The organism is Chryseobacterium sp. 22458 (assembly GCF_052044975.1).
Lineage (GTDB): Bacteria > Bacteroidota > Bacteroidia > Flavobacteriales > Weeksellaceae > Chryseobacterium.
Window position 1 is genome coordinate 173014 of the sequence record NZ_JBQEOA010000005.1, and the last position, 89158, is coordinate 262171.

Consider the following 89158-nt stretch of genomic DNA (forward strand, 5'->3'; position numbering starts at 1 on the left):
GACGGATATTATGAGCTGAACTATCTTTCTCCGGGGAAATATAAAATTATCGCCTTCGATGATGAGAATGGAAACTCTATTTATGATCCCGGAAAAGAAAAAATAGGATTCCAAAAAGAGGCTGTTGACATTGAAAAATCAATATCCGGACTGAATTTAAAAGTATATCCTTCCAAAAAAGCACTCAAGTATTCTGAAATGAAAGAAGTTCCGGGCGGTGTGCTGATGCTTTTTGAAGGTCATCCGGATGAAGTGAAAGTTGAGTCTCTGAATGACAAACTGAAAGATATAAGGGTGACTCATAATCCTAAATCTGACTCGGTAAGAATCTGGTTTGATGCAGTGAAAAATGATGTTGGACAGACCGCCAATGAAAAGTTGGTATTCAGTCACAACAAAGGAGCTAAAAAAGACAGTGCTTACAGTGTTTCTTTATTTTACAGATACAACAAGAAAAATGTAATGGATATTGAAGGGGATAATGATGGGGCTGCGTTACCTCCGAAAGCAGAATTTAAAATAGCTTCAGGATATTATATTGATAAAATTGATCCTTCAAAATGGACATTGAACGTTAAAGGGGACAGCTTAAATACAATACCTTTTAAAGCCAGAATTTCAGAGACCAATCCTTATAAAATCCTTGTGCAGTCTGATTTTATAAGTGGTAAATCTTATCAGCTTACCATACCTAAAGAAACTGTATCTTCATTCTATACCAAAAATGTACAATCCAAACGTTTTGACTTTGATATTGCCAAGGTAGATGAGTTTGGAAGTCTTGAGTTTACGCTGAGCAATGCACCTGCCACTCATTATTGGATTCAGCTGTTGGATGATTCTGAAAAAGTAGCTTATCAGAAATATACAACAGGGAATCAGGTGAAGTTTGACATCGTGAAACCGAGTGAATATATTGTTAGGATACTCGTAGACAACAACGAAAACAAATATTGGGACGAAGCAGATCTTGCCACTGAAACTTTTGCTGAAGAGGCTTTCGTTTTCTATAAAAAAGTAATAGCAAGAGGCCTATGGGAAACCCGTGAAGAATGGGATCTGAAGGATACAAGAACGCTCGATAACCCTAAAGGAACAAGTCCTGCTCCGGTTCCGGCTGCTGTGGTTCCTGAGGAAACAGAAACCGTGAAACAGGAAGCTAAAAAAGAAATAAAAACCAATACAGCAGTTTTAACTCCTGTGAAATAGGTATTGAAGATGGTAAAAAAAGTTTTATTCTGGGCACTGGTGGCGTTTGCCCTGATTCAGTTTATTCCTATAGACCGAGTGAACAAGCCTGTTGATTCTGCTGTGAATTTTGTTGATTCCGGAAAAGCTCCGGAAAAGGTTAAAACGCTGCTTAAAAATGCATGTTACGACTGTCATTCCAATGAAACCGTTTACCCAAAATATGCTTTTATAGCCCCGATTTCATGGTCTGTAAAAAGCCACGTAAATGAAGGAAGAGAGCATATGAATTTTTCTGTCTGGGGAACGTATAATAAAGAATTAAAAGAAAGTATGCTTAATAAGTCTGTTCAGACCCTTCAGAATAGAACAATGCCTATGCTCGGATATATTGTTTATCACAAAGAAGCCAATCTATCTGAAGCAGAAAGATCTTTACTGATCCAGTATTTCGACGGAATGCTGAAATCTAAAACGTATTAGATATAAAAAAATCCCGCAAACCTTCAGGTTTGCGGGAGAATATTGTATAGAAATTATTTCTTTATATACCCTTCAAAAAATCTTCTCTGAGAATCAAAAGCTATATCTTCAAGATTAAGATCCTGCAATGGGATCCATACTGCTTCTGAGATCTCTGAAAGTTCAAGATTAACTTCGAACTTTTCCATAACATTGTACTCATAAAAGAGATCAATCGTATTATAATCAATTTCCTTATACTGATAGATGTTTGGAAGACTGGTAAGGTACTTCAGATTCGAAATATCGATATCCAGCTGCAGCTCTTCAAAAAGCTCCCTTTTACAGGTTTCTTCAGCACTTTCCTTAGGATCAACAAATCCTCCGGCCAGATCGAGTTTCCCTTTTTTAGGGTCTCTGTTTCTGCGTGTAAGATAGATTTCGTCACCACATCTGATGACAACTGCTACAGCGCCTGCCACATTGTTGTACAGGGTAAAACCGCACTCAGGACAGCTCCATTTTTTTTCACCGTCCCAGTGTAAAGATTCTTTGCCACAGCTTGGGCAATATTTCAATAATTTCATTTTTTATAATTATTTCCCAAAGATAAGATGAAACTTCATCCTATTGGGCAATATTGATATTTCTCGGGTGATAATTTAAAATTACATCCCGTAGCTCTTCTGTTTTAAGGTGTGTATAGATCTCCGTAGTTGTAATACTGGAGTGTCCCAGCATTTCCTGGATATAACGCAGATCAGCACCATTCTGCAGCAAATGTGTAGCAAAAGAATGTCTGAAAGTATGCGGAGATATCTTTTTGTTGACACCTGCTTTGTCTGTAAGCTCTTTGATTATAAGAAATACGATCACTCTGGACATGGAAGTCCCACGGCTGTTCAGAAACAGGGTGTCTTCATATTTCTTGTTGATTTTACCTTTGGAGCGTACCTCTTTGATATAGCTGTCCAGAAGTTCAGCTGTATAGTCTGCTAAAGGAACAAAGCGGGTTTTGTTTCCTTTCCCGTGTACCTTTATGTATTGCTCCTTGAAATTGATATTGGATATCTTCAGATCGATAAGTTCAGACACACGAAGTCCGCAACCATACAGTACCTCAATAATGCATTGGTTTCTTTTTCCGAGATCCGTATTAACCTCAATGGCCGCAATAATTTTGTTGATATCAGGAAGGCTTAAGGTATCAGGTAAGTAGAGTCCTAATTTGGGGCCTTCAAGTAGCGCTGCAGGGTTGTCTTCACGGTATTCATCCTCCAGCAGAAATTTGAAGAAGGCCTTGATGGAAGATATCCACCTTGCCTGTGATCGCTCACTGAATTTCTGTTTGGAAAGATTGAAGATATACTCCTGCAGGTTTTCATAACCTATAGAATCCGGACCGACGTTTTCCAGATCCTCTTCTGCGTAATCTTTTAATTTTCTAATATCCCGAACGTAAGCGTCGAGAGTGTTTTCTGAAAAATTTCTTTCGAAACGAAGAAATATTTCAAAATCTTTGATCTTTTCATCCCAAGTCATTTGTGCTTATTTTTTTAGTTCACAGTCCGATATTTGTTCTATTTCAATATTATGGTTTCTCAGGAACGATATCCCATCGTCATCCGAATACTCATTGATATACACCAGCCTTGTAATACCTGCCTGTAAGATCAGCTTGCTGCATTCCTTACATGGTGATAACGTCAGATATAACGTTGCCCCTTTTGCAGATTGTGTGGAAGCTGCCAGCTTCAATATAGCGTTGGCTTCCGCATGTAATACATACCAGTGTGTTTTTCCCTCTCCATCTTCACAGCAGTTTTCGAATCCCATAGGAGTTCCGTTGTAACCATCTGAAATAATCATCCTATCTTTTACGATAAGAGCTCCTACCTGTTTTCTCTTACAGTAGGATAGTTTTGCCCATTCCTGGGCCATTTTTAGATAAGCTTTATCAAACTTATTCATACCGCAGCATCAGTTTTTTTTCGAAATAATTTGGATTAAAAGTTTTGAAAGATCAGAAGTTCGGCTTTCGTTTCTCAAGGAAAGCAGTTACTCCTTCTTTCTTATCGTCCATTTCAAAAAGCTCCCCGAAATACTTGATTTCAGTTTCGAAACCTTTATCCGTGTCAGATAAATTTACGGCATTAATTGCCTTGGATATTGCCATTGGTGAATTGTAGGCAATAGTACTCGCTAATTCTTTCGTTTTGGTTAATAATTCTTCAATAGGGTATACTTCATTCACCAGGCCGATTTCTTTTGCTTTTTGAGCAGGAATCATTTTGGCAGAGAAGATCATTTCGTTGGCAATACCTTTTCCTACAAGCTTCGGAAGCCTTTGAGTTCCTCCGTATCCCGGGATCAGTCCCAGTGTTACTTCAGGAAGTCCTAATCTGGCGTTTTCCGATGCATATCTGATGTGGCATGCCATGGCAAGCTCTAAACCTCCGCCCAATGCAAAACCGTTTACGGCTGCAATGACAGGTTTAGACATATTTTCAATTTTGTTGAACAAAGTGTTCTGTCCGTTTCTTGCAAGTTCTTCAGCTTTTTCCTGTCCGAAATCACTGAATTCTTTAATGTCAGCACCTGCTACAAAGGATTTTTCTCCACTCCCTGTAAGGATAATAACTCTACAGGAGCTGTCGGAATCAAGCTCATCCAGAGCGGCACTGATATCCTGAATTGTTTTGGCGTTTAGGGCGTTTAAACTTTCAGGTCTGTTTATTGTAATGATAGATAATTTATCTTCTTTTTTTAATAATATATTTTCGTAACTCATTTTTCCACTTTAAAATATCATCCTTTGCAAATTATGAATTTTTTACAAAAAAAAGGAAAAAATATTATTTTTTTTTCCTTTTTTTTAATTTATTGTTCAATATGATTATTTGGAATGATTCATCATATTTGCATCAATATTGATGTTTAGTTGTGAAGCTACTTTCATGCCAAGCTCAATGTTAGCCCGGAAAAAGTGGCATAACTGCCGGTTGATTATTTCATCTTTTTTCGGTCCGGTAATGCCTTTCATACTTCCTACAATATTTTGGATCAGATGATCTCTGTCTTCAGCATTCATGGCTTTTGAATAAAGAAGTCCCGGTTGGGTATAATGATCACTGTCATTTTCATTCCTGTTGTAATTGGCTACATGAGCACTGTCTAGCTCATATTCATAGTTTTTATAGGCAGAATCCGGTGTGATCTCATCAAAGCTGTTGGGATAGTAATTCGGTTTGTCCTGATAATGGCTTGAATCTGCCATATATCCGTCTCTCTGATAATTATTGACTGCAAAAGGACATCTGTTCACTTCAAGTTGGTGAGAATTGACACCTACTCTGTATCGGTGTGCGTCAGGATAAGAGAACAATCTTCCCTGAAGCATTTTATCCGGTGAAAAGCTGATTCCGTTGATCAGGCTGCTTGGTGAGAAAGTTGATTGCTCAACATGTGCAAAATAATTGACAGGAACTTCATTCAGTTCCATTTCTCCCACTTCAATTAACGGGAAATCATCATGGAACCATACTTTGGTTACATCAAACGGATTCCATCTGAAGTCTTTCGCCTGCTCTTCCGTCATCACCTGGATGTACATTGTCCATTTCGGAAAATCTCCATTTTCAATAGCATTGCAAAGGTCTTCCTGTGCAAAATCAGGATTTTCTCCTGCCATTTTTACAGCCTCTTCATCTGTGAAGTTTTTCACTCCCTGTTTGGTTTTGAAATGGAACTTCACCCATACTCTTTCATTACTATCATTGATCATAGAGAAAGTATGAGATCCGAAGCCATGCATATGTCTGTAGCCATAGGGAGTTCCTCTGTCTGACATTAATATGAGAACCTGGTGGAGAGACTCTGGATTTAGGCTCCAGAAATCCCACATCATGGTAGCATTTTTCAGATTGGTCTTCGGTACTCTTTTCTGGGTGTGAATAAAATCCGGGAATTTTTTGGCATCCTTAATGAAGAATACCGGAGTATTGTTTCCTACAAGATCCCAGTTACCGTCTTCAGTATAAAACTTCAGGGCAAAACCTCTTGGGTCTCTTGCGGTATCTGCGCTCCCTTTTTCGCCTCCCACCGTAGAGAATCTTGCAAACATTCTGCAGGAGTTTCCCACTTTTGAAAACAGTTTTGCTTTCGTATACCGGCTGATATCATGGGTTACGGTAAAGGTTCCGTAGGCTCCGCTTCCTTTGGCATGTACAATTCTTTCAGGAATTCTTTCCCTAACGAAATGTGCAAGATTTTCCTGTAGAACAAAGTCCTGCAGCAATACCGGGCCTCTTGGTCCTACCGTCTGGGAATCCTGATGCTCAAAATAAGGTGCGCCGTTACTTAACGTTAATTTTTTAGAATCCATATAATTGATGATTTGAATAATTGATTTCTTTTTTTAATCCAAGTGTAAAGGTAGTGAATATCAAATTTACTTGAATTTTTAATTGCTAATAGCAAAAACGTTATATCTTTGTAATAGATAATATTAATCAAATGAACATTCAGCAACTGGAGTATCTTATCGCTGTAGATAAGTATAAACATTTTGGAAAAGCAGCTCAGGCCTGCTTCATTACCCAACCTACGTTAAGTGCCATGATACAGAAATTTGAGGATGAACTGGATGTGAAAGTTTTTGACAGAACCACTCACCCGATCCGTACCACAGATGTTGGTCTTCAGATTATTGATCAGGCTAAGGTGATCATAGAATCTGTCAATGAGCTGAAAAACAAAGCCAACCTTTTGAATAATATTTTAGGAGGAACCATCAATCTGGGAATCATTCCTACTGTTTCTTCTTTCATTCTGCCAACGGAAATTTTCAAATTCCTTGAAGAAAATCCGAAGATTCAGATGAATGTGAAAGAAATGACCACTGATAACATTATTAAAGCTTTGAAAGCCGGAGAATTGGATGCGGGAATTATCTCTACTCCTTATGATACCGCTGACGAGTTTTACCAGGATTTCCTTTTCAATGAAGAGCTGATGATCTATAGTTCCAATACGGAAGCGAACAAAAAGAATTCTTACATTATTCCGGAAGAACTGAATGTAGAAAAGGTATGGTTGCTGGAAGAAGGAAACTGCCTTAGAAACCAATTTGAGAATATCTGTCATCTGAAAGAAAACACCCTGAAGCCTAAGAATCTGGATTTTCTGGCATCTAATATTCAGACTTTGGTACATATGGTAGATAAAGTAGGCGGAATCAGTATTCTTCCTGAATTGGCATTAAGCCAGCTGTCTGAAGAGCAGAAGAAAAATGTTTTCAGATTCAAAAAACCTTTCCCTTACAGAGAGATCAGTATCATTTATTATAAGCCCACTTTCAAGCAGAAGATCATTGATGAGCTGTCACATTCCATCAAAAATTCTCTGGAACTTAAACTGAATTACCACGAAAGTCCGAAAGAATTTGTGAGCATAAAGCCACAGTAGCGGACTGCCTTTAAAGTGATATAAATCATTAATTTAAAGAAAATTATAATTAATAAACAAAATTTTTGAGTATTACGAAAATAGTGCTTAAATTTGCTGACGTTTATTACGAGGAAAAATTTGACCTGATTGCAACCTCTATAAAAAAATGCTAAAACAGTATTCTTTTTTCTGGGCAATTTTATTCTTATTTTTTCTTCATCACTATTTTTTAATTTAACAAACAAAGAATAATATGTCTTATTTATTTACATCTGAATCAGTTTCAGAAGGACATCCGGATAAAATCGCCGATCAAATCTCAGATGCGTTAATTGACCATTTTTTAGCATATGATAAAGATTCAAAAGTAGCATGTGAAACTCTTGTAACTACAGGACAGGTAGTATTGGCAGGAGAAGTAAAATCTGATGCTTACCTTGATGTACAGACCATTGCCAGAGAAGTAATCAACGGAATAGGATATACAAAAGGAGAATATATGTTCAATGGAGATTCATGTGGAGTGATCTCTGCAATCCATGAGCAGTCTCCAGATATCAACCAGGGTGTTGACAGAGCTGTAAATGACGGGTCTTTTGAAGCGAAAGCTAATGCACAGGGAGCAGGAGACCAGGGGATGATGTTTGGATATGCAACCAATGAAACGGCCAACTATATGCCTCTTGCATTGGATCTTGCCCACACTATTCTGAAAGAGCTTTCTGCGATCAGAAGAGAAAATAAAGAGATTACTTACCTTCGTCCTGATGCAAAAAGCCAGGTAACGATTGAATATTCTGATGACCACAAACCTATCAGAATTGATTCTATTGTAGTATCTACCCAGCACGATGACTTCGGATCAGAAGAAGAAATGCTGAACAAGATCCGTGAGGATATTAAAAATATCCTGGTTCCAAGAGTAGTTTCGCAGCAGACTGAAGAGATCAAAGCCTTATTCAATGATCAGATCAAATACCATATCAATCCGACAGGTAAATTTGTAATCGGAGGTCCTCACGGGGATACCGGTCTTACAGGAAGAAAGATCATCGTTGATACTTACGGTGGTAAAGGAGCTCACGGTGGTGGTGCATTTTCCGGAAAAGATCCGTCTAAAGTAGACAGAAGTGCCGCATACGCAACAAGACACATTGCTAAAAACCTTGTAGCAGCTGGGGTTGCTGATGAAGTTTTGGTACAGGTTTCTTATGCCATCGGGGTTGCAGAACCTTGTGGTTTATATATCAATACGTATGGAACGGCTAAAGTAGATCTTCACGATGGAGACATTGCTAAAAAAGTTTCTGCAATCTTTGATCTTAGACCTTATGCTATTGAGCAAAACCTGAAATTGAGAAACCCTATCTATCAGGAAACAGCATCTTACGGGCATATGGGTAAAGAGCATTATGTTGCTGATAAAACATTCAACAAAGGTCAGAAGAACGAGATTACATTAGAAGGTCTTGAATTCTTTACCTGGGAAAAACTAGACAAAGTAGAAGAGATTAAAGCCGCTTTTGGAATTTAATTTCTCTTTAAACAATAATAATGAACTGCTTTATCTTTGGATAAGGCAGTTTTTTTTAATTTTACACCTAAATAATATAGAAGATGATGAATTTTCGAACTGTAGTTGCTGTCCTGTCTTTATTTTTACTGAGCACATTGGTGAAAGCTCAATACACAATGCACAAAATGATCAGTGTGGGGTATACCTATCAGAATCAGAGTTTTGGTGAAGTAGGAGGTAAATTGCTTTTTCTTAAAAATGATGATGTGATTTACAGATTGGGAGGATCTGCCATGATGGGGTCTGTGGATTCCAAATTTGCTATTATGCCGAAACTTCAGGCAGATGTATTGCTGAATTTTGAAAAAAATGTAGATTTTTACCACTCTTATTATTTTTTAGCAGGGGTAGAAGGGACTAATAAATACATTGCTCCCAAGATAGGAGTCACACTTTTCGGAATGCTTGATCTTACGGGAGGATATGCTTTTCCTATCGGAAACACCCGTCTGAACGGAAAAGAAATGAAAGGTCTGAATATTAATTTTACATTAAATATCCCTACAGTGTTCATTCATGATATGTTTAAGTGATTTTTTTTAAATTTTTCTTGTGAAAATTTAATAATAGGTTAACAGTTATTAAAAAATTATTATATTTACACCATAATATAAGTGTACCGCCTATTGATGAGACTCTACTCTGAAGAACTGTTTTGTATATACAGCAAAAGCCAGATGAAATATCTGGAGGAATACCTGTCTGCAAATATTTATATTGAGAAGAGTTATGAAATCAAAATCGGATAGTTTACTAATTTCGCTTTACCAGAAAGGTGACGAGGGAGCGTTATCAACCCTTATTCACCGCCATCAGAGAGAACTGTTTACATTCATTTTTTACAAAATTAATGATGAAGATTTAGCCAACGATATTTTTCAGGATACATTCATGAAAATCATTGTAATGCTGAAAGAAGGGCGCTATAACGAAGAAGGGAAATTTATTCTTTGGGCAAAAAGAATCTCCCACAATTTAATCATTGACCATTTCAGATCCAAAGCTAAAAACATCAAAGTTTCAGAAACAACGTTTGAAACCGATGAATATTCTATTTTTGATCTGATCAGAGAGCCTTCCGAAAATATTGAAGATCAGCTGGTGACCAATCAGATTCAGGAAGATCTGCTTAAAATGCTTCAGTTTCTCCCACTCAATCAGCAAGAGGTGATCAAACTGCGTTTTTTTGACGGGTTAAGCTTCAAGGAAATTGCAGATCATACGGATATGAGTATCAACACCACTTTAGGAAGGGTAAGATATGCACTCATCAACCTGAGAAAAATCATGGATGAAAACAACATAATATTAACCAGATAAATAATATTTAGTGAAATTTCACGTTTTAAGGAAAACATACTTCGCTTATGAAAAAAAATGACTCCTTAAAAGTGAAAACTTTGAAACCTAAGAAACAAACAATTGATTTTTTGCTGAATTTTTCCAAAAGCCTTGAAATTGTGAAAAGCAAGAGCAAGAATTACCCTATTTCAAAAAATTAAAATGACTAACTTTGTGCTGTATGAAAATGCAGCACGTTTTTTTTGATCTCGATAATACATTATGGGATCATCGCAGGAATGCCTATCTTACCATCAAAGACCTTTTTGAAAAACAGGAAATCAATTCAAAGTACAATATAGACTTTGAAGAGTTTCACGCTGTTTACCATGATATCAATGAAGAGTTATGGGAAAAGATCAGAGATGGAATTATAGGCAAAGAGTATTTGAGAGAACACCGTTTTTATGATTCATTCATGCATTTCGGTGTAGATAATAAAGAGCTGTCTCTTTATTTTGAAGAGAATTTTCTGGATAATATTGTAAGTTATAATGAATTGGTAGAAGGAGCTGAAGACGTTCTGGAGTATTTAAAAGCCAAAAACTATACACTTCATATTATTTCTAACGGATTCCAGGAGGTAACGGAAAGAAAATGTACTTTGTCCGGCATTGCTCCTTATTTTAAAACCATTACCAGTGCAGATGCGGTAGGGGTAAGAAAGCCTGATCCTAAGATTTTTGAATATTCACTTGGGCTATCAGAAGCCAAGAAAGAAGAAAGTATCATGATTGGTGATGACTGGATTGCTGATGCTCTGGGAGGAAGGGATTTCGGAATGGATACCATCTTTTTTGATGTTTATAAAGAAGATAAAAAAGAAGCAGGATTAAAGGCCATTACTCATCTTCAGCAGATTAAGGAATATTTATAAAATATAAGACCAAGTCTGACAGAAAGCCATTAAGTTTATCTTGATGGCTTTTTGCTTTTAAAAATCGGATGTAAAAATGTACCTGTGAATCTATGGTTATTCTCGGTTCTATAAATTAAGCTTTCCCAATTCTTTCCCAAATTGATCCTGAACTTTGCTCCATAATCATAACAGAAAAATTTAATATTATGAAAAATGTAAAGAAAATCACAGGAGTATTTATTTTAATTTTCTTATTAGCAGGAGGTTTGGTCTTTGCACAAGACAGGGCAATACATCCGAATCAACTGCCCAAAACAGCTAAAAATTTCCTTGCAGCCCATTTTAAAGGAATTCCTGTAAGTTCTGCGATAGAAGACAGAGAGATCTACGGAATAGATGAATATAAAGTCTATCTGAATAACGGGATGAAAATGGAGTTTGACAGTAACGGAAGCTGGAAAGAAGTGGATGGAAAACATCAGAAAGTACCTTACGGCTTTATTCCCGCATCTATCAGAAATTATACAGCCAGAAATTTCCCGAATACATATATCACCAAGATCGAAAAAAAGAGATGGTCTTATAAAGCTGAGCTTTCCAACGGGTTGGAACTTGAGTTTGACAGAAACGGAAATTTTAAAAAAATTGATGATTAATCCATCATTATTATTTAACAAAAAAATCAGTATTATGGTTAACAGGAATTTAATAAGAAGCAACGAAGGAAATATTTTTTCCCGGGAGATCAGAAAAAGTATTGTGTCTTTTATGACAATGCATCATCCATGCAGTGTAGTCAATTCTGTTGAAAAGAAATATAACGCTTACAAAATACATCTGATGGATGGCTTATGCCTTATTTTCGATACTGAGGGGCGGTATGTGAGAACAAATTAATTAATATGAAAGAAAGTTGGAGAAGTGAAGCTGAAGGCTATCTGTGCATTGTAGATATTCTTTGTGTATTGTACCATATTGTCTTATTATTACTCATTTTTTCTTAAGTGTTTGGCTTAGCTTCCTTTCTGAATTCCTCCGTAATTTTATATATTTGATATACGTTATTTCACTTGGCAGACCTATAAACAGCAGATATGAAGATTTTAATAGTAGAAGATGAGCCGGAATTAAAGGATACGGTACAGAAGTTTCTGGAAGGGGAGCATTTTATTGTAGAGTATGCCCCTGATTACCGTTCCGGGCTGGACAAGATTATTTCTTATGAATATGACTGCATTCTTCTGGATATTATGCTGCCTGACGGAAACGGAATCGATCTTCTGAAAGAGATCAAAAAAATGCATAAAAAAGATCCTGTGATCATACTTTCTGCCAAAGATTCGGTGGATGATAAAGTAGAGGGACTGGAAATAGGAGCAGATGATTATCTGGCAAAACCTTTTCACCTTGCAGAGCTTATGGCCAGAATTAAATCTGTGATCAGAAGAAATCAACAGGACGGTGAAAATATTCTTGTCTATAAAAACATAAGCATTGATCCGGATAACAGAACCGTGAAGGTAGGAAAGGAGGAGCTGATCCTGAACCGGAAAGAATATGATCTTCTGTATTACTTCGTGATTCATCCGGAAAAAACACTGCAGAAAACAACCCTGGCCGAGGCAATCTGGGGTGACTATATTGATCAGTCTGACAGTCTGGATTTTATTTACTCACAGATCAAAAATCTTCGTAAAAAGTTAAAAGCACTGAATTCTGAAGCCGACTTCCAGGCAGTATACGGAATAGGATATAAATTTGTCTGATGAAAGTTTCGTTAAAATATTACACCATCAAATACCTGATCATGATCCTGCTGCTGATTATTGCAGTATGGGCTGGTCTCTTTTATGCCTATATCCTGGATGAAGTGCATGATAATGTGGATGACGGCTTACGGGATCGGAAAATACAGATCATTAAAGCGGTTTACCTCAATCCTCAGCTGCTGAAGAATAATGAGTTCGGATTTAATGAATTTAAGATTATTCCTATAACGCCTGAAAAATATCAGAACAAAAGCAGACTCTATAATAAGATGTATTATATGGAGTATGATGATAAGGACCAGCCTTACAGAGTGCTTGAAGCCGATTTTATCGATCAGTATAAAAACCATCAACGTCTTGTCATCAGAACTTCCACAGTAGAAGAAGATGAGCTGATCTATGATCTTACCACAGCATTGATTGTTCTTTATCTGCTTCTGGTGATCAGTATTGTGGTGGTGAACGGATACCTCCTCAATAAGGCGATGCGTCCGTTTTATAAGATTCTTGATAAGCTTAAAAAATATCAGTTCGGGATATCTGCCAGTGAGCAGGAACAGAATTATCTGATTAAAGAATTTGATGAACTGAATGTGGAGATTAATGAAATGATTGAGCGTAATGAGCTTGTATTCTACCAGCAGAAACAGTTTATTGAAAACGCATCCCACGAACTTCAGACTCCTCTGGCAATCGTCATCAATAAGATAGACCTGCAAATTCAAAACGAAGAACTTGATGAAAAGAACATGAACTTACTTTCTGAAATCAAAAATGACCTACGAAGGATGGTAGGGCTGAACAAATCTTTATTAATGCTTTCCAAAATAGAAAACAGCCAGTTTAATAAAACTTCCGGGGTAGATTTCAATGCGATGATTACTAAGCTGGTTCAGAACTATGAAGACTTTATTGAGTTTAAAAAAGTACAGGTCAACATTATAGAAAAAGGATATTTTATAGCAGATTTTAATCAGGATCTTGCAGATATTATGCTTTCTAACCTTCTGAAAAATGCAGTGAAATATAACAATGAGGAAGGAACTTTAAATATCATGATTGAAAATGACAGACTTATATTCCAAAACAGCGGGGTACCTGTAGCTTTAGATAAATCCCGGATTTTTAACCGTTTCTACAAGCAGGGGTCGGATCATACCTCTACCGGCCTGGGACTTTCTATCATCAAAACCATCATCAAGCAGTATCCCGGCTGGGAGACCAGCTATGAATTTGAAAATCAGATGCATTATTTCATTCTTACGAAGAATACACCTCAATAAGAACTCGTGCATCAGTGGCAAAAATTCTTTACTAGTCTAAGTTTGTAACCAAAAAATAACGGCTACCTCAAATGAGATAGCCGTTTTCTTGTATATAAAACTCAGTATTAAAATCCTAAGCTTGTTCTTACTCTTTTTAGAGTTTCCAGAGCAATTGGCCTTGTTTTTTCAGCTCCCTGCTGTAGTTTCGCCTCCAGCTCTTCAAGATTATTCATATAGTAATTGAAAATCTCTCTTTCTTTTTCAAAACGAGTCAGAATCAGATCCAGAAGCTCCTTTTTAGCGTGTCCGTATCCGAAATTTCCGGCAAGGTACTTTGCTCTTAATTCCTCAGTTTGTTCAGGAGTAGCAATCAGCTGATAAATCGCAAAAACTTTATCCGTTTCAGGATCCTTAGGATCTTCTAAAGCTTTGGAATCCGTTTCGATGCTCATGACCTGTTTTTTCAGTTCCTTTTCAGGTAAGAAAATATTAATGATATTTCCTCTTGATTTTGACATCTTCTGACCGTCTGTTCCGGGAACATATTTTGTGTCTTCCTGAAGTTCAGATTGTGGCAATACTAGAATTTCACCCATCTGGTTGTTGAACCTTGAAGCTACATCTCTGGCAAATTCCAGATGCTGAAGCTGATCTTTTCCTACAGGAACAATCTCAGCATCATATAATAAAATATCTGCTGCCATTAGAATAGGATAGGTAAACAAACCTGCATTCACATCCTGAAGACGGTCTGCTTTATCCTTAAATGAGTGCGCTAACGTTAATCTTTGATAAGGAAAAAAACAAGATAAATGCCAAGATAGTTCACAGGTTTCAGCGATATCACTTTGTCTGTAGAAGAATGTTTTTTCAGTATCTAATCCACAAGCAAGCCAAGCCGCAGCAATCTCGTAGGTATTTTGTCTTAAAGTCTGCGCATCTTTAATCTGGGTAAGTGTGTGAAGATTCGCAATAAATAAAAATGATTCATTTCCTTCCTGCTTGGATAGTTCGATAGCAGGAATAATGGCCCCAAGAAGATTTCCAAGATGGGGTGTTCCGGTGGCTTGAATGCCGGTAAGAATTCTTGACATTTGTTTAAAATTTATATTTAAAAATTAATGAATTGCAAATTTACAAGGTTTAACGGGAATAATGAATGAAAAAGATCAAAAGATTGTTCTCAAGCCTTCAATATATGCCTGGCTGTATCAATAGAGGTGGGCTTTAGCCCACCATGCAATAAGAAACAATCTATTGGCTTTAGCCTAAACCTAGTTATAATCTCTCTTAGATTCAAAAGATTTCGCAGATTTTTATCTGTGTTTAAAAATATTAAGGAATAACAATCTTTTCTCCTCCAAATTTTGGTTCTACCCCAAACACTAAATCCCAATAGGCTTTAGCTTTAGCAAGATATTCACGTAAATTAGTCTTTAAACCCGCATATTTATTCACATCTTCCGCATTATATCCAAAGGCTTCCATACCGTTTTTTTTGGCCAAAAATACGGCTCTTTCATTATGAAACTTCTGGGATATAATTACCAGTCGGGTTTGTCCAAAGATCTCTTTTGCCCGTATCACAGAATCCAATGTACGGAAACCGGCATGATCCAGTATGATCTTATTCTGCGGAACTCCCTGCTGCACTAATGCTGTCTGCATGTCTTCAGGTTCATTATAGTTTTTGGTACTGTTGTCACCACTTACGATAATGTACTGTACCTTTCCGCTCTTGTATAAATCTGCAGCAGCCTTGATCCTGTTATCGAAATAAGCATTGGGCATACCGTTGCTCAGTACTTTACCTGTTCCAAGCAATAATGCTGTCTTGGCCTCCGGTACATCAGTTATACTGTAAGATACAAATGGAGCACTTTCTTTTTTAATGCTGTAGTTGGCCCACGCAATAAAAATAATTCCTGCAACCAGAAGAAGCAGGAAAAATTTAAAAATATTTTTAATTGTTTTTTTCATCTGAAAATAGATCTTTTAAAATTCAAGTCCATTTGGAAAAGCCTTTTTTCTGAAGATTAACAGGAAAGCAGCGCCTACGGTAATGGCAGAATCAGCAACATTGAAGATATATTTAAAGAATTCAAGATGCTTTCCTCCTATTAAAGGCCAGCTGTCCGGAACGTACCAGTCTACCAGTGGGAAGTGAAGCATATCTACTACGCAGCCCTTCATGAAGGTAGAGTAGCCTTGCCCGAAAGGCACAAGCTTTGAAGTTCCGCCGTAACCGAGCCATCTGTCAATACTCGGGTCATAAATTGTTCCGCTGTCAAAGATCATCCCATAGAACATTCCGTCTATAAGGTTTCCGATTGCCCCGGCAAAAATAACTGCCATCGGAATCAGAAGATAGTTGGATGCCCCTTCTTTTAACCATTTTCTAAACATATAAACCATTCCTCCGATCAGGAAAATTCTTAGAATGACAAGAAAATATTTTCCAATGATTCCTCCAAAGTGGAACCCGTAAGCCATTCCCGGATTTTCTACAAAAGTCAGTTTGAAACCGGGGAAAACAGAAACACTGTCGTCCAGGTTAAAATGGGTTTTAATATAAATTTTTGAAGCCTGGTCTATCAACAATACCAAAAAGGTTATAGCTAAGATCTTTTTCATTACTGCCCTTTAGGTTTTGACGGTTTTGAAGCCAGCTTTACATTTTTGGTATCGCTGGCTTTTTTGACTACTTTCTGTCCGTTATACGAGCTTTTAACATGAGCTTTTTCAAATTTAATGCCCATTTCTTTCAGTACGCTTTTCAGAGCACTAAGTTCCATAGAATTTTTAGGATGTACTATGATAGATTCCATTTCTTATATTTAATAATTACATTTTGGACAATTCGTCAAGTCGCTTTCTGTCTTTTGCTGATAAATCACTGACTCCGTTTTTGCCCATCTTACTCAAAAGTCTGTCTATTTCTTTCTCCCGTTCACGTTTATCAGAATTAAACTGATCATCGATGGTATAGTTGGTATGTTTCTTTGGGAAGAACCTGTTTCTGATCCATTCCCTGTTGAAGAATGCCAAAACTATTGCAACAATGATGATTAAAATGAATACTTCGCTCATGGGTATACATTAAAAATTAGGTTTATAAAGTATCCGTAAATACGATATAAACCCAATATTATTTGAACAAACCTTACGGCTATTTCTGCATATTTTTCGCTTCGATGCTCAGCGTAGCGTGAGGAACGGCTAAAAGTCTTTCCTTAGGAATCAGCTTCCCTGTTACTCTGCAAACACCGTACGTTTTGTTTTCGATTCTGATTAAGGCATTCTTAAGATCACGCACGAATTTTTCCTGTCTTCCGGCCAAAATAGAGTTCTGCTCTTTACTCAGCGTTTCTGCTCCTTCTTCAAATGCTTTGAAGGTAGGTGAAGTATCATCCGTCCCGTTATTCTGGTCATTGATGAAACTTTCTCTGATCAGCTGAAGATCTTTTTCCGCTTTTTCTATTTTTTCTTTAATGATCGCTCTAAATTCCTGTAAATCAGCATCGCTGTATCTAACTCTTTCGTCTGACATATTCTTTCTCTTTTTTAATAAAATTATGAAATGGAATTTGAAATACAATAACTACATGTTAATTTTTTTCAATATTTATCTTAAAATTAACCTCATCAATTTCGATTTCGTTAAAATTTGAAAGTGAAGATACAATTTCTATTTTATTTGACAAGACTTCAGAAGAAATATATTCCTCATTTTTCTTAATCTCATTTAAGAAAGGTGAGCTTTCTTCCAATGTGATTGAAATTCTGTCAGTCAATTCAAAATCTTTATCTTTTCGCAGGTTTTGAATCCTGTTGATGAACTCTCTTGCGATACCTTCAGACTTTAACTCATCGGTTAACGTCAAATCTAATGCCACAGTTGTTTTTCCATCAGAAGTTACCGTCCATCCAGGGATATCTTTTGTAGAAATTTCTACATCATCAACGGTAATTTCATAGCCCTGAACGTCAAGTTTTCCTTCTTTTTCAAGAGCGGCAATCTGTTCTGTGGTAAGATTGCTGATCTCAGCACCCACTACTTTCATATCTTTTCCTAGTTTAGGACCAAGAGCTTTGAAGTTAGGCTTTATCTGTTTTACAATTAAATGAGAGGCTTCTTCAGCATTAATTAATTGTAATTCTTTCACGTTCACTTCCTGTTTGATCAGATCTGCAACGGCAAGAATCTGCTCTTCTGTCTTAGCATCCAGTACAGGAATCAATACTTTTTGTAACGGCTGACGAACTTTTACATTTTCCTTCTTTCTCAAAGAGAAAACCATACTTGTAATGTTCTGGGCCAAATGCGTTTTCTCAACCAGATCCTGATCAATTAAGCTTTCATCAGCTACCGGGAAGTCTGTAAGGTGTACAGATTCACAGTTTTCTTTACCTGTTACTTTATTCAGATCCTGATACAACTGATCCATAAAGAACGGAGCAATAGGAGCAGATAATTTAGCCACTACTTCAAGACAGGTATATAAAGTCTGGTAAGCAGAGATTTTATCATCAGAATAATCTCCTTTCCAGAAACGTCTTCTGCATAGTCTTACATACCAGTTACTTAAGTTGTCATTCACGAAAGTACTGATCGCTCTTGCAACTCTTGTCGGCTCATAATCTTCATAGAATGCTTTCACTTCTTTGATCAGAAGATTAAGCTCAGAAAGAATCCATCTGTCAATTTCAGGACGGTTTTCCACTTCTTTTTCCGAATAGTTGAAGCCATCCACATTTGCATATAAAGCAAAGAATGAATAGGTATTGTAAAGTGTTCCGAAGAACTTTCTTCTTACTTCGTCAATTCCTTCAATGTCAAACTTCAGGTTTTCCCATGGGTTTGCATTAGAAATCATATACCAACGGGTAGCATCCGGGCCGTATACAGAAAGTGTTTCGAACGGATCTACAGCATTTCCTAAACGTTTTGACATTTTCTGTCCGTTCTTATCAAGAACAAGACCGTTACTCATTACATTTTTATAAGCAACAGAGTCAAATACCGCAGTTCCGATAGCGTGAAGCGTATAGAACCATCCACGGGTCTGGTCAACACCTTCTGCGATGAAATCAGCAGGGAATGCTTTATTGTTGTCGATTAATTCTTTGTTTTCAAAAGGATAATGCAATTGTGCATACGGCATAGACCCTGAATCGAACCAAACGTCGATCAAGTCACTCTCACGCTTCATTGCTTTTCCTGAATCAGAAACCAATATCACTTTGTCTACTACATTTTTGTGAAGATCCACAAGTTCATAGTTAGACTCAGCCATATTTCCGATGACGAAACCTTTGAATGGATTTTCAGTCATCAGTCCAGCTGCAATTGATTTTTCGATCTCGTTGTATAATTCTTCTACAGAACCGATGATTTTTTCTTCCTTCATATCATCTGTTCTCCAGATTGGCAACGGAATACCCCAATATCTTGAACGGGAAAGGTTCCAGTCGTTTACATTTTCCAGCCAGTTGGCAAAACGTCCTTCTCCGGTAGCTTTTGGCTTCCAGTTGATTTCTTTGTTCAGATTAACCAGTCTGTCTTTTACAGCAGTCATTTTCACAAACCATGAATCAAGCGGATAGTACAATACCGGCTTATCTGTTCTCCAGCAGTGTGGATATGAGTGGACATATTTCTCTACTTTGAAAGCTTTGTTTTCCGTTTTCAACAGGATGGCAAGCTCTACATCCCATGATTTCTCAGGAGCTGTTCCTTCATCGTAATATTCGTTTTTGATATAAGTTCCGGAGAATACCTCAGGCACATTGTCTCCTTTGATGAATTTCCCTTGTAAATCTACCAATGGTACAAGATTGTCATTTTCATCTTTTACCAACATTGGCGGGATCTCAGGTTGAGCCATTTTAGCGACTCTCGCATCATCAGCACCAAAAGTAGGAGCTGTGTGAACGATACCTGTACCATCCTCAGTCGTTACAAAATCTCCTAAGATTACTCTGAATGCATTCTCAGGGTTATCATTTGGTGTAAACCAAGGAACTAATTGCTCATATCTTGTATCAACAAGTTTCTCTCCAGTAAATTCTTTTAGTATTCTGAAAGGAATTACTTTCGTTTCCGGAGTATAGTTGGCAAAATCTTCATCTGTACCTTCTGCATATTTTTTACCGAAAACCTTAGGTAAAAGAACACTTGATAAAACTACTGTTACAGGTTCAAAGGTATATTGATTGAAGGTTTTCACGACAACATATTCAATATCCCTACCTACAGTAAGAGCCGTATTGGATGGAAGCGTCCATGGAGTGGTCGTCCATGCAAGGATATGTACATCTCCGTCAACATCATTGAATAATGCTGAAGAGTCTTTTTTTACTCTAAACTGAGCAACTACTGTAGTATCTGAAACATCACGATACGTTCCAGGCTGGTTCAGCTCGTGAGAAGAAAGTCCTGTTCCTGCTTTCGGTGAGTAAGGCTGGATCGTGTAGCCTTTATACAACAAGCTTTTGTCATATAACTGCTTCAACAACCACCAAACCGTTTCCATGTATTTTGACTTGTACGTAATATACGGATCATCAAGGTCTACCCAATATCCGATTTTCTCTGTAAGGTTATTCCATACATCGGTATAACGCATTACCGCTTCACGACAAGCTTTGTTGTAGTCTTCAATAGAGATCTTTTTGCCAATATCTTCTTTGGTAATTCCTAATTCTTTTTCTACACCCAGTTCCACAGGAAGACCATGCGTATCCCAGCCTGCTTTACGGAAAACCTGTTTCCCGTTCTGAGTCTGGTAACGGCAGAAAATATCCTTCAATGCTCTTGCCATTACGTGGTGAATTCCAGGCATACCGTTTGCTGAAGGCGGACCTTCATAAAAAACAAACTCAGGATTTCCCTGACGAATCTCAACACTCTTATTGAAAGTTTTATTTTGTTTCCAAAATTCCGCTACATTCTCTGCTACGTCAATAAGGTTGAGGTTTTTGTATTCTTTAAATTGGCTCATTGTAAATATCTCAATATTCGTTGATTAATTAAGTCTGCAAATTTAGTGAATTTTGTCGGTTTATAAGATATGTTTTATTTAGGTAATTTCTATTAAAAAGTTCAATTTCAGAAATATAAATGGAGAAAGTGAGAAAAAGTGAATGGTGATTGGTAAATAAGTGAATTTTTCTGGGTGTATTTCATATAAAATTTAATGTGATTTATTCAATAGGAGCGAGCTTTAGCCCGCTTAAATAATAAAAAAATATCCAATGGCTTTAGCTAAAACCTAATGATCACGCAAAGTTCACAAAGATCTTATGAGTGGCTTAAAGTTGTTTGCAAAGGCGTTTCACTCAGCAGAGGGAATTTGTGATTAAGAAAACAAAGGTGATTGTAAAAGTGAATAATATCCCGCCAACCGCTTATTGGCCGGAATTTTGTACATTTAAGTAGACCTATAAACCGAATGCTGTATGAAAATCTTTTATCATCTGATGCTTTTTGTTTGTTTTATCAACACAGGCATTTTACAGGCTCAAAATAATTATCCACAAAACTATTTCCGCAATCCGTTGAATATCCCCATGCAGCTGGCAGCCAATTTTGGAGCGGTAAGAACCAATCATTTTCATATGGGGCTCGATCTGAGAACCAACAGTCAGGAAAATTTATCCGTGGTTGCAGCAGCAGATGGCTATGTGAGCCGGATTAAAGTGGAACGATACGGTTTCGGAAACGCAGTTTATATTACCCACCCCAATGGATATACCACCGTTTATGCCCACCTGAACAAATATTTTGATAAGCTTGATGAATACGTAAAAGAAAAGCAATATAAAGATGAAAAATGGGAACAGGACATCACCTTTCAGCCGGGGCAATTTCCTGTAACAAAAGGCCAGCTTATTGCTTTGAGCGGAAATACAGGAGGGTCAGCAGGGCCACATCTGCATTTCGAAATAAGAGATACCAAAACGGAAGAATGTATTAACCCTTTATTCTTTGGGTTCAATATTCCGGATAATGTTTCACCGATTATCAGCGGACTGTATTGGTATGACCGGAGATTCAGTACATATGAGCCCGGAGCAAACGCAATTACAGTTAAAAAAGCTGGAAGTACCTACACCGCAGATGTTGTCAGAGTAAATTCTCCCATGATAAGTTTCGGAATTAAGACGGTGGATAAAGCCAACCAGGGTTTCAATCTCGGGATTTATAAGGCAGAATTGCTGATGGATGGCAAACTAATCTATGGCTTTTCAATAGATAAAATAAGTTATGATGACACCCGTTATGAGAATGGCTGTATTGATTATACCAAATTCGGCAGAGATAAAATGAGTATTCAGCATTTATCTGTTTTGCCGGGGATGAAACTCCGGAATTACAGTGTACCGGATCTTACGGGAATTATCAATCTTCAGGATGAGGAAGTGCACAATATTGAAATTATTTTAAAAGATGTAAAAGGAAATACCAGCAGGCTGATTACCAAAGTCCAGCTGAGTAATTCAGGAAGTGGTATAACATCTTCAGGAAAGACCGTTTTACCTGGTGAAGGAAAAATACTTACTACTGAAAATGCAGAAATCAGCTTCAGTAAAAATGCAGTGTATGACGCTATGAATTTTAATATGTATGAAAAAAACAGTCAGGACGGAAATGCAGTTTCCAATACCATTGTTCTGCAGAATCCATACCTTCCCGTTCATGATTATTATACGTTGAAAATAAAACCGGACAGGAAGCTTACCAAAGAAGAAAAAGACAGGGCAGTAGTTGTATTTAATTATGGAAGTGATAAAGATGCCATAAAAGCAAAATGGAACGGTGATCAGGCAGAAGCACAATTCAACAGGTTAGGAACTGCAGAGTTGGTCCTGGACCGCAATTTGCCATCCGTCTCTTCAGGGTGGAAAGAAGGAACAGTTGTAAACGGAAATTCTTTACGATTAAAAGGAAGTACAAAAGTGGGGGATATTGTTTCATTCCGGGCGGAACTTGATGGGAAATGGCTGCGATTTGCCCGTATAAAAAATGATTTTGTTTATAGTTTTGATGAAAAATGCCCGAAAGGTTCAGGTTCCCATACATTAAAAGTCACCACAGTCAATACAGCAGGAAATGAGAATACTCAAACTTTTACATTCAATAGATAAATAATCTTTTAATACTTGAACCATCTTTAAACCTTTTAATTTTAATTAAATAAATTTGCCTTTTAAAAATTAAAATCATTGGAATTTCATCCGTCAATAGAGAAAGCAGATATTCAGGAAATAAAAAGATTTCAGGAAGAAAGACTTCGTGGGCTTTTGATCTATCTTGAAACCCATTCCCCTTTTTATCAGAAGCTGTTCAAAGAAAATAATATCAATATTGCTGACATTCGTATGTTGGAAGATCTTCATAAGATCCCAACCACCACAAAGAATGATCTTCAGCAGAATAATCATGATTTTTTCTGCATCACACCGGATAAAATCGTAGACTACAGTACTACTTCCGGGACCTTAGGGGATCCTGTCACTTTTGGTTTGTCAGACAGTGATCTTGAAAGGCTGGCTTACAATGAAGCTATATCTTTTGCCTGTGCAGGAATTCAGAAAGGAGATGTTGTTCAGATGATTACAACCATAGACAAACGTTTTATGGCAGGGCTTGCTTACTTTTTAGGATTAAGAAAAATGGGGGCGAGTGTTGTCAGAATGGGGCCGGGAATTCCTGAATTGCAGTGGGATTCAATCTTCAGATACAAACCTAAATATCTGATTACCGTTCCGTCATTTTTACTGAAAATGATTGATTATGCCGAAAAACACGGGTTGGATTATAAAAACTCTAGTGTTTATGGAGCTGTATGTATCGGAGAAAGTATCAAAAACCAGGATTTTACAGATAATATCCTTTCGCAGAAGATCAAAGAGAAATGGGATATAAAACTCTTTTCTACCTATGCTTCTACAGAAATGAGCACAGCCTTTACAGAATGTGAATTTCAGATAGGAGGGCACCATCATCCCGAGCTGATCATTACAGAGATTTTAGATGATGACGGAAACCCTGTGAAGGAGGGAGAAAATGGAGAGCTGACGATTACAACCCTTGGAGTGGAAACAATTCCTTTACTGAGGTTTAAAACCGGGGATCTTGTAAAAGCCCATTATGAGCCATGCCAATGCGGAAGAAATACGATGAGGCTGGGGCCGGTAGTCGGAAGAAAGCAACAAATGATTAAATACAAAGGAACAACGTTGTATCCTCCGGCTATGAACGATATTCTGAATGATTTCAACAATATTTTATGCTATCAGATCGTTATCCAGGCGAATGAAATAGGTCTTGATGAGATCATCATCAAATTGAGTACAGAATCAGAACAGGAAAGTTTTGTCAATGAGGTAAGAGATCACTTCCGTGCCAAATTGAGGGTAAGCCCTAAAATTGAAATTATAGACTTTGATATTCTGTCTAAAACCGTTTTCAATCCCAACAGCAGAAAGCCTATTACTTTTATTGATTTAAGATAATTAAATCTGAAGCAAGAAGGATAGCTGCCTTTTTTATATATCTTTGGTGGCTTAAATATTATATATACACGATGAAAAAATTATTATTGTTGCTTTATGTATCAATTGCAACTACAGCTTTTGCCCAAAATAAAATTAATTTTGAGCAGGGAAATTTTGACTTTTTAAAAGATCAAACTGAAGTAAATGTTCAATTGATATTTGATAATGCAACTTATCAGGAAAGAAACTTTACAGAAGCCCAATATCTCGAAAACAGGAAGGCAGACATTACAGCCAAAAAAAAACGAAGCTGTTTGGAAGAACTGGATTTATCAATGGGGGCAGTTTAAAAAGTCTGAATATTTGAACTATTTTCTTAAAGGAATTAATGGAAAATCAAAAAAAGTAATTTTCAAAAAGGATGTACAGACAAAATATACTTTAATTGTAGATGCAAAATGGATTTATGCTGGCTGGTATGGCGGAATGATAGGATCTCAGGAGGCGAAATTAACAGCAGATATGAAATTTGTGGAAACTGATAATCCTTCAAAAGAGGTTATGAAATTAAAGGCAGATAAAATAGGAGGTAAGCAAATGAATCAACAATTTGCGTGGGAGTACGGAAGAATAGCTGCAGCTTATGAAGTTACTGGTAAAAATTAGGAAAAGAAATTAAACAAGCTACAAAATAATTAAAATGGTCTGATAAAATTCAGACCATTTTTTATGGTCATTTATCAATAAAAGTAAATATCTTTGGGCCCTTAAATAGTAAAACTATTACACTATGAAAAAATTATTTCTGCTGCTTTTTGCAGCCATTACCACGGCAACTTTTGCCCAGAATAAAATTAATATTGAATCTGGAAATTTTGATTTTCTGAAAGATCAGACTGAAGTGGATGTTCAGTTCATATTTGAGAATGCCACTTTTCACGAAAAGAACCTTACAGAAGCTCAGTATCTGGAAAACAGAAAAACTGACATTACCAATAAAAAAGGAGCATCTACCTGGGCAGAATGGAGTTCTCAGTGGGGAATATTCAAATCTTCAAGATATGCAGATTTTTTTCTTAAAGGACTGAATGAAAAGTCAAAAAAAGTGGCTTTCAAAACAAATGTTCAGACAAAATATACCCTGATTGTTGATGCAAAATGGATCTATGCAGGATGGTATGGCGGAATGATAGGATCACAGCCAGGAAAATTAACGGCAGATCTTACATTTGTAGAAACAGATAATCCTTCAAAAGTAGTGATGAAACTGCGTGCAGATAAAGTAGAAGGAAACAAAGGAAACAAGGAATTCGGCTGGGAGTATGGCAGAATTGCTGCAGCCTATGAAGTAACAGGAAAAAAGCTGGGGAAAGAAATCAAAGATGCTTTGAAAAAATAAAACAAAAACGGTCTGAATTTTCAGACCGTTTTTTTATTGTTGATTTTGCTGTTCCTGCTTTTCCAGTTTGATGAGGTTCGCAAGATTCTTTATTACCGTATCGTGTTTCTTCACAAAAGGATTGTCTTTGTTCCAGACGTAGCCTGCGAGTACTGCACAGATCTTTTTCTTTACGTCCGGATTTTCCGGCTGGTGGAAAAATAGTTCCTGAAGATTTCCGGTATACCATTCTTTTACATATGTGGTGAAAACATCCACGCCGTATAAAATATAATCAGTGTATTCTGTCTGCCAGTTGATTTTCTCCCCGTTTAACTGTCTTAAAGCCAGTTTGGCAGCAAGCATTCCGGACTCAGTGGCAAAAGCCATTCCTGATGAGAAAACAGGGTCCAGGAACTCAGACGCATTTCCCGTTAAAGCAAATCCATCCCCGAACAGACTTTTTACAGAACAGGAATAATCTTTCAGATGTCTTGGTTCAAAAAGGAATTCAATATCTCCAAAACGTTTTACATAATAATCTGAAAGAGAAATGGCTTTTCTCAAAGCTTCAGTTGTATCTCCGTTTTCAGACAGTTTATCAATATATTCGGTAGGGCCTACAATTCCTAAACTTGTATTTCCGTTGGAAAAAGGAATTACCCAAAGCCATACTTCCGTTTCAATAATATCAAAAGAAATTAAAGTTCCCTCCTCTCCCGGTTCTCTGTTGATATCATGGACGTGGGAGAAAATAGCAGAGTGAGGAGACAGTTTTGATGGTTTTTCTAAATCAAGCAGACGAGGCAGTACTCTTCCGTAACCGCTGGAATCAATCACAAACTTAGCATGGATCTCCTTCGTTTCTCCATCTTTAGTTCTTACTGTAGTTACAGAATCTGTTCCTTCAAATTTAATGTCAATAACTTCAGTCTCAAATTCAAGATCAATTCCTTTATTAATCACCTCCTGAGCAAGAGTATTATCAAAATCAGCTCTCGGAACCTGCCAGGTCCAGTCCCAGCCTTCCCCGAATTTATTGCTGAAATCAAAAATGCAGACCTCGTCTCCACGAAGGAAACGGGCTCCCAGCTTTTTTTCAAAGCCCATTTTGTCTAATGCAGGAAAAAGACCGGCCTCGTCAAAGTGGTCCATTACCCTTGGAATTAAGCTTTCACCCACCACCAATCTGGGGAATTTTGTCTTTTCGACAACTTTTACGTTGACGTTGTTCTTCTTTAAGTATGAAGAAGACACGCATCCGGAAGGTCCAGCCCCGATTACAAGAACGTCAACAAATTCTTTGCTCATCTTTGATTTTTTATTTTAATAATAACTTTTATCTTTGCCGCAAAATTAGTGACAAATAATTAATATTTTACAAAATTATCAACTATTACTTTTAATTGATGAAAATAAATAACTTTTTAGAACTGAAAGACTTTCAAAAAATTATCATTGGGAATGAAAAAATAGAACTGGATGAATCACTTTTATCAAGAGTGGATAAAAGTTTTCAGTTTTTAAAGGAATTTTCAAAAAATAAAGTAATATACGGTGTAAATACCGGTTTCGGCCCGATGGCCCAGTTCAAAATCAGTGATGAAGACACTCATCAGCTTCAGTATAACCTGATCAGAAGCCATTCTTCGGGAATCGGAAACCCTTTGCCTGCAGAAGAAGTAAAAGCATGTATGCTGGCAAGACTGAATACCTTATCATTAGGGAATTCAGGAGTGCACCAGTCTGTTATTTATCTTCTTAAGGAGCTGATCAACAGAGATATTACTCCACTGATCTTTGAACACGGAGGAGTAGGTGCAAGCGGTGACCTTGTGCAGCTGGCTCACCTGGCTTTGGTATTAATTGGAGAAGGAGAAGTCTTTTATAAAGGAGAAAGAAGATCTACCAAAGAAGTTTTTGAAACTGAAGGTTTAGAACCGATACAAGTAGAGATCCGTGAAGGTCTTGCCTTGATGAACGGAACTTCCGTAATGTCAGGGATTGGTATTGTAAATGCTTATAAAGCCAATCAGCTTACTGATATTTCCATCAGGCTTTCCTGTGCTATCAACGAGATTGTTCAGGCCTATGATGATCATTTGTCAGAAGCTTTAAACGGAACCAAAAAACATTACGGTCAGCAGGAAGTAGCGAAAAGAATGCGTGTACACCTGGCAGACAGTAAACTGATCAGAAAAAGAGAAGACCACCTTTATACCCATTTTGAAGAACAGGAAAAAGTATTCAAGGAGAAAGTACAGGAATATTATTCTTTAAGATGTGTTCCTCAGATTCTAGGCCCTGTTTTAGATACTCTGGAATACACGGAAAAAGTTCTTGAGAATGAGATCAACTCTGCGAATGATAACCCGATCATCAACGTTGAAGACCAGCATGTGTATCACGGAGGAAATTTCCATGGGGATTATATCTCTCTTGAAATGGACAAGCTTAAAATTGTGGTTACTAAACTTACCATGCTTGCAGAAAGACAGTTAAACTATCTTTTGAATGCTAAAATCAACGAAATTTTGCCTCCTTTTGTCAATTTAGGTAAATTAGGTTTCAATTTCGGGATGCAGGGAGTACAATTTACGGCAACTTCTACTACAGCAGAAAGCCAGATGTTGTCAAACTCTATGTATGTTCACAGCATTCCAAACAATAATGATAATCAGGATATCGTAAGCATGGGAACCAATGCAGCGGTAATCTGCAGAAAAGTAATTGAAAATGCCTTTGAAGTACTGGCAATCGAAGCCATCACTATTATTCAGGCTATTGAATATCTTGGTTTCCAGGATAAAATTTCATCATCTACAAAAGAGTTGTATGATGAAATCAGAAAAATTATTCCTGCATTCTCAGACGATATGGTGATGTATCCGTATCTGGAGGAAGTAAAGAAATATTTAAAAGACATGTAATTATTAGCTGTAATGAATTGTCTGTAATATATGCAGGGATAAAAGCTAACAAAAAAACTAAAAACGATATAAACACTAACGCATGAAATGTGCAATTGTAACAGGAGGCTCCAGAGGAATCGGGAGAGCAATCTGTATAAAACTGGCTGAAGAGAAAAACTATCACATCCTTATCAACTACGCTTCAAACGAAACCGCAGCCAACGAAACATTGGCTAAAGTGAAAGAATTGGGCGCTACCGGAGAAATTCTTAAATTTGATGTAGGAAATACCGAAGAAACACAAACTGTTTTAACGGAATGGCAGGAGAAAAATCCTGATGCCGTGGTAGAAGTGATTGTCAATAATGCCGGAATCACAAGAGACGGTCTTTTTATGTGGATGCAGAAAGAAGACTGGAACAGCGTGATTAATACAAGTCTGGACGGATTCTTCAATGTGACCAATTTCTTTATCCAGAAACTGCTTCGTAACAAATACGGAAGAATCATCAATATGGTTTCCGTTTCAGGAGTAAAAGGAACTGCAGGCCAGACGAATTATTCTGCTGCGAAAGGTGCATTGGTAGGCGCTACAAAGGCTCTTGCCCAGGAAGTTGCCAAAAGAAACATTACAGTAAATGCAGTCGCTCCGGGCTTTATCAGAACAGATATGACCCAGGAATTTAATGAAGATGAGCTGAAGGCGATGATTCCTGCCAACAGATTTGGTGAAGCTGAGGAAGTAGCTGATCTTGTTGCATTTTTAGCATCCAGAAAAGCTTCATACATCACAGGAGAAGTGATTAATATTAACGGAGGAATTTATTCATAAAATGGAAAATAGGGTTGTGATTACCGGAATGGGAATTTATTCCTGCATCGGGACGTCTTTAGAAGAGGTCAGGGAATCCCTATATCAAGGAAAATCCGGTATTGTTTTAGATCCGGATAGAAAAGAATTCGGTTTCAGGTCTGGTCTTACAGGAGTGGTTCCAAAACCTGATCTGAAAAACCTTTTGAACAGACGCCAGCGTATCAGTATGGGCGAAGAAAGCGAATATGCTTATCTTGCTACTATTGATGCATTGAAGCAGGCCAATCTGGATGAAACGTTTATGGACTCCCATGAAGTCGGGATTTTATACGGAAATGACAGTGTTTCCCAGGCGGTAGTAGAATCTATAGACATCGCAAGGGAAAAGAAAGATACTACATTGATGGGATCGGGTGCGATCTTCAAATCAATGAATTCAACAGTAACGATGAACCTTTCTACAATTTTCAAGCTGAAAGGAATCAATCTTACTATCAGTGCGGCATGTGCCAGCGGATCTCATTCTCTGGGGCTTGCTTACATGATGATCAAGAATGGTTTTCAGGATATGATTATCTGCGGCGGAGCTCAGGAAACCAACAAATATTCGATGGCCAGCTTTGATGGTTTAGGTGTTTTCTCAGCAAGAGAAGAAGAACCAGCGAAGGCCTCAAGACCTTTTGACGCCGGGAGAGACGGTTTGATCCCAAGCGGAGGTGCTGCCACATTGATCGTTGAAAGCTTAGAATCTGCCCAAAGAAGAGGAGTGCCCATCATCGCAGAAATTATAGGCTATGGTTTTTCTTCCAATGGAGGACATATTTCCACCCCTAATGTAGACGGACCGGCTTTAGCGATGGACAGAGCCTTGAAACAATCAGGCTTACAAGCTTCAGATATCGATTATATCAATGCTCATGCAACTTCTACTCCAATAGGAGATGCTAATGAAGCCAAAGCTATTTATGAGATCTTCGGAAGCGAAGTTCCGGTAAGTTCTACCAAATCAATGACCGGACATGAGTGCTGGATGGCAGGTGCAAGTGAAGTTATTTACTCTATTCTGATGATGCAGAATGATTTCGTAGCCCCTAATATCAATCTGGAAAATCCTGATAATGAGGCTCAAAAGATAAATTTAGTCGCAAAAACAAAAAATCAAAAAATTGATGTATTTTTGTCGAATTCTTTTGGGTTTGGGGGAACCAATTCTGCACTAATAGTTAAAAAATTTGATTAAAAACATGGAAAGGGAAAAGATTGTTGCCATCGTTAATGATTTTCTGGTAAATGAATTCGAGGTAGACGGAGATGAAATCAGTAACGATGCCAACCTTAAAAATACACTGGGCTTAGACAGTCTGGATTATATTGACATGGTAGTGGTGATCGAATCTAATTTCGGAGTGAAATTAGGCGAAGCCGACTTCAAGAAAATGGTGACATTTGATGATTTCTACACAACAATTGAAAATAAGATAGCTGAGAAAAACGCTTAGTTACTGAGTTAATCTTTATTCTATAAAAAAGTACCAATGTAATAATGTAACGGTGCCCTGGCTGCACTAAAGATATTGTTACATTGGTATACTCTTATTATATTGGTAAATTATAGCTATGAACAAATGGAAAGGTAAATCTAAAGGGACGGTACTGGGATACAGAATATTCGTCTGGTGTATTAGAAATATCGGAATCAGAAGTTCATATGGTGTGCTTTACTTTGTAGCCGCTTATTACACTCTGTTCCAGAAGAAGAGCAACCAATATATTCTCTATTATTTCCGGGAAAGATTAGGCTACGGATACCGGCAGGCCAAAGCTTCCATATTTAAAAGCTATTTCACCTTCGGAAAGGTCCTTATCGACAAAACCGCTATTTCCGCAGGACTCAGAGAAAAATATACCTACGAATTTGATGGTATTGAAAATCTCAGAAACCTTCTGGCTGCAAAAAAAGGAGGCGTGCTGATCAGTGCTCATATCGGGAATTTTGAAATTGCAGAACATTTCTTTGCAGATATTGATTTCGACTGTCAGATCAATCTGGTGACTACAGACCAGGAAGTAACCGTAATCAAGGAGTATCTGGAAACAGTTGCGGTGAAAAAGAGCAACATCAAATTTATTTACGTAAAAGACGACATGTCTCATATCTTTGAGATCAATCAGGCACTATCCAATAATGAGCTGATCTGCTTTACCGGAGACCGTTATTTTGAAGGATCCAAATACCTTGAGGCTGATCTGTTGGGTAAAAGTGCAAAATTTCCTGCCGGTCCGTTTCTTATTGCTTCAAGATTGGGGGTTCCGGTAGTGTATGTGTACGTAATGAAAGAAAACAACCTTCATTACCATCTATACGCAAGAGTAGCACAGAATATCAAAAATCGGGATTCACAGGGGCTTTTACAGTCTTACGTTCACAATCTTGAAACCATGGTGAAAAAATATCCGCTTCAATGGTTTAATTATTTTGATTTTTGGGATGATGTTGATTAATTTTTCTATTTTTACCTCCTAAAAACTAATAAAAAACTCAAAACCATTAAGATTTGCAGAGAATTTAAGATCACTCAATAGTATTACCCAAATAGTATTTCTTTGCATACCAGACCAAAGTAATAACTGAATTTCTTAATTTCTCAGGCTCTTAATTTAAAAGCACATTCACTTTTGAAAAAAGAATATGACATACTTGTAATCGGCAGCGGATTGGGAGGTCTTGTTTCGGCTCTTGTTTTGGCGAAAGAAGGCCTGAAGGTTTGTGTGCTGGAGAAAAACAACCAGTATGGGGGTAATCTGCAGACTTTTTCAAGAGATAAGCTTATTTTTGATACTGGGGTTCATTATCTCGGCGGCTTGTCGGAAGGGCAGAATTTAAACCGTTTTTTTTCCTATCTGGAAATTATGGATGGGCTTGAGCTTCAGAAAATGGATGAAGATGGCTATGACAGAATCAGTTTTGGAGATGAATCAGTTCAGTATCCTCATGCCCAGGGTTATCAGAATTTCGTTGAACAGCTTTCCAGATATTTTCCGGAAGAAAAAGAAAATCTTGAAAATTACTGTGAAGAGATTCAATATGTATGCAGTCAGTTTCCAAGATATCATGTGATTGGGAAAGATAATTACAATGAGGAAATCCTGCACCTTAATACCAAAAGATTTATAGAATCCGTTACCCAGAACAAAAAATTGCAGTCGGTTTTGCTGGGCTCCAACTTTTTATATGCCGGAGATTCCGAAAATGTCCCTTTCTATGTACATGCTCTTACGGTAAACTCCTATATTCAGAGTGCTTATAAATGTATAAAAGGAGGCAGCCAGATCTCTAAACTGCTGATCAGAAAGCTGAGAGAATACGGCGCTGAAGTTCATAAACATTCCGAAGTTTCCGGATTTGTTTTTGATGAAAATAATGTTTTAAAATCGGTACAGACAAAAGCGGGAAAGGAATATAGTGCCAGGCAGTTTATTTCAAATATTGAGATTCGGGCAACCATTAAGCTGATTGGAGAAGAAAGACTAAAGAAATCTTTTATGAACAGGGTTTTAAGCTGGCAGCCGGTTTCATCATGCTTTAGCGTGTATATTGTTCTAAAATCCCAAAGTCTTCCCAATTTCAATTATAATATCTATCATTACTCATCAGAAGAGCAGGTCTGGAATGCATTCCGCTACAGAAAAGAAACATGGCCGGAAACCTATATGCTTTCATCCACGGCTTCAAAGCATCATCCGGAATTCGCAGAAAGTCTTACCGCAATTTCCTATATGGATTTTGAGGAAGTGAAAGAATGGGAAAATACATTCAATACCGTGGCTGATGAACATGAAAGAGGTGAAGCCTATGAAAAATTTAAATTAGAAAAGACGGAGAAAATGATTGAAGCCCTGGAAAAGAAAATTCCGGGATTGAGACATGCAATTAAAAGAATATACACATCCTCTCCATTGTCTTATAGAGACTATATCGGAAACTTTGAAGGAAATATGTACGGCTATATGAAAAGCTCGGAAAACCCTCTTAAAACAATGGTTTCTCCCCGTACCAAAATCGATAATCTGTTTCTGACAGGCCAGTCTGTGAATATGCACGGAATTTTGGGCGTAACCATCGGTGCTTTTAACACTTGTGCTGAAATATTGGGAAAAGATGTTATTGATGGAAGACTAATACAAATGATTAATAATGAGAAGAAATAACGGGAAGTTGCCCATTTTGAATGAAGCAAGCCATATAAGCAATGATTCTTTCTGTGGCCGGAATAAGATCAAAGCACTGTTCTGTTTATTACTTATCATTAATCTGGTTTCGTGCGGAATTTCAAAATCTGTTCATCATATTCCTGAAGTTGGCCAATATCCATTGGAAATTCCAAAGATTACCCATATCAACGATTCAACGTTCAGCTATAACAAAAACTATCTTACAAAAAATAAACAACAGCTCTGGGAACTTTATATTAAAGGAAACCCTTTGCAGCTTGGGTATAACAACGGAGCATTGACACAGAACCTCATGCAGAAGCAGGAAGGAATTTTCTTCTCAAAGGTAGAAGGATTTGTGCCGTCGAAATTCAGGCAGAAGCTTTTGAGAGGCTTTCTGAAATGGTACAACAGAAAAATGTATCTGAACGTAAGAGAAGATTATCAGGCAGAGCTGTACGGACTCTCACAGTACTCGTCTGACCGTTACGATTTTATAGCTCCAAAATATCTGAGAAACCTTTACCTCCACGGAGCCCACGATATTGGCCATGCCATGCAGGACCTGGCCATGGTAGGATGCAGCTCTCTTGCCGTATGGAATGAGAATACGGAAGACGGAGACCTTCTCATAGGAAGAAACTTCGATTTTTATGTTGGTGATGATTTTGCTCAGAATAAACTGATAGAATTTGTAGATCCCGAAGAAGGTATCCCTTACATGTCAGTGAGCTGGCCTGGAATGATAGGAGTAGTTTCCGGAATGAATAAAGAAGGAATTACAGTGACAATCAATGCCGGAAAATCAAAAATCCCTCTCACTGCAAAGACACCAATCTCACTTGTTACAAGAGAAATTCTGCAATATGCCCGAAATATTGACGAAGCAATTGCTATTGCCAGGAAGAGAAAAGTTTTCGTGTCAGAATCTATTCTGGTAGGCAGTGCTTCAGATAAAAATGCTGTGATCATCGAGGTTTCACCTAAAAACTTCGGAGTCTACAGAGTTCAGAACAGCAGCAGGGTACTTTGTACCAACCATTTCCAGTCTGATGCCTATAAAGATGATAAAAGAAATCTGAAACATATTGAAGAAAGCCATTCGGAATACCGTTATGAGAAACTTCAGGAGCTTTTGCAGGAAGAAAAAAAGCTGAATCCTGAAAAAATGGCAGCTATTTTGAGGAACAGATCCGGATTGAAAGATGAAAAAATAGGATATGGAAATGAAAAAGCGCTTAATCAGCTGCTGGCACATCATGCCGTTATATTTTCACCACAGAAAAAATTAGTTTGGGTTTCTTCCAGTCCTTACCAGCTGGGAGAATTTGTTTGTTATGATTTGAACGAAATTTTTTCCGGTAAAAACGTGGGACATAGTCTTCAGGCAAAAACAGAATTTAATATTGCAAGAGATCCATTTGCGGATTCTAAAGATTTCCAAAATTATGAAATGTCTAAAATGCTGGGCAAAGAAATCAATGACGCTGCTGAAAATAAAAATATATTGTTGACAGATGATCTCATTCCCTATTATCAGTCTCTGAACCCCGATTTTTGGCTGGTCTATTATCAGTCTGGGAATTATTATTTTAACAAAAAAGAATACCTGAAAGCAAAAGCTGAATTTGAAAAAGCCCTGACGAAAGAAATTACCACAGTTCCGGATAAAAAGAAGACAGAAAAATACCTGAAGAAAACCTTAAACAAACTGAAATGATTCCAAAATCTGTTAAACTGCTGTTCATCATTCCTTTTATAGTTATTATAGGATATTCTGTGTATCTGTGTGCGGTATACAGCTCGATTCCTGATACCATCCCCATTCGCAGTTTCGGAAATAGTAAAGAAAGCTATGGGAGTAAAATATTCCTATTTTTACCCATACTGCTCAATCTGATTATTCTTGTTTTTATCTGGCGCATCATCAGCAGACCGGATAAAATCAATTTTACTTTTGAGATCAGTGAAGAAGACAAAGGGAGAACCTATTATACAACACAGTTGGTGATGGTGATTCTTGCTATATTTGTTACGATCCTTATGGGACCATTATCTTTTGCAGATGTTGTTTATAAATAACTTACCGTGAAAAACCTATAATCATTTTTTTATTATCTGCTCATTATTGTCATTTTCTCAGGACAAAAGGAAACAGATAATATGTTGTTATTTTTAAAATCCATGGTATAATTTATTGTAGAATAGGAATTTGTGGGAAGATAAAATTTTTCGATAATTTGCTTTAAACTGAAGTGTTTTTTGCTTTATTTATTTTTTTTTAGATTTTTTTTATGAAAAAATGTAACAATATTAACTGTTTCTCTACTAACTGACAGTTATTAAATTTTGTTAAAAAGTAAATTCATGAAAAAAATTCAACTCAGTGTTAAGCTGTTGATGTTTTGTTCACTTTTCAGCGTTGGAGTAATCTCTGCGCAGAAGTATGAACAAACAATCAAAGACTATGTAAATTCCAGCCAGGGATTTCAAAGAGTAAATCCGGAATTGAAGTCATTTAAAATCATTAATGTAGATGCTTCAAAAAGTTTGAAAGGAGATGTTGTAGGAATACAGCAAACCATTAACGGGATTCCTGTTTTTGGTAGTTCTGCCAACGTTCTGATCAGGGAGGGTAAAGTATTAAGCTTTGCAGATACTTTTATTAAAGCTTATCCTACAACAGTAAAAGGAAAAGAAAATGCCAGAAAAGATGCGTTTGTTGCAGAGGCTGTTCAGAAATTTAACGGATCTCTTACCGTAAAAAATACTGAAGGAAAAGAAGAACCCATAACCATAAGCCCTGTTTATTTTGCAAAAGGAGGAGAGCTGATACTGGGATATCAGTTTAACACAAAAGAAAAAGAAACAAGCAATGTATGGAGTATCATTGTAAGTGCGGAAAATGGTTCTATCCTGTATCAGGAAAATACAACACTATCCTGCAATTTCCATTCTGATGCATATGATCACCACCATTCTTTGGGCGAATCTTTATCAGAAACAACTGCGCTGCCATCTGCATTACCAACTAATATTGGCGCTTCAGAACTACAAAAGAATACAAATTTTCTTTTAGCTCCGGACAACGCTTCTTATAATGTCTTTGCATTTCCTGTAGAGGCTCCCACTTTTGGAAGCAGAACACTCCTTACCAATCCATGGGATTTAACAGCTTCTCCTGAAGGCTGGCATTCTGACGGAACCAATCATTATACGATAACACGAGGTAATAATGCTTTTGCCTACACTGATGAGAATAAGACGGATTTGCCTCAGTTTTCTCCTGATGGTGGGGCCAGCAGAACATTTGATTTTCCTTTAGACGTAACAGCACAGCATACCACTTATACTTCTGCTGCAGTAACCAATTTATTCTATACAACGAATAAAATGCATGATGTATTCTATAAATTCGGATTTACAGAGTCTGCAAGGAACTATCAGACCAATAATTTTGGAAATGGAGGAGTAGGTAACGATCCCGTTCTTGCAGAAGCCAGAGACGGAAGCGGGCTTAGTAATGCTAATTTCAACCCGGGGGCCGATGGAGCCAGCGGAAGAATGCAGATGTTCCTTTTTTCACCTACCGGTAATGTACGATATTTATACTATAATGCGCCATCCAGTTACGCTGCGAGAACACCCGTAGCGACTACTGCCAGTTTCGGACCCCAGCTTATAGGCGGGCCTGCCGTTACAGGTGATCTGGCTCTTTCAACACCTGCGAATGCCTGTACAACGGTTACAGCAGGAAGTCTTACTGGAAAAATTGCCGTAGTAAGTGCTGCAGGATGTGATTTCACTGTCAAAACAAAAAATCTGCAGAATGCCGGAGCCATAGGAGTTATACAATATCACCCAAATCAGAATACCCCTGTCGGGATGGGAGGTACAGACAATACGATTACCATTCCTACAATTATGGTAGGCCTATCAGAAGGTCAGTTTTTAGTAAATGATCTGAATAACGGTATTGTTGGAAATGCTACACTAAGAACTGATGCTGTTTTTAAAGACGCCAGTTTAGATAACGGAATCATAAGCCATGAATATGGGCATGGAATTTCCAACCGCCTTACCGGAACAGGAAGTAACTGTCTGTCTTTCATTTCATCCAATGAACAAATGGGTGAAGGATGGTCTGATTTCTTTGCATTGATGATCACCACCAAACCTGGAGACAATGCTTCTGTTGCCAGAGGAATAGGTACTTTTGCGTCAGGGCAGCCAACGACAGGAGGAGGAATCAGACCGGCACAATACTCCCCGGATTTTTCGATCAATAACTATACTTATGGAAGAACCAATGGAATGAAGGTAAGTACCAATTCTGTACTGGGTCCTATTACCGTGCCGGATTCTCACAGTATAGGCTTTATCTGGGCTTCAATGCTTTGGGATCTTAACTGGAAATATGTAGAAAAATACGGTTACAACAGTAATGTGTTAGCAGATCCTAACAGTGGTAGTGCAAGAGTATTACAATTGGTAATGGATGCGCTTAAATTACAGCCATGTAACCCAAGCTTCATAGACGGAAGAAATGCGATCCTTGCTGCTGAGCTGGCCTCTACGAATGGAGAAAATAAATGTATGATCTGGAAAACCTTTGCGAAAAGAGGTCTAGGGGTGAATGCTTCAGCAGGACAGCTTAATGGTTTGGCATTCGGGGCCAACCAGCCGTTCCCGGAAATGAATGACCAGGTTGAAGACTTTACTGTTCCTGAAGAATGTGCGACTTTAGGCGTAAATGAAGTTAAAAATTCTAAAGGAATCGCCATCTATCCGAATCCTGTAAGAAATGAGTTTACCATACAGACTCCTTCAGATGTAAACCTTTCCGGAATTACAACCGTTTCTATCTATGACTTTACAGGGAAGCTTATCTCTAAAGAAAGCATCAACCTTAATAAGCAGAATAGGATCAGTGCTGAAAAGCTGATCAATGGAGCTTATGTTGTAAAAGTTAGCAATAATTCGATCGATTATACACAGAAAATTATTGTTTCTAAATAAAAAGTAAAGATCATCATTATAAAAATCCCGGGAAGTGTATTATTTCCCGGGATTTTCTTTATTTAAATCTTTGATTTAGTCGTTTTCCGGATTTAGCTTATTGAGAAATAAAAATGTAATCACTCCTGAAACAGCAGATAATGTAGTGCTTAAAATAAAGCTTCCGATGATATATTGAAGGAGGTTGTTCTTGATCAGTTCAAAGTTGAGATCCTGGCTCAGAATATTGCTGTCACCCTGTACGAATGGAGCCCCCAAAAATAAAGAGGCGGCAATGATAAAAGGGATGAAAGGGGGTAAGCTTACGTTCGATGCAACGAAAGACAGAACTTTATTCAGTTTGAAAAGGACAGACAGGCTGATGACAAGCAGGGTTTGAAATCCCCAGAAAGGTGACAGCCCGATGAAGACGCCCAGTGCTATGGAAAATGCTTTTGTACGGTTGCTCCCGTCACTTTCCAGTACATCCTCTTTTATGAATCTTTTAAAGCTTTTTTTTTTGAAATTATTCACAAAATTTCTGGGAATAATATACAATAAGGTGATCGTTACCAGGATCGTGTTCAGAATACTGATCCTCGTGAAATCTTTGAAAGGTCTGAAATGTGAAACCCGTTCTGCCGGATCATAAAGTACCTTTACCGGGACGTTCTTTACCGGAACATGTCTCCAGGCGGTTCTTACAATGATCTCAATCTCAAACTCAAATTTGGGAGTAAAGTATTTCTTGGGAATTTTATGAAGGGGATAAAGCCTGTAGCCGGATTGAGTATCTTCCAGTTTGATCCCGGTTTCGAACCAGAACCAGAAATTGGAAAACCTGTTCCCGAAACTGCTCTTCTTGGGAATACCATCCTGAGACATATTTCTGTTTCCGATCAGAAGTACATCCTCTTTTTCCTGGAGAAGTGCCTCTACAAACACCGGAATATCGTCCGGATAATGCTGCCCGTCGGAATCAATGGTGATGGCATAGTCATACCCCATTTCCTTTGCCTTTCTGAAGCCCGTTTTCAGCCCGTTTCCTTTTCCGTGGTTCTCAGCCAGTGTAATTACCGTAATCAGTGGATATTGGGCAAGAATTTGTGGTGTGGAATCGGTGGAACCGTCGTTGACCACAATAATACTTCCGGTATAGTCTAGAACACCGTCAATAACCCTCTTCAGGGTTTTCTCATTATTGTAGGTAGGTATGAGAATGCAGACCTTCTTTTCAGAAATTGCATCCTGTACTTCAGGAAGGGACATGGTTTTATTTTAAAGTAGCTCTTTCAGCTTCTGTAATGGTTTTGGATTGCATAGCAAACCTTTTGATATAGTTTTTTAACGCTGTATTCTGCTTGCTGTAATTATTCAGCAAAAATACTTTATCATCTTTCAGACTGCCACGGTAGCCTACGATTTTCGGAATGTTTTCCTGAACGCTTAATCTGATCAGGCGAAGTTCCGCATTATTCGGATTGCTTTTGATGATGCTTTCCAGAGTTGTAGCTCCTGATTTTACCAATGCTTTCCTGTTGTTCTTAGAAACTTTGGCTTCCATAATCTTTGCTGCTGCTTTGTAACCTGAGGTAACTGCATCAGATCCGGATTGCTTTTCTGCTGTTTCAATGAAGCTTTGTGTGCTGGCATTAGAGTCATTAGCTTTGGCATAGCTGTTTCTCAGTGTTTCTAGATCAGACTGAAAGAAAAAAATAAAAGCCGCTACGAAGGATAAAATAAGTTTCATGATGATATTTTTTTATAGCTTACTGACAATTTCAATGCAATAGTCTCGCCAAAAGAAGTGGTATTTTTTACTTTAACATCTTCTCCGTCTTCATTAATATCAAGCTGAAGTACCAGATCAGGTGTCTCGAAAGGATTGATGATCGCCATGAACTTTACATTGGAGGCTGTTTTTAAAAATAATTTTGAGCCTGTAAACTCTTCAGTAAGTTCTTTGATGATCTGCATCATACAAACCCCTGGTGTTACCGGATTTCCGGGAAAGTGACCTTTGAAGATATCATGGTCTTTGTTGAGATGGATATGAGCAGTAAACTTTCCGGCTTCTGCCTTTTCATATGTTGTAAGTGTATAAAAATCTGTAAGAATAGTCTGCATGATCTTATTTTTTAAGATTGAAAGTCAATAGAGAAGATGGCAAAAGGTAAGAAATATATTTTTTCATGTGGAAAATTATTCCGTTTCGGTTATTTGAAATAGTTTTATATTGATCTTAAAGTCCTTGTGCTGCAGGTTTAAGCTGTCTGCGAAGATAGGCTTTTTTGCATCAAAAGTAAAATCGATCTTCTCTTTGCTGTTTTTTGTGTAAATAATCTGTTTCAGCAGGTTGCTGTCTTTGTTGAAGAACAAATAATACCCCTTGTTGTCAATTTTGGAAAGATATATTTTTGAATTTTCATTCTCAAAACTTTCAGTGACCGGATACTGCCTCTTTAAAAGTTGCTGAAAATCATTTTTCAGAAAATTGATGACAATTTTTTTGTCCAGATCAGGAAGAACATAGTTGAGCTTAAAATCATTCTCTGAAATTTCAAAATCAATCAGCTTATTTCCGAAATCGGAGGTTAAAGCAACACGGTGAGTGGTTTCACTGATTTTTTTGATGATCAGAATTCCGCTTACATGATTTTTATAAATATCCATCTGGCATTTATAGACATAGTCTTCAGAAGAAGAAAAATAGAGGTTTTCAACTGCTTTTTCCGTTGTTGAAACAGCTTTTGCCCCCGTAAGCTGATAACTTTTGCATGAAATAGCCAGGACCAGGATCAGGCTACAAAGTAAATTCTGACGCAGGAATTGACGCATTGATTTTAGTGTTTTTGAAAACAATATTAGTAGTGTCTCCTGAAGCTTCAGTCATATTTACCTGAGAAACCGTTGATTGGTTTTTCGGGAAATACAGCTCAATCTGTTTGATATATTTCAACAGCTGCGAAGTCTTCGGGATGAACCTAGCTATGTTATAATTTCCGTTTTTGAAATAGGTTACAGTAAATTCAGAGTCATTGAACATTGTTCCGTTTGAACTTCCTACAATGAGTTTATTGATCTTTTCAAAAGTCTTGCTTTTGGCATCTACAGAAGATTTTTTCCCCTGATCATTGATGTAGATTTTGTTGCTTTTGAAGACAATGCTGTACTGATAAGGTTTGGTGTATTTCCAGCTCAGAAGATTGGGAGTCTGTAATGACATTTTTCCGTAGGTAACAATGCTTTTGTCCAGAAAGTCCATTTTTTTGGTCTGGGTAAAATCACTCTGTAATGTTTTGATCCCTTTGGTATCTGATGAAACCTTAGTGACGAATGTTTTAGCTTCTGCTCCTGACATTGCAGTCTGGGCAAAAAAGAACCCGGAAACCAGTAAAAATGCTCCGAAAGCAATATTTTTAATCATTTTTTCTTTGAATTTGTAATTGAATCAACCGTAAAAGTCGAATACTTTTTATCCTCCAAAAATACTAATAAATCTACCAGCACACGATATGTTTTTTCGGAGGTGTCGTGAAGAAGAATAATGCTTCCTTTTTTCAGTGTTCTGGTAATTCTTTTGTAGATTTTATTTTCATCATCAGTGATGGTATCCAAAGAGCGGACGTTCCATCCGATGCTTATCTTGTCTGTTCTCTTAATCGCTTTTGCAATATTCGGATTGGTCACCCCGAAAGGAGGTCTGTATAGATCTGTTTTGATATTTCCAACGTTTTTCATGATCTTATCACAGCTTTCAATCTCTTTTATCATTTTAGAGGTGGATAAAAAACCTGTTGAATTGGAATGGGATAACGTATGATTTCCAATGGTATGGCCTTCTGCAATAATTCTTTGAAATGTCTCAGGATATTTTTCAATCTGTTTCCCGATACAGAAAAAGGTTGCTTTTATCCGATGTTCTTTAAGCAGGTCTAAAAACTTTGGAGTAAATTCTGTGGGACCATCATCAAACGTTAAGGCCACTTCTTTGATTCCGGTTCGTTTATGGGTAATGCTGTTAACAAAATATCCCAGTTCAATAGCAAATGATCCCCAGACAACTACTGCAGAAAAAGCAAAAAAACAAAACAGATATACCCAAATACTTCCATGAAACGAATAGATAAATACGTTACAGAAAAGATAGAACAGGATGAAGGGATAATGTTTCATTGCTGATTACTTTTTTATTTTGAGGCGGTCAGTATGAGTTTCATGGTCGTAATATGTATTGTATACCATTGCCGCTCGCAGGAGTCTAGATCAATACAATTAATTTAACTTATTTTGTTTCGATTCCTCGTTTCACTTCAGAACTTTGTTCGCATCCCTTTTGTCTGGGCTCTGAATGACAAAAAGACCGTATAGTTAAGCTTTTTCCAATACTACCAAACTGTGATCATCACCTCCCAGATGATTGTAAAGAAGGATATTCTTCACGTTTTCTTTTTTCACGGAATTGATCATCATCACTTCAGGAACCTGCTGTTCTTTAAGGATATTACAGGCGATAAACGTTGAAAAACCACTGGCTGTATTAAATTCTCCACTCAGATGCTTATAGTACAATAAAGATGAATGTGAAAACAGATCCATTGCTTTCTTATAATATACATCGGAATCTCCATCTCCGCTGAAGCCAAGAATTACAGCATCAATATCCTGTGCAGACAGGTTATTTTGCTTTAAAAAATCCTGAATAAAATCCTGGGTATCATTCAGATTCAACTGATTCGTGATCCTAATGTCTGTAAGCTTTGCGTAAGAATTTTCTGTTTTCTCTTTTCCAACAACAAAGAAACTTGCTCCTTCACCCCAAATAACTCCTTTTGTATCAGAATTCAGGTAATTTACAGGAAGATTTTCTTCCTTTTTGATGGTGTTGTTGAGTTGATAAAGCTCCATGGTTCTGTCTGTCTGCTCATCGGTAGACCCTACAAGGATATTTTCAGCTTCCCCGTCATAGATCTGAAGTTTGGCATCCAGAAATGAAAACTCAAGCGATGAAGAGGTATTCACATAGGTGAAATTATAAGCATGACATTGCAGTCCCAGCGCAATCTGCCCTGCCACAGTATTGTGGGTAGACTGAATAAAGAATGTAGGCGTCAGAAATTCCTCATGATTATCGATCACATTTTTCAGAAACTTTTCAGAATCCTGAGAGCAGCCCATTCCTGTTCCTACAATGATAGCGTCCGGTTTTTCAATTCCGGCGTCCTTCAATGCATAGTGGGATGCTACGGAGCTCATCTTTACAGTTTTAGACATCCTTCGGATCATTGCCGGCGGAATGAATTCTTTATAATTAGGCTCAATGGCTTTAATGATCTGCACCGAATTCTCAGGACTGAGATTCTGAAGGATATTTTCGTTTAAAGTGTCCTGTACAGAAATACAGGATGCACTGTTGATGTATACTGCACTCATGATTTTGAGAAAATTAAGGTTGAACAGTTTCCTCCGAATCCAAATGAATTGGAAAGAACATGATTGATATCCTTTTTCTTCAATTCAGTAACAGGGGTGAGATCAAACTCTGCCATTTTCGTTTTGAAATTCAGATTCGGGAAGATCAATCCATGCTGCATGGCTAAAATTGAAAATACAGCTTCAATTCCGGCCGCTGCTGCTAATGTGTGCCCTGTAAATGCTTTTGTAGAGCTGAATTCAGGAACATTGTTTTCTCCGAAAATCCTGATCATGGCAATTCCTTCCGATAAATCATTATTAGGAGTAGCCGTACCATGAACGTTGATATAGTCTATATCTTCTTTTGCCAGCCCGGAGATCTTCAAAGCTTGCTGCATGGCTAGAAAAGCGCCTTGTCCGTTTTCTGAGGATGCTGTCTGATGATGGGCGTCATTGGCATTTCCATAGCCTGCAAGATAAGCCAGAACAGGTTTGTTTTCCTTCTTTACCACTTCTTCAGACTCAAGAACTAGAAAAGCAGCAGCTTCTCCCAGGTTCAATCCTTTTCTGTCGTTATCAAAAGGGGTATTATAAGAGTCTGTAAGGATCATCAGGGTATTGAATCCGTTCAGGGTAAACTTTGAAAGAGAATCTGTTCCCCCAACGATCACACGGTCAAGAACCCCGTTTTTGATGAGTTTGGCTCCCATCATAATTGCATTGGCCGCAGATGAGCAGGCAGTGCTGATGGTAGAAACCATTCCTATCAATCCCAGGTGGGCGGCAATTTCCAAAGAGGAATTACCGGCATCGTGAGCGTCAATATATTTTTGCTTTTCAGGAAAGTTTTCGTAGGAATAGAAATATTTTTCAGTAATATCCATTCCTCCCACGCTGGTAGAAGAGATGAGACCGGTTCTGTATCCGTTGATATCTGAAATTCCGGCACTTTCTACAGCTTCTTTTGCGGCAACCATTCCCAATAAAGAAGTTCTTGTCACATTATTGTCTTCATCAAGCTGAAGTTTTTGTACAAGCTCTTCATTGGTTAATTTTATTTCACCCGTTTTAATGGCTCCTGCATGGCGGGTTTCAAACATCTGAATATCTGAAATTCCGTGCCTTCCGGATTGTAATGAAATAAAATTTTCCTCCACATTGTTTCCGATGGAGGAAATGATGCCCATTCCTGTTATGGCAATTTTTTGACTCATTAATTAGTTTTTCTTGACTTATTTAAACGCAAGATCCGTAAACCTTGCGCTTAAATAATAATTATTTTGTTCTGTTGTCTTCGATGAATTTAGCCATAGTGTCGATAGACTGGAAAATTTCCTTTCCTTTTTTAGGATCGGCTAATTTTATTCCGTAGTCTTTGTCAAGAAGAACGATAAGCTCCAATGCATCGATAGAATCCAGTCCTAATCCGCCACCAAATAACGGATCAGTATCTTTGATCTCTTCTACAGAAACGTCTTCAAGATTAAGTACTTCAATAATTTTGTGTTTCAATTCTGTTTTTAAGTTTTCCATAAAAAGTTTTAATTTAACAATGTATCAATCTGACAGTTTACCAATGCATTAATGACTTCTCACCGTTACATTTTCAGATTATCAGATTGTTATATTTTTATAAGGTTAGCAAATATACAAAAGCTTTATAATTTTCCTGATATAATTCAACCCAGCCGCACAATACTTTATCTGCTTTTCCGGATTGAAGAAGCTGTTCTGAATAATCGTTTAAAAATTTTTCATCAAATTCGTCCAGAACGAAAAAAGCATTTTCTGTCTGCATTTTGTGTCTGATGCTGATTTCACCTACACAGATATTGGGTAAGGTATAGACAAAGACGGCCGGACTCGGAAAATAGTTTTTCTGATCATTGATGCTTTCCTGGTATTTGAAATCAGTATCCAGGCTTGATGATCTGTTGGCAAAAACCAGTGCTGTTCTGCTGTGGTCTTCATCCTTCAAAAGAGTGTCTGCAGCAAGAAAGGCCAGTTTACTCAAAGCATCCATCTTGTGGAATTTTGGGTAGCTGATCTCTAAACTTTTATAGGCTTCTTTCGCAAACTCCTGAAAGGTTTCACTTTGACTTTCAAAAACAAGATCACCGTTGACGGTTATTTTTGAATGTTCTATGGTGCAGCTGTTTGTTTTCTTCATTAATGGTACTTCCATTATTTCTTCAACAGGTTTTCTATTAACTTATTCTGAGCTTCAATAAGTTTTGACATCTGCTCCTGGTTTTTCAGGATACTTTCAATAATTTCAGGAGATTGCATATTGATTGTGGAGTCCTTAGGATATACAATATTTGATGTCTCAAATGTGTTATTAGAAATTATTACAGTTGAATCATTATTAAATAAATCCTGTATTTCAATTTCAAAAACTTCGGCAATTTTTCCCAGTTTATCTATATTGGGTCTAGTCTGATCTGTTTCCCATTTGTTATATGCGGGTTGTGAAATATCTAATCGGTAAGCAGCATCGGCTTGCGACCAGTTTTTATTTTGTCTTAGCTGCTTCAGTTTGGTTCCTAAGCTCATGGAGGTATTTTTTACAAATATAAAATAATTTGAAATGATAACTATTGGTTATTGAGTTTATAACTTTTAGTTGTTGTACGGAACTAAAATTTTGAATATTATTGCATTAGTTATCACGAAATAGTGATAATATTGTATTCACAACCAAAAAACAAAAAACCAATGAGAAAAAAAATGATTCTCAGACTGTCCGTTCTGGCAGTCTTTCTCACTCTGTTGTGGTCATGCCGGAGTGAAGATTTTACAAAAACCGAGACGAATCCTCAGAGAAACAATTCTGATTTCTTTAAACATCAATCTTCTTTGTATGCTAAAAATGGTACTGATTATATTTGGATTCTTGAAGAATATAACAAAGAAACAGATTTTCTTTCTCAAATGCCGGATCAGAAAGGAATGCCTGTTTGGGATAAGATGTATGCTGTAGAAACTGAAAATGCAACGGGTCTTATGATCCCGCTTTCGTATGATAATGAAACCATGAGTTCTGTGCTTTTTGCTACTTTAGACGGAAAAAATACAGTGACGGGAGTAAGAAATTATGATAATACTATTCTTCAGGATATTGTCTATGATCAAAAGATCAGTGTGGAAAACCGTGAAAAACTTTTCTTTACTTTTATGTTTATGGATAATCGTACTTTTGGAAACGAAGAGTTTATAGGTGTACCCAAAGATCTGTTTACGGAAGAAAAGTATGATGATCAGTACGGTAGGATAAAAGTCAGTGATTTTACACCTATATCAGAAGTGACTGTTCACCAGGAAGGAAAACTGTTTATAGGACTGACTTGTTTTACCACCTATCATTGTACCCATCATGGAGGCGGAGCGTGTGATGGATGTTCTGAATGCCAGACAACAACATGTACTCCCGTTATTCTTGGTACGGCAGATGATCCTTTTCCACCAAACGGTGGTGGCGGAGGCGGATCCGGTGGTGGAGGTACTCCACCTATTGGTCCCAATGTTCCTGATAATCCCTGCGGTGGTACTATGAGCGCTGCTTTCTATAGACCAGGTCCAGGTTGTGGAGGAGGCGTAATTCCAAGCAATAATGATCCTTGTCAGAAAACAAAAAAACTGATAAATAATGCTAAAACCAAGCCTATAATAGATGCATTAAAAGCAAAATCTGCTCTAGGTGGTGAGGACGGTTACAAAATCAAAGCAGACGGAACTCCTACAGGTGCGATACATGGGGCATCACATAGTGTAGATTTTGGGGATAAGACTGGGTATGCCGGAGGGTATCATAATCACACCCCAACAGGAATACCTGTTTTTTCACCGAATGATATGGATCAGCTTTTACAATTTGCGTTAGCACAGGGAAATTATGGAAACCCCAAAAATGCTTTTATTGGAATGGTAGCTCCTAATGGTATGCATTATATTATTTGGTTTAATGGAAATTATAATGATGCATTAGTAACTTTTTCACAGGATCAGCTTGATGATTACACTGATAGATACCAGACCAGATATGGAATGTACAAACCCTCTTCTGGAGATATGGACAATGAAGCGATCGAAAAATTTTTTTTCAAAGCCCTTAAAGATATGGGATTAGATAAAAAAGTCAATTTACAAAGAATAGAAAATGATGGAATTGTAAAAACAATAATTAAAAATACTGATGGAAGTATAACTGCTTCACCTTGTCCCTAATTTTTTAAAATAAAAAAATATGAGAAATATAACATGCTTAATTCTATTAATTATCACAATTTCGTGTAAAGCACAACAAATTTATCCACTTAACACTGATTTTGAAGAAATACCACAAGGCTCTTATATTAAAGATTTAAATAATGAATTAAACCCTTATGTAGGAGTATATAAAGCTGATTTTCAAGGAAATGAAATTCAATTGTTTATAATTAAAGAAACAATGAAATATATTAAATCATTGAATGTTTATCAAGATGTGTTATCCGTAAGATATATTGTTAAAAATTCTTTAGGTAACATTCTTCAGGATACGCAAAGTATGACTTTTCAGCCTAATCAGCTTCTACATTCAATTTATAGTCGCGGCACTTATCCAAGTAAAAACGTTGTATGGTTTAATTATGGCGGAACAAACTGTAAAGTAGGCTGGGGAAGTATTGAATTAAAAAAAATTAGTCCTACGCAAATCTCATGGGAATATCGTCCCAATGATATAATTCTTGACAGTAGTAAATGTCCTCAAGGAACGGACATAAAAATTTATTTACCAGAAACAAAGGATCTAATATTTACAAAACAATAGTGAAATATAAGGATAAGAGACTGTCTTCTAAAGGCAGTCTCTATTGTTATATAATATTTATTTTTTCCAATACAATTGCCGCATTACATCCCCCAAAACCTGAAGCCGTTTTCAATATATATCTGATTGTGGCAGGTTGATTTTCTTTAATGATATTCAAAGGTTGTGATACTCCGGTTTCCTCAAAGTTCTTTGAGGGAATTAAGGTTCCATGAAGAGCACTTTCCATGGAGATAATGCTTTCCAGAAGGCCGGAAGCGCCAAGGCAATGTCCGTAATAACCTTTCATACTGTTCAGGGGAGCATGCTGCAGTTCCATTCTGTTGAAAGCAATGGCTTCCATTTCGTCATTATATAGAGTGGCCGTTCCGTGGGCTGAGATAAAATCAATCTGTTCCGGAGAAACCTGAGCCTCGGTCATAGCATTTCTGATACTTCCGTACAAGCCGTCTCCCGTTCTTGAAGGACCCGAGATATGATTAGCATCATTGATTGCAGAATCTCCCAGTACCTTGAACCTGAATTTTTCGTTTTGTGAGATTGCTTCGTCACTTTGTTCCTCGCAATGACATGAGGTGATATAAACAGCTGCGGCAGCTTCCCCGATATTAATTCCATCTCTGTTTTTATCGTAAGGTTTACAAGGCCCTGAGCCTATAGCCTGGAATGAATTGAATCCTGAAATGACAAATTCAGAAAGCTCATCGCAAGCAATCACAAAAGCGTCTTTATATTTTCCTGCCTGGATCATATTCTTGGCAACAGCAATTGCCATTACCCCTGAAACACAGGCGTTGGAAACCACAATAGGTTTTGTTTTAAATCCGAAAAAATCAGCTGTTTTCTGTGCTAAGGCTGAAAGATAAACCCCTTGAGGTAATTCAGTCTGGTTTTTTAACAAGCTGATGTTTCCTTTGGTTGTAGAAAGGATTAAAGCCGTGTCTTCGCCTATAGTATGTTTTTCAATCATAGGTTTTAAGCTTAAAAAAAGCATCTTTTCAAGCCTTGTAATGTTTGAAAAAGTGTGAGACCCAAACACGATGTTGAATTCCTGATCAAGTTTTTCAGTGCTGATCACAGAGGCATAAAAAGGATCCTGATTATCTATGATCTGATGTAAAGCAACTCCTGAATTTCCTGCCAAAAGGGCCTTCCAGTTAGTTTCTACATTGAATCCCAGGGGGGTTACACAATTGTAGTCTGTGATATAGATTTCCTTTTTCATGATAATCCCATTTTATCTTTCCAGGTTTGAAAAAATTCCGGATTGTACAGGCATAAACTTCCGTTGCTGTCCAGGAATACCTGAATGGTTTTCCCGCTGCATACCAATTGATCTTCTTGGTTGAAAAGCTCATATTTATAGATAAGCTTAGCTGAAACGGAATTCACGAAAGTGGTAACGATCCTGAAGGTTTCACCGTACTTTAAAGGAAGAAAATGCTCACAGGTACTCTTTACAATGGGTGTTACGTATCCTGCATTCTGAATATCAAGATAAGTAAGGCCATGCTGACGCCCGAAAGCTTCTCTGCCGTCTTCAAAATAAACGATATAATGACCATGCCATACAATTCCCAAGGGATCTGTTTCGTTGAAACGTACTCTTACTTCCTCGGTACAGGTTAATAATATATTTTCGTTAGACTGCATTTTGTTTCTTTTCGTAAAAAATAGAAATGGTTACGGTAGCTATATAAAACAAAAACAGGAAAACCAGTTCCTTAGCAATACCTCCAATTCCGCTGTTTCTTAAAATAATATCGTAATAGGCATTCAGTCCCCAATTCATGGGAGAGAACTTCGCAACGGTCTGCATGAATTCAGGCATAAGGAATACCGGAACCCAAATTCCCCCGATAGCAGCTAAAACCACTACTGATGTAGCTCCGAATGGTGCCGACTGTTCCTGTGTATCTGCAATAGTCCCCAGCAATACCCCAAATCCGATGGCTGCAAGGCCGGCAAACAAAGTTACCGTAATAAGCTGAACCATTTTACCGGATACATCAAATGCCGGAAGATCCATATAAGGGAAAAGATAAACCCCTACGGCTACCATCAGTAAAAACTGAATGATACAGATGATAAGATAGGTAAACGTTTTTCCTAGAATGTGTACAAAATAAGGGGTAGGGCTGATTCTTGCCCTTACACTGGTACCCTGACTTTTTTCTTTAACAAGATTAATGGATAATGGCACCACGATGAAGAAAATGGCAAAAAGCGTCCATGCCGGGACGTTATGCTGAACAGAATTCGGCATAACATCCATTTCTCCTTTCTTTGGAGTGATCTCTTTAAAGCTGATCAGGTTTTTATTCTCATCAAGATTTTCTGTTGTTCCCAGCTGATCCTGAAATGCCTTATAAATCTTTTTATTTTCGATCTCAAAAACCATTTTGTTTACCGAGTTCATCACCGAATTTTTGAATCCTGCATTGGTAGCCGGATCAAAGTATAAATGAATTTCCCTGGCTTTTGGCGGTTGTACTTTTGTTTTGGCAGAATCTCCTTCCAATCCGAATGAACTGACAATCGTCTGAACTTTGGAATCGATATTGGAATTTAAATCCCTGGTTAAATTTTCAGGGATGACAATGGCCATCTGATAATCTCCGGAGAATACGGCCTCCTGTGCTGATTTCTCATTGTAATTGGTCAACAGCTGGAAGGTCTTACTATTTTCCAGTTCTCCTTTTATATTTTTTGAAACCTCAGATTTATCATTATCAATAAAAATGATCGGGATTTTTGAGCCTTCAAGATTTTTAAAGGTAGAATCCTGAATCAGGGTAATGGTAACGATCAGGAGCAGCGGCATGACGAAGATGATCACAATTCCGCCGATATCTCTCTTCAGAAGAAGAATTTCTTTAATAAAACTTCTCCACAGTTTATACAACAACATCTCTTAATTCTTTTCCGGTTAATGAAATGAAAACATCTTCAAGGTTTTCTGCATTGGCAATCTGTGAAACAAGCTCTTCGGGAGTTCCTACAGCATGAATTTTTCCATGATCAATAATGGCAATTTTTGTACAGAACTCTTCTGCTTCCGAAAGGTGATGGGACGTGTAAATGATGCAGGTCCCTTTTTTATTTAGATCCAACAGATAGTCAATAATTGCTTTTTTAGACTGTACGTCAACTCCAACGGTTGGCTCATCCAGAAACAGTACCTTAGGATTGTGAAGGGTTCCGGCAATAAGGTTGCAACGGCGCTTCATTCCCCCTGAAAACTGGCCTACCTGCTTGTCGGCAAATTTTGACAGTCCCATAATCTCCAGAGATTCATCAATCGCTTTTTTAAGCCGGTTATGTTTCAAACCATACAGACTTCCGAAAAACATTAGGTTCTCCTTTGCAGTAAGCGTAGGATAAAGAGCGTATTCCTGTGGAACGATACCGATGATCTGTCTTATTTTAAAACCATTCTTCTGCGGAGATAAACCATTGATGGTAAATTGCCCTGAAGTTGGCTTTATTAGTCCCGAAAGCATAGAGATCAAAGTAGTTTTCCCGGCTCCGTTAGGACCAAGAATCCCATAGATCTCATTTTTTTCGATATTCAAAGAGATATCGTTTACTGAAAAGTCTTCAGCATTTTTGTATTTTTTATATAGATTTTTGATCTCAATCATATTCTCCGCCATATCAGATCGCTTTTCTCAGTTTTTTATAGAAAGCTTCTTCCAGATCTGCAATGTGCAGCATCGTTTTTGAAAGTTCGTTATAGATATTGCTTTTTGAGTTCCTGTTTTTATACACTCTGGCAATATCTACAGCAAAATCTCTCCAAAGATCACCAATAGAGGTAATTTCTTTTGACAATTCTTTTAATTCATCATTTTTAAGAATCACAGATGCTTCCTGAAGAAAGGCACCATAAATAAATCTGAAACCGCCACCGCCTGTGCCGATTTCCTCCTGCATTCTGATCAGCTGTCCCAGATAGTGATTGGTTACTTTTGTTCCTTTTTTTTCAGCCCATTTCGGAATGCTCTTCGCTACCCATCTCATTGCTTTCACACCGATAAGCGGTACCGGAGCCAGCATATTTTTGCAGGTATCTTTAATTCCTTTTTTAATGGCTTCTTCCAGGTGAATATTTTCAGGGATATAGACAGGATAGTACATATGTCCTTTTGGAGGAAGGGCACCTTTGGCATATCTCACTTTTTCCAGTTCAGCCTCAGTAAGGGAAGTGGTATAATCCATTACCGGATCACTGATCAGGAATTTTCCGTCTTCTTTTCCGTATACTACAAGGTTGTGGGCGTTGAAGTGGAATTTATATTCTTCCGGAAAGTAGGTAAGGTTGAAAACCCCTACCTGAAGACCTGTAGGGATATTTTGTTCTAAATTTCTTTCAAGCGCTTTCTGAGCATCCTGAGGATTGGAGAATTTTTCTCTTTTAATTTTAATTCCTAATCTTTTGGCTGCCTTACTGAAGATAGCCCCCGGCATAGGTCTATAGCTAAAGCCCGGAGCGAAATTCACCTTCAAAAAAGGCAGGTAGACGAAAAACAGTCCGGAACCGATCCCAAAGATCATAGGTTCACTTAGTTTCAGTCCTTTATTAAGCAGTAGATTGGAAGCAACACCGTTTTCGCAATGCGCAGTCTGATGGTGTTCAAAGTTTAATTTCATTTGCAGCTTTATCTTTTTCACTGGTCAAATGAGTTCAGCATAGCAGATATGCCTTCTTCATTTATTTTCCGTCGAAGTTTTTCAATTCATCCACTGAAATACCGAATGCATCGGCATATTTTTTCAGTGCAGTTTCGCTTAGTGTTTTAAATACTTTGGGCTTAAAGTGTCTCTTTACCCTCCATTGCCACATTCCTACATAAGAGGCCAGAACTCCCAGGTCCATTTTATTCAGTTCCATAAAATAAACGATAGGGCTTACCTTGTGTTGGGCAACGTTTTGTTTCGCTTCCTCAATTCTTTCATGAATGAGCTCCATAGATTCATCCAAGGCTGCTTTCTTAGCATCCCAGCCTGTACTGTTAGCTGTTGTATAATTGTCGTTCTCATCCGTTACATACAAAACTTCAGTCATGTTGGCGGATTTCAGATTGCTTTCGTCCTGAGGAAGGTCTTGTTTTTTCATCTAAATAATGTTTAATTTTTTTAGATTCCAGATGAAAAATAGTTCACCTGTTTTGATTCTTTTAATCAGGTGGCTAAAATAGTGAAAATACATTATATGTAAATCATAGGGTATATGAAGTATCTATTGTCGTGAGAAAGAGGCTGTATCAAAGATGTATTCAGAATTTTCGGTTCAGATAAAGTATCTTTTTTTATCATTTTGAAAGGCCGGAAAAGTGATTGTAGGAAGAAAGTCTGTTTCAATATATTCTTTTAAGGTGAATATTATTTATTGAATTTCATTTTTCCTGTTTAACTAATTTGAATGGGAAACATCATAAGGAATGCTTTCTAAGTTTACTGTTGATACTTGTTATATGGTATGCTGTAACAAGTGTAGGGTATAATAAGACTAATGGTGCAGGAAATTTGATACAATAACTAACAAATAACAACTATGAAGAAGTTTTTTATTTCTGTTTCGCTTTTCTGTATGCTAAGCGCAATGGCACAGAAATTCGAGACCCAAAAGCTGACCGATGCTCAGGGCTATACTTATGAAACGGTAAAGAATGATCAGGCCGGTGTAAGAGTGTACACGCTGAAGAACGGACTGAAGGTTTATCTTGCAAAGAATGAAGATGCCCCGAGAATTCAGACCTATATTCCTGTAAGAACAGGATCAAATAATGACCCAAGTGACAATACGGGGTTAGCTCACTACCTGGAACATATGGTATTCAAAGGAACTTCTCATCTGGGAACTCAGGATTGGGCAAAAGAAAAAGCTCTGTTGCAGCAGATATCTGATCTTTACGAGCAGCATAAAGCAGAAAAAGATCCAGGAAAAAAGAAAGAACTTTACAAAAAGATCGATGAGGTTTCTCAGGAAGCTTCCAAATATGCAATTGCAAATGAATATGATAAAGCGATTTCTTCATTGGGAGCTACCGGAACAAATGCCCACACATGGCTGGATGAAACGGTATATAAAAATAATATTCCTTCCAATGAGCTTGAAAAATGGCTTAGAGTAGAAAAAGAACGTTTTTCAGAATTGGTACTGCGTCTTTTCCATACGGAACTGGAAGCGGTGTATGAAGAATACAACAGAGCTCAGGATAATGACGGACGTCTTGTCAACTATGCTTTGATGGAAGCCCTTTTCCCAAAACATCCTAATGGACAGCAAACCACAATCGGTACTTCCGAACACCTGAAGAGCCCTTCAATGGTAGCGATCCACAAATATTTTGATACTTATTATGTGCCTAATAACATGGCAGTAGTATTGGTGGGTGATCTGGATTATGATAAAACTATAAAATTAGTTGACCAGTATTTCGGAGGGTTTAAATATAAAGAACTTCCAATGAAAAAAATGGTTACGGAAGATCCGATGACAGGCATTGTTTCCAGAACGGTAAAGAGCCCGTCTACTCCGAGAATGACCATTGCGTGGAGAACGGATTCTTATGGAACTCAGGAAGCAAGACTGGCAGATGTAGTGGCTGAAATTCTTAGTAACAGAGGTGATGCGGGATTAATTGACCTTAATATTAATCAGAAGCAAAAAACTCTGGGTGCAGGAGCTTATGAGTCGCCATTCAAAATGTATGGTTCGTTTTCTTTGGTAGTAACTCCTAAAGAAGGGCAGAGCTTTGATGAGGCAAAAAAGTTACTGATGGATCAGATAGATCTTGTGAAAAAAGGACAATTCCCGGATTGGATGCTGAAAGCGATCGTTAATGATAAAAAGGTTCAGCGCATGAAAGGATATGAAACTGCTGACGGGTTGGCCACTGAGCTTTATGATTCTTATATCAAGGGAAGAACATGGGAACAGGAACTTGATGAGATCAACCAGTACGAAAAAATCACGAAAGCTGATGTTGTAAAGTTTGCCAATAACTTCTTTAAAGATAATTATGTAGTTGTTTATAAAGAAAAAGGAGTGAATGACAAGCTGGTGCGTGTGGAAAACCCGGGAATCACTCCGATCAAACTGAACAGAGAAGCTCAGTCTCCTTTCCTTAAAGATATTTTAAATACCAAGGTAGCAGAAAGTAAACCTGAGTTTATTGATTATAAAAAGGCTATTCAGACTTCCCAGATCAAAGACAAGACCGTAAGTTTTGTGAAAAATAAATACAACGAAATTGCTCAGGTAAGTTATATTTTCCCTTTCGGAACGGATAACGATAAAGAACTTTCTATTGCAGGAACTGTTTTTGAATATCTTGGAACAGATAAGTATACTCCGGAGCAATTGAAAGAAGAGTTTTATAAGTTGGGAATTACGTATAATGTAAGAACTTCCAATGATCAGATGGTAATCACATTAATCGGCCTTGAAAGCAATATGAAGAAAGGTGTAGAGCTTATGAACCACTGGATGACCAATGTAAAAGCTGATAAAGCAATTTACGCACAGACCGTGAAGACCATCCTGGAGTCAAGAGCTGCAATGAAGAAAGATAAAGTGAGAATCATGGCTGCACTTTCGAATTATGCCAAATACGGTAAAGATTCCAGAATGACGGATATTGTTTCCAAAGAACGTCTTGAAAGCATCGATGTGAACGACCTGATTAAAAAGATGAAAACCCTGAACCAGTACCCTTATCAGGTATTCCTTTACGGACAGGATCAGTCAGGATTGGAGAAAGCAGTAAAACCTTATATTGCCAATACAAGCCTTCAGCCTGCAAAAGCTAAGGAATATGCAGAACCGGCTACAACAGGTAAGGTATATTTTACCAACTATGATATGGTACAGACAGAAATGGCTAAAGTAGCCAAAGGAAGTACTGTAAATCTTGGTAATTTTGGAAAAGCCAATGTATTCAACGAGTACTTCGGAAGAGGATTATCTTCCATTGTTTTCCAGGAGATCAGAGAAAGTAAATCATTAGCTTATACGGCCTATGTTTCTTATGCCAATGCTTCAGAAAAAGGACATGCGAATTATATCACCAACTACATCGGAACGCAGGCAAACAAACTTCCTTTGGCAGTTAATGCAATGAATGAGCTTATGGTATCATTACCCCAGATCCCTGCACAGTTTGAAAATGCAAAAGGGTCCGCATTGAAGCAGATCGCTTCCAACAGAATCAACAGAACGAATATTTTCTTCAGTCAGTTGGGATTGAAAAAGCTTGGAGTAGATTATGATATCAGAAAAGATATCTATGCTGAAATCCAGGGGCTGACATTACCACAGCTAATAGGATTCTACAATACAAAAGTGAAACCTGTACAATACAATACGGCAATCATCGGTAAGAAAGAAAACCTGAAAATGGAATCCATCAATAAAATGGGAGAATTCCAGGAAGTATCTCTTGAAGAGATTTTCGGATACTAATTTTTTAGGTCATAAATTGATAAAAGTGGAGCTGCAATGTTCCACTTTTTTTGTTTAAACCCATTTTTCTTTAGAGACAGTTGTTCCACGGAATCGGGAAATGTTTCACGTGAAATAAATCATTCATTAATGAACTTGGTGTGTTTTTATAGTGTTGGTTTTCAGTTGTTTGTGAAGTTTTAATTATGAGAGATAATGGAGGATATCCGGTTTTATAAAAGAAGTTTAATAGTTTATTCAGTAGGAGCAGACTTTAGCATAACAAACCTGTAAAATCACTATTTCGGGTAATTTTCCTGTATGAGTTGACAGTGTAAATTTGTAAATAAACTAAAACGCTATGAAATCTACAGCGTTTAAAAATATCAACTGAAAAAATAATCATTAAAAACTAAAACCATGTATTACAAAGTAAAAAAGGGCGATACGCTCGGAAAAATTGCCAAGGCACATAAAGTACCTGTAGAGTTGATTTTGGCATATAACCACACCATCATTAATCCCAATATGATTTTTGAAGGCCAGTTAATTAATATTCCGAATATTGAGGATATTCCGGTGAAGAAATTTCAGTTTTCAAATCAGCTGACCTCTCAGGATATTGTAAATAAAGCAAGGTCTGTAATAGGGAAAAGAATTATCTATAAACTGGGAGCAGGAGGAATGGATGAAAAATACGCCCTTCCTACAAGAGACGGAGAGTGTGACTGCAGCGGCTTTGTTTGTTGGGTCCTTGGATTATCCAGAAAAACGAAAATTCCTTTTTATCAGCCGGGCGGGTGGATCTATACAGATTCTATGGTGGAAGATATCAATCGCAATGCCGGAATTTTTGACAGACTTATAATTCCCGAAGTGGGATGTATTGTGGTGTATGGTGCCGGCAAAAAAATCGGGCATGTAGGAATTGTTTCAGAAGTTGAAAATGGAAAAATGAAAAAGGTGATTCACTGCAGCTCCGGGAACTATGCTTCATTCAGAGATGCCATTCAGGAAACATCACCGAAAGTTTTCGAACGGGCAGATGCACTGTGGGGCAGATTTGTAGGATAGGAAATGAGGATACCTGTAAAAATAAAAGGCTGTCTCCTGCATTTGATATTTTCAAATATAAGAGACAGTCTTCTGTTATTTTGTGTACGTTTTATTTATGATTGTACTTCCTGAATAAACAGGTTGATTTCTGCTCTGATTAATAATTCATCATTATTGAAGGTTTCACAGAATATATGACAGATGTTTTCAAACTGGGAAATCAGTGATGCCTTTGATATGATCCTGTCATTCACCTGAGGAAGGGCGAAAACTTCAATTTTCTTGATGTTGGTAATAAAACCGATCACTTTAGTATCAGCTTCAGGGTTTTCAAAGAAACTTTGCCCAAGTATGGATGAGCAGGTTTGAGCCACGTTTTCAATTAGGCCGGCTTCAACAAATTCATTGTTATGAACAAAGATATTATCTTCTTTTATTTCAAAGGAAGTTACCACTTTTTCCTTGGTCAGCTCTAGGATGTAGTCTGCCATGAGCATCGGTTCACGATGAGGTAAAAAGTTATGTATATTGATCATGTTTTCTTCCCTGATTTCCATTTCCAGTTATTTTACGGCAGTTTTCATTTGTGATTTTGCAATCACTTTATCATTCAGTCTGGTAACAATGTCTACCAGCGTCACACCCATTACTTCATTAAGGATTGTGACCTCGGATTTCAGCTGATCACCTGTTTCCGGCAATATTTCAGCTTCAAAAGATTTGATGGCCCCGATGTATCCTGTAGGAGCATCTTTTCCCAGCAGATAGTATTTATATCCGGTATGAAGTGCCACACTCTGTGCCTGATGTTCAATTAATCCTGAAGCCTGAAAAACTCCATCCTGAACAAAAAGGTTATCTTCTTTAATTTCAAATCCTGAAATAAGATGATTTTCTGAATATTCAGACAGTTCATGTACCATTACAAAAGGTGCCCTTTGCGGAATAAGGCTTTGTACAAAATCCTGATCGGATGTTGGCAGTCTGTTTTCCATTAGCACACTGTTAATAAAGCACAAGAATAAGCGAATCTTCCACTTTCAGGTACACAAAGAAGTACTTTTTCTCCTTTTTTCAGAGTTCCTGAGTTCATTAATTCTTCCAAAGCTATAAAGATGGAGCCAGCCCCGATATTTCCAACGTCAGAAAGGTTGTAGAACCATTTTTCTGCAGGGAAGTCCATTCCTTTTTTAGCAAATTCGTCTTTCAGGCCGTCCTTAAAATAGCCTGAAGAGATATGCGCCAATACGTGGTCAATTTTTTCAGGATCCAAATTATGTTTGTCAAAAGAAGCTCTTAAACTCTCCGCTCCTTTTACTAAGATATATTTGTCCAGGATTTTGGTATCCTGTTTAATTGCGAAGATAGATTGTTTCAGCCACTCGTCTGAAGGGTAATCTGCCCATGATTTAAGGCTTCCGTCTTCCTGCTTGTCGCATCCTGCATACATACATGCCTCAATTTCGTGAGCATAGGAATAGAAATCAATAAATTCTATTTTCAGAGAGGTACTGTTTTCTCTTGGCTTGTTTTCCAATAAAAAAGAGCCAGCTCCATCAGAAAGCATCCATCTCAGGAATTCTCTTTTGAATGCAATGATGGGCCTTTCTTCCAATAGTATTAAATTTTCAGCTTCATGGTTGAATTTATCTGCGGTCATCCATGCAGACATCCTTTCAGAACCTGCACATACTGCATTTTCCTGTACTCCTGCTTTCACAGAAAGAAAACCGTAGTTCAGTGCATTCATTCCGGAGTTGCAGAGACCTGTAGCAGTATTGATTTCAATAGATTTTCCTATATTCAGTTCTCCGTGCACCATGGAAGCGTGTGATGGCTGTATCTGGTCCGGAGAAGTAGTTCCTACGGATAATAATTTCATATCTTCCTTTTTGAAATTTTCATCAAAAAGTCCTTCAATCGCTTTTGCTGTAAGCTGTGCATTGGTATGCGTAGGGTTTCCTTCTTTATCTAAAGCGTAATATCTTGTAGTAATTTTATTGTTTCTTAAAATAAGCGATTTTGCTTTAGAAGGTGCGTCATTGATAAGCCCAAGATAAGTCTCCATTTCATCATTAGATACCGGCTCATTGGGTAAATATTTTGAAGCCTTTGTTATAAATACGTCGTACATTCTATTTTAAATTAATTCCTTGTAAATATCTTTTTTGTTTTTGTCTTTTAAACCAAAATATAGGGGTTGTGAGAAGGTGTAATACTAACACGACAGGTGAGATGATCCATATCGCAGCCATCAAATATACCTTAAAGAATTTTATCAGCAATGGACGTTTCTCTTTTTTCTTGATAATCAGATTAGACCATACTGTAAAAATCTTGTTTCCTACCTTTTCTACACGTACTAAAAACGGCCGGATCTCAATGGCTCCGTTTTTTACAAGATCAGGTTGTAAACTTTCCAGACTGTTATTTTTAAAATGATTCTCAATAATCTTGCCGTACTTTACCGAACCTGCAATTTCTTCATCCGAAACTCCTGCAGCAGGAAGTAAGCCGGATTTCTCTTTCTGCCCTGTGGTCAGCCAGCGTAGAATGGTCAGTACACTGGTGTAATTGTCATGTCTGTCTACCAGTGCAATATTTCCAACAAGTTGAGCTTTTAAATCTCTTAGGTATATTTTCAATTTCTCCTGGGAAAGCATCCACATATTTCGGGTTCCGGAAATAGTAACTACAGGGGTGTCTTTAAGAATGCTTTCTGCATAGCCACTCTTAAGGAATGAAATGATCGGGATAGATGGGGTAAGGTACCACACCTGATATCCGAACAGGATGAGATCATATTTTTTATTCAGTATTTCATCTGAAGGAGGGAAAATCTCTTTCGGAATCTGAAGATAAGACTCCGGGAAGGTATTGAAAAAAACATCCCCCGGCCATGGATAAGGAAAATCTTCTTTCAGCTTAATATTATAATAGGTAACGTCATATTCCTCCTTTTGAGTTTCAAAAGGCCTGGCAATATTTCTCACGATATCTTCAAGTTGCCCGGTTTGTGAATAATATATGACAAGTATATTTTTCTTCATTAGTTTTCTTTAGCGTTTACAAAAATATGTTTTTCATATTTATTATTTAGTTTTAAATACTTTTATGGATTCAGAACTAAATTCTAATGTGTAATTTTCATTTTCAGATAAGGTGTTTTCTGTATTTACAAAAATAATGGTGTCCGGAAGTTCCTGAATTGTATTACCTGTAAAACTGTCATCCGAAACCAGAAGTACATCAATCTTCTTATTTACTTCAGACAGCTCTTTGATATACTGTATCTTTCTTCTTTTAACAAGATAATTGTGTGCAGCTATTGTCTGTTTCTCATTATTTTTAATCAGAGAAAAAATTCTCCTGCCTGCCTGATATAAAGTCAGTAAAACATCTTTCTGGCCATAATCATCTGCAATATGAAGAATATTGGCATCATTGGGAATGTGTTTGCTCAGTTCAAAATAGACTGATTTATTGGAGTAGAAGTCTTTTTTTACTTCTTTCACCACATCTGTGTCTTTATACAAAAAGCTCAGGAATAAAATTTTCTTAAAATAATTCTCATCCTCAATTTCTTCTCTCAATTTAGCAAATTCTTCTCTGAAATAAGCATTGATCCTCTTCGTTCTTTCAGAATAGTTTTTACCGAAGCTCATATCATCCTTACTGATCCTGGTCCCTACTTTTACGGTAATGCTTCCGTCATAGATAATGAAATCACCCTTCGGCAATACTTCAGAATTTCCGTGAATATAAAGTGGGAGAATGTCCAGATTAAATTGCTCGGCAAGATAAAATGCTCCTTTATGGAATCTCTTGACATCATTGGTATAAGAACGCTCTGCTTCAGGGAATACAACAAGAGAATAGCCCTGGTCAATTTTTTCTTTTAATTTCTCCATCCCGTTTTCAATTCCCTGAGAAACAGGATAAAAGCCAAGTGCCTTTACCAGTTTTCCGAAGACTGGTGATTGGTATACCCAGTCATTAACGAGATAAATGATTTTATGGGTAGCCATTGCAATGGCAAGTGTATCCAGAAAAGAAGTATGATTGGCAATAATAACAGCGGGCTTGCTGAAATCTTCAGCCGTATTTCTGATCACTCTTTTTCTGACAAAAGGATTGGAATACAATACGGATGTTAAAAACCTGGCAAGAATTAATTTTATAATATCTAAGGTTCTTCCTTTGGTGTTTTTAATAAATATGCTCCCGATGGCGGAAAATATCATCCCACCCAGTCCGTAATACAGGAATGAGAATACAGAGCTTAACAAAAGTCTCAATGTAATCGGGGAAAGTCCTTTCTTTGCCCGGTTGGTAATGAAAAATCTGAACCAGAACGGGTAGAGGGTAGAAGTAATGACGATTACGGAGAACATCCCGATCAATGCTACCAAAGCCAGGGAGTGTAAAGCGGGATGCTTGGCAAAAATCAGTGATCCGATGGAAAGGATGGTGGTAAAAACGGCAAGAATGATTGAAATTCTGTAAGTTGGCAGCTCATTCTTTCCCGTTGTATGCTCTTTCTGCATTGCCTGAGTCAGGAAAATACTGAAATCATCTCCCACACCAAAAACCAAGGTACATACTACCGTACTGAAGATATTGAGCTCCAGCCCCAGGAAATAAAGAATTCCCGCAGTCACCACGCCCGTCAGAACAATAGGGAACATGGTCAGTATTGTCAGTTCAAAATTTCTGAAGAAGACAATAATCGTTAAAATGATGGCTAAAAGAGAATAATTGATCAGTGTATTGAAATCTCTTTTCAGCAGGCCAAGAAAGTTCTCGTTCATCTGCTGGCGGTCAATAGCCAGAGCATCATGTTTCTTCTCAATATCTTTGATGAAGGCATCTCTTTTGGTTTCATCTACCTTTACCACATTAGAAACGGTATAGAATCCATTTTCGTTGCTCATAAACTCAGAGATCTGAAGGGCTTTTACCTTTTCATAATCTTTCAGACTTAAAGGAGTGTAATTTTTATTTAAAACTTCGCTGAAATTATCAAAAGCTGAACTGTTGAAACCCAATTTATTTCCATTGCCAACCAGCTCGGAAATGGTCTCATTCTTTTTACTGTCGTTCCAGAAGTCTTTCCATGCCTCAATTTTCTTTTGCTGATCCTTTTCAGAAAGTACAACGCTTCCGATGGAATTATAACTTAAGATTTTACCTTCCTTTTTCTCCTTTTCAAGAAAGTTGCTCAGCTCAGAATTACGGGCTAATGCTTCTTCTTCCGAATTTCCGTAAGAAATCGTATAAATAGACTTTGAGGTGATGTCCGAAAGCTTCTGAAGTTTCGCTTCACTGATCTTTAATTCTTTCGGAATATAGTTCAGATCACCAATGTCTTCATTGAATCCCACATGTCTGAAGCCAAAAAGACAAGCAAGAATAATAACAGAGCAGCCGATAATCAGCGGTTTGTTTTTTTCATACGGATATGATCCGATTTTATCGATAAAGTTGGTATTGAGATTTTCTCCTTTTTCTTTAGGTTTATACAATTGAGGAACAATAATCAGGGCAGTAAAGGAAGATAGAATTACTGTGATGGCTGCAAAAAGTCCCAGATCTTTCAACGCTTCAGAGCGTACAAATACAAGGCAAAGAAAAGAAACTGCAGTGGTTGCACTACTCAGGATAATAGGCTGGGTAATTTCTTTGTAAAGCTCTTCAATATTGTTATTGTGCTTATAGTGCGTCAGGATATGCAGGGCGTAATCTATCGTAATCCCGATCAGAATAGCGCCCACACTTAATGAGATGGCCGAAATTTTATCCTTAATGAAATATAATACCAGCAAGGCAAGCAATACGGAAAATACCGTCGGTAAGAAAACAATGATCGGGGTAAAAAAGTTCCTGAAATAATAGATCAGAAGTACCAGAAGCACTGTCATGGAGATGACAACCGTATTCTGGATATCTTTTTTGATTTGCTGGGCATTGGCTACTGCAATCACCGGAGAACCAAAATAGCTGATTTCCGTTTTTCCTTTAAACTGTTTATTGAGGCTGTCTTTTATGATGTTGAGCTGATCTACAAAAAATTCATTAGCCTTTGTGTCATTGCTTTTGTTTTTCGGATCAATGAAAAGCAGAAGATTTTTTCCGTCTTTGGTTACAATATAGCTGTCTTCCAGTTTAAAATCCTTACTGATATTTAATGCGTTTAACTTCTTGATGCCCAGGAAAGTAAGTCCCAAAGGATCCTTTTTGATGAATTCCTTGGTAACAAGGCTTGTAGGAGATGCCAGTGAGATGTAGTTGTTTTCCACCTGCCGGGCAATGCTGTCTTTACTGATTTTCCGGTCTATCTCTTTGTAATCTTCGGCATTCAGAAAAAGAGGTAAATTCTGATTGACAAAATCAAATGTTTCTGAGATTTCATTATCATTTACCTTTCCCTGAACGGAGCTTATATATTTTTGTAAAGGTTCTGTTTTCTGTAAAAAAGTATCTGCTGTTTCAGAGAGCTGGAAGCTGTCTTCATTAGATTTATTTTCTATAATGACAATGATCTTATCTGAAAAATTGAGCTGCTTAAGAACCTTCGCTGTAAGATCTGATTTTTCATTTTTAGGGATGATCTGATTGATATCTTCCTCAAAATTGATTTTTGAAGCAAAGAATAAACATAATGTGGCAATTCCCAGTGCTGTAAATACAGAGAGAACTTTATTTTTGGAAATCAGATAATATAAAAATATAAAAAAGCGATGCATTGCATTTGGATCAAGTCTGCAAATTTAAATTTTTAAGAATTAGTGCAAAATACTTAGACCATAAGTTTTGGCTGAAAATCAATAAAATATTCTAGGAAGAATGAAAAAAAATTCTACTTTTGCAAAAGTTCCCCTTTAGTATAATGTATTTTAAATCACAATTATTATTAAGAAAATAAGAATCTGTTTTAGATATGTTGAAAAGAAATGATGAAAAAATAAACGGATTTCTATTTGTAATAGTGCTTCCGTTTCTCCTGTTTGCCATGTCCTATTACGGGTTCGAATCCTCCTATACAAGATTAAAAACCTCAGAGAGAACACCGGACTTCTTATTTTCATCCGTATATGCTTACAGGGTGATTCCCAATTATCTCAGTGTGCAGATGACGGATCTGATGTATTATCTGATCAATGGTCCATTGGCCTTTTTTAAAGATTTTTTATCCAAGAACGGAACTCCCTTTTATCATGGGCTATTTCTGATGAATAGTGTGTTCTTTATTTTATGTTCATGGGTTTTAAACTCTATATTCAAGCTTAAAGCAGCAGGGTTTCTTTTGAACCTGAATGCAAGAAGAATCATCCATCTTTTGTCGGTATTCTTTATTGTTATTACGCAGTATGCTCCTACCAACTGTGATACTATTGCTCTTTTCTGCTATCTGACAGGAGTGCTGTTCACACTGAAGTACCTGCATACTCACAAGAATATTTTCTTTTATCTTCTGATTGTGCTCATAGGGATTTCTACATTCGTAAGGGAAACGGCATGTATTAATATTGCTTTTTTCGCAGCGGTATTCTTCAGCATTGATGACCTGAAAAAGGGAAACTATCAAATCATCTGGAAAATCACTCCTCTTGTTATTGCCTTTCTTGTTCCGTATCTGGGACTGAGGGCGATGTTGGTGCAGGAAGAAACTACTTTTGTAGAAGGTTTTTATATCAACAGAAACTTTTCAAGCCCTTTTAATCTTGCAGGGTTGCTTTTTGCAGCAGTTGTTTTATATTTTATATACAGGCTCTGTACAGATGAAGAAAACAGAATCGTTTTCAGAAAATATCTTTTTTTTTCCGTTCCGTATCTTCTTATGATTACCTTAGTGGGGCTTTTTTGGGAAGTAAGGCTTTTTTTGCCTTTGATTCTGACCGGAATCATAACAGCGTGTCATCAGTTTAAAAAAACATCAGAGATTAAATCATGAGTTTATTACACCCATATTATCTAGTTGCGATTGTCTATATGCTGTTCTTCAGTATTCAGGAAGTTTTTGGCAAAAAAGTAGATAAAAAATGGTTCTGGTTCCTGGCAGTTTATTTTATTATTATTGTCGGGCTCCGGGATGATGTTGGTCCGGATTATGGAAGTTATAAGGGAATTTACATCTATTCCGATACCAAAAGCTATTACAGTATTTTCATGAAGATGCTCCATATGGATGGTTCGGAGACGCTGGATGTGGAATGGCTTTATACGCTGATCAATAAGGTTCTGCTGAATATTTTTGATGCGCCGTTCTATATGCTGACCTTCGTTATTGCTATTTTTGCCATGATATTCAAGGTTGAATATACGGAAGATAATACTTTTTATCCCTTTACCTTTACCCTGTTTATGTTTATTCCCAATTTCTTTATCGGGGAAAGTGGTCAGATCAGGCAAAACCTTGGAACGTTCATTGTTTATTTTGCCATACGGTATATCAAGGAAAGAAAGCTCTGGCATTATTTATTCTTTATATTTATAGGTTCCGGTATCCATAGTGTTTGTTATCTGTTCCTGCCTATGTACTGGCTGGCCCGTGTTCCGTTGAATAAGACGATCATGCTTATTATGATCATTGGCTCAGTTTTCTTGTCTCCGTTTGAGGTCTATAAATCTTTTGGAGGATTTTTAGATGGTATGGCATCGGATATTGAGCTGATTGAAGGGTTTAACGGATATATGAATGAAAGTATACAGCGTTTGAATGGTGGCATCGGAATTCCTGAGGTAATGATGGCTATCCTTACCTTTTTTCTCTTTGCCTTTGACAATAAAATGATAGAGAAATATCCCTATTACGAGTACCATAGAAACTATGCCGTGATTGGGATTTGCTTATATTTTATCTTTAGAAATAACCCTATCTTTTCATCACGACTTGCCGGTGCATTCATCGGATTCTCGTATATCATCATACCGAATGCCATGTATGTTGTTTCAGCAAAAACGAAAAGTCTGATCTATACATTTATCATTTCACTGGTCGTCTTCAATTTTGTTGTCTTCTCGATCTTCAATAATATTAAAGCTGGACGATTCTCTATAGAAGGATACAAGAATCATATACTTCCATAATATTTTTTCAAAAGATTTTATACATAATAAGGCAGCTGATAAGCTGTCTTTTTTCTTTTGTACAGGTGTTTTTGCATTGTGAAGATTATTGGTTTTTATTTTTAGTTATTATTATCATAATTCAAATATGTTATTTTTATTTAAAAATAAATCTATTTTTATTGATGTAGGCTTAAAAATTGTATTTTGCTAAAGACACACAAATCCATAAATATGAAAAGGTTAGCTGAAAAATTAGCGGCATTCATTTGCCTGATCGTAATGGCAGTTGGTTTTAAAGGAAATATAGTTTCAAAACGGAATTTTCTTTCGGACAAGACTTTCGATGGTGTATCAACCATAAAAAAAGCAGATTCACTTGTAGTACCGGGAAATAAGTATAGAACTGGATTACTGGTTCCGGATTGGAAAAAGGCTCCCAACAGTTATATTTTCGATATTGCGCAGAACAGTGAAGGACTGTTGATTCCTGTAAGAAAAGCATATGCAATGTGGGAAGGAGGAGGCTACATTAATGGTAATGGGATTCCTGCGGGGCCTGTGACGGCAGATGTATTATGGGAAGATGCTCATGGGCTGATAAAGTCGGGAACAAACTATGCTTTAGAGATTGTAGATTCCGGACAGAGTGCAAAAATAAAAGTGCCCATCAATAAAGCAAAAAAAGGAAATGCTGTAATAGCCCTAAAAGTAAACGGTGAGATTTACTGGAGTTGGCATATCTGGGTGACAGACGACCCTACGAATGGCTCCACTTACAAAAGCTTTAACAATATTAAAAGAATGAAAGCTGATGGAACGGTTGAGCCCATCCCGGATTCTGACTGGAAATGGATGGACAGGAATTTGGGGGCATTGACGAGTTCTATGACTTCATCAGACTGGAACAGAAATATCGGACTTCTTTATCAGTGGGGAAGAAAAGATCCTATTCCGCCATTAGTGACAAGAGGAAATGACTTCTATGAGGTTTCCGGATCTGTGGGGCGTATCAGGCATCGTGGAGCAAAGAATATGACCGGTGCAATAAGTATTGATGATCTCAGGAAGTTTGTTTTACTTTCCAGTGCTGAGGTCAGCAGCAATATAAGACTTGCAGTGAAAAAACCTTTGAGCCTTATTTATGTGAATAAAGATGATAATACGGGTCAGGCCTATTACAATAACAACGTTAATCTCCCTGTCAATTGGTTTGGCAGATCCACAAGTCTGCCGAATAACAGGCTTCCTGAACTTAATCTCTGGTCTGATAATGCACAGGGCAAAATTGAAACTGTTTATAATACGGACGACAAGGCCAAACCTTACCGGGATAAATCTCCTTATGACCCCTGTCCGAACGGCTGGCGCATCCCTTCTGTATTGGTAGCTAATCTGGCATCTCCTTCCTATATTGACGATATCCGGATAGATTTTTCACCTTTCGGGGTTAAAACAAATACGGCTAAAAATATTTTTGAAACCAATAAATATCATATTGTAAAACCTACTGATGCCGGAGTTCCCGGCTTTATGACAGGGTTTAAAGTGTATCCCAATATTGGATTCGATCTGTCTGCTGCCGGTGGGAATAATATGGGGATTTTTCCGGGAACAGGACAGCTGATCAGAGGAGCACACTTAGGGCAGTATAGTGATCAGCATCATATTGCATTGTGGACAGCAACAATGACCCGGCATTTTGATGCCTCACCGGCAGTAAGCGTGAGAGGGCTGTCAATGATCCCTGATAAAACACAGCCTGATGTTCCGGATTCCAATTATCCTGATATCAAAGGAAGATATTACTATTTTCCTCTTTCCGGAATGTATACTTCAGATGCCAACGGATGCAGATGTATCAAAGATCCGTTGTATGTTGTGAATGATTATGATTTCCCTACAGAATATTTACCTCCGGCGGCGGAATACAGAGAAGGTCTGAATAACCCCAATACTTATCAGATCGTAAAAAGCGGATCATCTTCCGTTATAGAAATACCTGTGAGTAAAGCATTTTCGGCTCAAAGCCAGTTGCTTGATAATACGGATGTTTTAAACCCTTCAAATTTTAATAATTTAAAAGCAAATATACTATGGACTACGAATACAGGCCTTATCAGTAAGGTTTCAATGGTCAATGCGTCCCCATCTTCACTCCAGGATTTGACAAATTCCAGAATCTCCGTGGAAATAGCTCCCAACCAAAGTGGAAATGCCGTCGTGACTCTACATAACGGCAGTATCTCTGCTCCTGTATACTGGAGCTGGCATATCTGGGTGACGGATACTCCTATAACCGGCTATACTTATACAACAGAGGCTCCGGTAGCCACAGCAGTGAACTATATAAACTATGTAAACAAAGCAGATGTTGTATTGCAGACCACGTTTATGGATCGTGATATGGGCGCTGTAAATGTTTTTCCCAATGTGGTAAATCCTCTTTCTCCTACATCGGAAGAATTGACAAGGATACGGGCTTCTGCAGGAATGCATTACCAATGGGGCAGGAAAGATCCGCTTCCTGTATTTCAGAATATTGATAATAAAAGTTTCTTTAATTTGTTTTTAGGGACAGTAGTGGCTAACGGAGCGGTTTCTTATACCACACTTACTCCTGATGCTTACAATAATTTGTCAGGAACTTATATCGTTCCTTATAATACTTATGCTACATCATCCGGAGTACAGACTGCAGATAAACCGGCAGACAAAATTTCTAAAATATTGTCTTATTCCGCTAAAAATCCTTTAGTCTATATGATCCCGAGTACTTTTGCTCCTTTTAACAGTGCGGTGCCTAATTATACAAACGGGACAGACTGGCTAGGGACAGAGCCCAACCTTGAATTAGACAGATGGGGAAGAGGAGGTGAGAAATCTCCGTTTGATCCTTGTCCGGAAGGGTGGAGAATTCCGGATGTGATGGATGTGGCATTGGTTTCAGGTTCAGATTTCGGTCAGACCCCTTGGTATAAAAAAGATAAAAATATAGCAACCTCTTACAGCATAACAGCAGATTATTCAGGAACCAGAGTCAGGCATCCGTCCAATACATCTACTATGGGATATATATTTAACAGCCCGGTGTATCCTGTAGGCAATTATCCGGATTCCGGCTCAAGGGGATTTAGAAGCGTAATTGCTAATCAGTCTCCACAAGGAAACTTTAATAGTATTAATTTTCAATATTTCGGGGTTTGGACCGGAGCTTTGACTTCAAATTATCTGGGAAGACCTGTAAATATACTTTTCGATGCAGCCTCCGCAACAAACAGGTTTATGGCCTATCATGATAATAATGATCCGTACTTCGGAATGGGATGCCGGTGCGTGAAAATAAAGTATGATGCCAATGGAAACGAAGAAGGACCTGTCTCAAGAAATGGTATTGTGCCTGTCAATCAGACATTAGATACGGCAAGTGCCGAAGCAAAAACTGCACAGGATGAAATTTCTTTTTATCCTAACCCGGTATTGGGTATTCTTCACATAAAAGCTTCGCAGAACAAAGATTATTATTATCAGATCTATAATGCATTAGGCCAGCTTGTGAAATCAGGAAAGTTTGTTAATAATCAGACAGATGTATCATCATTAAGTGAAGGTGTTTATTTGATCAGGATAAATAATTCTGAAGCAGTTGAGAAAATTATAAAACGCTAGAGTATTAAAAGTAATAAAAACAGTGAATTAGTATGTCTGTTCCATTGTTTTGTAATGAAGCATATTTTTGCATCTATGACGACTGATGAAAAATTCTATATCATTAATATCTGTACGTTAATAACCGGCTAAACCATACAGTACAAAGGACTTGATTCCTTTATACAGGGTTGCGGGAACGGTTGGCGAACAGCTTTAATTGTTAAATTAAAACCTTTTTACAAAAAGTATATAATAAAAAAGCTTTACTTTTGCAAAAATTTTTAGTTAGAATGTCGAAAAATTTAGTAATCGTAGAGTCCCCGGCAAAAGCAAAAACTATTCAGAAATATTTAGGAAAGGATTTTGAAGTGAAATCCAGTTTCGGGCATATCCGGGACCTTCCTAAAAAAGGAATGGGTATAGACCTTGCCACATTCAGTCCTGATTACGAAGTTTCAGCAGACAAAAAGAAACTGGTAACCGAATTAAAGGCTGCCGTAAAGAAAGCAGATATGGTATGGCTCGCATCCGATGAGGACCGTGAGGGAGAAGCTATTGCATGGCACCTGGCAGATGAATTGAAACTGAAGCCGGAAAACAGAAAAAGAATTGTTTTTCATGAGATTACCAAAAACGCCATTCTAAAAGCCATTGAAAATCCAAGAGATATTGATCAGAACTTAGTGAATGCCCAGCAGGCAAGAAGAGTGCTGGACAGAATCGTGGGTTTTGAAATGTCTCCCGTTTTATGGAAAAAAGTAAAACCGGGACTTTCTGCAGGAAGAGTGCAGTCTGTAGCTGTAAGATTAATTGTTGAAAGAGAAAAAGAAATCCGTGAGTTTACTCCTAAAGCGAGCTTTAAACTTGACGGGATCTTCTTAAATAATACAGAGCAGGAAATTGCTGCCAAACTAAAAAGAGATTTCGAAAAAGAAGAGCAGGCTGAAAAATTTCTTGAGCAGGCCAAAACTACGGAATTCAAAGTTCTGAATGTTGAAACAAAGCCTGGTACACGTTCGGCATCAGCCCCTTTTACCACTTCTACATTACAGCAGGAAGCTTCTTCAAGATTAGGGTATAATGTGACCAGTACCATGCGTCTGGCACAGAGACTTTATGAAGAAGGGTTTATTACTTATATGAGAACAGACTCGGTAAACCTTTCCCAGGAAGCCATTGAAGGAGCTAAAAAACAAATTATTTCAGAATACGGAGCCGAATATTCTTCTCCAAGAAATTATACCACAAAATCTGCATCTGCACAGGAAGCCCACGAAGCCATCCGTCCTACGGATTTTGCTGTGAAAAGTATAGGCGATGCACAGTTGAATAAGCTGTATCAGCTGATCTACAGAAGAACCCTTGCTTCCCAGATGGCGAATGCCAAAATTGAGAAAACAGTCATTGAGATTGGAAATGTATCACTGCCTCATCATTTTGAAGCCCAGGGTGAAGTCATCATTTTTGATGGTTTCCTGAAAGCTTACGGTATCGTAAAAACAGAAGATGATGATGAAGAAAACAACGAAAAATTATTGCCAAAAGTAAAAGTTGGTGAGATTTTAAATTATAAAACCATTACTGCTACTGAGAAATTCACAAGACCAAGTGCAAGATATACAGAAGCGGGACTGGTAAGAAAACTTGAAGAATTAGGGATTGGTAGACCATCTACTTATGCTCCTACCATTCAGACCATTCAGAACAGGGAATATGTGGACAAACGTGAAATTGAACCGCAGACCCGTGAGGTGATCAAAATGTCTTTGGCAAAAGATAAGATCAAAAAAGTGGTGCTTGACGAGAAATTCGGAGGTGATAAAAATAAATTCGTTCCTACAGACATTGGTGAAGTAGTTAATGATTTCTTAACCGATAACTTCAGAGAAATTCTGGATTATGGCTTCACAGCAAGAGTTGAAGAAGGGTTTGACGAAATTGCCAACGGTGACCAGAAATGGAAAGAAATGATGACGGATTTCTACTCGAAATTCCACCCGAGAATTGAAGATGTAGAAGAAAACGCAGACCGTGCGACAGGGGACAGACTGTTGGGAGTTGACCCGAAGACCGGAAAAAATGTTCATGCAAGAATCGGAAGATTCGGTGCAATGATTCAGATTGGGGAAACTGATGATGAAGAAAAACCGCTTTTTGCTTCTTTAATGGCCGGTCAGAATATTGCCACCATCACTTTTGAAGAAGCCCTGGAACTTTTCAAATTACCTTTTGAGCTAAGTGAAGTGGATGGGCAGCCGGTGTCTGTTGGTGTCGGTAGATTCGGACCTTATGTGAAATGGGGAGATACTTATATCAGCATTCCGAAAGGGGAAGATCCGCTTTCCGTAGATCAGAAACGTGCAGAGGAAATCATCAGTGAAAAGAAAATAGCAGATGCACCTATCGCAACGTATAAAGGAGAGCCGGTAACAAAAGGAACAGGAAGATTCGGACCGTTTATCAAATACAGGGATATTTTTGTGAATGTTCCGAAAAAATACAACTTTGACAATCTTTCTCAAAGCGATATCAACGAGCTGATTGATGCTAAACTGGAAAAAGAAGCCAACCGATACATCCAGCAGTGGGAAAAAGAAAAGATTTCCATTGAAAACGGCAGATGGGGGCCTTTCATCAAGTTCGGAAAAGCAATGTTCAAAATTCCGAAGAAAAAAGATGAAACGAAATATGATGCAGAAGAGCTGAAAGAAGTTTCTCTGGATGAGGTGAAAAAATGGATCACCGATCAGGATAAAAATGCTTTTGCAGAAAAGAAAAAGCCTGCCGCCAAAAAGACAGCCACTGCAAAGAAAACCACTACAGCAAAGAAACCAGCTGCAAAAAAGAAGTAATCTTAAAACAATAATACAAAGCCGTTAACAGATAGTTGTTAACGGCTTTTTTATGAATAAAACCAGTGATAGACTCTTCAGTTGTGGTGTTTTTTTGTATGTTTGTTACATCAAGCAATTATCAATTATTACATTTCAAATTAAAATATGGATTTCGAAGACTTTATCATTTCACCAAGAAATTTCAAAACAGAAAGCTGGCAGATAGGAAGTCGGATTACAAAAGATATCAGGGAAGACAGTATTGTGCTGTTATTTGTTTCGGATTACAGAGGAGCGGGCGGAGATGCTGAGGTACAGGATTTCACGGCAGTAAGAAAGGAATTTTATAAACTTTCGCAGATGGATTTTGAAATTCCTGTTGTAGATCTTGGGGATCTGGTGTCGGGAAAATCTGTTCAGGATACCCATTATATCTTACAGGAAGTACTTTCGGCATGCCACTATAAAAGAGCAATTCCTGTGATTATCGGGGGTTCCAATGATTTTGCTTTTTCATTATTTTCTGCGCTGAATTTTCATAAGAAAAGTATCAATTATACCCAGATCAGCAATATTATTTCTCTTCAACAGGGAGAGACGATCAATGAATATACCTTTTTAAGCAAAATTTTCGGGGCCAAGAACTTTTCCATTAAAAATTATCATCATCTGGGCTACCAGAAACATTTGAATGAGATGGATTCCGTAAGACTCATCAAAGAAGTAGAGTTTGATATTATCCGCCTTGCCGAAATGATGAATTCCACAGAAAAAACAGAGCCTTTCTTCAGAAAAGCAGATATGGTAACGTTAAATTGTGATGCTGTTGAGAGCTTCAGCGAACCTTTTTCCATGAATCCGCAGGTCAATGGTTTGAACAGAAGAGAAATCTGTGCTTATATGAAAGAGATCGGACTCAGCGAAAACCTGAAATCCGTAGGTATCTTTAATTATAATATCTATTCGGAAAATCAGCTGAATCATCAGCTTTTAGCACAGATGCTCTGGTATCTTATCGAAGGAATCAATATCCAGCATACTCATCCGAAAGAAAGACATTACGAATTGTTTTATGTCCTGATTGATGACAGGCAATATGCATTCAAGCGTGATACTTTCAGTAATTTATGGTATTTTGGTGATGACGAAAATATAGAGAACTGTATTCCCTGTTCCAGAAAAGATTTTGATGAAGCTAAAAAAGGCTGGCTGAATGCACGATTGACGAAAATTTAATGTATGACACAAATTCCCTCAAAAGTTTCTATCATTGTTCCCGTTTATAATGTCGAAAATTATCTGACAAAATGCCTTGGCTCTCTCGTTGGCCAGAGTCTGCAGAATATTGAAATCATTGTGGTGAATGATGGGAGTAAAGATAGATCTGAAGAAATTATTCAACAATACGCTCGGGATTATCCGGAGAAAATAAAAGCCTTCAATAAAGAGAACGGAGGTTTAAGTGATGCCCGCAATTTTGGAATTGATAAAGCAACAGGAGATTATATAGGTTTTGTGGATAGTGACGACTATGTGACGGAAATGATGTTTGAAGAAATGCTTCTTCTGGCCGAAAAACATCAGGCTAAAATGGTCATCTGCAACATCCGGAAAGTGGATGAAAACGGAAAGATTACCCAAAAACTTACCCAGCTTCCCAACATGCCGGAGAAAATTATCCTCGAAAATAATTTTTCTGTTTTTGCCGATATCAGTTATTTTGCCTGTAATAAACTTTTTAAAAAAGAACTTTTTGCTCAGAGAAGATTTAAGAAAGGCGTTCATTTTGAAGATATACAGCTCATTCCTCAGCTTTTGCTTGAGTGTGATGCGATTGCGCAGACCCAGAACTATCATTATCAGTATCTCGAGCGGTCAGATTCCATTACCAGAACTCATACAGAGAAAGGGCTTGATATGCTTAAGGCGGTTATGGATGTAGAGCAGGCATTTGACGGATCGAAATATTCTCACAAAAAAGAAGAACTGAAAAATTTTCAGATATTTGAAGGAGTCTATTCTTTCCTGGCGTATCTGGCCTTTGTGAAAAAAGAAGAAGTATTTTACAAAATGTCAGATCAGCTGTCTGCTTTTATGAGAGAAAGACAAATAAAAATTCAAGATATATTGAACTATAGTCGTTTTGGTAAAAATTATCTTTTATCTTTGCCATTGAAAAAAAAGATTTTTTATCTGTTATTTTTTGCCGGACAGAAAAAACTGATAAGAAAGTTAATATAAACACAAATGTAAGTACTATTGTTTCGATCAATAGAAAATGATGCAGAGCTGATTTATAAGACTGTATGTAATTTTCATAGGAGATACAAGTGCTGGATAAGAAAAGAATGAAAAATTTTGAATTGTTCTTAAGCGGGTCGGGAATACCTATTTTCTATGTGAAGGTAGGATTAAGTTTCGTATTCTCCTTTTTAATTACTTTTTTCTCTATTCCTACTATCGTAAAGATTTCCAGAAGAAAAAATCTTATGGATGAGCCAGGAATAAGAAGTTCTCACCTTAGGAAAATTCCCAATCTGGGAGGTATTGCCATCTTTTATTCCATCGGGATCTGTGCATCTATCTTTGCTTACGAATTGTTTGATCTCTACAAATTCCTGTTTGCTTCGTTTATTATTCTGCTGTATATAGGAGTAATGGACGATATTGTTGTAATGAGGGCTTATAAGAAGCTGGTTGCACAAATTGTGGTCTCTTCACTGGTGGTGATTGGTTCAGATATCAGGATCAGAAGCTTATTCGGAATCTTCGGAGTGTATGAGCTGGGGTATTTTGTAAGTGTTCTTTTCAGTATTATTACCTTTATTATCCTGATCAATGCTTTCAATCTTATTGACGGTATAGATGGTCTGGCCGGAGGATATTCTGTGATCTGCAGTGCCTTGTTCGGAATAAGTTATTATAGATTGGGTGAGTATAATTATCCTTTGGTAGTTCTGTCTGTGATCATCATAGGAACTGTACTGGCATTTTTATATTATAATCTTTCAAACTACAGAACCAATAAAATATTTATGGGAGATACAGGCTCTATGCTTTTGGGGTTCTTACTGGCCTTTACTTCTATTTGTTTTATTGATATTTTTATTGATAAAAAACTGGCTGATGTGCCGAGATATCATCTGCAGTCTGCACCTGTAGTAGCCGTTGCCATTCTTATTCTTCCGATTGTAGATACCCTGAACGTGATTATGGTGAGACTTTATAATAAAAAATCACCATTTGATGCTGATAAAAACCATATTCACCATAAACTTCTGAAATTAGACCTTACCCACAGGCGATCTACATTTTACATCATCCTCTATTATCTGATGATTGTAGCTGTTGCTTATTATTTCAGGCACATTAATGTAAACCTGCTTCTTTTAATCGTTCTGGCACTGGGTTTTTTCGGGGCCTACCTTCCGGATTTGCTATATCGGTTAAGAAATAACAAAAATTAACAATTAAATATTACTTTTGTAAACAATATTCAAATATGATGAAGAACTTTAAGTATTTATTTTTAATATTACCTTTTTTAGTGACCTCATGTATCACAACAAAAGATGTGAGGTATCTGCAGCCAAGCGAAAGTCTTGTCATCAACGAAGAAGGTCTTGTTCCCTACAATATTCCTGTGTACAGGATTACAAAAAATGATATTCTCAACCTGAATATTGTGACAACTCCAAAAGGAGATGCTGCACAGTTCTACTCTGCTTACAACACATCCGGAGGAGTAAATGCAGGAGCTGGAACCAGTACTGCTTTATCAGGAGGAGGAACCGGAGGAGGTGGTGGAATCCGGGGTGGAAATATGAACTTCTACTTTAACGGCCTAAAAGTTGACTCCAACGGTGATATCAATGTTTTTGGAATAGGATATGTAAAAGCAGAAGGAAGAACACTTGATGATATTACAAAAGAAATTCAGCAAAAAGTAAACGAAAACTTCCAGGAAGGGAAATCCGAAGTTAGGCTGAATACAGACGGAATTACATATTATATTCTCGGAGATGTTGAAACAACAGGACTTTCCGGAGAAAAAGTAGCCCATAAAAATACCCTTACCATTACTGAAGCTTTAGCAATCAATGGGGGGCTGAACAGGACAATTGATAAAAAAGAAGTGGTGATCCACAGAAAACTTCCGGAAGGAATTAAAATTGCCAAAATAGATCTTACCCGTGAGGATATTATGAATTCGCCTTATTATTATGTACAGAATGGAGATGAAATCTATCTGAATACAAGAGCAAAAAGCTTGAACGGATTTGGAAAAGACCCAATTCAGACTTTAACTACAGGTGTTTCGGTAATTACTACTGCGTTGTCGATTTATTTACTTCTAAAAAATCTTTAATCCTATGATTCCAGGAAAAGATACACAAGTAGGAAAAAACGAAGCCCTGAAAGAAAAGTATGGGTCGTTTGCATTGTTTGATATAGAACACTTTTTAAGAAGAATCCTTAAAAACTGGTATTGGTTTGCTTTCATGCTGCTTATTGGGTACGCCATTTCTTGGGTGTACAGTAAATATTATGCACAGAATGTATATGCTTCCAACCTTTCTTTAAGTATTTCCAATAATACTTCAAGTTATTTTACCCCGAACCAGTCTATTAACTTTATCTGGGGTCAGGGAGGGAACCAGGATGGAGTTTATCTGAAGAAAATGCTTCTTTCAAGATCACATAATGAATTTTTGGTAAAAGAATTAGGGCTGTTTGTCAACTATTCTACTAAAGGCGTGATCAAATCTACCTATCTGGATAAGAATGATTCCCCTATTTTTCTTGAAATTGACAAAAAGCATCTTCAGCAGATCAATTACCCTATCACACTGATGCCAAAAGGTAATGGAGCCTTTGAAGTGGTTTTGCCGGAAGAAGGCCAGTCTACCAACCTATACAGCTATGAGAGCGAAGGTTTTCAGAATATTAATGCTTATGCAAGACCTGCCAATAAGATTATTAAAATAAATGAATGGTATACCTCTCCCAATCTGAGATTTAAGTTAGTTCAGAACCCTGTACTTCCAAATATTAAACTTGATAATATTATTGTAAGTTTGAGTTCAGTTAATCAGGGAGTTAATGATATTGTGTCTACTGTAAGTGTGGATTTTGATAAAGAAATTTCTACGATCATGATTATTACTAAAAAAGGATACAATCTGAACAGCACTGTAAACTTTTTGAATAAATCGGTCAATGAATTACAGAAAAAAAGACTTGAAGATAAAAACATCGTCAATAAAAATACAGAAACCTATCTTCAGGGTAACCTTGATAACATTCGCAAGAAATTAGACTCAAGTGCTTCGGTTCTGAATTATCTGAAAACATCGGAAAAACTTTATAACATTAAAGACAGAGACGAAAAATCTCTGGAAAAAATAAAAGAGCTTGAAGGCAAAAAAGCAGATATCCTAAGTAAAATCAATTCCCTGGATAACATCAGAAATACCCTTCAGTCTCAGAATTTTGAGAAAATGATTGCCACCAATGCCGCCGGGTTTGAAGATGGAATGTTTACAGCAACTATTGCAGAGCTTAAAGCCCTGTATGCAAAGAGACAGGAAATGGCTACAATCTATAAGCCGTCGTCAGAACCTATGAAAGAGATCAACAGGCTTATCAACGAGGCAAGAATGGGATCATCAGGTAGCCTGAGAAATTATTATACAAAATATTATGATGAAATCAGCAAAATTGATCGTGCAGTAGCTGATGCCAATTTAGACTTGGCCTCTTATCCTGAGAAAGAAAGAAAATACCTGGATGCTGAAAGAGGATATAATATCATTGAGGCTACTTATAACAGCTTATTGGGAAGACAGAATGAAACCCAGCTGAATGTAGCAACCAATAAATCGGATATTACGGTAATAGACCCGGCCAAAAATTTGGGACAGGGGCCAATTGCTCCTAATATCAAAATGGCTAAAACGGCTATTATCTCTGGAATGTTGCTGCTTCCTTTGCTGTTTATTCTGATTGGCGAGGTATTGGATAATAAGATAAGAAATATTAAAGAGCTGCTCGGAGCCACAAAAATTCCACTTCTTGGAGTAATTGGCAACAACAGTAACGAAAGTATGCTTACTGTTCTGGAGCAACCAAAATCATCCGTGTCTGAAGCCTTCAGAGGAATCAGAGCCAATATAAGATTTTTGATGAATAACGAAGATGAGAAAGGAAAAGTAATCCTGATAACATCATCTATCGGAGGAGAAGGAAAAACTTATATTTCGATTAACCTTGCTTCTGTAATAGGATTGAGTGATAAAAAAACGATCCTTTTGGGAATGGACCTTAGAAAACCGAAAATTTTCGGAGACTTCAAAATTGATAATAAATATGGTATATCCAATTATCTGACAGGGGAGGTAAGCATTGATCAGATCGTCAATAAAACAAAAATTCCTAATCTGGACGTTGCTACTTCAGGGCCAATTCCGCCAAACCCTTCAGAATTATTGATGAGCCAGAGAAATATTAAGTTTATTGAGGAATTGAAAGAAATCTATGATTTTATTATTATAGATTCCCCACCGGTAGGTCTGGTAGCCGATTCCTATGAACTGATGAAACATTCTGATGCCAATATCTATGTTGTACGTCATGAATATACGGAAAAATATATGCTGAAGCTTATTACAGAAAAGTATCATAATGATGAAATCAGTAATCTGGGTCTTGTTTATAATGATTACAATACAAAACAGGGATATGGTTACGGCTACGGTTATGGCTACGGCTATGGTTACGGCTACGGATATTTCGATGAAGATAAGAATTATAAAGAGCCGTTACTGATCAGAATCAGGAATAGGGTACAGAGATTCTTTAACAAAAAATAAAGCATTAAACCTCCATTTAATGGGGGTTTTTTCATACTCTGTCTATTTTCATAGTATGAAAAAAAGAATATTTTTGACACTTTGCCGTTTACTTTATAACAAATTATGTTTTTTTGTTTATTTTTAACTAAACATTAAGATTATCATTAATATAAAAATGTTTTATATTTGCAAAAATTAAATTTTAAAATAACCATAAATCCATATTCTTTTATGAATAAAAAATTATTGTTTAGCTTCCTTGCCTTCCTTGGAGTGGTAAGTGTAAAAGCACAAAGAAACGAATTGGGAGTTCGTCTAGGGATGAGTAACCTAGTGGGAGATGTAGGAAGGACAAATTATATTTTACAAAAGCCGTTGGATTTAAACAGAGTATCAGATTGGGGATTCCCGTTTTATGGAGGAGTGTTATACAGATTTAATTTTAACCCGCATCAGACTGTTAGATTGGATTTAGGATATAACCAGATTCAGTTTAGCGATAAAGCGGCAAAAGAAGACTATAGAAGAATGAGAAACTCATTTGGGAAAAACAACGTGTATGAGGCAAGCTTAATGTTTGAATACAATTTTTTCCCGGTAAATAATGAGCAGGTGAGTATGGTGAGCCCTTATATCTTTGGAGGTATCGGTGCTTTAATGTTTGATGCCCCTAAAGCAACTCTTGTTCATGATTTCAGAAGAGATGCTGATGGAGTAGCGCTGGCTCCGATAAATGAGTTGGACTACAAAACAACTGCAGATTATTCCCTAGGGAAAAAAGTAACCATGCATCTTCCTTTTGGGGTAGGTTTGAAATATAAATTCAACCATACCTGGGCTATATTTGCAGAAGCTACCTTCAGGTATACCCTGACGGATCAGCTGGATCACAGTAAGATACTGGAAAAAGATGTGAAAACTTCTTATAATGCAGATATCTTAGACCCTGCTACCGGAGCTTCATTATTGCAGTCCGGAAGTTATTATGCCGTTTCTAAAGAAAGAGAACAGGAGTTTATTAATAAGAGAAATATTGGAGATGGAAAGTCCAAAGACTGGATGAATACATTCAGTTTAGGACTGACGTATTCGTTTGGAAGACCTCCATGTTATTGTGAATAATATGTCGTTGATTAAAGATAAAATAAATTCTGAGAATTTACCAAAACACGTAGCCATCATCATGGATGGTAATGGAAGATGGGCAAAATCTCGTGGCGAAGAAAGAACCTTCGGTCACAAAAATGCCATTAATGCTGTAAGAAATGCCATTAATGCATGTAATGAGATCAATATCCCCTATTTAACACTATATACATTTTCTTCAGAAAACTGGAGCCGTCCTACTGAAGAAGTAAATACACTCATGAATCTGCTTGTAGAAACCCTGCTGCTTGAGGCAGAAGAAATCTTCAGCAAAGGATTGAGAATGCATGTAATAGGAAACCTTGAAAAATTGCCTGTTCTTGTCAGAGAACAATTGCAACGTGTGGTAGACCTTACAAAAGAAAACACAAAAGGAAACCTTGTATTAGCGATTAGCTATGGCTCACAAAATGAAATTCTGAATGCCGTAAAGAATATAAGTGCTGATGTAAAAGAAGGAAAAGTAGAAGTAGAGAATATTGACGAAAAATTATTCGAAAATTACCTTTATACCAAAGATTTTCCTCCTGTAGATCTGCTGATCAGAACCAGCGGGGAAATTAGAATCAGCAATTTCCTGCTTTGGCAGATCGCTTATGCGGAATTACAGTTTTTAAACGTTCTATGGCCGGATTTCACCAAAGATATCTTCTTCCAGTGTATTGTTGATTATCAAAACAAGGAAAGAAGATACGGAATGACCGGAGAGCAGATACAAGGCCAATAAATTTAAAGAAAAGAAAGACTCGATAAAATGAAGTTTAGACTATTACCCATCATTATGTTTGCTGCTTCTGCACATTTTTATGGACAAGTAACTCCACAAGACAGCACTAAAGTAAATAATGCTGTACATGCAGAAAATGAGGCAGGAACCTATACGCTTAAAGACATCGTTGTAGATGGGGTAAAAAAATACACACCAGCTCAGATTCTGAGATTTACAGGATTAACCAAAGGTGAAAGTGTAGACATTCCGGGACAGAAAATCAGTAATGCTGTTAAAAAGCTTTGGGATACCCAATCCTTTTCTGAAGTGGAAGTTTATGTTCAAAGCATTGAAGGCCAGACTGTAGTTTTAAGATTCTACCTGGAAGACCTGAAAGAACTTGGTGAAGTGAAATTTACAGGAAAAGGGATTGGTAAATCTAAAAATGAAAAAATGGCTAAGGATAATAACCTTAAGCCGGGAACAAAGATCACCCAAAACCTGGTATCAAGTCTGAAGACCAATATCCCGAAAGACTATATCAAAAAAGGTTTTGCAGATGCCAAAATCACCATTCAGGATAAAGTAAATGCAGGAGATCCGGCATTAGTAGACTGGACTATCAATGTAGAAAAAGGAAAAAGAATTAAAATCGATCATATTGAGTTCGAAGGAAATGAAAATGTGACCGATGCAAAGCTTAGAAACAAAGCCTTTAAAGAAACCAAACAAAAACGTTTCGGGATCGGTGGTATTCTTAAATCTTCAAAATTCATCGAAGACAAATATCAGGAAGATAAACAGAGTCTTATCAGTTATTACAACTCCCTGGGATATAGAGACGCTAAGATCGTTTCAGATTCTGTATGGAGGAATAAAAGAAACAACTACGAGATCAATGTAAAATTGAACGAAGGTAAAAAGTATTATATCGGTGATATTACATTCACCGGGAATACAGTTTATGCTACAGAATATTTGCAGAGATTATTAGGATATAAAAAAGGAGATATTTACGATGCGGTAGGATTCAACAAGAAAGTTGGTGAAGACGGCGGTAAAGAAGATGATTCCGATATCAAATCCGTTTACATGAATAACGGTTATCTTTTCTCGAACGTAACACCTGTTGAAAAATCAGTAAATGGTGATGCGGTAAACCTGGAGATCAGAATTAATGAAGGAGAACAGGCCAGCTGGAATAAAGTGACATGGCAGGGAAATACAACTACCCATGACCACGTAATTCTTAGAGCGCTGAGAACAAAACCGGGTGAATTATTCAAGAAAACCGAAATCAAGAGAACTTATTTCGATCTTGCGGGAATGTCATTCTTCGATCCTCAGCAGATCGGACAGGATATTCAGCCAAATCAGGCAGATAATACTGTAGATATCAACTGGAAGTTAGTAGAAAAAGGATCTTCACAGGTGCAGCTACAGGCCGGATACGGAGGGAACAGCTTTATTGGAACTTTGGGACTTACGTTCAATAACTTCTCATTAAAGAATTTCCTGAAGTTTAAAGACTTTAAACCGGTTCCTCAGGGAGATGGGCAGACTTTCTCCATTCAGGTTCAGGCCGGACAGTATTTCCAGAATTATGGAATTTCATTCACAGAGCCTTGGTTATTTGGTGTAAGACAGACATCCCTTTCTGTGAGTTTGAATAATTCAAGAGTAAGATATTCAGACCAATACGGATATGCACAGAAATTAAATATTTTCTCTGCATCAGCAGGTCTGAACAGATTGTTGAACTGGCCTGATGATTATTTCTCATTATATACCGGTCTTCAGTTCCAGAAATACGACTTTAACAACTATCCGTTCCAGTTTGGGGATACTACAGAAAACAACGGTTCTGCCAATAACTTTAGTATCAACTTAGGTCTGAGCAGAAACTCAGCCGGGATTGACCCTATTTTCCCAACTATGGGATCCAATGTAGAGCTTTCCGCAAAACTGACTCCGCCATATTCATTGTTCAGTAACAAAGATTACGATGCGATGAAACCTGTTGATAAATATAAGTGGATGGAGTTCTATAAGATCAAATTCAAAGCAGATGTATATAACGAAATCATCGGTAAACTTGTATTGAGATCTTCTGCAGAAATGGGATTCATGGATGGATACAACAAGAAACTGGGAGCTCCGCCATTTGAAAGATTCTATATGGGAGGTACAGGACTTTTCGGAGGTAGATATGACGGTAGAGAATTGATTCCTTTAAGAGGATATGAAAACGCTTCAACAGAAGGAGGTCTTGCAGAAGACATTACTCAAAGAGGTGGGGGAACAATCTATAACAGATTTACTTTAGAATTAAGATATCCGATTTCAATGAACCAGACAGCAAAAATTTATGCATTGACATTTGCTGAAGGAGGTAACGTATGGAATTCATGGAGTTCTTACAGCCCGTTCCAGCTGAAAAGATCAGTAGGGATAGGGGTAAGAGTATATATGGGAGCATTTGGATTAATCGGATTCGACTTTGCACTTGGATTAGACAAAACGATATCAGGAGAAAAATCAGGATGGCGTAACCACTTCCTGATGAACCAAACTTTATAATGATACAATATGAAGCACTTTAAAATAACTTTCGCATTCGTATTACTTTTATTCTTCGGATTGAGCAATGCTCAGAAAATAGGAGTAGTGGATACCAATGAGATTTTGAATAAATTACCTCAGTATAAAGAAGCTGAAGCAAGGCTTAATGCACAGATTGATACCTGGCAGTCCGAACTTCAGAATCTGCAGACAGAATACGAACGTAAAAAGGCAGCATTTGAAAGTGAAAAAGTATTGTTGATTGGAGATCAGCTAAAACTGAGAGAAAAAGAAGTTGTAGATCTTGATAAAAATATTAAAACAACAACCAGTTTACGTTTCGGAGCCAATGGTGAAATCACAAAGCTCAGAACGAATCTTGTTCAGCCGTTCCAGGATCAGATCTGGGGAGCTATCAAAACAATGTCTGAAAAAAATGGATTGGGCATAGTTCTTGATAAAAGCAATAACATTAGTGTTATTTTTCTTCAGGGAAAATACGATTACACAGAAAAAGTGTTGACTATTTTATTGAAAGGAACGGATAAGAAGGAGAAAACTAGTAATAAAAGTAAAAAGTAATTTTTAAAATTAACTTTTACTTCAATTTAAAATCTAAAAACAAATTAAATTATTTATTTACCAATTATGAAAAAATTAAGTGTATTATTTGCAGCAGTGATGATGGTTGTATCGGTAGGTATGGCAAAGGCTCAAAAAATTGCTACTTTAGATGTATTGGGAGTTCTTAATGCGATGCCTGAAAAGAAAAAAGCAGATGCTGACCTTAAGACATTCTTAGATACAAAACAAGCTGAGATTAAGAAAAAAGCAGATGCAGCTCAAACTAAGTACCAGCAATACCAGACAGAGGCTCCTAAGAAAACCGCTGACGAAAACAAAGCTAGAGAAGAGGAAATGAAAAAATTAGCTGACGAAATTCAGCAAATGCAAGACAAAGCTCAAAAAGATCTTCAGGCTAAGCAAGAAGTAGTGTTCGGTCCTATTGAGAAAAAATTAAATGATGCTGTAGAAAAAGTATCTAAAGCAAACGGATACGAGTACGTTATGGATGCAAACTCTCCTGCATTCCTTTATAAAGCCGGAACAGATGCAACAGCAGCTGTAAAGAAAGAGCTGGGAATTCAATAATTTCTGCAAATTAACAAAGATTTATAAAACCAACCGTCTCTATTAGAGGCGGTTTTTTTATTTTTGCGGAATGGAAAAAGAAGTATCAACGACGGTAAAAGTCAGATTTAGTGACTGTGATCCGATCGGACATTTGAATAACGTAAAATATCTGGATTATATGTTTAATGCCAGAGAAGATCATGTAGAAACTTTTTATGGATTTACCTACGAGGAATACACCAAAAAAACCGGTTGTACTTGGATCGCTATTCAAAATGAAATTGCCTATTTGAAAGAAGTAAGATACAATACACAGGTAGTGATCAGCAGTAAAACCATCGATATACAGGACAGAACTGCCAAAGTGGAAATCTTAATGAAAAGTCTGGATGAAAAAACAATTCATGCCGTACTTTGGGTAACCGTTATTTATTTTAATGTAAAAACAAGAAGATCCGAAGTACATCCTGAAGAAATAAAAGAAATATTCGATAAATTTTATGTGGATTTAGTACAGAAAGATTTCCAGTCAAGAGTTAAGTTTTTAAGATCTCAAAATGCAAAGAACTCTTAGTGATGTTCCCTAAAGAATCTTTGGCAATTAAAAATTAATAATAGTATAAATGAAAAAAATAGCAGTAATAGGAAGTAACGGACAGTTGGGAAACTGTATTCGAAAGATAGCACCCGATTTTGAACTTGATTATGAGTTCATATTCACAGATTCGTCTATATTAGATGTTACAGACGAAGGTCAGGTCAATGATTTCTTTTACAATAATAAACCTGATTACTGTATCAATGCTTCAGCATATACGGCAGTTGATCTTGCCGAAACTGAAAAAGATAAAGCCTTTGCCGTGAATGCGGATGGAGTTGCTTTCCTTGCTCAGGCATGCGCGGATTTTAAGACTGTTTTGATCCATGTCTCTACAGATTATGTGTTTGACGGAGATACCAATCTTCCTTATTCAGAGGATGATTTTACCAACCCTATCGGAGTATATGGTGCTTCGAAGAGAAAAGGGGAGGAGCTTGCTTTGGAAATAAACCCTCACACCATTATCCTGAGAACTTCATGGCTATACTCTGAGTTTAATAAGAATTTTGTGAAAACAATGTTGAATCTTTTCACTCAGAAAAAAGAATTGGGAATTGTTGCTGATCAGTACGGGCAGCCTACAAATGCAAATGACCTGGCAGAAGCCATCATGGAGATCATTCAGACTCCGGAAAAGACCTATGGAATATTTCATTTTTCAAACTATCCGGAAACAACCTGGTTCGAATTTGCCCAAAAAATCGCAGAATTTTCAAAATCTTCTATTAAGCTGAACCCTTTAACTACGGAACAGTACCCAACTCCTGCGAAACGACCTGTAAGAAGTACCATGTCTCTGGATAAAATTGAAGAGACTTACAAAATAGAACCTAAACATTGGGAAAACAGCCTTGAAGAATGTGTTGAAATACTTGCACAATCATAAACTAATATGAAAAATATAGCCTTTATCCTTTCCGTATTGTGTGTACAGCTTTGGAATGCTCAGAATGTGTATCTGTCCAAGGTTGAAAAAACAAATGATAATAAAGATAAGTTCCTTTATAAAAAGGAAGACGCTGCTACGGATGCTGTTTTTTTAGGAGAAGTGGAAGTTCAGGGGTTTTCAAAAGATGATGCAGCCGTATTTTCCATGATCTATAAAAAAGCAAAAGAAATCGGAGCCAATACATTTACCCTGAAACCTTTTGAAAATGTTGACGGAACTCCACTGCCATTCAATGCGGCCAACTATAAGATTGCATTATATTATACGCCTAAAGAAAAGCTGGCTGTTCAGCATGGTGAGATGTTTATATTCGCATCTTCAGAAAAAGACCAGAAAATAAGCATCAATAAACAGAACTATACACTTTCTCCAAGATCATTTTTAAAATTGAAGACTGTTCCGGGAGAAGTTTATACTATTTCAACCAGAAAACTTTTAGGATCTACCATCAAAATTCAGCCAAAAGCAGGTGACGAAACAGTGTATTTTCAGATTTCATCCCTAAAAGTGAAATCAGACACATCCGGTGTAGGAGGTTTAAATCTAAAATCAGGAGACATTATAGGACTTGAAAAGTCTTACGCAGAATTTTTAAGCTTGATTTATAAAGAAGAGCAATAAAAGTACATTATATAAATAGCTAATGCCTGGTATAATTATACCGGGTATTTTTATTTTGATTAAAAATTTGCTTTTAGCCTTTTTATAGTGTTATTTATCAGCACTCAGGCTATTGTAAGAAATAGTAAGATATGATAGAACCTCCCGGGAAAAGATCAATACTCGGGCTTGTTGTATTCAATAGGAACGGGCTTTAACCCGTTCTCCTCAAAAAGAATAAATTCCACAGGCTTTAGCCAAAACCTGAAAACACAAACTGCCCACGTGAGGCATATGCGACCACTTTGTCATGCCTTAAGCATCCCAACACTCATTTCATACACGCTTCTTTATATTGAATAGCACAGTATAATATTAAAGCATCTATAATATAAGTATGCCCATCACTTATACCCTCATTAAACATTACTCATTACTTATTCTCATTATATATACTCCAAAAAAAACTTCACCTTCTTATTTTCTCACCCTCCATCCCCATCCTCAAACAATTGTTTAAAATTTTTCTCTCTACGGATCAGTTCATTATGATAAAATACGTTCCGAATATGAAATTTATGTTAAATAAAC

At 37.3% G+C, this 89158-nt stretch carries 81 protein-coding genes (1 of these 81 cut by a window edge); 46 read left to right on the forward strand and 35 right to left on the reverse strand.

Annotation, left to right across the window (positions count from 1 at the left end; translation table 11 throughout):
- On the forward strand, positions 1 to 1209 hold the 3' portion of the coding sequence (locus tag ACTJJF_RS18210; RefSeq protein ID WP_440700570.1) for an Ig-like domain-containing protein. The gene continues 564 nt to the left of window position 1, outside the view; the window shows 1209 of its 1773 coding nt (coding positions 565–1773); the start codon falls outside the window, past its left edge; the stop codon is at positions 1207 to 1209.
- Between the two features lie 3 nt (positions 1210 to 1212).
- A complete protein-coding gene (locus tag ACTJJF_RS18215; protein ID WP_440700571.1) occupies positions 1213 to 1671 on the forward strand; it encodes a heme-binding domain-containing protein in 459 nt (152 codons plus the stop codon).
- A gap of 53 nt (positions 1672 to 1724) precedes the next feature.
- On the opposite strand, the gene ACTJJF_RS18220 is transcribed toward ACTJJF_RS18215, so the two are convergent.
- The 5 genes from ACTJJF_RS18220 to ACTJJF_RS18240 form a co-directional block, all read right to left on the reverse strand.
- On the reverse strand, positions 1725 to 2237 hold the full coding sequence (locus ACTJJF_RS18220; RefSeq protein ID WP_312298822.1) for an NUDIX hydrolase: 513 nt from the start codon (positions 2235 to 2237) through the stop codon (positions 1725 to 1727).
- A 40-nt stretch (positions 2238 to 2277) separates the two neighbouring features.
- Positions 2278 to 3192: a site-specific tyrosine recombinase XerD gene (gene xerD, locus ACTJJF_RS18225; protein WP_312298819.1), complete on the reverse strand. Its 915-nt coding sequence runs from the start codon at positions 3190 to 3192 to the stop codon at positions 2278 to 2280.
- Between the two features lie 6 nt (positions 3193 to 3198).
- Complete coding sequence (locus ACTJJF_RS18230) at positions 3199 to 3621, reverse strand: deoxycytidylate deaminase (RefSeq protein WP_065396442.1); 423 nt, start codon at positions 3619 to 3621, stop codon at positions 3199 to 3201.
- A gap of 52 nt (positions 3622 to 3673) precedes the next feature.
- Positions 3674 to 4441 (reverse strand): enoyl-CoA hydratase/isomerase family protein, encoded by a 768-nt coding sequence (locus ACTJJF_RS18235; RefSeq protein WP_440700572.1) that lies wholly within the window; start codon positions 4439 to 4441, stop codon positions 3674 to 3676.
- Between the two features lie 105 nt (positions 4442 to 4546).
- Positions 4547 to 6034: a catalase gene (locus ACTJJF_RS18240; RefSeq protein ID WP_440700573.1), complete on the reverse strand. Its 1488-nt coding sequence runs from the start codon at positions 6032 to 6034 to the stop codon at positions 4547 to 4549.
- A 131-nt stretch (positions 6035 to 6165) separates the two neighbouring features.
- On the opposite strand from ACTJJF_RS18240, the gene ACTJJF_RS18245 reads away from it, so the two are divergent.
- The 9 genes from ACTJJF_RS18245 (at position 6166) to ACTJJF_RS18285 (ending at position 13926) form a co-directional block, all read left to right on the forward strand.
- Positions 6166 to 7116: a LysR substrate-binding domain-containing protein gene (locus tag ACTJJF_RS18245; protein WP_065396444.1), complete on the forward strand. Its 951-nt coding sequence runs from the start codon at positions 6166 to 6168 to the stop codon at positions 7114 to 7116.
- 235 nt (positions 7117 to 7351) lie between these two features.
- Complete coding sequence (gene metK / locus ACTJJF_RS18250; RefSeq protein ID WP_440700574.1) at positions 7352 to 8632, forward strand: methionine adenosyltransferase; 1281 nt, start codon at positions 7352 to 7354, stop codon at positions 8630 to 8632.
- Between the two features lie 83 nt (positions 8633 to 8715).
- Positions 8716 to 9207 carry a hypothetical protein gene (locus ACTJJF_RS18255; protein WP_440700575.1) on the forward strand — a complete coding sequence of 164 codons (492 nt, stop codon included), beginning with the start codon at positions 8716 to 8718 and terminating at the stop codon, positions 9205 to 9207.
- A gap of 196 nt (positions 9208 to 9403) precedes the next feature.
- A complete protein-coding gene (locus tag ACTJJF_RS18260; RefSeq protein WP_065400949.1) occupies positions 9404 to 9994 on the forward strand; it encodes an RNA polymerase sigma factor in 591 nt (196 codons plus the stop codon).
- 202 nt (positions 9995 to 10196) lie between these two features.
- Entirely contained in the window at positions 10197 to 10892 is a 696-nt protein-coding gene (locus tag ACTJJF_RS18265; protein ID WP_312298798.1) for a YjjG family noncanonical pyrimidine nucleotidase, read from the forward strand.
- A 188-nt stretch (positions 10893 to 11080) separates the two neighbouring features.
- Complete coding sequence (locus ACTJJF_RS18270; RefSeq protein ID WP_312298795.1) at positions 11081 to 11530, forward strand: PepSY-like domain-containing protein; 450 nt, start codon at positions 11081 to 11083, stop codon at positions 11528 to 11530.
- Between the two features lie 34 nt (positions 11531 to 11564).
- Positions 11565 to 11771, forward strand: coding sequence for a hypothetical protein (locus tag ACTJJF_RS18275; RefSeq protein ID WP_440700576.1), 207 nt, complete (start codon positions 11565 to 11567; stop codon positions 11769 to 11771).
- A gap of 197 nt (positions 11772 to 11968) precedes the next feature.
- On the forward strand, positions 11969 to 12640 hold the full coding sequence (locus ACTJJF_RS18280; RefSeq protein WP_312298791.1) for a response regulator transcription factor: 672 nt from the start codon (positions 11969 to 11971) through the stop codon (positions 12638 to 12640).
- Complete coding sequence (locus tag ACTJJF_RS18285) at positions 12640 to 13926, forward strand: sensor histidine kinase (protein ID WP_440700577.1); 1287 nt, start codon at positions 12640 to 12642, stop codon at positions 13924 to 13926. The genes ACTJJF_RS18280 and ACTJJF_RS18285 overlap by 1 nt, the downstream gene beginning before the upstream one ends.
- 107 nt (positions 13927 to 14033) lie before the next feature.
- Here ACTJJF_RS18285 and trpS read toward each other — a convergent pair whose 3' ends face one another.
- From trpS to ileS, 7 genes are all read right to left on the reverse strand, one after another.
- Complete coding sequence (gene trpS / locus ACTJJF_RS18290; RefSeq protein ID WP_440700578.1) at positions 14034 to 15002, reverse strand: tryptophan--tRNA ligase; 969 nt, start codon at positions 15000 to 15002, stop codon at positions 14034 to 14036.
- Between the two features lie 241 nt (positions 15003 to 15243).
- The gene (locus ACTJJF_RS18295; RefSeq protein WP_440700579.1) at positions 15244 to 15888 is read right to left on the reverse strand and encodes a SanA/YdcF family protein; all 645 of its coding nucleotides are present in this window, start codon (positions 15886 to 15888) and stop codon (positions 15244 to 15246) included.
- A 15-nt stretch (positions 15889 to 15903) separates the two neighbouring features.
- Complete coding sequence (locus ACTJJF_RS18300) at positions 15904 to 16542, reverse strand: lipoprotein signal peptidase (RefSeq protein ID WP_312298781.1); 639 nt, start codon at positions 16540 to 16542, stop codon at positions 15904 to 15906.
- Positions 16542 to 16736 carry a DUF2683 family protein gene (locus ACTJJF_RS18305; RefSeq protein WP_440700580.1) on the reverse strand — a complete coding sequence of 65 codons (195 nt, stop codon included), beginning with the start codon at positions 16734 to 16736 and terminating at the stop codon, positions 16542 to 16544. The genes ACTJJF_RS18300 and ACTJJF_RS18305 overlap by 1 nt, the downstream gene beginning before the upstream one ends.
- A gap of 16 nt (positions 16737 to 16752) precedes the next feature.
- Positions 16753 to 16998, reverse strand: coding sequence for a DUF6576 domain-containing protein (locus ACTJJF_RS18310; RefSeq protein ID WP_312298777.1), 246 nt, complete (start codon positions 16996 to 16998; stop codon positions 16753 to 16755).
- 79 nt (positions 16999 to 17077) lie between these two features.
- Positions 17078 to 17458, reverse strand: a complete 381-nt coding sequence (locus ACTJJF_RS18315; RefSeq protein WP_045501318.1) for a TraR/DksA family transcriptional regulator — start codon at positions 17456 to 17458, stop codon at positions 17078 to 17080.
- Positions 17459 to 17516: 58 nt separating this feature from the next.
- Complete coding sequence (gene ileS, locus ACTJJF_RS18320) at positions 17517 to 20912, reverse strand: isoleucine--tRNA ligase (RefSeq protein ID WP_440700581.1); 3396 nt, start codon at positions 20910 to 20912, stop codon at positions 17517 to 17519.
- A gap of 457 nt (positions 20913 to 21369) precedes the next feature.
- Between ileS and ACTJJF_RS18325 the strand changes: the two genes are divergently transcribed.
- The 5 genes from ACTJJF_RS18325 (at position 21370) to ACTJJF_RS18345 (ending at position 25810) form a co-directional block, all read left to right on the forward strand.
- Positions 21370 to 23058, forward strand: a complete 1689-nt coding sequence (locus tag ACTJJF_RS18325; protein WP_440700582.1) for a M23 family metallopeptidase — start codon at positions 21370 to 21372, stop codon at positions 23056 to 23058.
- A 78-nt stretch (positions 23059 to 23136) separates the two neighbouring features.
- A complete protein-coding gene (locus ACTJJF_RS18330; RefSeq protein ID WP_440700583.1) occupies positions 23137 to 24429 on the forward strand; it encodes a phenylacetate--CoA ligase family protein in 1293 nt (430 codons plus the stop codon).
- A 71-nt stretch (positions 24430 to 24500) separates the two neighbouring features.
- Positions 24501 to 24761 (forward strand): hypothetical protein, encoded by a 261-nt coding sequence (locus ACTJJF_RS18335; protein WP_440700584.1) that lies wholly within the window; start codon positions 24501 to 24503, stop codon positions 24759 to 24761.
- Between the two features lie 13 nt (positions 24762 to 24774).
- On the forward strand, positions 24775 to 25077 hold the full coding sequence (locus ACTJJF_RS18340) for a hypothetical protein (RefSeq protein WP_440700585.1): 303 nt from the start codon (positions 24775 to 24777) through the stop codon (positions 25075 to 25077).
- A 124-nt stretch (positions 25078 to 25201) separates the two neighbouring features.
- Positions 25202 to 25810: a hypothetical protein gene (locus ACTJJF_RS18345; RefSeq protein WP_440700586.1), complete on the forward strand. Its 609-nt coding sequence runs from the start codon at positions 25202 to 25204 to the stop codon at positions 25808 to 25810.
- 33 nt (positions 25811 to 25843) lie between these two features.
- Here the strand turns inward: ACTJJF_RS18345 and ACTJJF_RS18350 are convergent, their stop codons facing one another.
- A complete protein-coding gene (locus tag ACTJJF_RS18350; RefSeq protein WP_312298765.1) occupies positions 25844 to 27100 on the reverse strand; it encodes an NAD(P)/FAD-dependent oxidoreductase in 1257 nt (418 codons plus the stop codon).
- Positions 27101 to 27198: 98 nt separating this feature from the next.
- Between ACTJJF_RS18350 and ACTJJF_RS18355 the strand changes: the two genes are divergently transcribed.
- The 9 genes from ACTJJF_RS18355 to ACTJJF_RS18395 all read left to right on the forward strand — a co-directional run bounded on the left by ACTJJF_RS18355 (position 27199) and on the right by ACTJJF_RS18395 (position 38746).
- A complete protein-coding gene (locus ACTJJF_RS18355; protein WP_440700587.1) occupies positions 27199 to 28719 on the forward strand; it encodes an HAL/PAL/TAL family ammonia-lyase in 1521 nt (506 codons plus the stop codon).
- Between the two features lie 82 nt (positions 28720 to 28801).
- Positions 28802 to 29533 carry a 3-oxoacyl-ACP reductase FabG gene (gene fabG, locus ACTJJF_RS18360; protein ID WP_440700588.1) on the forward strand — a complete coding sequence of 244 codons (732 nt, stop codon included), beginning with the start codon at positions 28802 to 28804 and terminating at the stop codon, positions 29531 to 29533.
- 1 nt (position 29534) lies between these two features.
- Complete coding sequence (locus ACTJJF_RS18365; protein ID WP_312298762.1) at positions 29535 to 30755, forward strand: beta-ketoacyl-[acyl-carrier-protein] synthase family protein; 1221 nt, start codon at positions 29535 to 29537, stop codon at positions 30753 to 30755.
- Between the two features lie 4 nt (positions 30756 to 30759).
- Positions 30760 to 31014 carry an acyl carrier protein gene (locus ACTJJF_RS18370; RefSeq protein WP_047377388.1) on the forward strand — a complete coding sequence of 85 codons (255 nt, stop codon included), beginning with the start codon at positions 30760 to 30762 and terminating at the stop codon, positions 31012 to 31014.
- Between the two features lie 118 nt (positions 31015 to 31132).
- Positions 31133 to 32017 (forward strand): LpxL/LpxP family acyltransferase, encoded by an 885-nt coding sequence (locus ACTJJF_RS18375; RefSeq protein WP_312298760.1) that lies wholly within the window; start codon positions 31133 to 31135, stop codon positions 32015 to 32017.
- 174 nt (positions 32018 to 32191) lie between these two features.
- Entirely contained in the window at positions 32192 to 33724 is a 1533-nt protein-coding gene (locus ACTJJF_RS18380) for a phytoene desaturase family protein (RefSeq protein WP_312298759.1), read from the forward strand.
- On the forward strand, positions 33711 to 35447 hold the full coding sequence (locus ACTJJF_RS18385; RefSeq protein ID WP_312298758.1) for a C45 family peptidase: 1737 nt from the start codon (positions 33711 to 33713) through the stop codon (positions 35445 to 35447). Before ACTJJF_RS18380 ends, ACTJJF_RS18385 begins: the two co-directional genes overlap by 14 nt.
- The gene (locus ACTJJF_RS18390) at positions 35444 to 35809 is read left to right on the forward strand and encodes a hypothetical protein (protein ID WP_312298757.1); all 366 of its coding nucleotides are present in this window, start codon (positions 35444 to 35446) and stop codon (positions 35807 to 35809) included. Before ACTJJF_RS18385 ends, ACTJJF_RS18390 begins: the two co-directional genes overlap by 4 nt.
- A 285-nt stretch (positions 35810 to 36094) precedes the next feature.
- Entirely contained in the window at positions 36095 to 38746 is a 2652-nt protein-coding gene (locus tag ACTJJF_RS18395) for a T9SS-dependent M36 family metallopeptidase (protein ID WP_440700589.1), read from the forward strand.
- Positions 38747 to 38821: 75 nt separating this feature from the next.
- On the opposite strand, the gene ACTJJF_RS18400 is transcribed toward ACTJJF_RS18395, so the two are convergent.
- From ACTJJF_RS18400 to ACTJJF_RS18450, 11 genes are all read right to left on the reverse strand, one after another.
- The gene (locus tag ACTJJF_RS18400) at positions 38822 to 39994 is read right to left on the reverse strand and encodes a DUF2062 domain-containing protein (protein ID WP_440700590.1); all 1173 of its coding nucleotides are present in this window, start codon (positions 39992 to 39994) and stop codon (positions 38822 to 38824) included.
- 4 nt (positions 39995 to 39998) lie between these two features.
- Positions 39999 to 40475, reverse strand: coding sequence for a hypothetical protein (locus ACTJJF_RS18405; protein WP_312298753.1), 477 nt, complete (start codon positions 40473 to 40475; stop codon positions 39999 to 40001).
- Positions 40472 to 40852 (reverse strand): 3-hydroxyacyl-ACP dehydratase, encoded by a 381-nt coding sequence (locus tag ACTJJF_RS18410; protein WP_312298752.1) that lies wholly within the window; start codon positions 40850 to 40852, stop codon positions 40472 to 40474. Before ACTJJF_RS18410 ends, ACTJJF_RS18405 begins: the two co-directional genes overlap by 4 nt.
- A gap of 75 nt (positions 40853 to 40927) precedes the next feature.
- On the reverse strand, positions 40928 to 41563 hold the full coding sequence (locus tag ACTJJF_RS18415; protein WP_440700591.1) for a hypothetical protein: 636 nt from the start codon (positions 41561 to 41563) through the stop codon (positions 40928 to 40930).
- Positions 41529 to 42152: a LolA family protein gene (locus ACTJJF_RS18420; RefSeq protein ID WP_440700592.1), complete on the reverse strand. Its 624-nt coding sequence runs from the start codon at positions 42150 to 42152 to the stop codon at positions 41529 to 41531. Before ACTJJF_RS18420 ends, ACTJJF_RS18415 begins: the two co-directional genes overlap by 35 nt.
- Positions 42149 to 42901, reverse strand: a complete 753-nt coding sequence (locus tag ACTJJF_RS18425) for a polysaccharide deacetylase family protein (RefSeq protein ID WP_440700593.1) — start codon at positions 42899 to 42901, stop codon at positions 42149 to 42151. The genes ACTJJF_RS18420 and ACTJJF_RS18425 overlap by 4 nt, the downstream gene beginning before the upstream one ends.
- 195 nt (positions 42902 to 43096) lie before the next feature.
- Positions 43097 to 44158 carry a beta-ketoacyl synthase N-terminal-like domain-containing protein gene (locus tag ACTJJF_RS18430; RefSeq protein WP_440700594.1) on the reverse strand — a complete coding sequence of 354 codons (1062 nt, stop codon included), beginning with the start codon at positions 44156 to 44158 and terminating at the stop codon, positions 43097 to 43099.
- Positions 44155 to 45354 carry a beta-ketoacyl-[acyl-carrier-protein] synthase family protein gene (locus tag ACTJJF_RS18435; protein ID WP_440700595.1) on the reverse strand — a complete coding sequence of 400 codons (1200 nt, stop codon included), beginning with the start codon at positions 45352 to 45354 and terminating at the stop codon, positions 44155 to 44157. The genes ACTJJF_RS18430 and ACTJJF_RS18435 overlap by 4 nt, the downstream gene beginning before the upstream one ends.
- Before the next feature lie 61 nt (positions 45355 to 45415).
- Positions 45416 to 45673 carry a phosphopantetheine-binding protein gene (locus ACTJJF_RS18440; protein WP_034692439.1) on the reverse strand — a complete coding sequence of 86 codons (258 nt, stop codon included), beginning with the start codon at positions 45671 to 45673 and terminating at the stop codon, positions 45416 to 45418.
- A gap of 97 nt (positions 45674 to 45770) precedes the next feature.
- Entirely contained in the window at positions 45771 to 46325 is a 555-nt protein-coding gene (locus tag ACTJJF_RS18445) for a 3-oxoacyl-ACP synthase (protein WP_440700596.1), read from the reverse strand.
- Positions 46325 to 46696, reverse strand: coding sequence for a helix-turn-helix domain-containing protein (locus ACTJJF_RS18450; protein ID WP_440700597.1), 372 nt, complete (start codon positions 46694 to 46696; stop codon positions 46325 to 46327). The genes ACTJJF_RS18445 and ACTJJF_RS18450 overlap by 1 nt, the downstream gene beginning before the upstream one ends.
- 162 nt (positions 46697 to 46858) lie before the next feature.
- Here ACTJJF_RS18450 and ACTJJF_RS18455 point away from each other — a divergent pair, with 162 nt between their 5' ends.
- On the forward strand, positions 46859 to 48367 hold the full coding sequence (locus ACTJJF_RS18455) for a hypothetical protein (RefSeq protein ID WP_440700598.1): 1509 nt from the start codon (positions 46859 to 46861) through the stop codon (positions 48365 to 48367).
- A 19-nt stretch (positions 48368 to 48386) separates the two neighbouring features.
- Positions 48387 to 48953, forward strand: a complete 567-nt coding sequence (locus tag ACTJJF_RS18460; protein ID WP_440700599.1) for a DUF6705 family protein — start codon at positions 48387 to 48389, stop codon at positions 48951 to 48953.
- Positions 48954 to 48999: 46 nt separating this feature from the next.
- On the opposite strand, the gene ACTJJF_RS18465 is transcribed toward ACTJJF_RS18460, so the two are convergent.
- The 6 genes from ACTJJF_RS18465 to ACTJJF_RS18490 all read right to left on the reverse strand — a co-directional run bounded on the left by ACTJJF_RS18465 (position 49000) and on the right by ACTJJF_RS18490 (position 54072).
- A complete protein-coding gene (locus tag ACTJJF_RS18465) occupies positions 49000 to 50178 on the reverse strand; it encodes a beta-ketoacyl synthase N-terminal-like domain-containing protein (RefSeq protein WP_440700600.1) in 1179 nt (392 codons plus the stop codon).
- On the reverse strand, positions 50175 to 50606 hold the full coding sequence (locus ACTJJF_RS18470) for an acyl-CoA thioesterase (RefSeq protein WP_440700601.1): 432 nt from the start codon (positions 50604 to 50606) through the stop codon (positions 50175 to 50177). The genes ACTJJF_RS18465 and ACTJJF_RS18470 overlap by 4 nt, the downstream gene beginning before the upstream one ends.
- Positions 50596 to 51864, reverse strand: coding sequence for an ABC transporter permease (locus ACTJJF_RS18475; RefSeq protein ID WP_440700602.1), 1269 nt, complete (start codon positions 51862 to 51864; stop codon positions 50596 to 50598). The genes ACTJJF_RS18470 and ACTJJF_RS18475 overlap by 11 nt, the downstream gene beginning before the upstream one ends.
- The gene (locus ACTJJF_RS18480) at positions 51851 to 52609 is read right to left on the reverse strand and encodes an ABC transporter ATP-binding protein (protein ID WP_312298738.1); all 759 of its coding nucleotides are present in this window, start codon (positions 52607 to 52609) and stop codon (positions 51851 to 51853) included. The genes ACTJJF_RS18475 and ACTJJF_RS18480 overlap by 14 nt, the downstream gene beginning before the upstream one ends.
- A 1-nt stretch (position 52610) precedes the next feature.
- Complete coding sequence (locus ACTJJF_RS18485) at positions 52611 to 53606, reverse strand: BtrH N-terminal domain-containing protein (protein ID WP_440700603.1); 996 nt, start codon at positions 53604 to 53606, stop codon at positions 52611 to 52613.
- A 61-nt stretch (positions 53607 to 53667) separates the two neighbouring features.
- On the reverse strand, positions 53668 to 54072 hold the full coding sequence (locus ACTJJF_RS18490; protein ID WP_440700604.1) for a hypothetical protein: 405 nt from the start codon (positions 54070 to 54072) through the stop codon (positions 53668 to 53670).
- 438 nt (positions 54073 to 54510) lie between these two features.
- On the opposite strand from ACTJJF_RS18490, the gene ACTJJF_RS18495 reads away from it, so the two are divergent.
- The gene (locus tag ACTJJF_RS18495) at positions 54511 to 57423 is read left to right on the forward strand and encodes a M16 family metallopeptidase (RefSeq protein WP_440700605.1); all 2913 of its coding nucleotides are present in this window, start codon (positions 54511 to 54513) and stop codon (positions 57421 to 57423) included.
- A 399-nt stretch (positions 57424 to 57822) separates the two neighbouring features.
- Positions 57823 to 58476: a LysM peptidoglycan-binding domain-containing protein gene (locus tag ACTJJF_RS18500; RefSeq protein ID WP_440700606.1), complete on the forward strand. Its 654-nt coding sequence runs from the start codon at positions 57823 to 57825 to the stop codon at positions 58474 to 58476.
- Positions 58477 to 58571: 95 nt separating this feature from the next.
- Here the strand turns inward: ACTJJF_RS18500 and ACTJJF_RS18505 are convergent, their stop codons facing one another.
- From ACTJJF_RS18505 to ACTJJF_RS18525, 5 genes are read right to left on the reverse strand one after another with little or no spacing between them, the layout of a single operon-like run.
- Positions 58572 to 59015, reverse strand: a complete 444-nt coding sequence (locus tag ACTJJF_RS18505) for an ABC transporter permease (protein WP_312298730.1) — start codon at positions 59013 to 59015, stop codon at positions 58572 to 58574.
- Positions 59016 to 59021: 6 nt separating this feature from the next.
- Positions 59022 to 59453, reverse strand: a complete 432-nt coding sequence (locus tag ACTJJF_RS18510) for a hypothetical protein (protein WP_312298729.1) — start codon at positions 59451 to 59453, stop codon at positions 59022 to 59024.
- On the reverse strand, positions 59453 to 60592 hold the full coding sequence (locus ACTJJF_RS18515) for a beta-ketoacyl-ACP synthase III (RefSeq protein ID WP_276159583.1): 1140 nt from the start codon (positions 60590 to 60592) through the stop codon (positions 59453 to 59455). The genes ACTJJF_RS18510 and ACTJJF_RS18515 overlap by 1 nt, the downstream gene beginning before the upstream one ends.
- 1 nt (position 60593) lies before the next feature.
- Positions 60594 to 61508, reverse strand: a complete 915-nt coding sequence (locus tag ACTJJF_RS18520; RefSeq protein ID WP_440700607.1) for a dialkylrecorsinol condensing enzyme DarA — start codon at positions 61506 to 61508, stop codon at positions 60594 to 60596.
- Between the two features lie 42 nt (positions 61509 to 61550).
- Positions 61551 to 65204, reverse strand: a complete 3654-nt coding sequence (locus ACTJJF_RS18525) for an MMPL family transporter (protein WP_440700608.1) — start codon at positions 65202 to 65204, stop codon at positions 61551 to 61553.
- Between the two features lie 194 nt (positions 65205 to 65398).
- Between ACTJJF_RS18525 and ACTJJF_RS18530 the strand changes: the two genes are divergently transcribed.
- From ACTJJF_RS18530 to ACTJJF_RS18610, 17 genes are all read left to right on the forward strand, one after another.
- Complete coding sequence (locus tag ACTJJF_RS18530; protein WP_440700609.1) at positions 65399 to 66412, forward strand: hypothetical protein; 1014 nt, start codon at positions 65399 to 65401, stop codon at positions 66410 to 66412.
- The gene (locus tag ACTJJF_RS18535; RefSeq protein ID WP_312298723.1) at positions 66409 to 67548 is read left to right on the forward strand and encodes an EpsG family protein; all 1140 of its coding nucleotides are present in this window, start codon (positions 66409 to 66411) and stop codon (positions 67546 to 67548) included. Before ACTJJF_RS18530 ends, ACTJJF_RS18535 begins: the two co-directional genes overlap by 4 nt.
- Before the next feature lie 213 nt (positions 67549 to 67761).
- Positions 67762 to 71196, forward strand: coding sequence for a T9SS type A sorting domain-containing protein (locus ACTJJF_RS18540; RefSeq protein ID WP_440700610.1), 3435 nt, complete (start codon positions 67762 to 67764; stop codon positions 71194 to 71196).
- Between the two features lie 272 nt (positions 71197 to 71468).
- Positions 71469 to 74030 (forward strand): type I DNA topoisomerase, encoded by a 2562-nt coding sequence (topA, locus tag ACTJJF_RS18545; protein WP_440700611.1) that lies wholly within the window; start codon positions 71469 to 71471, stop codon positions 74028 to 74030.
- Between the two features lie 147 nt (positions 74031 to 74177).
- Positions 74178 to 75248 (forward strand): formimidoylglutamase, encoded by a 1071-nt coding sequence (locus ACTJJF_RS18550; RefSeq protein ID WP_312298718.1) that lies wholly within the window; start codon positions 74178 to 74180, stop codon positions 75246 to 75248.
- A 3-nt stretch (positions 75249 to 75251) separates the two neighbouring features.
- Positions 75252 to 76253, forward strand: coding sequence for a glycosyltransferase family 2 protein (locus ACTJJF_RS18555; protein WP_440700612.1), 1002 nt, complete (start codon positions 75252 to 75254; stop codon positions 76251 to 76253).
- A gap of 107 nt (positions 76254 to 76360) precedes the next feature.
- On the forward strand, positions 76361 to 77479 hold the full coding sequence (locus tag ACTJJF_RS18560; protein WP_440700613.1) for a glycosyltransferase family 4 protein: 1119 nt from the start codon (positions 76361 to 76363) through the stop codon (positions 77477 to 77479).
- A 38-nt stretch (positions 77480 to 77517) separates the two neighbouring features.
- The gene (locus ACTJJF_RS18565) at positions 77518 to 78381 is read left to right on the forward strand and encodes a polysaccharide biosynthesis/export family protein (RefSeq protein WP_409514638.1); all 864 of its coding nucleotides are present in this window, start codon (positions 77518 to 77520) and stop codon (positions 78379 to 78381) included.
- Positions 78382 to 78385: 4 nt separating this feature from the next.
- On the forward strand, positions 78386 to 80884 hold the full coding sequence (locus ACTJJF_RS18570) for a polysaccharide biosynthesis tyrosine autokinase (protein ID WP_312298711.1): 2499 nt from the start codon (positions 78386 to 78388) through the stop codon (positions 80882 to 80884).
- 213 nt (positions 80885 to 81097) lie between these two features.
- Positions 81098 to 81988 (forward strand): DUF6089 family protein, encoded by an 891-nt coding sequence (locus ACTJJF_RS18575; RefSeq protein ID WP_312298709.1) that lies wholly within the window; start codon positions 81098 to 81100, stop codon positions 81986 to 81988.
- A gap of 1 nt (position 81989) precedes the next feature.
- Positions 81990 to 82739, forward strand: coding sequence for an isoprenyl transferase (locus ACTJJF_RS18580; RefSeq protein WP_312298707.1), 750 nt, complete (start codon positions 81990 to 81992; stop codon positions 82737 to 82739).
- 27 nt (positions 82740 to 82766) lie between these two features.
- Entirely contained in the window at positions 82767 to 85301 is a 2535-nt protein-coding gene (gene bamA / locus ACTJJF_RS18585) for an outer membrane protein assembly factor BamA (protein WP_440700614.1), read from the forward strand.
- Positions 85302 to 85310: 9 nt separating this feature from the next.
- Positions 85311 to 85865: an OmpH family outer membrane protein gene (locus tag ACTJJF_RS18590; protein WP_312298703.1), complete on the forward strand. Its 555-nt coding sequence runs from the start codon at positions 85311 to 85313 to the stop codon at positions 85863 to 85865.
- Positions 85866 to 85931: 66 nt separating this feature from the next.
- Positions 85932 to 86435, forward strand: a complete 504-nt coding sequence (locus ACTJJF_RS18595) for an OmpH family outer membrane protein (protein WP_440700615.1) — start codon at positions 85932 to 85934, stop codon at positions 86433 to 86435.
- A 70-nt stretch (positions 86436 to 86505) separates the two neighbouring features.
- The gene (locus ACTJJF_RS18600; protein WP_312298700.1) at positions 86506 to 86991 is read left to right on the forward strand and encodes an acyl-CoA thioesterase; all 486 of its coding nucleotides are present in this window, start codon (positions 86506 to 86508) and stop codon (positions 86989 to 86991) included.
- Positions 86992 to 87040: 49 nt separating this feature from the next.
- On the forward strand, positions 87041 to 87904 hold the full coding sequence (rfbD, locus tag ACTJJF_RS18605; protein WP_440700616.1) for a dTDP-4-dehydrorhamnose reductase: 864 nt from the start codon (positions 87041 to 87043) through the stop codon (positions 87902 to 87904).
- 6 nt (positions 87905 to 87910) lie between these two features.
- Positions 87911 to 88588 (forward strand): hypothetical protein, encoded by a 678-nt coding sequence (locus ACTJJF_RS18610; RefSeq protein WP_440700617.1) that lies wholly within the window; start codon positions 87911 to 87913, stop codon positions 88586 to 88588.
- Positions 88589 to 89158: the final 570 nt, after the last annotated feature.

Bases quoted from the DNA above. Each gene is read 5' to 3' on its own strand.
- ACTJJF_RS18220 (WP_312298822.1), bottom strand. From the start codon at position 2,237: ATGAAATTATTGAAATATTGCCCAAGCTGTGGCAAAGAATCTTTACAC.
- ACTJJF_RS18450 (WP_440700597.1), bottom strand. From the start codon at position 46,696: ATGAGCTTAGGAACCAAACTGAAGCAGCTAAGACAAAATAAAAACTGG.
- ACTJJF_RS18405 (WP_312298753.1), bottom strand. From the start codon at position 40,475: ATGAAACTTATTTTATCCTTCGTAGCGGCTTTTATTTTTTTCTTTCAG.
- ileS (WP_440700581.1), bottom strand. From the start codon at position 20,912: ATGAGCCAATTTAAAGAATACAAAAACCTCAACCTTATTGACGTAGCA.
- ACTJJF_RS18510 (WP_312298729.1), bottom strand. From the start codon at position 59,453: ATGGAAAACAGACTGCCAACATCCGATCAGGATTTTGTACAAAGCCTT.
- ACTJJF_RS18465 (WP_440700600.1), bottom strand. From the start codon at position 50,178: ATGAAAAAGGAAATCTATATCACAGACTACAATTGTGTAACCCCCCTG.
- ACTJJF_RS18300 (WP_312298781.1), bottom strand. From the start codon at position 16,542: ATGAAAAAGATCTTAGCTATAACCTTTTTGGTATTGTTGATAGACCAG.
- ACTJJF_RS18400 (WP_440700590.1), bottom strand. From the start codon at position 39,994: ATGTCCCTTCCTGAAGTACAGGATGCAATTTCTGAAAAGAAGGTCTGC.
- ACTJJF_RS18265 (WP_312298798.1), top strand. From the start codon at position 10,197: ATGAAAATGCAGCACGTTTTTTTTGATCTCGATAATACATTATGGGAT.
- ACTJJF_RS18345 (WP_440700586.1), top strand. From the start codon at position 25,202: ATGAAAAAATTATTTCTGCTGCTTTTTGCAGCCATTACCACGGCAACT.
- ACTJJF_RS18440 (WP_034692439.1), bottom strand. From the start codon at position 45,673: ATGGAAAACTTAAAAACAGAATTGAAACACAAAATTATTGAAGTACTT.
- ACTJJF_RS18395 (WP_440700589.1), top strand. From the start codon at position 36,095: ATGAAAAAAATTCAACTCAGTGTTAAGCTGTTGATGTTTTGTTCACTT.
- topA (WP_440700611.1), top strand. From the start codon at position 71,469: ATGTCGAAAAATTTAGTAATCGTAGAGTCCCCGGCAAAAGCAAAAACT.
- ACTJJF_RS18575 (WP_312298709.1), top strand. From the start codon at position 81,098: ATGAATAAAAAATTATTGTTTAGCTTCCTTGCCTTCCTTGGAGTGGTA.
- ACTJJF_RS18535 (WP_312298723.1), top strand. From the start codon at position 66,409: ATGAGTTTATTACACCCATATTATCTAGTTGCGATTGTCTATATGCTG.
- ACTJJF_RS18495 (WP_440700605.1), top strand. From the start codon at position 54,511: ATGAAGAAGTTTTTTATTTCTGTTTCGCTTTTCTGTATGCTAAGCGCA.
- ACTJJF_RS18235 (WP_440700572.1), bottom strand. From the start codon at position 4,441: ATGAGTTACGAAAATATATTATTAAAAAAAGAAGATAAATTATCTATC.
- ACTJJF_RS18460 (WP_440700599.1), top strand. From the start codon at position 48,387: ATGAGAAATATAACATGCTTAATTCTATTAATTATCACAATTTCGTGT.
- ACTJJF_RS18550 (WP_312298718.1), top strand. From the start codon at position 74,178: ATGGATTTCGAAGACTTTATCATTTCACCAAGAAATTTCAAAACAGAA.
- rfbD (WP_440700616.1), top strand. From the start codon at position 87,041: ATGAAAAAAATAGCAGTAATAGGAAGTAACGGACAGTTGGGAAACTGT.
- ACTJJF_RS18325 (WP_440700582.1), top strand. From the start codon at position 21,370: ATGAAAATCTTTTATCATCTGATGCTTTTTGTTTGTTTTATCAACACA.
- ACTJJF_RS18430 (WP_440700594.1), bottom strand. From the start codon at position 44,158: ATGAGTGCAGTATACATCAACAGTGCATCCTGTATTTCTGTACAGGAC.
- ACTJJF_RS18540 (WP_440700610.1), top strand. From the start codon at position 67,762: ATGAAAAGGTTAGCTGAAAAATTAGCGGCATTCATTTGCCTGATCGTA.
- ACTJJF_RS18310 (WP_312298777.1), bottom strand. From the start codon at position 16,998: ATGAGCGAAGTATTCATTTTAATCATCATTGTTGCAATAGTTTTGGCA.
- metK (WP_440700574.1), top strand. From the start codon at position 7,352: ATGTCTTATTTATTTACATCTGAATCAGTTTCAGAAGGACATCCGGAT.
- ACTJJF_RS18270 (WP_312298795.1), top strand. From the start codon at position 11,081: ATGAAAAATGTAAAGAAAATCACAGGAGTATTTATTTTAATTTTCTTA.
- ACTJJF_RS18595 (WP_440700615.1), top strand. From the start codon at position 85,932: ATGAAAAAATTAAGTGTATTATTTGCAGCAGTGATGATGGTTGTATCG.
- bamA (WP_440700614.1), top strand. From the start codon at position 82,767: ATGAAGTTTAGACTATTACCCATCATTATGTTTGCTGCTTCTGCACAT.
- ACTJJF_RS18355 (WP_440700587.1), top strand. From the start codon at position 27,199: ATGAAAATAAATAACTTTTTAGAACTGAAAGACTTTCAAAAAATTATC.
- ACTJJF_RS18555 (WP_440700612.1), top strand. From the start codon at position 75,252: ATGACACAAATTCCCTCAAAAGTTTCTATCATTGTTCCCGTTTATAAT.
- ACTJJF_RS18610 (WP_440700617.1), top strand. From the start codon at position 87,911: ATGAAAAATATAGCCTTTATCCTTTCCGTATTGTGTGTACAGCTTTGG.
- ACTJJF_RS18370 (WP_047377388.1), top strand. From the start codon at position 30,760: ATGGAAAGGGAAAAGATTGTTGCCATCGTTAATGATTTTCTGGTAAAT.
- ACTJJF_RS18245 (WP_065396444.1), top strand. From the start codon at position 6,166: ATGAACATTCAGCAACTGGAGTATCTTATCGCTGTAGATAAGTATAAA.
- ACTJJF_RS18415 (WP_440700591.1), bottom strand. From the start codon at position 41,563: ATGCGTCAATTCCTGCGTCAGAATTTACTTTGTAGCCTGATCCTGGTC.
- ACTJJF_RS18570 (WP_312298711.1), top strand. From the start codon at position 78,386: ATGATTCCAGGAAAAGATACACAAGTAGGAAAAAACGAAGCCCTGAAA.
- ACTJJF_RS18600 (WP_312298700.1), top strand. From the start codon at position 86,506: ATGGAAAAAGAAGTATCAACGACGGTAAAAGTCAGATTTAGTGACTGT.
- ACTJJF_RS18280 (WP_312298791.1), top strand. From the start codon at position 11,969: ATGAAGATTTTAATAGTAGAAGATGAGCCGGAATTAAAGGATACGGTA.
- ACTJJF_RS18590 (WP_312298703.1), top strand. From the start codon at position 85,311: ATGAAGCACTTTAAAATAACTTTCGCATTCGTATTACTTTTATTCTTC.
- ACTJJF_RS18525 (WP_440700608.1), bottom strand. From the start codon at position 65,204: ATGCATCGCTTTTTTATATTTTTATATTATCTGATTTCCAAAAATAAA.
- ACTJJF_RS18515 (WP_276159583.1), bottom strand. From the start codon at position 60,592: ATGTACGACGTATTTATAACAAAGGCTTCAAAATATTTACCCAATGAG.
- ACTJJF_RS18485 (WP_440700603.1), bottom strand. From the start codon at position 53,606: ATGAAATTAAACTTTGAACACCATCAGACTGCGCATTGCGAAAACGGT.
- ACTJJF_RS18295 (WP_440700579.1), bottom strand. From the start codon at position 15,888: ATGAAAAAAACAATTAAAAATATTTTTAAATTTTTCCTGCTTCTTCTG.
- xerD (WP_312298819.1), bottom strand. From the start codon at position 3,192: ATGACTTGGGATGAAAAGATCAAAGATTTTGAAATATTTCTTCGTTTC.
- ACTJJF_RS18445 (WP_440700596.1), bottom strand. From the start codon at position 46,325: ATGGAAGTACCATTAATGAAGAAAACAAACAGCTGCACCATAGAACAT.
- ACTJJF_RS18375 (WP_312298760.1), top strand. From the start codon at position 31,133: ATGAACAAATGGAAAGGTAAATCTAAAGGGACGGTACTGGGATACAGA.
- ACTJJF_RS18505 (WP_312298730.1), bottom strand. From the start codon at position 59,015: ATGGAAATCAGGGAAGAAAACATGATCAATATACATAACTTTTTACCT.
- ACTJJF_RS18470 (WP_440700601.1), bottom strand. From the start codon at position 50,606: ATGCAGTCTAACGAAAATATATTATTAACCTGTACCGAGGAAGTAAGA.
- ACTJJF_RS18350 (WP_312298765.1), bottom strand. From the start codon at position 27,100: ATGAGCAAAGAATTTGTTGACGTTCTTGTAATCGGGGCTGGACCTTCC.
- ACTJJF_RS18420 (WP_440700592.1), bottom strand. From the start codon at position 42,152: ATGATTAAAAATATTGCTTTCGGAGCATTTTTACTGGTTTCCGGGTTC.
- fabG (WP_440700588.1), top strand. From the start codon at position 28,802: ATGAAATGTGCAATTGTAACAGGAGGCTCCAGAGGAATCGGGAGAGCA.
- ACTJJF_RS18530 (WP_440700609.1), top strand. From the start codon at position 65,399: ATGTTGAAAAGAAATGATGAAAAAATAAACGGATTTCTATTTGTAATA.
- ACTJJF_RS18365 (WP_312298762.1), top strand. From the start codon at position 29,535: ATGGAAAATAGGGTTGTGATTACCGGAATGGGAATTTATTCCTGCATC.
- ACTJJF_RS18480 (WP_312298738.1), bottom strand. From the start codon at position 52,609: ATGGCGGAGAATATGATTGAGATCAAAAATCTATATAAAAAATACAAA.
- ACTJJF_RS18435 (WP_440700595.1), bottom strand. From the start codon at position 45,354: ATGAGTCAAAAAATTGCCATAACAGGAATGGGCATCATTTCCTCCATC.
- trpS (WP_440700578.1), bottom strand. From the start codon at position 15,002: ATGTCAAGAATTCTTACCGGCATTCAAGCCACCGGAACACCCCATCTT.
- ACTJJF_RS18425 (WP_440700593.1), bottom strand. From the start codon at position 42,901: ATGAAACATTATCCCTTCATCCTGTTCTATCTTTTCTGTAACGTATTT.
- ACTJJF_RS18580 (WP_312298707.1), top strand. From the start codon at position 81,990: ATGTCGTTGATTAAAGATAAAATAAATTCTGAGAATTTACCAAAACAC.
- ACTJJF_RS18455 (WP_440700598.1), top strand. From the start codon at position 46,859: ATGAGAAAAAAAATGATTCTCAGACTGTCCGTTCTGGCAGTCTTTCTC.
- ACTJJF_RS18305 (WP_440700580.1), bottom strand. From the start codon at position 16,736: ATGGAATCTATCATAGTACATCCTAAAAATTCTATGGAACTTAGTGCT.
- ACTJJF_RS18560 (WP_440700613.1), top strand. From the start codon at position 76,361: ATGAAAAATTTTGAATTGTTCTTAAGCGGGTCGGGAATACCTATTTTC.
- ACTJJF_RS18230 (WP_065396442.1), bottom strand. From the start codon at position 3,621: ATGAATAAGTTTGATAAAGCTTATCTAAAAATGGCCCAGGAATGGGCA.
- ACTJJF_RS18390 (WP_312298757.1), top strand. From the start codon at position 35,444: ATGATTCCAAAATCTGTTAAACTGCTGTTCATCATTCCTTTTATAGTT.
- ACTJJF_RS18475 (WP_440700602.1), bottom strand. From the start codon at position 51,864: ATGTTGTTGTATAAACTGTGGAGAAGTTTTATTAAAGAAATTCTTCTT.
- ACTJJF_RS18285 (WP_440700577.1), top strand. From the start codon at position 12,640: ATGAAAGTTTCGTTAAAATATTACACCATCAAATACCTGATCATGATC.
- ACTJJF_RS18520 (WP_440700607.1), bottom strand. From the start codon at position 61,508: ATGAAGAAAAATATACTTGTCATATATTATTCACAAACCGGGCAACTT.
- ACTJJF_RS18240 (WP_440700573.1), bottom strand. From the start codon at position 6,034: ATGGATTCTAAAAAATTAACGTTAAGTAACGGCGCACCTTATTTTGAG.
- ACTJJF_RS18335 (WP_440700584.1), top strand. From the start codon at position 24,501: ATGAAAAAATTATTATTGTTGCTTTATGTATCAATTGCAACTACAGCT.
- ACTJJF_RS18385 (WP_312298758.1), top strand. From the start codon at position 33,711: ATGAGAAGAAATAACGGGAAGTTGCCCATTTTGAATGAAGCAAGCCAT.
- ACTJJF_RS18490 (WP_440700604.1), bottom strand. From the start codon at position 54,072: ATGAAAAAACAAGACCTTCCTCAGGACGAAAGCAATCTGAAATCCGCC.
- ACTJJF_RS18275 (WP_440700576.1), top strand. From the start codon at position 11,565: ATGGTTAACAGGAATTTAATAAGAAGCAACGAAGGAAATATTTTTTCC.
- ACTJJF_RS18500 (WP_440700606.1), top strand. From the start codon at position 57,823: ATGTATTACAAAGTAAAAAAGGGCGATACGCTCGGAAAAATTGCCAAG.
- ACTJJF_RS18255 (WP_440700575.1), top strand. From the start codon at position 8,716: ATGATGAATTTTCGAACTGTAGTTGCTGTCCTGTCTTTATTTTTACTG.
- ACTJJF_RS18260 (WP_065400949.1), top strand. From the start codon at position 9,404: ATGAAATCAAAATCGGATAGTTTACTAATTTCGCTTTACCAGAAAGGT.
- ACTJJF_RS18315 (WP_045501318.1), bottom strand. From the start codon at position 17,458: ATGTCAGACGAAAGAGTTAGATACAGCGATGCTGATTTACAGGAATTT.
- ACTJJF_RS18410 (WP_312298752.1), bottom strand. From the start codon at position 40,852: ATGCAGACTATTCTTACAGATTTTTATACACTTACAACATATGAAAAG.
- ACTJJF_RS18565 (WP_409514638.1), top strand. From the start codon at position 77,518: ATGAAGAACTTTAAGTATTTATTTTTAATATTACCTTTTTTAGTGACC.